This is a genomic window from Pseudomonas sp. Van50 (genome assembly GCF_055390755.1).
In genome coordinates, this window is record NZ_AP024343.1 from 5,666,998 (window position 1) to 5,782,340 (window position 115,343).

Annotated in this window: 91 protein-coding genes and 7 pseudogenes (1 of these 98 running past the window's edge); 48 read left to right on the plus strand and 50 right to left on the minus strand. The window is 61.6% G+C overall.

What is annotated here, in order from left to right; genetic code table 11:
* Positions 1 to 122: 122 nt before the first annotated feature.
* Together ACZ5M5_RS24380 and ACZ5M5_RS24385 are read left to right on the plus strand one after the other, a co-directional pair.
* On the plus strand, positions 123 to 650 hold the full coding sequence (locus ACZ5M5_RS24380) for a heme utilization protein (protein WP_464738097.1): 528 nt from the start codon (positions 123 to 125) through the stop codon (positions 648 to 650).
* A 236-nt stretch (positions 651 to 886) separates the two neighbouring features.
* Positions 887 to 1,507 carry a flavin reductase family protein gene (locus ACZ5M5_RS24385; RefSeq protein WP_103308439.1) on the plus strand — a complete coding sequence of 207 codons (621 nt, stop codon included), beginning with the start codon at positions 887 to 889 and terminating at the stop codon, positions 1,505 to 1,507.
* 233 nt (positions 1,508 to 1,740) lie between these two features.
* Here the strand turns inward: ACZ5M5_RS24385 and ACZ5M5_RS24390 are convergent, their stop codons facing one another.
* Positions 1,741 to 1,974, minus strand: coding sequence for a hypothetical protein (locus tag ACZ5M5_RS24390; protein ID WP_464739446.1), 234 nt, complete (start codon positions 1,972 to 1,974; stop codon positions 1,741 to 1,743).
* Between the two features lie 43 nt (positions 1,975 to 2,017).
* Positions 2,018 to 2,371, minus strand: coding sequence for a putative quinol monooxygenase (locus tag ACZ5M5_RS24395; RefSeq protein WP_060740859.1), 354 nt, complete (start codon positions 2,369 to 2,371; stop codon positions 2,018 to 2,020).
* 327 nt (positions 2,372 to 2,698) lie between these two features.
* On the opposite strand from ACZ5M5_RS24395, the gene ACZ5M5_RS24400 reads away from it, so the two are divergent.
* On the plus strand, positions 2,699 to 3,628 hold the full coding sequence (locus tag ACZ5M5_RS24400) for an AraC family transcriptional regulator (protein ID WP_060740858.1): 930 nt from the start codon (positions 2,699 to 2,701) through the stop codon (positions 3,626 to 3,628).
* A 141-nt stretch (positions 3,629 to 3,769) separates the two neighbouring features.
* Here the strand turns inward: ACZ5M5_RS24400 and ACZ5M5_RS24405 are convergent, their stop codons facing one another.
* Positions 3,770 to 5,401: a 5-guanidino-2-oxopentanoate decarboxylase gene (locus ACZ5M5_RS24405; RefSeq protein ID WP_464739448.1), complete on the minus strand. Its 1,632-nt coding sequence runs from the start codon at positions 5,399 to 5,401 to the stop codon at positions 3,770 to 3,772.
* Between the two features lie 129 nt (positions 5,402 to 5,530).
* Between ACZ5M5_RS24405 and ACZ5M5_RS24410 the strand changes: the two genes are divergently transcribed.
* Positions 5,531 to 6,439, plus strand: a complete 909-nt coding sequence (locus ACZ5M5_RS24410; RefSeq protein WP_464738098.1) for a LysR substrate-binding domain-containing protein — start codon at positions 5,531 to 5,533, stop codon at positions 6,437 to 6,439.
* 142 nt (positions 6,440 to 6,581) lie between these two features.
* On the opposite strand, the gene ACZ5M5_RS24415 is transcribed toward ACZ5M5_RS24410, so the two are convergent.
* Together ACZ5M5_RS24415 and metE are read right to left on the minus strand one after the other, a co-directional pair.
* A complete protein-coding gene (locus tag ACZ5M5_RS24415; protein WP_060740856.1) occupies positions 6,582 to 7,601 on the minus strand; it encodes an alpha/beta fold hydrolase in 1,020 nt (339 codons plus the stop codon).
* 306 nt (positions 7,602 to 7,907) lie between these two features.
* Positions 7,908 to 10,219: pseudogene (gene metE / locus ACZ5M5_RS24420) on the minus strand (5-methyltetrahydropteroyltriglutamate--homocysteine S-methyltransferase).
* 109 nt (positions 10,220 to 10,328) lie between these two features.
* Here metE and metR point away from each other — a divergent pair.
* Positions 10,329 to 11,246 carry a transcriptional regulator MetR gene (metR, locus tag ACZ5M5_RS24425; protein WP_060740854.1) on the plus strand — a complete coding sequence of 306 codons (918 nt, stop codon included), beginning with the start codon at positions 10,329 to 10,331 and terminating at the stop codon, positions 11,244 to 11,246.
* A gap of 107 nt (positions 11,247 to 11,353) precedes the next feature.
* Here the strand turns inward: metR and ACZ5M5_RS24430 are convergent, their stop codons facing one another.
* From ACZ5M5_RS24430 to nosR, 4 genes and pseudogenes are all read right to left on the minus strand, one after another.
* Positions 11,354 to 11,851: an N-acetyltransferase family protein gene (locus tag ACZ5M5_RS24430; protein WP_464738099.1), complete on the minus strand. Its 498-nt coding sequence runs from the start codon at positions 11,849 to 11,851 to the stop codon at positions 11,354 to 11,356.
* Entirely contained in the window at positions 11,848 to 12,486 is a 639-nt protein-coding gene (locus ACZ5M5_RS24435) for a LysE family translocator (protein WP_053124734.1), read from the minus strand. Before ACZ5M5_RS24435 ends, ACZ5M5_RS24430 begins: the two co-directional genes overlap by 4 nt.
* A 24-nt stretch (positions 12,487 to 12,510) precedes the next feature.
* Positions 12,511 to 12,926: pseudogene (locus ACZ5M5_RS24440) on the minus strand (NUDIX hydrolase).
* Between the two features lie 207 nt (positions 12,927 to 13,133).
* The gene (gene nosR, locus ACZ5M5_RS24445; protein ID WP_060740851.1) at positions 13,134 to 14,501 is read right to left on the minus strand and encodes a response regulator c-di-GMP phosphodiesterase, NosR family; all 1,368 of its coding nucleotides are present in this window, start codon (positions 14,499 to 14,501) and stop codon (positions 13,134 to 13,136) included.
* Positions 14,502 to 14,727: 226 nt separating this feature from the next.
* Between nosR and ACZ5M5_RS24450 the strand changes: the two genes are divergently transcribed.
* From ACZ5M5_RS24450 to ACZ5M5_RS24475, 6 genes and pseudogenes are all read left to right on the plus strand, one after another.
* Positions 14,728 to 17,019 (plus strand): GGDEF/EAL domain-containing response regulator, encoded by a 2,292-nt coding sequence (locus ACZ5M5_RS24450; RefSeq protein WP_103308444.1) that lies wholly within the window; start codon positions 14,728 to 14,730, stop codon positions 17,017 to 17,019.
* Entirely contained in the window at positions 17,016 to 18,890 is a 1,875-nt protein-coding gene (locus ACZ5M5_RS24455; protein WP_060740849.1) for a putative bifunctional diguanylate cyclase/phosphodiesterase, read from the plus strand. The genes ACZ5M5_RS24450 and ACZ5M5_RS24455 overlap by 4 nt, the downstream gene beginning before the upstream one ends.
* 42 nt (positions 18,891 to 18,932) lie before the next feature.
* Positions 18,933 to 19,892 carry a cytochrome-c peroxidase gene (locus ACZ5M5_RS24460; protein WP_207268199.1) on the plus strand — a complete coding sequence of 320 codons (960 nt, stop codon included), beginning with the start codon at positions 18,933 to 18,935 and terminating at the stop codon, positions 19,890 to 19,892.
* A pseudogene (locus ACZ5M5_RS24465) lies at positions 19,889 to 21,690 on the plus strand (DAHL domain-containing protein). Before ACZ5M5_RS24460 ends, ACZ5M5_RS24465 begins: the two are co-directional and overlap by 4 nt.
* Positions 21,687 to 23,093, plus strand: coding sequence for an ATP-binding protein (locus ACZ5M5_RS24470; RefSeq protein WP_464738100.1), 1,407 nt, complete (start codon positions 21,687 to 21,689; stop codon positions 23,091 to 23,093). The pseudogene ACZ5M5_RS24465 and the gene ACZ5M5_RS24470 overlap by 4 nt, the downstream one beginning before the upstream one ends.
* Before the next feature lie 386 nt (positions 23,094 to 23,479).
* Complete coding sequence (locus tag ACZ5M5_RS24475) at positions 23,480 to 25,099, plus strand: FMN-binding glutamate synthase family protein (RefSeq protein WP_464738101.1); 1,620 nt, start codon at positions 23,480 to 23,482, stop codon at positions 25,097 to 25,099.
* Here ACZ5M5_RS24475 and ACZ5M5_RS24480 read toward each other — a convergent pair.
* The 3 genes from ACZ5M5_RS24480 to ACZ5M5_RS24490 all read right to left on the minus strand — a co-directional run bounded on the left by ACZ5M5_RS24480 (position 25,008) and on the right by ACZ5M5_RS24490 (position 29,108).
* On the minus strand, positions 25,008 to 26,636 hold the full coding sequence (locus tag ACZ5M5_RS24480) for a glycosyltransferase family 39 protein (RefSeq protein WP_464738102.1): 1,629 nt from the start codon (positions 26,634 to 26,636) through the stop codon (positions 25,008 to 25,010). The two genes, ACZ5M5_RS24475 and ACZ5M5_RS24480, sit on opposite strands and share 92 nt — an antisense overlap.
* 238 nt (positions 26,637 to 26,874) lie before the next feature.
* Positions 26,875 to 28,296 carry an amino acid permease gene (locus tag ACZ5M5_RS24485; RefSeq protein ID WP_103308449.1) on the minus strand — a complete coding sequence of 474 codons (1,422 nt, stop codon included), beginning with the start codon at positions 28,294 to 28,296 and terminating at the stop codon, positions 26,875 to 26,877.
* A gap of 332 nt (positions 28,297 to 28,628) precedes the next feature.
* Positions 28,629 to 29,108 (minus strand): REP-associated tyrosine transposase, encoded by a 480-nt coding sequence (locus ACZ5M5_RS24490; RefSeq protein ID WP_103308450.1) that lies wholly within the window; start codon positions 29,106 to 29,108, stop codon positions 28,629 to 28,631.
* Positions 29,109 to 29,468: 360 nt separating this feature from the next.
* Between ACZ5M5_RS24490 and ACZ5M5_RS24495 the strand changes: the two genes are divergently transcribed.
* A complete protein-coding gene (locus ACZ5M5_RS24495) occupies positions 29,469 to 32,576 on the plus strand; it encodes a transglycosylase domain-containing protein (protein ID WP_464738103.1) in 3,108 nt (1,035 codons plus the stop codon).
* 66 nt (positions 32,577 to 32,642) lie between these two features.
* Here the strand turns inward: ACZ5M5_RS24495 and ACZ5M5_RS24500 are convergent, their stop codons facing one another.
* From ACZ5M5_RS24500 to ACZ5M5_RS24520, 5 genes and pseudogenes are all read right to left on the minus strand, one after another.
* Positions 32,643 to 33,152 (minus strand): CS1 type fimbrial major subunit, encoded by a 510-nt coding sequence (locus ACZ5M5_RS24500; protein WP_060740839.1) that lies wholly within the window; start codon positions 33,150 to 33,152, stop codon positions 32,643 to 32,645.
* A 126-nt stretch (positions 33,153 to 33,278) separates the two neighbouring features.
* Entirely contained in the window at positions 33,279 to 33,761 is a 483-nt protein-coding gene (locus tag ACZ5M5_RS24505; RefSeq protein ID WP_092205154.1) for a CS1 type fimbrial major subunit, read from the minus strand.
* Positions 33,762 to 33,806: 45 nt separating this feature from the next.
* The gene (locus tag ACZ5M5_RS24510) at positions 33,807 to 34,550 is read right to left on the minus strand and encodes a molecular chaperone (protein WP_464738104.1); all 744 of its coding nucleotides are present in this window, start codon (positions 34,548 to 34,550) and stop codon (positions 33,807 to 33,809) included.
* A gap of 59 nt (positions 34,551 to 34,609) precedes the next feature.
* Positions 34,610 to 35,857, minus strand: a complete 1,248-nt coding sequence (locus tag ACZ5M5_RS24515) for a hypothetical protein (RefSeq protein WP_060740836.1) — start codon at positions 35,855 to 35,857, stop codon at positions 34,610 to 34,612.
* Between the two features lie 46 nt (positions 35,858 to 35,903).
* Positions 35,904 to 37,150 (minus strand): annotated as a pseudogene (locus ACZ5M5_RS24520) (hypothetical protein).
* Between ACZ5M5_RS24520 and ACZ5M5_RS24525 the strand changes: the two are divergent.
* Positions 37,062 to 37,256 carry a hypothetical protein gene (locus ACZ5M5_RS24525; protein ID WP_177431694.1) on the plus strand — a complete coding sequence of 65 codons (195 nt, stop codon included), beginning with the start codon at positions 37,062 to 37,064 and terminating at the stop codon, positions 37,254 to 37,256. The pseudogene ACZ5M5_RS24520 and the gene ACZ5M5_RS24525 overlap by 89 nt on opposite strands.
* 43 nt (positions 37,257 to 37,299) lie before the next feature.
* On the opposite strand, the gene ACZ5M5_RS24530 is transcribed toward ACZ5M5_RS24525, so the two are convergent.
* On the minus strand, positions 37,300 to 39,834 hold the full coding sequence (locus ACZ5M5_RS24530) for a CS1-pili formation C-terminal domain-containing protein (protein ID WP_060740834.1): 2,535 nt from the start codon (positions 39,832 to 39,834) through the stop codon (positions 37,300 to 37,302).
* A gap of 125 nt (positions 39,835 to 39,959) precedes the next feature.
* Positions 39,960 to 40,445 carry a CS1 type fimbrial major subunit gene (locus tag ACZ5M5_RS24535; protein WP_060740833.1) on the minus strand — a complete coding sequence of 162 codons (486 nt, stop codon included), beginning with the start codon at positions 40,443 to 40,445 and terminating at the stop codon, positions 39,960 to 39,962.
* A 422-nt stretch (positions 40,446 to 40,867) separates the two neighbouring features.
* Between ACZ5M5_RS24535 and ACZ5M5_RS24540 the strand changes: the two genes are divergently transcribed.
* From ACZ5M5_RS24540 to purT, 4 genes are all read left to right on the plus strand, one after another.
* Complete coding sequence (locus ACZ5M5_RS24540; protein WP_060740832.1) at positions 40,868 to 41,449, plus strand: PadR family transcriptional regulator; 582 nt, start codon at positions 40,868 to 40,870, stop codon at positions 41,447 to 41,449.
* Positions 41,442 to 42,227, plus strand: a complete 786-nt coding sequence (locus tag ACZ5M5_RS24545) for a siderophore-interacting protein (protein WP_060740831.1) — start codon at positions 41,442 to 41,444, stop codon at positions 42,225 to 42,227. Before ACZ5M5_RS24540 ends, ACZ5M5_RS24545 begins: the two co-directional genes overlap by 8 nt.
* A 229-nt stretch (positions 42,228 to 42,456) precedes the next feature.
* Positions 42,457 to 42,924, plus strand: coding sequence for a preQ0 transporter (locus ACZ5M5_RS24550; RefSeq protein WP_060740830.1), 468 nt, complete (start codon positions 42,457 to 42,459; stop codon positions 42,922 to 42,924).
* 102 nt (positions 42,925 to 43,026) lie between these two features.
* A complete protein-coding gene (gene purT, locus ACZ5M5_RS24555; RefSeq protein ID WP_103308456.1) occupies positions 43,027 to 44,208 on the plus strand; it encodes a formate-dependent phosphoribosylglycinamide formyltransferase in 1,182 nt (393 codons plus the stop codon).
* A 263-nt stretch (positions 44,209 to 44,471) separates the two neighbouring features.
* Here the strand turns inward: purT and ACZ5M5_RS24560 are convergent, their stop codons facing one another.
* Complete coding sequence (locus ACZ5M5_RS24560) at positions 44,472 to 46,886, minus strand: glucose/quinate/shikimate family membrane-bound PQQ-dependent dehydrogenase (protein ID WP_464738105.1); 2,415 nt, start codon at positions 46,884 to 46,886, stop codon at positions 44,472 to 44,474.
* A 497-nt stretch (positions 46,887 to 47,383) separates the two neighbouring features.
* Between ACZ5M5_RS24560 and ACZ5M5_RS24565 the strand changes: the two genes are divergently transcribed.
* Positions 47,384 to 47,614: a VF530 family protein gene (locus ACZ5M5_RS24565; RefSeq protein WP_003205228.1), complete on the plus strand. Its 231-nt coding sequence runs from the start codon at positions 47,384 to 47,386 to the stop codon at positions 47,612 to 47,614.
* 6 nt (positions 47,615 to 47,620) lie between these two features.
* Positions 47,621 to 48,283 (plus strand): Pr6Pr family membrane protein, encoded by a 663-nt coding sequence (locus ACZ5M5_RS24570; protein WP_464738106.1) that lies wholly within the window; start codon positions 47,621 to 47,623, stop codon positions 48,281 to 48,283.
* Positions 48,284 to 48,400: 117 nt separating this feature from the next.
* Here the strand turns inward: ACZ5M5_RS24570 and ACZ5M5_RS24575 are convergent, their stop codons facing one another.
* The 3 genes from ACZ5M5_RS24575 to ACZ5M5_RS24585 are packed head-to-tail and all read right to left on the minus strand — an operon-like array spanning position 48,401 to position 49,747.
* Positions 48,401 to 48,610, minus strand: a complete 210-nt coding sequence (locus tag ACZ5M5_RS24575) for a DUF1289 domain-containing protein (RefSeq protein WP_024619283.1) — start codon at positions 48,608 to 48,610, stop codon at positions 48,401 to 48,403.
* Positions 48,607 to 49,131, minus strand: a complete 525-nt coding sequence (locus tag ACZ5M5_RS24580; protein WP_060740825.1) for a gamma carbonic anhydrase family protein — start codon at positions 49,129 to 49,131, stop codon at positions 48,607 to 48,609. Before ACZ5M5_RS24580 ends, ACZ5M5_RS24575 begins: the two co-directional genes overlap by 4 nt.
* A gap of 16 nt (positions 49,132 to 49,147) precedes the next feature.
* Positions 49,148 to 49,747 carry a CoA pyrophosphatase gene (locus ACZ5M5_RS24585; protein ID WP_092166302.1) on the minus strand — a complete coding sequence of 200 codons (600 nt, stop codon included), beginning with the start codon at positions 49,745 to 49,747 and terminating at the stop codon, positions 49,148 to 49,150.
* A 146-nt stretch (positions 49,748 to 49,893) separates the two neighbouring features.
* Here ACZ5M5_RS24585 and ACZ5M5_RS24590 point away from each other — a divergent pair, with 146 nt between their 5' ends.
* The 8 genes from ACZ5M5_RS24590 to ACZ5M5_RS24625 all read left to right on the plus strand — a co-directional run bounded on the left by ACZ5M5_RS24590 (position 49,894) and on the right by ACZ5M5_RS24625 (position 60,537).
* Positions 49,894 to 50,445, plus strand: a complete 552-nt coding sequence (locus tag ACZ5M5_RS24590; protein ID WP_060740823.1) for an NUDIX hydrolase — start codon at positions 49,894 to 49,896, stop codon at positions 50,443 to 50,445.
* Between the two features lie 40 nt (positions 50,446 to 50,485).
* Positions 50,486 to 50,992 (plus strand): L,D-transpeptidase family protein, encoded by a 507-nt coding sequence (locus ACZ5M5_RS24595; RefSeq protein ID WP_464738107.1) that lies wholly within the window; start codon positions 50,486 to 50,488, stop codon positions 50,990 to 50,992.
* A 783-nt stretch (positions 50,993 to 51,775) separates the two neighbouring features.
* Positions 51,776 to 52,507 carry a GntR family transcriptional regulator gene (locus ACZ5M5_RS24600; RefSeq protein ID WP_060740822.1) on the plus strand — a complete coding sequence of 244 codons (732 nt, stop codon included), beginning with the start codon at positions 51,776 to 51,778 and terminating at the stop codon, positions 52,505 to 52,507.
* 18 nt (positions 52,508 to 52,525) lie between these two features.
* Complete coding sequence (gene nagA / locus ACZ5M5_RS24605) at positions 52,526 to 53,632, plus strand: N-acetylglucosamine-6-phosphate deacetylase (RefSeq protein ID WP_060740821.1); 1,107 nt, start codon at positions 52,526 to 52,528, stop codon at positions 53,630 to 53,632.
* Positions 53,613 to 54,635, plus strand: a complete 1,023-nt coding sequence (locus ACZ5M5_RS24610; RefSeq protein ID WP_464738108.1) for an SIS domain-containing protein — start codon at positions 53,613 to 53,615, stop codon at positions 54,633 to 54,635. Before nagA ends, ACZ5M5_RS24610 begins: the two co-directional genes overlap by 20 nt.
* Before the next feature lie 41 nt (positions 54,636 to 54,676).
* Entirely contained in the window at positions 54,677 to 57,190 is a 2,514-nt protein-coding gene (ptsP, locus tag ACZ5M5_RS24615; RefSeq protein WP_464738109.1) for a phosphoenolpyruvate--protein phosphotransferase, read from the plus strand.
* Positions 57,191 to 57,223: 33 nt separating this feature from the next.
* Positions 57,224 to 58,939, plus strand: coding sequence for an N-acetylglucosamine-specific PTS transporter subunit IIBC (gene nagE, locus ACZ5M5_RS24620; RefSeq protein ID WP_464738110.1), 1,716 nt, complete (start codon positions 57,224 to 57,226; stop codon positions 58,937 to 58,939).
* Between the two features lie 515 nt (positions 58,940 to 59,454).
* Positions 59,455 to 60,537: a scabin-related ADP-ribosyltransferase gene (locus tag ACZ5M5_RS24625; protein ID WP_464738111.1), complete on the plus strand. Its 1,083-nt coding sequence runs from the start codon at positions 59,455 to 59,457 to the stop codon at positions 60,535 to 60,537.
* 377 nt (positions 60,538 to 60,914) lie between these two features.
* Here the strand turns inward: ACZ5M5_RS24625 and ACZ5M5_RS24630 are convergent, their stop codons facing one another.
* Both ACZ5M5_RS24630 and purL read right to left on the minus strand, forming a co-directional pair.
* Positions 60,915 to 61,226 carry a YqfO family protein gene (locus ACZ5M5_RS24630; RefSeq protein WP_060740816.1) on the minus strand — a complete coding sequence of 104 codons (312 nt, stop codon included), beginning with the start codon at positions 61,224 to 61,226 and terminating at the stop codon, positions 60,915 to 60,917.
* A 4-nt stretch (positions 61,227 to 61,230) separates the two neighbouring features.
* The gene (purL, locus tag ACZ5M5_RS24635; RefSeq protein ID WP_103310706.1) at positions 61,231 to 65,127 is read right to left on the minus strand and encodes a phosphoribosylformylglycinamidine synthase; all 3,897 of its coding nucleotides are present in this window, start codon (positions 65,125 to 65,127) and stop codon (positions 61,231 to 61,233) included.
* 288 nt (positions 65,128 to 65,415) lie between these two features.
* On the opposite strand from purL, the gene mltF reads away from it, so the two are divergent.
* The gene (gene mltF / locus ACZ5M5_RS24640) at positions 65,416 to 66,876 is read left to right on the plus strand and encodes a membrane-bound lytic murein transglycosylase MltF (RefSeq protein ID WP_081015374.1); all 1,461 of its coding nucleotides are present in this window, start codon (positions 65,416 to 65,418) and stop codon (positions 66,874 to 66,876) included.
* A 104-nt stretch (positions 66,877 to 66,980) separates the two neighbouring features.
* Here mltF and pdxJ read toward each other — a convergent pair whose 3' ends face one another.
* From pdxJ to lptF, 8 genes are all read right to left on the minus strand, one after another.
* The gene (gene pdxJ, locus ACZ5M5_RS24645; protein WP_464738112.1) at positions 66,981 to 67,724 is read right to left on the minus strand and encodes a pyridoxine 5'-phosphate synthase; all 744 of its coding nucleotides are present in this window, start codon (positions 67,722 to 67,724) and stop codon (positions 66,981 to 66,983) included.
* A gap of 49 nt (positions 67,725 to 67,773) precedes the next feature.
* Positions 67,774 to 68,463: a DNA repair protein RecO gene (gene recO / locus ACZ5M5_RS24650; RefSeq protein WP_060740812.1), complete on the minus strand. Its 690-nt coding sequence runs from the start codon at positions 68,461 to 68,463 to the stop codon at positions 67,774 to 67,776.
* Between the two features lie 203 nt (positions 68,464 to 68,666).
* Positions 68,667 to 69,569: a GTPase Era gene (gene era / locus ACZ5M5_RS24655; RefSeq protein ID WP_003205264.1), complete on the minus strand. Its 903-nt coding sequence runs from the start codon at positions 69,567 to 69,569 to the stop codon at positions 68,667 to 68,669.
* A complete protein-coding gene (gene rnc / locus ACZ5M5_RS24660) occupies positions 69,562 to 70,251 on the minus strand; it encodes a ribonuclease III (protein WP_060740811.1) in 690 nt (229 codons plus the stop codon). Before rnc ends, era begins: the two co-directional genes overlap by 8 nt.
* Before the next feature lie 184 nt (positions 70,252 to 70,435).
* Entirely contained in the window at positions 70,436 to 71,290 is an 855-nt protein-coding gene (gene lepB, locus ACZ5M5_RS24665) for a signal peptidase I (RefSeq protein WP_060740810.1), read from the minus strand.
* A gap of 5 nt (positions 71,291 to 71,295) precedes the next feature.
* Positions 71,296 to 73,095, minus strand: a complete 1,800-nt coding sequence (gene lepA, locus ACZ5M5_RS24670; RefSeq protein ID WP_060740809.1) for a translation elongation factor 4 — start codon at positions 73,093 to 73,095, stop codon at positions 71,296 to 71,298.
* Between the two features lie 140 nt (positions 73,096 to 73,235).
* Positions 73,236 to 74,297: an LPS export ABC transporter permease LptG gene (gene lptG / locus ACZ5M5_RS24675; RefSeq protein WP_060740808.1), complete on the minus strand. Its 1,062-nt coding sequence runs from the start codon at positions 74,295 to 74,297 to the stop codon at positions 73,236 to 73,238.
* A complete protein-coding gene (gene lptF, locus ACZ5M5_RS24680; protein ID WP_464738113.1) occupies positions 74,290 to 75,411 on the minus strand; it encodes an LPS export ABC transporter permease LptF in 1,122 nt (373 codons plus the stop codon). The genes lptG and lptF overlap by 8 nt, the downstream gene beginning before the upstream one ends.
* A gap of 313 nt (positions 75,412 to 75,724) precedes the next feature.
* Between lptF and ACZ5M5_RS24685 the strand changes: the two genes are divergently transcribed.
* From ACZ5M5_RS24685 to rlmF, 5 genes are all read left to right on the plus strand, one after another.
* Positions 75,725 to 77,215: a leucyl aminopeptidase gene (locus ACZ5M5_RS24685; RefSeq protein ID WP_464738114.1), complete on the plus strand. Its 1,491-nt coding sequence runs from the start codon at positions 75,725 to 75,727 to the stop codon at positions 77,213 to 77,215.
* Positions 77,216 to 77,275: 60 nt separating this feature from the next.
* A complete protein-coding gene (locus ACZ5M5_RS24690) occupies positions 77,276 to 77,704 on the plus strand; it encodes a DNA polymerase III subunit chi (protein WP_060740805.1) in 429 nt (142 codons plus the stop codon).
* A gap of 8 nt (positions 77,705 to 77,712) precedes the next feature.
* Complete coding sequence (locus ACZ5M5_RS24695; RefSeq protein WP_060740804.1) at positions 77,713 to 78,078, plus strand: hypothetical protein; 366 nt, start codon at positions 77,713 to 77,715, stop codon at positions 78,076 to 78,078.
* Between the two features lie 235 nt (positions 78,079 to 78,313).
* Entirely contained in the window at positions 78,314 to 81,160 is a 2,847-nt protein-coding gene (locus ACZ5M5_RS24700; protein WP_060740803.1) for a valine--tRNA ligase, read from the plus strand.
* Between the two features lie 253 nt (positions 81,161 to 81,413).
* Complete coding sequence (rlmF, locus tag ACZ5M5_RS24705; RefSeq protein WP_103310278.1) at positions 81,414 to 82,439, plus strand: 23S rRNA (adenine(1618)-N(6))-methyltransferase RlmF; 1,026 nt, start codon at positions 81,414 to 81,416, stop codon at positions 82,437 to 82,439.
* Positions 82,440 to 82,630: 191 nt separating this feature from the next.
* On the opposite strand, the gene ACZ5M5_RS24710 is transcribed toward rlmF, so the two are convergent.
* Positions 82,631 to 82,912, minus strand: coding sequence for an HU family DNA-binding protein (locus ACZ5M5_RS24710; protein ID WP_007905514.1), 282 nt, complete (start codon positions 82,910 to 82,912; stop codon positions 82,631 to 82,633).
* A 395-nt stretch (positions 82,913 to 83,307) separates the two neighbouring features.
* On the opposite strand from ACZ5M5_RS24710, the gene yejK reads away from it, so the two are divergent.
* Positions 83,308 to 84,312 carry a nucleoid-associated protein YejK gene (gene yejK, locus ACZ5M5_RS24715; protein WP_014340016.1) on the plus strand — a complete coding sequence of 335 codons (1,005 nt, stop codon included), beginning with the start codon at positions 83,308 to 83,310 and terminating at the stop codon, positions 84,310 to 84,312.
* Positions 84,312 to 84,668 carry a glutaredoxin family protein gene (locus tag ACZ5M5_RS24720; RefSeq protein ID WP_060740801.1) on the plus strand — a complete coding sequence of 119 codons (357 nt, stop codon included), beginning with the start codon at positions 84,312 to 84,314 and terminating at the stop codon, positions 84,666 to 84,668. The genes yejK and ACZ5M5_RS24720 overlap by 1 nt, the downstream gene beginning before the upstream one ends.
* A 121-nt stretch (positions 84,669 to 84,789) precedes the next feature.
* Here ACZ5M5_RS24720 and ACZ5M5_RS24725 read toward each other — a convergent pair whose 3' ends face one another.
* The 5 genes and pseudogenes from ACZ5M5_RS24725 to ACZ5M5_RS24745 form a co-directional block, all read right to left on the minus strand.
* Positions 84,790 to 85,725 (minus strand): glutathione S-transferase family protein, encoded by a 936-nt coding sequence (locus ACZ5M5_RS24725; RefSeq protein ID WP_103310277.1) that lies wholly within the window; start codon positions 85,723 to 85,725, stop codon positions 84,790 to 84,792.
* 79 nt (positions 85,726 to 85,804) lie between these two features.
* A complete protein-coding gene (locus tag ACZ5M5_RS24730; protein ID WP_060740799.1) occupies positions 85,805 to 86,128 on the minus strand; it encodes a GIY-YIG nuclease family protein in 324 nt (107 codons plus the stop codon).
* A gap of 40 nt (positions 86,129 to 86,168) precedes the next feature.
* Positions 86,169 to 86,639 (minus strand): nuclear transport factor 2 family protein, encoded by a 471-nt coding sequence (locus tag ACZ5M5_RS24735; protein WP_060740798.1) that lies wholly within the window; start codon positions 86,637 to 86,639, stop codon positions 86,169 to 86,171.
* A gap of 87 nt (positions 86,640 to 86,726) precedes the next feature.
* A pseudogene (locus ACZ5M5_RS24740) lies at positions 86,727 to 88,054 on the minus strand (CynX/NimT family MFS transporter).
* Positions 88,044 to 88,703, minus strand: a complete 660-nt coding sequence (locus ACZ5M5_RS24745) for a FadR/GntR family transcriptional regulator (protein WP_192262201.1) — start codon at positions 88,701 to 88,703, stop codon at positions 88,044 to 88,046. Before ACZ5M5_RS24745 ends, ACZ5M5_RS24740 begins: the two are co-directional and overlap by 11 nt.
* 239 nt (positions 88,704 to 88,942) lie before the next feature.
* On the opposite strand from ACZ5M5_RS24745, the gene ACZ5M5_RS24750 reads away from it, so the two are divergent.
* Entirely contained in the window at positions 88,943 to 89,425 is a 483-nt protein-coding gene (locus ACZ5M5_RS24750; protein ID WP_060740795.1) for a type II toxin-antitoxin system MqsA family antitoxin, read from the plus strand.
* A 62-nt stretch (positions 89,426 to 89,487) separates the two neighbouring features.
* Here ACZ5M5_RS24750 and ACZ5M5_RS24755 read toward each other — a convergent pair whose 3' ends face one another.
* The 4 genes from ACZ5M5_RS24755 to ACZ5M5_RS24770 form a co-directional block, all read right to left on the minus strand.
* Positions 89,488 to 90,252, minus strand: a complete 765-nt coding sequence (locus ACZ5M5_RS24755) for an amino acid ABC transporter ATP-binding protein (RefSeq protein WP_003205299.1) — start codon at positions 90,250 to 90,252, stop codon at positions 89,488 to 89,490.
* Between the two features lie 11 nt (positions 90,253 to 90,263).
* Entirely contained in the window at positions 90,264 to 91,361 is a 1,098-nt protein-coding gene (locus ACZ5M5_RS24760; RefSeq protein ID WP_060740794.1) for an amino acid ABC transporter permease, read from the minus strand.
* Between the two features lie 10 nt (positions 91,362 to 91,371).
* Complete coding sequence (locus ACZ5M5_RS24765) at positions 91,372 to 92,553, minus strand: amino acid ABC transporter permease (RefSeq protein ID WP_060740793.1); 1,182 nt, start codon at positions 92,551 to 92,553, stop codon at positions 91,372 to 91,374.
* 65 nt (positions 92,554 to 92,618) lie between these two features.
* On the minus strand, positions 92,619 to 93,650 hold the full coding sequence (locus ACZ5M5_RS24770) for an amino acid ABC transporter substrate-binding protein (RefSeq protein ID WP_060740792.1): 1,032 nt from the start codon (positions 93,648 to 93,650) through the stop codon (positions 92,619 to 92,621).
* 472 nt (positions 93,651 to 94,122) lie between these two features.
* Between ACZ5M5_RS24770 and ACZ5M5_RS24775 the strand changes: the two are divergent.
* The 5 genes and pseudogenes from ACZ5M5_RS24775 to ACZ5M5_RS24795 all read left to right on the plus strand — a co-directional run bounded on the left by ACZ5M5_RS24775 (position 94,123) and on the right by ACZ5M5_RS24795 (position 99,403).
* Positions 94,123 to 94,778, plus strand: a pseudogene (locus ACZ5M5_RS24775) (alpha/beta hydrolase).
* 98 nt (positions 94,779 to 94,876) lie between these two features.
* Positions 94,877 to 96,339, plus strand: a pseudogene (gene rhlB, locus ACZ5M5_RS24780) (ATP-dependent RNA helicase RhlB).
* A gap of 123 nt (positions 96,340 to 96,462) precedes the next feature.
* On the plus strand, positions 96,463 to 97,410 hold the full coding sequence (locus tag ACZ5M5_RS24785; protein WP_464738115.1) for an ornithine cyclodeaminase family protein: 948 nt from the start codon (positions 96,463 to 96,465) through the stop codon (positions 97,408 to 97,410).
* 150 nt (positions 97,411 to 97,560) lie between these two features.
* Entirely contained in the window at positions 97,561 to 98,688 is a 1,128-nt protein-coding gene (locus tag ACZ5M5_RS24790; protein WP_060740788.1) for an NAD(P)/FAD-dependent oxidoreductase, read from the plus strand.
* Positions 98,689 to 98,776: 88 nt separating this feature from the next.
* Positions 98,777 to 99,403 (plus strand): helix-turn-helix transcriptional regulator, encoded by a 627-nt coding sequence (locus ACZ5M5_RS24795; protein ID WP_060740787.1) that lies wholly within the window; start codon positions 98,777 to 98,779, stop codon positions 99,401 to 99,403.
* Between the two features lie 126 nt (positions 99,404 to 99,529).
* Here the strand turns inward: ACZ5M5_RS24795 and ACZ5M5_RS24800 are convergent, their stop codons facing one another.
* The 6 genes from ACZ5M5_RS24800 to ACZ5M5_RS24825 all read right to left on the minus strand — a co-directional run bounded on the left by ACZ5M5_RS24800 (position 99,530) and on the right by ACZ5M5_RS24825 (position 104,841).
* Positions 99,530 to 100,306: an ABC transporter substrate-binding protein gene (locus ACZ5M5_RS24800; RefSeq protein ID WP_060740786.1), complete on the minus strand. Its 777-nt coding sequence runs from the start codon at positions 100,304 to 100,306 to the stop codon at positions 99,530 to 99,532.
* 254 nt (positions 100,307 to 100,560) lie between these two features.
* Positions 100,561 to 101,013: a molybdopterin synthase catalytic subunit MoaE gene (gene moaE / locus ACZ5M5_RS24805; protein ID WP_060740785.1), complete on the minus strand. Its 453-nt coding sequence runs from the start codon at positions 101,011 to 101,013 to the stop codon at positions 100,561 to 100,563.
* Between the two features lie 3 nt (positions 101,014 to 101,016).
* Positions 101,017 to 101,259, minus strand: coding sequence for a molybdopterin converting factor subunit 1 (moaD, locus tag ACZ5M5_RS24810; protein WP_060740784.1), 243 nt, complete (start codon positions 101,257 to 101,259; stop codon positions 101,017 to 101,019).
* Positions 101,256 to 101,729, minus strand: a complete 474-nt coding sequence (gene moaC / locus ACZ5M5_RS24815; protein ID WP_058542774.1) for a cyclic pyranopterin monophosphate synthase MoaC — start codon at positions 101,727 to 101,729, stop codon at positions 101,256 to 101,258. Before moaC ends, moaD begins: the two co-directional genes overlap by 4 nt.
* A gap of 256 nt (positions 101,730 to 101,985) precedes the next feature.
* Positions 101,986 to 103,380 (minus strand): PhoH family protein, encoded by a 1,395-nt coding sequence (locus tag ACZ5M5_RS24820; RefSeq protein ID WP_060740782.1) that lies wholly within the window; start codon positions 103,378 to 103,380, stop codon positions 101,986 to 101,988.
* Between the two features lie 336 nt (positions 103,381 to 103,716).
* Complete coding sequence (locus ACZ5M5_RS24825) at positions 103,717 to 104,841, minus strand: polysaccharide deacetylase family protein (protein WP_464738116.1); 1,125 nt, start codon at positions 104,839 to 104,841, stop codon at positions 103,717 to 103,719.
* A gap of 292 nt (positions 104,842 to 105,133) precedes the next feature.
* On the opposite strand from ACZ5M5_RS24825, the gene yaaA reads away from it, so the two are divergent.
* Positions 105,134 to 105,913, plus strand: a complete 780-nt coding sequence (gene yaaA, locus ACZ5M5_RS24830) for a peroxide stress protein YaaA (RefSeq protein WP_464738117.1) — start codon at positions 105,134 to 105,136, stop codon at positions 105,911 to 105,913.
* On the opposite strand, the gene ACZ5M5_RS24835 is transcribed toward yaaA, so the two are convergent.
* Positions 105,898 to 106,251, minus strand: coding sequence for a hypothetical protein (locus ACZ5M5_RS24835; RefSeq protein ID WP_146042675.1), 354 nt, complete (start codon positions 106,249 to 106,251; stop codon positions 105,898 to 105,900). The genes yaaA and ACZ5M5_RS24835 overlap by 16 nt on opposite strands.
* A gap of 472 nt (positions 106,252 to 106,723) precedes the next feature.
* On the opposite strand from ACZ5M5_RS24835, the gene ACZ5M5_RS24840 reads away from it, so the two are divergent.
* From ACZ5M5_RS24840 to algG, 6 genes are all read left to right on the plus strand, one after another.
* On the plus strand, positions 106,724 to 108,040 hold the full coding sequence (locus tag ACZ5M5_RS24840; RefSeq protein WP_053124910.1) for a nucleotide sugar dehydrogenase: 1,317 nt from the start codon (positions 106,724 to 106,726) through the stop codon (positions 108,038 to 108,040).
* Positions 108,041 to 108,140: 100 nt separating this feature from the next.
* Positions 108,141 to 109,622 (plus strand): mannuronan synthase, encoded by a 1,482-nt coding sequence (gene alg8, locus ACZ5M5_RS24845; RefSeq protein ID WP_371919231.1) that lies wholly within the window; start codon positions 108,141 to 108,143, stop codon positions 109,620 to 109,622.
* Between the two features lie 35 nt (positions 109,623 to 109,657).
* Positions 109,658 to 110,827 carry an alginate biosynthesis protein Alg44 gene (locus ACZ5M5_RS24850; protein WP_060740778.1) on the plus strand — a complete coding sequence of 390 codons (1,170 nt, stop codon included), beginning with the start codon at positions 109,658 to 109,660 and terminating at the stop codon, positions 110,825 to 110,827.
* Between the two features lie 9 nt (positions 110,828 to 110,836).
* Positions 110,837 to 112,348, plus strand: coding sequence for an alginate biosynthesis TPR repeat lipoprotein AlgK (gene algK / locus ACZ5M5_RS24855; protein ID WP_103310896.1), 1,512 nt, complete (start codon positions 110,837 to 110,839; stop codon positions 112,346 to 112,348).
* A 5-nt stretch (positions 112,349 to 112,353) separates the two neighbouring features.
* Positions 112,354 to 113,844 carry an alginate export family protein gene (locus tag ACZ5M5_RS24860; RefSeq protein WP_060743137.1) on the plus strand — a complete coding sequence of 497 codons (1,491 nt, stop codon included), beginning with the start codon at positions 112,354 to 112,356 and terminating at the stop codon, positions 113,842 to 113,844.
* A 26-nt stretch (positions 113,845 to 113,870) separates the two neighbouring features.
* Positions 113,871 to 115,343 carry the 5' portion of a mannuronan 5-epimerase AlgG gene (gene algG, locus ACZ5M5_RS24865; protein ID WP_060740777.1) on the plus strand. Its footprint extends 117 nt past the window's final position, so only the first 1,473 of its 1,590 coding nucleotides appear in the window; its start codon is at positions 113,871 to 113,873; the stop codon falls past the right edge of the window.

Consider the following 115,343-nt stretch of genomic DNA (forward strand, 5'->3'; position numbering starts at 1 on the left):
CCCCAACCAATCGATTTAATCGATTGTTTTTAGCATTTATTTGCGCTTTTTAATCTAATTAGCGAGCGTAATATGAACTCCACACCCAAGGCGCCTAACGCCAAATATTCTGGAGCACAACCATGAAAACCAAACTGATCATCGCCCTGACCCTTTCCGTACTGGCCGCCAATACTTTTGCTGCCGATGGTTTCGACCGCACCAGCTCGGCCATCGCCGCTGATGGCTACGACCGCACTGGCGCTGCCACCCTTGCTGCTGACGGCTTCGACCGCACTAACGGCGCTACCGTTGCTGAAGATGGTTTCGACCGCACTAACGGCGCCACCGTCGCTGAAGACGGCTTCGACCGCACTAACGGCGCTACCGTTGCTGAAGATGGCTTCGACCGCACTAACGGCGCCACCGTTGCTGAAGATGGCTTCGACCGCACTAACGGCGCCACCGTTGCTGAAGATGGCTTCGACCGCACTAACGGCGCTACCGTTGCTGAAGATGGCTTCGACCGCACTAACGGCGCCACCGTTGCTGAAGATGGCTTCGACCGCACTAACGGCGCCACCGTCGCAGAAGATGGTTTCGATCGCACTAACGGCGCCACCGTCGCAGAAGATGGTTTCGATCGCACTAACGCTGCCGCCATCAGCTAATTGCCACGGAGCCCCTCCCACAGCCCGGCTTCGGCCGGGCTTAGTTGTTTTTGGGATTTGCAGAAGAACAGCGGACGCAGGTTTTGCGAAAGCGATGGCCCAGCTTGCAGCAATATTGAATGTTCCGGCGCCTTCGCGAGCAAGCCCACTCCCACAAGGTTCTCGGTGCTGACAAAAACAGCTGCCCCCTGCACTATCGTCGAACTCTTCAAAATCCACCCCAGGATCTGCACCCAATGCCCGATGACACCCATTTCTACGAACCCGCCAACGGTCACGGCCTGCCACACGATCCATTCAACGCCATCGTCGGCCCGCGCCCCATCGGCTGGATTTCGTCCCAGGATGGCGAAGGCCGCCTGAACCTGGCGCCCTACAGTTTCTTCAACGCCTTCAATTACATTCCACCGATCATTGGGTTCTCCAGCGTCGGGCGCAAAGACAGCCTGAACAACATCGAACAGACCGGTGAATTCGCCTGGAACCTGGCCACCCGCCCGCTCGCCGAGCAGATGAACCAGAGCTGCGCGATGGTCGGCCCAGAGGTCAATGAGTTCGAACTGGCGGGCCTCACGGCCGCCCCGTCACGGGTGATCCAGGTGCCGCGCGTCGCCGAAAGCCCGGTGTCCTTCGAATGTAAGGTCACGCAGATCATTCAATTGCAGCGGGCGGACAAAGGGCTGGTGCCAAGCTGGTTGATCCTCGGCGAAGTGGTCGCCGTGCATATCGCCCAGTGGCTGTTGAAAGACGGGGTGTACGACACCGCCGCCGCCGAGCCGATCTTGCGCGGGGGTGGGCCGGCGGATTATTTCCAGCTGGGGCCTGAGGCGTTGTTCAAGATGCATCGCCCGAAGTAAGCGATAAAGTCCTGTAAACAACACTGCTCACTTGAAAATGAAGGTATGTGTGGCGAGGGAGCTTGCTCCCGCTTGGGTGCACGGTAGGAGCTGTCGAGCGGAGCGAGGCTGCGATCTCTCCCCAGACACTTGAGTCTCAAGCGAAAGATCAAAAGATCGCAGGCTTCGCCAGCTCCTACAGAGCCCAGCGGGAGCAAGCTCCCTCGCCACAAAAGCAATCATCAAAATGCTGATTACCAGACCAGCCCGCCCTCGTCGTCGACACCCTGGAGACGGGTGAGCAGCACGGCAGCGGCATCATCGGCTTCGGTCGCGGTCTTGAAGCTCTGGTCTTCAAGCACCTTGTTGAAACGTGGCGCACCTGAGCCGCCGATGACCTTGGTGGCAATGGCGGCGAGGTAACCGCCGCCCTCCTTGGGAACAACGGCGGAAACAGCTTCAAAGGTTTCAAAGGCTTTACGTGCCATCTCTTGTGCATCCTGGCGGTGGAAAATGACGGTCATTAAACCTTCAACCGGCCAGTTTGTGTACCTGCGCCCGGCACCCTTCGGTCGCCTGGGCGGCGGAGACTTCCCTGAAGGTGTGGAAATCCAGGCTGCTCACCACCAGGTCTTGCACCAGCTCGGCGAAAATCGCCATGGCCGGTGAATTGAAATAGGCGTCCATCGACGGCTGATTGACCCAGAGTCCGGACACCAGCCACAAATCAGCGTCGCATTGCGATTGCTGCAAGGCAAAGTGCAGGCAACCGGGCGCCTGGCGCGAGGGCGCGATCAGCGTACTCAGGCGTGCACCCAGTTGCTTGGAGCAACCACTGCGGGCCCGGACAAAAGCCATGTGGCTGACGGGGATCTGTGTAGTCATGCTCAACCCTCCCAGGTAATCCGTTGTGCAGCCGGGGACAGGCTGCGACAGGATCAAAGGTTAAGCGTCACGACGCCAGCTTCGTTAGTCGATTCCTGCCGACCCATTGCACAATCCTGCGCATCGGCCGCACAAAATTCGTCGTCGATCCAGTTGCCACCCAAGAAGTTGAAACAAAAGGTTTCAAGCAAGTTTCGCGAGCGTTGCCCCGTCACGGACCATTGCGCCGTGCAGGATCAGGCAAGCTTTCAACAGGATGTTGCTACCGCTGCGCCTTGCACAAACATAAGCTTTGTTCATCGCTCCCTATCGCCTGAGGATCCCGGCATGTCGCCACTCGATCACGCCCACGTCCCGCTGGACACGTACCTGGAACAACAGCGCGCCGAACTGGCATCGATCATCGACCGCAACACCGGCGAAGACGGCAGCTACGCCACCGCCATCGGCTCGCTGAACCTGTCGCGGCACAGCCAGCCGCACAAATTCGCCCCGGTGCTGGCGCAACCGGCGCTGTGCATCATGGCCCAGGGCAGCAAACAGGTGCGCCTGGCGGATGAGTTCTTCAACTACGATCCGCTCCATTACCTGGTGGTCTCGGTCTCGATGCCGCTCAGCGGTTGCGTCGCTGACGTATCGCCCGAACAGCCGATCCTGGCCCTGCGCCTGGACATCGACCCGGCGGAAATCACTGCGTTGATCGCCGATGCCGGCCCCTTGGGCGTGCCGACCCGCCCCGCCGGGCGCGGGCTGTATGTCGAACGCCTGGACACGCCGATGCTCGACGCTGTGCTGCGCTTGGCACGGCTGCTGGACACACCGAAAGACATCGCCATGCTCGCGCCCCTGGTGCGCCGGGAAATCCTCTATCGCCTGCTGCGCAGTCCACAGGGCTATCGGCTGTACGAAATCGCCATCGCCAACAGTCAGAGCCATCGCATCAGCCAGGCGATCAAATGGCTCAACGGCCATTTCGAACAGCCGCTGCGCATCGATGACCTGGCCCGGGAAGTGAACCTCAGCGTCTCGACCCTGCATCACCGCTTCAAGGCCATGACGGCCATGAGCCCACTGCAATACCAGAAGCAACTGCGCTTGCAGGAAGCCCGCCGGCTGATGCTGGCCGAAGGGCTGGAAGCTTCGGCGGCGGGGTATCGGGTGGGTTATGAAAGCCCTTCGCAGTTCAGCCGCGAGTACAGCCGATTGTTCGGCGCGCCGCCGTTGCGGGATCTGGCGCGGTTGCGGATGACTGTCTGACCCGGGTTTTGTGTTGGCTGGGCCGACCTCATCGCGAGCAAGCTCGCTCCCACATAGGGCCTGTTGTGAACAGAGAATCTGTGTTCAATGAAAATCCCCTGTGGGAGCGAGCTTGCTCGCGATGAGGCCAGTCAAAACACCTCAACACTTCGATGTCCAGACACCCTGGTCAATCTCAATCAACGTCGGCCCCTGCCGCTCACGGGCCGCCAGCAACGCCACACGCAGCGACGGCACATCGTCGATGGCTTGGGCAAAGCAGCCCAAGGCCTTGGCGACCCCGATGAAATCTGGGGTGTAGATGTCCACCCCCACCGGTTCGATGGCGCGATTGAGCATGTATTTCTTGATCTCTTCGTAGCCCTGGTTATTCCACAGCAGCACGATCACCGGTGTGCTCGCCTCCACGGCGCTGGCCAGCTCCGGCAGGGTGAACTGCAACCCGCCATCACCGATCAGGCACACCACCGCAGGGCGGCCGTGGCCCAGGTCCTTGCCGCCGAGCCAGGCGCCGATGGCCGCCGGCAACGCGTAGCCAAGGGTGCCGTAGCCGGTGGAGGAGTTGAACCAGCGGCGCGGCTGCTCCGGGTTGAAGGTCAGGTTGCCGGTGTACACCGGTTGCGTGGAGTCACCGACGAACACCGCCTCCGGTAGCGTCTGCAAGACCGTGTCGAGAAACACGGTCTGGGCGCGGGTCGCGGCGTCCCAACTGCCTTGAAGCTCCGCACGCAACCGGGCGGCACGGGCCGGTCCCCAATCGGCTTGGCGTTCGGCCAAGGGTCGCTGGTCCAATTCGTCGAGCAAGGCCCGGGCGGCGACACCGGCGTCGGCCACCAGCGCCAGGTGCGGCGGGTAGTTGCGCACGGTCTGGTCCGGGTCGATGTCGATGCGCAGCAGCGCGCCGGGAATCTCGAAGCCGCCGGCAAAGGTAATGTCGTAATCGGTCTCGGCCAGTTCGGTGCCGATGGCCAGCACCACGTCCGCCTCGGCCACCAACGCACGGGTGGCCACCAGGCTCTGGGTGGAGCCGATCAGCAACGGATGGCGCGCAGGCAGCAGGCCTTTGGCATTGATGGTCAACGCCACTGGCGCGCCGAGACGTTCGGCCAGTTCGGTCAATTCGGCCCTCGCGTCGATGGCCCCGCCACCGACCAGGATCAGAGGCCGCCGAGCCGTCGCCAGCAGGTCGGCCATTTGTTTTACCGCACCCGGTGCGGCACCGGCGCGGCTGATGTTCACCGGCACGCTGGCGAGCAAGGCGTCGGCGTCTTCGACCAAAACGTCCAGCGGGATTTCAATGTGCACCGGTCGCGGGCGCCCGGCCTGGAACACCGCGAACGCCCGGGCCAGCACGCCGGGTAATTCGGCGGCGGACATCAGCGTGTGGGAAAACGCCGCGACACCGCCCACCAATGCAGACTGGTTCGGCAGTTCATGCAGCTTGCCGCGTCCACCGCCCAACTGACTGCGCGACTGCACGCTGGAGATCACCAGCATCGGGATCGAATCGGCGTAGGCCTGGCCCATGGCGGTGGTGATGTTGGTCATGCCGGGACCGGTGATGATGAAACATACGCCGGGCTTGCCGCTGACCCGGGCGTAACCGTCGGCCATGAAACCTGCGCCCTGTTCATGACGCGGCGTCACATGGCGGATACTGGAACGGGCCAGCCCGCGGTACAGCTCGACGGTGTGCACGCCGGGAATGCCGAACACCTGCTCCACGCCATAACCTTCGAGTAACTTGACCAATACTTCGCCGCACGTCGCCATTGCCATTGCCTTTTTCTGGTCGGGTAAAGGGCCACGCAGCGCATGCGACGGGCCCCTTTTGTCTTGGGAATGGCGTTATTGGAACGGGCGGGGCATGGCGACAACAATGGATAAAAAGTCATACTAGCCATGTCCTCACGTCATGGCTTGGATCGAAATGAAACGACTCCCCCGTTGCCGGCGCTGCACACATTTCTGATCACGGCCCAATGCTGCAACTTCACCCGGGCCGCCGAACAACTGCACATCACCCAGGGCGCGGTGAGCCGGCAGATCGCCGGGCTGGAAGATCATTTGGGTTATGCGTTGTTCCAGCGCCAGGCCCGCGGCCTGAGCCTGACCGCCGAGGGCCAGGCGTGGCTGCCACGGGTGCAGCAGGTGTTCAGCCTGATCGGCGATGCGGTCCAGCAGATCGGCGAAAAACGCCAGACCCTACAGCTCAAGGCCCCGACCTGTGTGATGCGCTGGTTGCTGCCGCGCCTGTTGCAGTGGCAGAAGGAACGACCGGACGTGCCGGTGGAACTGACCACGACGGTCAGGCACGGCGTGGATTTCCAGCGCGAAGCCTTCGACGCCGCGGTGGTCTATGGCCCACCACCGGATGCCTCGCTGGCGTGCCTGCACCTGTTCGATGAACAGCTGACGCCTGTCTGCTCCCGCCCGACCCTGGAAGGACCGGTGCCGCTGCATGAACCCGCCGACCTGCAGCACCACTTGCTGTTGCACCCGGCCCTTGACGAGCGCGACTGGAACGCCTGGCTGGCGGCGGCCGATGTGCATTTGAACCACGTCAGCAAGGGCCAGCATTTCGAAACCCTGGACCTGGCGATGTCCATGGCCTCCCAGGGCACCGGCGTGGCGATTGGCGACTGGTCGCTGATCGGCGACGACCTGAGCGCCGGCCGGCTGGTGATGCCGTTCGAGCTGAAGGTCAAGACCGGGCTGGGCTATCACCTGGTACACCCGCGCAAACCCCAGGCTTCGGGGCCGTTGCTGGAGTTGATGGACTGGTTGGTGGCGCAGGCGCAGGTGCGGTAGCACCGTCACAGCGAGCCCCCTGTGGGAGCAAGGCTTGCCCGCGATGAAGGCGACGCGGTCCCTCAGAGATTGAGGTGGCTGTTTCGCGAGCAAGCTTTGCTCCCACACATCCCATTGCCACAAAAGCCAGCCATCAGGGTTATCAGAGCAGATTCGGCGCCTGCACCGGTTCGATCTGTGCCCAATGGGACGTGTCTTCGCGGTGCTGCTGCAGGTACGGCAACACCGCCCCCAGCAACGGCGCCTTGAACGCGTCCTGGAAGCGATGGGCCAGGCCCGGGATCAGTTTCAGTTGGCTGCCTTGGATGTGCGCCGCCAGGTGCACGCCGTGCATCACCGGCAGCAACGGGTCGGCGGTGCCGTGGACGACCAGGGTCGGTACCCGCAGTTGATTGAGCAGGGCTACCCGGCTCGGCTCGGCCATGATCGCCATGATCTGGCGCTTCACGCCTTCGGGGTTGAAGGCCCGGTCATAGGCCAGTGCAGCCTGATGCAACAAGGCCTGACGATCATCCACCACCATCGGGCTGCCCAACGCGGCCAGCAGGTCGGCCTGCTGTTCAAGGGCCATTTCGCGATTCGGAGCACCGCGCCGGGACAACAGTTGCACCAGTCTTTCGCTGGGCGCGGGCAAGCCTGCGGCACTGGAACTGGTCATGATCAGGGTCAGGCTTTCAACCCGCTCAGGCGCCATGGCCGCCATGTGCTGGGCGATCATCCCGCCCATGCTCGCGCCCAGTACGTGGAAGCTTTGTACATGCAACGCGTCCATCAGCCCGAGCCCGTCGTCGGCCATATCGGTGAGGGTATACGGCGCGGCCACGGGCAAGCCGAGTTTGTAGCGCAGGGCTTCAAAGGTCAGGTTGGCGCTGCCGGGCGCCTGGCGCCAAGTGCTCAGGCCGACATCGCGGTTATCGTAGCGAATCACCCGGAAACCCTGCTCGCACAGGGCGACCACCACTTCGTCCGGCCAGTGGATCAACTGCCCACCCAGGCCCATCACCAACAGCAATGCAGGATCCGAGGCACGGCCAATGCTCTGGTAGGCCAGGCTGACCTGATCCAGATCGACCCGTTGGGTCGCAACATTGACATCACAACGAGATGCCGCCATCGACGGCAGGCCGAAAAACAACGCGGCCAGGAAAATAAGTACACGCATGAAGAAACACCGAAACGCAGAACCCCAGTAGAGCGCGAGTCTGATGAAGTTTGTTCAAGCGCGCTGCCACAGTTGCGTGACAGTTTGATGAAGATTGTCGAGTGGTGACCTGAAGTCATGTGGGCACCCTGTGGCGAGGGAGCTTGCTCCCGCTGGACCGCGAAGCGGTCCCAAAAGGCTTCGACCTCAAAATATGATCAAGGCATGACATTTGGGGCTGCTGCGCAGCCCAGCGGGAGCAAGCTCCCTCGCCACAAAAAAGCTCCCCTTGCCAGAGCCAGGGGGCTCGCCCACAACATCCGGGCCTCAGGCCAACTCGCTACGCAACTGCCGCGCCGCCGCCACCATGTTCACCAGTGCCGCTTCCGTTTCTGGCCAGCCCCGGGTCTTCAGCCCGCAGTCGGGGTTGATCCACAGCCGCTCGGCGGCGATGCGTTTCACCGCCTTGCTCATCAGCGCAACCATCTCTGCAGTGTCCGGCACCCGTGGCGAGTGGATGTCGTAGACGCCCGGGCCGATGTCGTTCGGGTAGTCGAACGCCTCGAACGCTTCCAGCAACTCCATGTCCGAACGGGAGGTCTCGATGGTGATGACATCGGCGTCCATGTCGGCGATGGCCTTGATCACGTCATTGAACTCGCTGTAGCACATGTGGGTATGGATCTGGGTGTCATCACCCACGCCCGATGCGCACAAGCGGAACGCCTCCACGGCCCAGTCCAGGTAGTGCTGCCATTGCCCGCGACGCAGTGGCAGCCCTTCGCGGAACGCCGCCTCGTCGATCTGCACGATTCTGATCCCGGCCTTTTCCAGGTCCAGCACCTCGTCGCGCAGGGCCAGGGCCAGTTGTCGGGCCTGGACCTGGCGCGACACGTCTTCGCGGGGGAACGACCACATCAGCATGGTCACGGGGCCGGTGAGCATGCCTTTCATGACCTTGTCGGTCAGGCTTTGCGCGTAACGGATCCAGTCGACGGTCATGGCTTTCGGGCGGCTGATGTCGCCGTAGATGATCGCCGGCTTCACGCAACGCGAGCCGTAACTCTGTACCCAGCCGAAACGGGTGAAGGCGTAGCCGTCCAGTTGCTCGGCAAAGTACTCCACCATGTCGTTGCGCTCGGCTTCACCGTGCACCAACACGTCCAGGCCCAGGCGTTCCTGGATCTGTACGGCATGGCGGATCTCGGTGTGCATGGCGTCCTGATAGTCGTTGGCCGACAACTTACCCTGCTTGTAGGCCTGACGGGCCAGGCGTATGGCCGGGGTCTGCGGGAAGGAGCCGATGGTGGTGGTAGGAAAGGCCGGCAACGCCAAACGTGCGCGCTGGCGTTCGATGCGCAGGGCAAACGGCGAATGCCGCTGGCTGTCCTGCGGCCCGATCGCCGCCAGGCGCGCCTGGACCTCGGCTTTGTGAATGCGCGCCGAGCCGGCGCGACGGGCCTGCACCTCGCGGCTGTCGCTCAACGCCTGCAGCACGGCGGGGGCCTGTGGATCGTTCAGCGCATCGCGCAGCACCGCGACTTCACCGCACTTCTGCACGGCGAAGGCGAGCCAGCTCTTGAGTTCGGGGTCGAGCCGGTCTTCACGTTCCAGGTCCACCGGGCTGTGCAACAACGAGCATGAGGTGCTGACCCAAAGGTTGTCGCCAAAGCGCTCCTGGGCCGCTTGCAATTGCGCCAGCGCCTGCTCCAGTTCACAGCGCCAGACGTTGCGACCGTTGACCAGGCCCACCGAGAGAATCTTGTAGGTCGGCAGGCGGTCCAGCACCTGGCCCAGTTGTTCCGGGTCACGTACCGCGTCGATGTGCAAGCCGTCCACCGGCAGGCTCACCGCCAGGCCGAGGTTGTCTTGCAGGCCACTGAAATAGGTGGCCACGAGTTTTTTCAACGGCGAGTACTGGAGGATGTGATAAGCCCGCTCAAAGGCGCTCCTCCAGGCCAGGGGCAGGTCCAGGGTGAGGATCGGCTCGTCGATCTGCACCCATTCCACGCCCTGGGCCTTGAGGCGGTTGAGGATTTCACCGTAGACCGGCAGCAGGCGCTCCAGCAGGCCGAGCTTGTCGAACGCCTCGCCCTTGGCCTTGCCCAGCCACAAGTAGGTCAACGGGCCGATGATCACCGGTTTGACCTGGTGGCCCAAGGCATGGGCCTCGTCCACTTCGTCGAACAACTGTTCCCAGCTCAGGGCGAAGGTCTGGTCGGCGGAAAACTCCGGGACCAGGTAGTGGTAGTTGGTGTCGAACCACTTGGTCAGTTCCTGGGCGTATTGCGCCTGGCCGTGCTCGGCACCGCAGCAACTGGCCGTGGCGCCACGGGCCATGGCGAACAGGGTGTCGAGGGTCGGCCGGCCCTGGGCATTCAAGGTGCCGTGGAAACGTTGCGGGACGGCGCCCAGGGTCAAGGTGTGGCTGAGCACCTGGTCGTACCAGGCAAAGTCGCCGACGGGCAGCAGGTCGATGCCGGCGTCTTTCTGCAGTTGCCAGTGCCGGGCCCGCAGTTCACGACCCACGGCTTGCAATGCAGCCGGGCCAGGTCGCCCTTCCAGTAGGCTTCGAGGGCTTTCTTCAGTTCGCGGTCGGCGCCGATGCGGGGAAAACCGAGGGTGTGGGCCAGTGCCATGGTGTGCGTCCTCCTGTAAAAGATGGCGCCATTGTCGACAGCTCGACCCACATGAGACAAACTCAACCTTTTCGTGTTGATCACAAGTTTTACTCATGGAGCCACTCCGGTGCTTGAACTCCGTCACCTCAAGACCCTGCACGCCCTGCGTGAAGCCGACAGCCTGGTCGAAGCCGCCGAACGCCTGCACCTGACCCAGTCCGCCCTCTCTCACCAGTTCAAGGAACTGGAAGAGCGCCTGGGCATGCAGTTGTTCGTGCGCAAGACCAAGCCCGTACGCTTCACCAGCGCCGGCCTGCGCCTGTTGCAACTGGCCGATGCCGCCCTGCCGCTACTGCGCAGTGCTGAACGGGACATCGCCCGCTTGGCGGGCGGCACCGCCGGGCGCCTGCACATGGCCATCGAGTGCCATAGCTGCTTCCAGTGGCTGATGCCGACCATCGACCAGTTCCGCGATGCCTGGCCGGAAGTCGAGCTGGACCTGGCCTCGGGTTTCGCCTTCGCCCCCTTGCCGGCCCTGGCCCGGGGCGACCTCGATTTGGTGGTGACCTCCGACCCGCTGGAACTGGCCGGCATCACGTACGTGCCGCTGTTCACCTACGAAGCGATGCTCGCCGTGGCCAACCAGCATCGGTTGGCGGGCAAGCCCTACATCGTGCCCGAGGACCTGATCAGCGAAACCCTGATCACCTACCCGGTGGAGCGAGACCGGCTGGACATCTTCACCCGCTTCCTGGAACCGGCCGACATCGAACCGGCCCAGGTGCGCACATCCGAGCTGACGGTGATGATGATGCAACTGGTGGCCAGCGGTCGTGGCGTCTGCGGCATGCCACACTGGGCGCTGCATGAATACAGCTCGCGGGGCTACGTGAAGGCCAAGCGGCTGGGGGAGAAAGGTCTGTTCGCCACGCTGTACGCGGCGGTGCGCACCGACATGCTCGACGCGCCGTACATGCGCGATTTTTTGCTGACGGCCAAGGACACGTCGTTTTCCACACTCGACGGTGTCAGTGCCGTTCGCTGATAGCTTCTGTGGGAGCAAGGCTTGCCCGCGATGGCGATTGCGAAAACGCCATCGCGGGCAAGCCTTGCTCCCACAAAAAACACACACAGCAGGGAATGGTGGTGGTTTTAGAGCTCGAGCCACATGTGGATTTTGTCGAGGAACTCATCCTCCACGCGGATCGCCATCGGTTCGAGGCCGTACAGGACGAAGCCGCAGCGCTGGTAGAGCTTGAGCGCCGGGGCGTTGCCCGCAGTGACGGTCAGTTGCACCAGGTGCAGGAAGGTGTGGCGCCGGGCTTCGTCGAGGGCCGCCTGCACCAGTTGGTAGCCGAAGCCCCGATGGCGATGTGCATCGGCGACGTACATGCCGAACAGCAGCGCCTTGTGCCGGGCTTTTTCCCGGGGCTCCATGGCCAGGCCGACGATGCCGACCAGTTCTTGCTCGACAAACGCCCCCAACAGTACATCGAGCCGGCTGCCCAGGCGTGACTCCCACCAGTTGATGGGCAACTTCGCCCGTTCGCCGACGCTGGAGGTGAAGGCCTGGGGGTGCAAGGCGTACGCCTGGAGCATCAGCTCGCGATACACCAGGGCATCGCCGGCCCGCAGGCGTCGGATGTTCACGCCGAACGCCGTTGCTCAAGCATCAGGCGCAACGCCAGGGCACCGAGGACAAACCCCATGAAGTAGCGCTGCACTGCCAGCCAGCTCGGGTTATGGACAAACCACGAGGCAATGCCGGCGGCGAACAGGGCGATCAGCAGGTTGACGCTGAAACTGACGCTGATCTGGGTCAGCCCGAGGATGATGCTCTGGGTGAACAGCGAGCCGTGTTCCGGGCTGATGAACTGCGGGAACACCGACAGATAGAACACCGCGATCTTGGGGTTCAGCGCACTGGTGAGAAAGCCCATGGTGATCAGCTTGCGTGTCGAGTCCGCCGGCAACTGCTGGGCCTCGAAGGGCGAACGCGCGCCCGGTTTCACTGCCTGCCAGGCCAGCCACAACAGGTACAGCGCGCCGGCCCACTTCAACACTTCATAGGCCATGGGCACCGCCAGGAACACCGCCGTCAGCCCCGCGGCGGCTGCGAACATGTGCACGAAGAACCCCGCCACCACGCCCAACAGCGACGTGACGCCGGCCTTGCGGCCCTGGCAGATCGAACGGGAGATCAGGTAGATCATGTTCGGGCCGGGCGTCAGTACCATCAGCAACGCGGCGGCGGCGAAAATCAACAGGTCCGGCAATGGAATCATGGGCGTCAGTCCTTGAGGCGTGAATCAGCAAGTGGCGAGGTGTGTCGCTCGATAAAACGGCAGGATCACCTCGCCTGTCAACGGTGCGAGCACAAGATCGCTGTCGCCGGCCGGGTCGATCCAGCACACCTCTTCGATTTCAGCGGCTGGCGAAACCGGGGCGTCGATGTTCAGCAAAAACACCTCGGCCTGCACGATAAACCCCGGTTCGTTGGCCGCCGGTGCGCTGAACACACCCAGGTGGCGGGCCTGGGCCGGGTCGATCCGCAACCCAAGCTCTTCTTCCAGTTCCCGGACCAGCGCCTGCACCGGTTGTTCATGGGCCTCGATCTTGCCCCCGGCTGCATGAAGGCCCGGGTGCCACGCTTGCGCACCAACAGGGTTCGCCCATCCGGCCCGAGCAGCAGGGCGGCGGCGATGCGGATGAGGGAGGTGGTCATGATGAGTCAAAGCCTTGGGCAGAAAAATGCCAGGGAGATTACAGACCACAGTGGCAGGGAGCAAAGCCTGGCACTGGACTGAAAATCAACACACTCCCCCTGTGGGAGCGAGCTTGCTCGCGATAGCATCCGGTCAGTCGACACCGCAGTCACTGACACTCCGCTATCGCGAGCAAGCTCGCTCCCACAGGCATCTTCAGATCCGCATCACCCCAAAATCGGCTTCGGCGCCGAAGGGTCGGCCAGTTCTTCGGGGATCTTGACGAACACGCTGTACCGGGCCCCTTCCATCGACTCGAAGGCGATGAGCTTTTCCACCAGCGGGCCGCTCATGACCTTGCCGGCGTTGAGCAGCAGCATGCCGTTGTCGGCGTTGAGGTTGCGCGCCAGGATCATGCCGGCCACCAGTTCGCGGGTGTTCATGACCTTGACCGTCGGGTCGGACAGGGTCACGTCGTCCAGGTACTCGCCGCAGGCCTTGATGAAGTCCTCGATCATGTCCGGGTCGTACAGCTTGCCGGCGTACTTGCGGATGTAGACCAGCGCTTCGTCGCTGTTCATCTGTCGTTCGAGGATCAACCCGCGCTGCAGCTCGATGAAATCCACCGCCAGTTTCAACAGCCGCGAGCCGAACGGAATGGCCTCGCCCTTGAGGTGCTCTGGGAAACCGCTGCCGTCCCAGCGCTCCTGGTGATGGCGGATGATCCGGGCCGCGTCCTTCATCGGGTCCAGGGTCATCAGCAGCGACTCGCTCTGCTTCGGATAGGACCGATAGAGATCGAGTTCATTGTGGTGCAGCAGGTCGGCGGGCGTGACCATCATATTGTCGGTCCAGCTCAGCTTGCCGATGTTGTAGAGCGCCGCGGCCATGGTCAGGTCACGGTCGGTGGACTCATCGAGAAAATGCAGTCGGCTGTAGACCCTGATCAACTCGATGATCTGCCGGTTGGTCTGCTTGGGCTTGGGCAGGCGCAGGTTGGCGATCAGCGAAAACACCTCGGTGCTGGTCACATAACTGCGCTTGAGCTCGTCATAGGCCAGGTCGAGCATGTCAGCGGTCTGCTGCAGTTCGGAGGTACGCGACGCCACGCGTTTTTCCAGGGTGGCGTTCAGGGTCTTGAGTTGCTGGTTCTGCTCGCGGTTCAGCGCTTCGAGACGCTGGCGCTCGCTTTCGGAATGCTGGTGGGCCAGGGCCTGGCGCAAGGCCTGCACCAGCTCCTCATCGTTCCAGGGTTTGCTGAGGTAACGATAGAGCTGCCCCTCGTTGATGGCCTTGGTCATCATGTCCACATCGGCATAACCGGTGAGCAGGATGCGCAACGTCGAGGGATACAGCTTGCGGATCTCGGCCAACAGCGTGGCACCGTCCATGTTCGGCATGCGCGCGTCGGTCATCACCAGGTCGACCGGCCGCTCCTTGAGAATCTCCAGGGCCTTGGCGCCACTGTCGGCCAGCAGGATCTCGTACGGCTGGCTGCGCAATAGCCGGCGCAGGCTATTGAGAATCGACTCTTCGTCATCGACCAGCAGCACCACCGGCTTCTTTACCGGAACGTCCGGCGATTGATCTTCCATTTGAAACCCCCTCCTGTTCACGACAACCGTTCTACCTGGCCCCGAATTACAGCCTAGTAGATTGCGAAAATTTAGACACATTTGCCATCAGTGGCCGAGCGCATCGCGATGAGGCGACTATGCTCTACCCCATGAAGGGCCATGTACAGGCCGAATACTCATGCCAGTGAAAGGGATATCAGATGTTTCCAGGGTTCTATAGTCAGCATCAAAGTGGTGCACGGCCATGAGCCTGCCTTTGGATAAAACCAATCGGCGGATCCTGATCGTCGACGACACCCCGACCATCCATGAGGATTTTCGCAAGATCCTCAGCCCCCAGATGAACGCCGAAGACAACCTGAGCAGTGCCGAAGAGGCTCTGTTTGGCGCGCCGGTAGCGGTCGCCGCCATGAGTTTCGTGCTCGATTCGGCGTTCCAGGGCATGGAAGCCTTGAACAAGGTCGAGAAGGCGCTGGCCCAAGGGCAGCCCTTCGCCATGGCGTTCATCGACATGCGCATGCCGCCGGGCTGGGACGGCCTGGAAACCATCGAACGGCTGTGGCGCGCCGACCCCAAGCTGCAAGTGGCCCTGTGCACCGCTTACTCGGATTATTCCTGGGAAGATATTTCCGAGCGCCTCGAACTGGGCGACCGCCTGCTCATCCTGAAAAAACCCTTCGACGCCATCGAGATCCGCCAGATGGCCAGCGCCTTGACCGTCAAATGGCAGATGACCGAGGACGCGGCGCTGAAAATGGACATGCTCGAACGGGCGGTCGAGGAACGCACCCGCGAGTTGGCCGACGCCAACATCATCGTGCAGAACAGCCCGACCATTCTCTATCGCCTGCGGGGCGAGCCGCCGTTCGCGTTGATGTACATCTCCCATAACATCACCAAGTTCGGTCATTCCGCGGCGCAACTGATCAACGCGCCGGACTGGGCGCAAACCCTGATCCACCCCGACGACCAGGACAAAGTCCAGGAGGCCATGGTCCGTGTCCTCGACCGGGACACTGCCGGGGCCTCCATCGAGTTTCGCATGCGCACCGGCGACGACACGTTCCGCTGGGTGGAGAACCGTTACATCCCGGTGCGCAACGACCAGGGCCTGTTGCTGGAAGTGGAAGGCATCATCCTCGACATCACCGAACGCAAGCTGGCCGAAGAGAAGATTGCCCTGCTCGCCCGCACCGACGGCCTGACCGGGCTGGCCAACCGCGCCACCATGATCGAGCGCCTGCACCAGGCCTTCGCCGCCGCTCGTCGGGGAGCGGCACCGTTCGCCATGTTCTACCTGGACCTGGACCACTTCAAACGCATCAACGACACCTTGGGCCATCCCATCGGTGACCTGCTGTTGCAGGAAGTCGCCGCCCGCATCAAGTCCTGTACCCGGGAAAACGATGTGGTGGCGCGCCTGGGCGGCGACGAATTCGCCCTGCTGCAACTGGACGTCCATGAAGCGACCCACTGCGCCGCGCTGGCGGGCAAGATCCGTGATGCGCTGGTGGCACCGTATTCCCTGGACGGCAACGACGTGCGGATCTCGGTGAGCATCGGCATCGCCCTGTACACCCCGCAAAGCCTGAGTGCCGACAGCCTGATGGCGCAATCCGACATGGCCCTGTACCGCTCCAAGGAAAAGGGTCGCAACCAGTATCACTTCCACAATGAGGAAATTAACCAGGAAGTCACCGACCGGGTCGCCCTGGCCAACGATCTGCGCCAAGCCATCGAAAACCAGGAACTGCACCTGCACTACCTGCCGGAAGTCGACCTCGGCTCCGGCAAGATCCTCGGCATGGGCGTGCAGGTGCGCTGGAACCACCCCCAACGGGGCTGGCTGGAACCGGCGGCCTTCATGCCAGCGGCCGAAAAGACCGGGATCATCATTGGCCTGGGACATTGGGTACTGGACCAGGCCTGTCAACAGATGCGCCAATGGCGCGACCAGGGCATGGCGCCGCCGGTGATCGCCATCGACCTGTCCCTGACCCAGCTCAAGACCGGACCGGAACTGATCTACGACGTGCTGCGCACCACCGCGCGCTGGGAACTGGCACCCTGGGACCTGCGTTTCGACGTCACCGAAGCCACCCTGGCCCAGACCAAGTGGACCCACAACGACGTGCTGCCGCGCCTCTGCGAATTGGGCGTGCAGATCGCCATCGATGACTTCGGCACCGAATATTCCTCGTTCGATTACCTCAAGACCTACCGGGTCAATCACCTCAAGCTCGCCCAGCGCTTTCTCGACAGCGCCAACGCCGACCCCGAGAACGCCACGACGTTGCGGGCGATCATCAACTTCGCCCGGGACGTGGGCATCGGGATCATTGCCGAGGGCGTCGAGACCCAGGAACAACGCACCACACTGATGTCCAGCGGCGGCGCGATGCAGGCCCAGGGGCATTACTTCAGCACCGTGGTCGACAGCGGCCAAGCCGCCGAACTGCTCAAGGCCGGCACCATCATTCCCGCGACAGACCACTGGACCCGACCAGCGAGCCAGCTATCGGAGAGCAATCCATGAACCCCATGTCGGTGCCTGCCAACCGGCGGATCCTGGTGGTGGACGACACGCCGGCGATCCACCAGGACTTTCGCAAGATCCTCAGCCCCAGCGCCGGCAGCGATGACTCGCTGGACGACACCGAAAGCCTGCTGTTCGGCACCCCGCAGGTCAGCCGGCTGCAATTCCAGATCGACTCGGCCTACCAGGGCGAGGAGGCGCTGGAACTGGTCAAGCGCGCCCAGGCCGAAGGCCAGCCCTATGCGCTGGTGTTCGCCGACATGCGCATGCCACCGGGCTGGGATGGCCTGCAGACCATCGAACGGTTGTGGGAGGCCGACCCGCGGCTGCAAATCGCCCTGTGCACGGCCTTCTCGGACTACTCCTGGGAAACCATGTCCGAACGGATCGAGTTCGACGATCAGTTGCTGATCCTCAAGAAGCCCTTCGATACCCTGGAAATTCGCCAGATGGCCAGCGCCATGACCTGGAAATGGCAGCTGGCCCAGGATGCGGCGCGGAAAATGCGCAGCCTGGAACGCACGATCGAAGAGCGCGTCCAGGAACTGCTCAAGGTGTCTCACCTGCTGCAATACGACGTACTCACCGAGCTGCCCAACAGCATGTTGCTGGGCGATCGCCTGACCCAGGCCATGGCCCAGTGCCGTCGGCACGACCGGCAACTGGCGGTGATGTTCATCGGCCTGGACCGCTTCAAGCGCATCAACAACGCGCTGGGCCATCCGGTGGGCGACGAGATGCTCAAGCGGGTGGCCCGGACGCTGGCCACCGTGGTGCGTGAGTCCGACTCGGTGTTTCGCTACGGTTCCGATGAATTCGTGGTGGTGCTGGGGGACATCGTCGACCCGCAGCAGACCAAGGGCGTGGCCGAGAAATTGCTGGCGGCCATCAGCTCCCCGCAACCCATCGACGGCCATGACCTGAGCGTCACCGCGAGTTTGGGCATCAGCGTGTACCCGACCGACGGTTTCGACGCTGTGGCGCTGATCAAGAAAGCCGAGACGGCGATGCGCAACGTCAAGGAGACCGGCCCCAACGACTACCGTTTCTTCACCGAAGACATGAACCGTCGGGCACGGCAGCAGCAGACCATCGAATCGGGCCTGCGCCTGGCCCTGCAACGCAAGGAATTCGTACTGCATTACCAACCCAAGCTCGACCTCGGGAGCGGCAAGGTGGTCGGGGTCGAGGCGTTGGTACGCTGGAACAGGCCGGAACATGGCCTGGTCTACCCGGGGGATTTCATTCCGGTGGCCGAGGACAGCGGCTTGATCGTTCCGCTGAGCCAATGGGTGCTTCAGGAAGCCTGCCAGCAGGCCTGCCGCTGGCAAGCCCAGGGCATGCGGCCGCTGTGCCTGTCGGTGAACATCTCGGCCATCGATTTTCGCCAGCGCGGCTTCGTCGAAGGCATCACCCGCACCCTCAAGGAAACCGGCCTGGACCCGACACAATTAGAACTGGAGATCACCGAAAGCGTACTGATGCAGAACATCGATACCACGGTCGCCATCCTAAAGGCCATCAAGCAACAGGGGATACGCCTGGCCATCGACGATTTCGGCACCGGCTATTCGAGCCTGAGCTACTTGCAGAAATTTCCGGTGGATGTGCTGAAGATCGACCAGTCGTTCGTCGGTGACCTGAGCATCGACAGCAATGACGCCAAGCTGGTGAGCACCATCATCAGCCTGGGCAAGAGCCTGAACTTGCACATCATCGCCGAAGGGGTGGAAACCCTTGAGCAGCTTGAATTTCTCAAGAAGCACCACTGTGAGGAAGTCCAGGGTTATTACTTCAGCAAGGCCGTCGAACCGCAGGCCTTTGCCGATTGGATGACCGAGTGGGAAAAACGCCAGAACCCGTTTTCGTGAACACCTGAGTGTCCTCAACCAAAGTTTCAAGGAAAAGATCCCATGGCGTTACATGGACTGATTCTGGCGCTCGGCCTGCTGGTGGGAGCAAGCGTAACCGCTCACGCCGCGCCTTTGGACGAACCCCTCAAGCCCCTGCCACCGGTGCCGGCCCTGGACCCCAAGCGCGTCCAGCTGGGGCTGCGGCTGTTCAATGACCCACGGCTGTCGGTCAACAACACCCTGTCCTGCGCCAGTTGCCATCGCCTGGACAAGGGCGGCGCCGACGACAAGCCGTTTTCCCTGGGCTTCGATGGCAAGCCGGTGGAGGTCAATACGCCTACGGTGTTCAACGCCGGCCTGAACTTCCACCAGTTCTGGGATGGCCGCGTCGATACGCTGGAAGAACAGGTCCACCAGGTCGTGACCAGCCCGGTGGAAATGGGCAGCACCTGGGAGTCGGTGGTCAAGCGTATCGCCGATGACCCCGGCTACGCCAAGGACTTCAAGGACGCCTACTCCGACGGCGTGACCAAGCCCAATATCCAGGGCGCCCTGGCCGACTACGAACGCACTTTGCAAACACCCAATTCGCGTTTCGACCAGTACCTGCTGGGCAATACCGACGCCCTCACGCCCCGGGAAAAGTTCGGTTACCAGCGGTTCAAGGAGTACGGCTGCATCGCTTGCCACCAGGGCGTGAACATCGGCGGCAACATGTTCCAGAAATTCGGCGTCATGGGTGACTACGTCGGCGACCGGGGCAACCCGACCCGGGCCGACGAAGGACGTTTCAACATCACCGGCGATGAAGCGGACCGCCAGGTCTTCAAGGTACCCAGCCTGCGCAATGTGGCCGTCACCGCGCCGTATTTCCATGACGGGTCGGCGACGACTCTGGAGCACGCGGTGGAGGTGATGTTCAAGTACCAACTGGGTCGTGAGCCCCTCAAGAACGATACGACACTGATCGTCGAGTTCCTCAAGACCCTGACGGGTGAATCGGAGGGCAAGCCCCTATGACCGCTCTGCGCCGCCTCGGTCTTGCCTTCATCGGCCTGCTGCTGGCTTCGATCCTGCTGTTCATGTACGTCAATTCGGGGGCCCAGCAGGCCGCCTCGTACATTGAATCCCGTGACCTGATTCGCCTGCTCAAGCAACAGGACGCCATCTGGGACAACGAAGTCCTCAAGTCGCGGATCGCCCTGACCCACAACTACGATCCGCTGGTCTCCCCCCTGCACGAAATGGCACGCCTGTGGCAGCGTCTGGACGCCATCGAATCGGAACCGGAGCGCCACGGGCCGTCGCTCTGGGAGGCCCAGCGCGACGAATACCTCAAGCTGGTCAAGGAAAAGACCCGCCTGATAGAACAGTTCAAGTCCCATAACGCGGTGTTGCGCAACTCCCTGGCCTTCCTGCCCACCGGCGAGGACGACATCCAGGGCCAGTTCGCCCGGCTGCCCGACACCTACAAACTGGAGTTGCAGAACGTTGCCATCGACACTTACGACCTGTTGCTCAGCAGCATGGAGTTCGCCCAGCTCAGTTCCCCGGAGATCGCAGCCGAGGTCCTGCTGGGCTTGAACCAGTTGGATGTCAACAAGGAGCGCCTGCCTGAAGGGTTGCTCAACTCCATCGAAGTCCTGCGCAGGCACATCGGGGTGATCCTGCGCGAACAACCCAAGGTGAATGAGTTACTGCTGGGAATCGGAGCGATCCCCTTGGCCGATCGCCTGGACACCATCAGCCACCTGCTCGAGAAGGACCAGGAAAAAGCCGCCGCCCAGTACGAGCGCAACCACATTTACCTGTTGGTGTTCGCCACGCTCCTGGTCTTGATACTGATCTGGCTGGCGATCCGGTTGATACGCAGCTTCGCCGAAATCAATCGGGTCAACAACGCCCTGCAAACCGCCAACGACGAGCTGGAACAGCGGGTCGAAGAGCGTACCCGCCAGCTCAAGGACACCCAGAGCGAGTTGATGGACACCGCCCGCCAGGCCGGCATGGCGGAAATCGCCACCAACGTGTTGCACAACGTTGGCAACGTTCTCAACAGTGTGAACATCTCCGCTGACCTGGTCAGCCGCAAACTGCGCAGCAGCAAGGCCCTGGGGCTGGGCAAGGCGATGCAGCTGATCAACGAACACGCCGATGACCTCGGGCACTTCCTCACCGAGGACGCCAAGGGCAAGCTGCTGCCCGGCTACCTCAACCAACTGGTCGAGGCCATCGCGTCGGAACAGCAGAGCCTGACCGATGAACTGGCCCAGTTGAGCAAGAGCGTGGACCACATCAAGGACATCGTCTCCACGCAGCAATCCTATGCCGGGCCAACAGCCTGCTGGAGCCTTTGGTGGTCAGCGAACTGCTCGAAGACGCCTTGCGCATGAACTCCGGCGCCCTGACCCGCCATCATGTTACGGTGATCAAGGAATACGGTGACGTGCCGCGGATCATGGGCGACAAGCACCGCTTGCTGCTGATCCTGATCAACCTGATCAGCAATGCCAAATACGCCATGGCCGGGGTGTCCAACCATGCGCGGAACATGACCCTCAAGGCCGCCGTCGTCGATGGCCAGACCTTGCAAATCAGCGTCAAGGACGAAGGCGAAGGTATCCCGGAGGAAAACATGACGCGCATCTTCGCCCATGGTTTTACCACGCGTAAGGAAGGCCACGGCTTTGGCCTGCACAGCTGCGCATTGGCGGCCATCGAAATGAACGGCCACCTCACCGCCCACAGTGAGGGGCCAGGCAAAGGAGCGACATTCCAATTGCAGGTGCCCCTGAAACTTGCAGAAGGTGAACCATGAACAGCCTGAGTAACCGCCGCATCCTGTTGATCGACGATACACCCGCCATTCATGAAGATTTCCGCAAGATTCTCACCCCGGAGGATGACAGCAACACGGATTTGCAGGACATGGAGAGCGCACTGTTTGGCGAAGCGCCGAAAGCTGCCGCCACCGTGTTCGAACTCGACTCGGCCTACGGTGGGCAGGAAGGCCTGAACAAATTGCTGGGGGCAATGGCCAAGGAGCGTCCCTATGCCCTGGCCTTTGTCGACATGCGCATGCCCGAAGGCTGGGACGGCGCCAAGACCATCGAAGAACTCTGGAAGCGCGACCCGCAGTTGCAAGTGGTGGTTTGCACCGCCTATTCGGATTATTCCTGGGATGAATTGCTCGACCGTCTGAACGGCCACGACCGCTTGCTGATCCTGAAGAAGCCGTTCGACAACATCGAAGTCCAGCAGATGGCCAACACCCTGACCACCAAATGGGAAATGACCTCTCGCGCGCAACTGAAAATGAACAAGCTCGAAGACCTGGTAGAACAACGCACCCAGGCCTTCCGACAGGCCAGCGAGCTGCTGCAAATGGAGATCGACGAACGCAAGATGCTGGAAACCCAATTGGTGCAATCGGAAAAGCTCGCCTCGCTGGGCCAGTTGGCGGCCGGGGTGGCCCACGAGATCAACAACCCGATCGGTTTCATTTCTTCCAACCTGGGGGCGCTGGACGGCTACTTCGGCAAACTCCAGGAAATGCTCACCGCCTACGGCAGCGCCGAGGAGGCCATCACTTCGCCGGAGCTGGTGGTGAACTTGAGAAAGCTGCGTGAACAGGTGGAGCTGGATTTCCTGGTCGAGGACATCCCCCTGCTGATCAAGGAATCCAAGGATGGCATTGGCCGGGTCGGACAGATCGTCAAGGACCTGAAGGACTTCTCCCGCGTTGATTCCAGCCAGGAATGGCAGATGGCCAATTTGCAGCAGGGCATGGATTCGACGTTGAACATCGTCGCCAATGAAATCAAGTACAAGGCCGACGTGGTCAAGGAATACACACCCTTGCCGGAGGTGGAATGCCTGCCGTCGCAGATCAACCAGGTGATCATGAACCTGATCGTCAACGCCGCCCAGGCCATCGGCCCCGAACGCGGCACCATCACCCTGCGCAATGGGGTCGGTGAAGAAACCGTCTGGATCGAAGTGGCGGATAACGGCTCGGGCATTCCCTCCGAGACCCTGCAGAAAATCTTCGATCCGTTCTTCACCACCAAACCCATCGGCCAGGGCACAGGACTCGGGCTGTCGTTGTCCTACGGCATCGTGAAAAAACACAACGGCGAGATCACCGTACGCAGTGAAGTCGGCGTCGGCACCACCTTCCGCGTGGAATTACCGTTGCGGCAGATGAAACAGGCGAGCTGAGCCATCCCGGCAGTTCAATCGGTGGGAGCGAGCTCCCTCACCACAACTGCCAATCCAATTGTGGGAGCGAGCTTGCTCGCGATAACGGTGGGTCAGTCAATGCAGGTGTTGAACGTACAACCGCCATCGCGAGCAAGCTCGCTCCCACAGGTTTTCTGGTTCTCATAAACTGTTGTTCCAGCCAACACACAGCCCCTGTGGCAAGCTTCCGCACCACAACTGCCGAGCATCGTCGCCAATCCAATTGTGGGAGCGAGCTTGCTCGCGATAACGGTGGGTCAGTCAATGCAGGTGTTGAATGTGCGACCACCATCGCGAGCAAGCTCCCTCGCCACAAGCTCAATTCCAAGCTAATGTCTCGCCAATCGCTCCCCCAAGGAAACCGTATGAGCCTGTCTCTGCTGAGTCGTTACGCCTTCTTTGCTGGCTGTGTCATCTTCACCCTCGCCAGCCTGCCATTCCTGCAACACGACTGGCTCTGGCCCATTGCGCTGGTGACCGGGCTGTTGAGCCTGTTGGGGGTGTTCGACCTGCTGCAAAGCCGTCATGCCGTACGGCGCAACTACCCGATCCTGGGCAATATCCGCTACCTGGTCGAAGGCATCCGCCCGGAGATCCGCCAGTACCTGCTCGAATCCGACAGCGATGCCCTGCCCTTCTCCCGGGCCCAACGTTCGCTGGTGTACTCCCGGGCCAAGAACGAAAGCGCCGACAAACCGTTCGGCACCTTGATCGACGTGTACCAGACCGGCTTCGAATTCATCGGCCATTCCATGCGCCCGGCCCCGCTGAGCGACCCCAGCGGTTTTCGCGTGACCGTCGGCGGCCCGCAGTGCACGCAGCCGTACTCAGCGTCGGTGTTCAACATTTCGGCCATGAGCTTTGGCTCCCTGAGCGCCAACGCCATCCGGGCGCTGAACCAAGGCGCGAAGCTGGGCAACTTCGCCCATGACACCGGTGAAGGCAGTATCAGCCCCTACCACCGCGAACACGGTGGCGACCTGACCTGGGAACTGGGCAGTGGCTATTTTGGCTGTCGCACCAGCGACGGGCGCTTCGACCCCGAGCGTTTCGCCGTCCAGGCACAGAACCCGCAGGTGCGGATGATCGAAATCAAGATGAGCCAGGGCGCCAAACCCGGCCATGGCGGGATCCTGCCCAAGCACAAGGTCACCCGGGAAATCGCCGAGACCCGCGGCATCCTCATGGGCGAGGATTGTATTTCGCCGTCATGCCACAGCGCGTTTTCCACGCCGATCGAACTGATGCAGTTCGTCCAGCAGTTGCGTGAGCTGTCCGGCGGCAAACCGGTGGGCTTCAAATTCTGCCTGGGTCATCCGTGGGAATTCATGGGCATCGCCAAGGCGATGCTGGAAACCGGGATCCTGCCCGACTTCATCGTGGTGGACGGCAAGGAAGGCGGTACGGGCGCGGCGCCAGTGGAGTTCACCGATCACATCGGCGTGCCGCTGCGCGAGGGCCTGCTGTTCGTGCACAACACCCTGGTGGGCCTGAACCTACGGGACAAGATCAAGCTCGGCGCCAGTGGCAAGATCGTCAGCGCCTTCGACATCGCCAGCGTCCTGGCCATCGGCGCCGACTGGGCCAACGCCGCGCGCGGCTTCATGTTCGCCATCGGTTGCATCCAGTCCCAAAGCTGCCACACCAACAAATGCCCCACCGGCGTCGCCACCCAGGACACCCTGCGCCAGCGCGCCCTGGTCGTCCCGGACAAGGCCCAGCGGGTCTACAACTTCCACCGCAACACCCTCAAGGCCCTGGCCGAAATGCTCGCCGCCGCCGGGCTCGAGCACCCGTCGCAATTGCAGCCCAAGCATCTGGTGCGGCGGATGTCGGCTACCGAGGTCAAGTTGTTTTCCCAGCTGCATGTGTTTCTGAAGCCGGGGGAATTGCTCACGGGTGAGGTCGATGGGGCGTTTTATTCGCGGATGTGGCAGATGGCGCGGGCGGACAGTTTTGAGCCGATGGAGGTGGTGGCGGCTTAGCGGTCACTGGGTTGCCAGCCTCATCTGGGGCTGGTGTCGTTTTAGCTATAAACAGGGAAGCGACCATTTCCCCCGTCCTAAGAGTCAGGGGGTTTTCCCAATCCTTTTCCAAAAGCGGCCTGATCTCGCCTAAAGATTTCGCTGCTACCCACCAGACCCTATTTCCATCGCATTTAAGTACCTGCGGATTATTGAAATAGACCCAGTTCGCTCCTTCAGAAATCAAGGCATAACCGTTACGATCGAAAATCTCTAGAACAGTGCTGGAAGGTAAGCGAATGTAAAACTTCGGTTGTATACTTGTCTGATTGTAGTAACTGAATGGCAAGTACCAGACCAAAGACTCAAGTACAATTTCATCGCCTCGCTGGACCGCTCCCTGGAGTTCAGCAGCGAGCAAATCAAGTCTGAAGTCTCTACGCAAATCGGCTCCATTCAAACCGTCCTGTTGTCGATATACCGACTGCAGCCCCTGTGCCTCTGCCACCAGCACAACTGCCACAGCCAAGACCAGAGTGTTTGTTCGACGCCCCAACATGTCCAGCGATCCAGCGACAACGAAAGGCAGTCCGACTGCTGCAAATACCAGATAGCGAGGAACAAATACTGGAACGACTAACGCCACTAGAGCAAGAACAAAAGTTGGAATAAAAAAATAACCGGCCAATAAACTATTAAAGCGGTATTGATTGTGATTTTTCAAAATTAGTAGGGTTGCGCAAACGATAGTCCCCACGAGGAGGATTGCCTGCATGATCCACGATTGCGTTCCCCATGCATTCATGACAATAAACTGCCACACCAGACTCAGCATTGCATGCCCTGTGATAGACGGTATCCATTCAAGTCCCTTCCCGGCTGAAAGATGATCTATAAAATGAGGCAACCAAGGCACGAACAGCGTAGTAATCGCGCTATTGGCCAGAATCCAAGAACGTATAGGCAACACGATCTGAGAAACACCTGGACGTCCCCACCACCAATAAAACCAATGAACGAGCACACACAGAGCTGCGAAGTAGTGGGTATAAAAAGCGGCTGTCATCAGTAGCACATAAATGACCGGAAAGCGTTTTTTGCCAGGGTCTTTGACCCAGCACACCAACGCAACGGTTGCCCCCATCAGCCAAAAACCGAGCAAGGTATACATCCGCGCTTCCTGGCTGTATCGAACCGAAATTGGTAGCAACGCCAATAGCAATGCAGCGATCCAGGTGGCTCTGCGCGTGGCAACCAGGCTCATCAATTTAATGCTCAGCAAGACCGTGCCCACGTCTGCCACCAAACTGAGCGACCTCACTGCCAAGGCCCCGTCGCCGAACAAGACCATCCAGTAGTGCAGCATGAGGTAATAAAGAGGTGGATGAACGTCTCGTACCGTCAGCGACCAGATCTGCCAAGGCTCGTGCCTGGCAAGCAGCACACTGAAAGCCTCGTCATACCAAATAGCGGGCACAGTGATTCCGTGTAATCGCACGGCAACTGAAAGGGCTGTCACCACCGCCAAAGCTGAGCGGTCCAACCATATCGTTTTCACGGACACTCCTGACCCAGCGCCTCCATGGCGGGCGGCTCAATCTAAGTTCTGCGTCGGCACAAAATCTACTGTAAGAACTTACAGATATGCTGTGGGTTCGATAACGAGGGGGAGGCATGGATTTCCGTTTGACTGCGCCGCAGGCACGAAAGCTCATGAAAGATCAGAAAGAGTTCGAAGCCCCCATAAGAAAGCCCCGGTCATCCGACCGGGGCTTCTGTATTGCGTGGTTGGCAACTTACGAAGCGGCATCCATCGAGCCGTGGGGTTGCCCGGTTGGCTGCAACTTGAAAACATAGAACAACACCGTCAGCAACACCAGAAACGCCGGCCCCACATAAAGCGCCACGCGGGTATCCGGGAAGTACGCCATCAGGCCCACCACCAGCACCAGGAACGCCAGCGCCAGGTACGAGCTGACCGGGTACAGCCACATGCGGTACTTCAAGGCCGCACGCTCGGAAGCGCTCAGGCTTTTGCGGAATTTGAGCTGGGCCAGCAGGATCATCACCCAGGTCCAGATCGCGCCGAAGGTGGCGATGGAGGTCACCCAGACGAAGACCTTCTCCGGCACCAGGTAATTGAGCAACACGCCCAGCAGCAGCGCGGCGATGGACAGTAGCAATGCGCGACGCGGCACGCCGTTGGTCGAGGTCTTGGCGAAACCAGCCGGGGCCTGGCCGTTCTGCGCCAGGCTGTAGAGCATCCGCCCGGTGCTGAAGATGCCGCCGTTGCAGGACGAGAGTGCGGCGGTGATCACCACGAAGTTGATGATGCCGGCGGCGGTCTTGATGCCCAGGCGCTCGAAGGTCATCACGAACGGGCTGCCCTGGGTGCCGATCTCGTTCCACGGGTAGATCGACAGGATCACGAACAGCGCGCCGACGTAGAACAGCAGGATCCGCCAGAACACCGAACCGATGGCGTTGGGGATGGTTTTCTGTGGGTTCTTCGCCTCACCGGCGGTCAGGCCGATCATCTCCACACCCAGGTAGGCGAACATGACCATTTGCAGGGACATCAACACGCCGGACACGCCGTTGGGCATGAAGCCGCCGTGGGCCCAGAGGTTGGAAATGCCCAGGGCCACACCGTCGTTGCCGAAGCCAAAGGCGATGATGCCGACGCCGCCGATGACCATGGCGATGATGGTGACGATCTTGATCAGGGCGAACCAGAACTCGAATTCACCGAAGGCCTTGACCGCGATCAGGTTGATCGAGCCCATGCTGACCAGTGCCGCCAAGGCCCAGATCCAGCGGGGCACGTCGGGGAACCAGATGCCCATGTACACCGCCACGGCGGTGATCTCCGCTACACAGGTCACCAGCCACAGGAACCAGTAGTTCCAACCGGTCAGGAAACCTGCCAGTGGGCCGAGGTAATCCTGGGCATAGCGGCTGAACGAACCGGCCACCGGGTTGTGCACGGCCATCTCACCGAGGGCGCGCATGATCACCAGGATCGCCAGGCCGCCAATGATGTAGGACAGCATGATCGCCGGGCCGGCCATTTCGATGGCCTTGGCCGAGCCGAGGAACAGCCCGACACCGATGCAGGCGCCAAGCGCCATCAGGCGGATATGCCGCTCGCCGAGTTCACGTTTGAGCGGACCGCCCTGGGCGGTCTCGCCATGGGGCAGATGATTGCCGACAGGCATAGGGGTAACCTCGTCTTGTTATTGGATTAGCCACCGAGTGTCCAAAGCCACAGGCCGGTAAGCCTGCCGCCTTGCCGAAACCGGGTCTGTCTTTTGGGCAGACCGTCCTGTGGAACGACAACCTCAGGATCAGCGGGTCGTGCAGTATAAAAAGCCAGGGATAGAGAGATTCACTGTAAAACCTGGAAATTTCAGGGATAAGCCTGCGCCAGAAGCAGCTTTTAGAGAGGTGTTGTCTGGGATTCAGGTCATTCGGAAACGCCGCCGAGTATTGCACAGTGATGGTGCAGCGTCATGTTTTGGCATGGGGCGATGGCTCTAGCGCAAGGTTTTCAGACATCATGCCCCTCGCCGAGCCACACTGTGTCCCACAGTGGATAATTGCCAATGCGATCCACCAAACCTGCACGAAGCGGATTGGCAATGATGTAGCGTGCGCAAGGTCGTAGGTCCTCGTTGTCCCGGATCGCGCGGTCATGGAAGCCGCTTTGCCAGAACGCGCCCTTTCTGTTCATTGCTCGGTTGATTGTGAGCGTGCTGCGGGATTTGACCATCTGCATCACATGGGGGAGCTGAACCTGCTCTAGCTGCACTAGCCAATGCAGGTGATCCGGCATCACAACCCAGGCCAACGAATTGACCTGACCTCGCTCATGAGCCAGGCGCATTTCTGCTACCAATAAGCGGCCCAGCTGCCAGTTCTTGAAGATCGGTATGCGTTGGTGAACGACCGTAGTGACGAGGTAACCTCGCCCCGGTTCCGAAGAGCGTCCGCGACGCAAGCGATGGGAGTTTGGGCGTGGAGGATGCATTCCTTGGCTTCCTGTGGTTGGGGTACCTACTTACGGTAGCTTCTCCCACGACGATCCGACGCGATGATGGTTGAGCGACTTTTCCGAAAACGACGTAGTACCCGTGGCGAGGGAGCTTGCTCCCGCTGGGGGGCGAAGCCGCCCTCGCTTTTCAACCGCTGAAAACGCTTCAGCCATGCCACCGTTGCGTCTGCTGCGCAGCCGAGCGGGAGCAAGCTCCCTCGCCACAAAAGCGCCTCAGCCAATGACATCTCACAAGTGCTCGTGTATGGGCTTGCCCACAATTTCCCCTCCCCCCACGCCAACCACCGTCTAAGCTTCAAGCAAGTCCGATCAATCTGCTTAATGGATCAGTCGACTATGGGCGCTTTGTGGCAAACCGATTCGAATGAACCTGTGGTCCCGACTGAACGTATGGAAGAAGCGCCTTTACCTCAAAAAAAACGCCGCGCACGGCATGGCTGGCGGGCATTCTGGTTGTTGTTGCTGATTATCGTGGTGGTGGTCGGCCTGGCGGTGGCCAAGGAAATGCGCACGTCGCGGTTTCAGGCCCGGGAGCTCAGCAAGTATGCCGAGTCCCTGAGCTACTCGGTGCAGCCGGGGCCCAGCGATGCCATCGTCTACCCTGGCGCAGGCCCGTTCGACCGGCGCCTGGGCTACAGCGCGCTGGGGGAATTCCTGCCGCGCCTGCTCAAGCGTGACTATGTGATCCAGGCCCAGGCGCGGTTTTCGCCGGCGTTGATGGGCTACGTCGAAAAAGGCCTGTTCGTGCCCTACACGGAAAAGATCCAGGCTGGATTGACCATCACCGACTGCCGCGCCGCGCCGGTCTATCAGTTCAAGTACCCGCAGCAGCTGTATGCGAACTTCGAAGCGATCCCGCCCGTGGTGGTGCAGAGCCTGTTGTTCATCGAGAACCGTTTTCTGCTCGACCCCAAGCAACCCTTGGCCAACCCGGCCGTGGACTGGCCGCGCTTCGGCATGGCGGCCTGGTCGCAAGTCGCCAAGCTGTTGAGCCTGCCGGGGCAATCCGCCGGGGGCAGCACCCTGGCCACACAACTGGAGAAATACCGTCACTCGCCTGAGGGCCTGACCGTGTCCGGCGCGGAGAAAATCCGCCAGATGATTTCCGCCAGCGTGCGCGCTTACCAGGGCGGCCCGCAAACCCTCGAGGCGCGGCAGCGGATCATCCGCGACTACCTCAACAGCGTGCCGCTTTCCGCCGTGCCGGGGCATGGTGAAGTTCACGGCATGGCCGAAGGCTTGCGGGTCTGGTACGGCGCCGACTTCAATCGGGCCAATGAACGCTTGGCCAGCACCGCGACCGATCCCCAGAGCCTGGCGGAAAAAGGCCTGGCCCTGCGGGAAATGCTGTCGTTGATGATCGCCCAGCGCCGGCCGTCCCATTACCTGTCCAAGGGTCATGATGAACTGGCGCGCCTGACCGACAGCCACATCCGCCTGTTGGCACAGAACGGCGTGATCGACGCGGCCCTGGCCGACGCAGCCCTGGCGAGCAAGGTCAGCTATCGCGACTGGGTCCAGGACCCGACCGTGCAGCCCAACGAAACCAACAAAGGCATCAGCGCCGCCCGCAGTCGCCTCGCCGCCCTGCTCAACCGCCCGCTGTACGACCTCGATCGCCTCGACCTGTCCGCCACCAGCACCTTGCAAAGCGATTTGCAAGCCCAGGCCACCGACTACCTCAAGCGCTTGGCCGACCCGGCCTTCGCGACCGAGATCGGCCTGATGGGAGAACGCCTGCTGACCCCCACCAGCACCACCCAGGTGCGCTACAGCTTCACCCTGCTGGAACTGACCCCCGATGGCTCGCGTGTGCGGGTGCAGACCGACAGCACCGACCAGCCTTTCGACATCAACGAAGGCAGCAAGCTGGAACTGGGCTCCACCGCCAAGTTGCGGGTGCTCACCACCTACCTGCAGATCATCGCCGAACTGCACGAGCGTTATGCCCAGCAGACCCCGGCGGCGTTGAAGAAAACCGAAATCGCCGAGCAGGACCGCCTCTCCCGCTGGGCCGTCGACTACCTGATCCAGAACACCGACCGCAGCCTGCCGAAGATGCTCGAGGCCGCGCTGGACCGGACCTACTCGGCCAGCCCTGGCGAAGCCTTTTTTACCGGCGGCGGGCTGCACACCTTCCACAACTTCCGCAGGGAAGACGACGGTCGCAACCCGACGTTACGCGACGCCCTGCGGGAGTCGATCAACCTGCCGTTCATCCGCCTGATGCGCGACCTGGTGCGCTACGCCACCTATGCCGGCCCCAACAACAGTTCCGAACTGCTCAAGGACGACAAGGACCCGCGCCGCCAGGAATACCTGGCCCAGTTCGCCGACCGCGAAGGCACCTCGTTCCTGCTCAGGTTCTGGAAGAAGTACCAGAAAAAGGACACCGGCCAGCGCCTGGAAACGTTCCTCGACGGCATGCGCCCTACCGCTATCCGCCTGGCCGCCGTGCACCGCTATTTCTTTCCCAACGACAGCCAGGAGAGCTTCAACCGCTTCGTGCGCGCTCATTTGAAGTCGGCCAAGAGCGCCGAAAAACTCACCGACGAACGCCTCGAACGGCTCTACCAAAGCTATGGCCCCGGCGCCTATGACCTGCCGGACCAGGGCTTCATCGCCAAGGTCCACCCATTGGACCTGTGGTTGATGGGTTACCTGCTGAACAACCCCGACGCCAAGTTCAGCCAGATCGTCAAGGCCAGCCAGTTCGAGCGCCAGGAAGTCTACAGCTGGCTGTTCAAGAGCCGGCACAAGAGTGCCCGCGACAGTCGCATCCGTACCATGCTGGAGATCGAGGCCTTTTTGGATATCCACCAGCGCTGGCAGAAAGTCGGTTACCCGTTCGATCACCTGGTACCGTCGCTGGCCACCGCCATCGGCAGCTCCGGGGACCGCCCGGCTGCGCTTGCCGAACTGGTGGGCACCATCCTCAACGATGGCATCCGCCAACCGGCGCTGCGGGTGGACAGCCTCGACTTTGCCGTCGGCACGCCTTACGAGACACGGCTGCTGAACAATCCGGACAACGGCAAGCGCGTGATGCCAGTGGAAGTGGCCCAGGCCTTGCGCGGTGCGCTGTCCCAGGTGGTGGATGCCGGCACCGCGAAACGCGTGGCCGGCAGTTTCAAGCTGGCCGACGGCACGCCGCTGGCCATGGGCGGCAAGACCGGCACCGGCGACAACCGCATCGAAGCGGTCGGCTCCGGCGGACGAGTGATCAGTTCCAAATCGATCAACCGCACCGCCACCTTCGTGTTCTACATCGGCGACAGTCATTTCGGCACCCTCACCGCCTATGTACCGGGCGCGTCGGCGCAGAACTTCAAGTTCACCTCGGCCTTGCCGGTACAAGTACTCAAGGGCATGGCGCCGTTTCTCTCGCCTTACTTGCAGCCGGGCAGTCATACCCAGTGCAAGCCGTTGGTGGCGAGGCAATGAGTCACGGGAATGTGGTGCAAGTACCCTGTGGCGAGGGGTTGCCCTCAGATCAGGGGTTGCCCCAGATCAGGGATTGACCCGAGGCACCGCGTCGAAGATCACGGTGAAGTCGGCGTTATACATGCCGGGAGAGAGAGGGCGAGTCGGCGAGTTCGCAACCACGATGTACATGTCCGCCTGGGTACCGGGTGTGGACGTGGCATCGTCGACGACTTCCTGAGGTCGGTCGTCCAGAGGTACACCGTTGAATAAAGCCCTCAGGGAGACAACATCGACACCGTTGGTCAAGTGGATGGCCCCTGTACTCGCCCCGTTCTCGATGTAGGCGTGGACCGAACCATCGGTGTTCTTTACGTCAAAGGTGTGGCGCAAAGGGGTGAATTTGTAGGTCAGGGGGTTGTAGTACATGTATTCGTCCTTACCAAAATCCGGATTCCGGGGCTGCACGTGGAACTGCTTGGTCGGAATGTTCGCCTCGATATGGATGGATGAACGTGCATCATCGGCGCCCAGCACCAGCGGCGAACTTAGCGCGGCAGTCCCCAAAGCAATAACGGATAAAACTTTCTTGAACATGCTTGATACCTTTTTTTTAGTAATAAAAAGCGCAGGAGCAAAACTTGCTCCCACCGTCACTGACCCAGCGCTCCCTCGCCACAGGAGTGCTGGTTCAAATGATCTTTGCCGCAGGGTTCGCGGTTGCTACGGCGCGGTGGCGTCGAACACCATGTGCACCGTGCCGTAGTAGTCCCCCGGCTTGTAATCGTCATCGGGCCTGATGGCGGCAATTTCCAGCGGCACCTGGCGTCCGGGCCGGGCTTCGGTGGCCGTGACCACCTGGGCCGAATCCAGGGTCAGTGCGACGCCATTGAAGGTCACCCGCAGATCGATGCGCTCACGTCCATTGGACAGATACGCCTCTTCCCCCAGGCGGGCACCGATGGCACCGTTGCTGTTCTTCACCTCGTAGGTGGCCCGCAACGGACTGAGCTCGCCGGTGATGGTGCTGAAGGGCAAGCGCTGTTCGCGCTGGACCAGTTGCGGGTCGAGGGGCACCACATGAAAGTCGGCGGTGGGGATGGTCACGTAGACCTCGAAGGTTTCCCGTTCGACCGCGCCCCAGGCCTGGACCCAGGGCAACATAAGGGCGCTCAGTGCGAGGGGGCGTACCAGTGTCTTGAACATATTTGATTACCTGTGGCGTCAACGACGGTTCGGCGACGGCGACCGTCAACCTTTGATCTCGACGTTTTTCTGCTCGCTGCCTTCGATCAGCGTGAAGCGATATTCGCGCCCCGCCTCCTTGTCGAACGAGAACGTCCGGCCGGCCATGATGTGGTGCTTGGTGGTGGGCCGGCACTCGTTCTCTTTCTTCGCTTCGCAGTCCTTGAACTCATCGATCACCAGCACACTGTTGCCGTTATTGCGTATCTGGTAGCGATTGGCGCCATCATCGATCACGGTCTCGAAGCGGGTGTCCTTGGGCCGTACGAAAAACACCGTGCCGTAGCCCGCCAGTACCTTGACCCCCGCCCCGACGCGCTCCTTCTTGTATTCCTCGCGCTCCTCCTTGCTGATGGCGAACTCGTCTTCGGCCTCCGGCACCACCGGCACGAAGCGCACGCGGAAGTACCGTTCCTTGTCGCGATTGCCCATGAACAGCAAGCGCGTGCCCTGCACCCCGTTGGCCGGCACGATCAGCCGCGCCGGGCTGGCCATCAACCCGTCCTTGGCCTGGGCACTGGCCTGGTTCTGCAGCGGCACTTCCTGGTAGCTGCCGTCCTCGTTATAGATAATCTCCAGGATGTTGACCTTGACGAACGCCGTGGACGTGCCGCCATTGAATATCCGCTTCATGTAGGTGGTCTTGTTGCCGTCCAGGTAGTCGTAGACCACCCCGACGCCGATCTGCGGACCGGCCTGGGCCACGCCGCAAAACAGATAGAGTCCAACCCATGCCAATAGATGTTTCATCGCTTTTCCAACCTCATGCATTTCACGCAACTCACTAAAAATCCTGGCCGACCGGCCGTTTAAATTTCAGAATCCCAGACCACCGTGACGTTGCCGGAGTAGGCCTTGGCGCCGCTGTCCAACATCTCCTCGACATTGCCGCGCACCACCTCGAAGTGCAGCGTTCCTGGCCGTCGATCGACATAAAACCCCGGCTGGATCAACTCGGTGCCCGTGCCGTCACGAAACAACGGGCGGTGGCTGATCGGTTGCCCGGCGGCATCCGTCAGGCCCTCGGGCAGGGTCACGCTGACCTCCACCGGCACGGCGTGCCCTGTGGCGGTTTCGGAGATGGCGCAGGTATTGGCGCTGACGTGCTGGCATTCGAGGGCCATCTTGAAGCGTGACGAGGCCGAGATATGAAAACGCTGGTCGCGGAACAATCGCGTGGGTTTGCGCCCGCTGTTCAGCCAGGCTTGCCAGCCTTCCTGGGGGACCAGTTCGACGCGGTTGCCGCCGGGGGGTACTTCTACTTTGAGGGTGTGTTCGACCGTCAGTTTGAGATTGAGGGTGATCACCGAATCCGTGGGGATCATCACATCCCCCATGTCAAAGTCCTGCCCTGGTCCGACGCCGTAGGTCAGAGAACCGGTATATAGGCCAGACGACATTTTCAAAGGGTTGGGTGTGCGCAGTTCGTAGGCGAAATCCAGATTGCGGTAGGACATGCTGGGGATCAGGTAATTGGCTCTTTTGGCGCACACACCTTCGGTAGGTGTCTTCCAGAAAAAGTTGTAGATATTGTGGTTGTAGGTCGAATAGCCGCTACCTCGACAAGGCGAAGGCGCATAAAGCCAACTGGAGCCGCTCCATAACCTCTGATGGGCCTGTAGAGCGTTTACGCCGCCGCCGACCAAATCAACCACGCTGCCAGGAAACTGATACCGCGAGCCCACGCCGGATATCCGCACTTGAACGATCTCTGTTTCGCCTGTACCGGTATGGGTCACCTGCGCCAAACGCCAGCTGGCCGGCACATCGAACATCGCCCCTTGCCGGGGATCCCCATGATTTGCCTGAATCGGACGAGCCGATTCGAAAGTAATGGGCACCTGAATACTGAACATTTTTTCCCGCTCACATACCGCCGGATACAGTCCGCAGTAACCCGATACCGGGGTGGTATTGAGAAAGGAGTTTTCATTGGGCTTCGAGGGATCCGGCCTGAAGATGGCGGTGACATCCTTGCTCACGGCATCAGCCGTCGATGCACAGGTCAACAACAACACCGAAACCATGCCTTGCACTGCCACTGGTAACTGCTTCATCTACACCCCACCCTCATATCGGCTCGGACTGGCCAAGCCACGCCTTTTAAACTTCCGAATCCCAGATCACCGTGACATCGCCGCTATAGCGCGTGGCGCCGCCGTCCAGCATCTCTTCGACGCTGCTACGGCCGATCTCGAAGTGCAGCATTCCCGGCCTGCGGTCGACATATAAGCCCGGCTGGAACAACTCGGTGCCACTGCCATCGCGCAACAGCCGGCGACGGTTGACCGGTTGCCCGCTGGCGTCCGTCAAGCCATCCGGCAGGGTCACGCTGACGTCCACCGGTACGGCATGGCCGGTGTCGGTCTCGGTAATCGCGCAGGTATTGCCGCTGAGGTGCTGGCATTCCAGCCCCATCTTGAAACGGGAAGAGGCGGAGATATGGAAACGCTGGTCGCGGAACAGTCGCGTCGGCTTGCGCCCGCTGTTGAGCCAGGCTTGCCAGCCGTCCTGGGGGACCAGCTCCACACGGTTGCCGCCGGGGGGGACTTCGACCTTGAGGGTGTGTTCGACGGTCAGGTTGAAGTTCAAGGTGAGTATCGGATCGGAAGGGATCATGACATCGCCCATGTCGAGGTCCTGGCCCGGCCCAACGCGGTAGGTCAACGATCCCGTGTAGAGACCGCTCGACATTTTCAGAGGGTTTGGGGTGCGCAGTTCGTAGGCGAAGTCCAGGTAGGTGTAACTCATACTAGGAATCAAGTAATTGGCTTTTTTGGCACAAGCGCTCTCTACCGGCGTCTTCCAGAAAAACATGTACCAGTTACTGCCATAAGCCCCCACACCGCTGTATTGACATGGCGAGGGCGCATTCACCCAACTGGAACCGCTCCATAACGCCTTATGAGCAGTGATGACATCTACGCCCCCCCGACCAAGTCGACGACGCTTCCAGGGAATTGGTACCGAGAACCGATACCGGACCAGCGTACTTCAACGGTTTCAGTCTCACCTGTAACTGAATGAGTCACCTGTGCGGTACGCCAATTGGCAGGGACTTTGAACATCGCACCTTGCCGGGCGTCTCCATGACCCGCCTGAATAGGGCTGGTCGAATTGGCGGTAAAAGGTAACCGAATGCTGAACATTCTTGCCGTCCCGCATTGAGCGGGATATTGCGCGCAGTAACCACTGACCGGCGTGGTATTAAGAAAAGTGTTCTCTTGAGGCTTCGAAGAGTCAGGCCTGAACACCGCACTGATGTCCCGGCTCACGGCATTGGCAGCAGGCACGCAAGCAAACAACAACACTGAAACCACGCTGCGCACGGCTACCGAAAAAGGTTTCATCTATACAACCTCATACATCAATGCGAATCCTTGCAGGTTTTTGGGGGAAAACTTCACCGTGGGAGCAAGGCTTGCCCGCGATGCAGGCACCCCGCTCTGCTGGTGAGTTGGCGTTATCGTTCATCGCGGGCAAGCCTTGCTCCCACAGCTCATGAACGCTGCTTCGCCGGGTCAGCCGCGGCCAACGTGCTATCGGCCAGGCTGTCCGGGGTGCAGCGCAGGTCGCCGATCATCAACACGTCGCCTTCCTCGCTGGCGGTTTCCGGGTCGAGGCGGAAGCGGCAGAACAACTCGTTGCCGTAGCGCACTTCCAGGGTCGGGGACGCGGCATTCATCTCCATGGAGAAGAACCCGTCCACCTCGCTGACGCCGCGGCTGGCGTGGTTGATCACGTGATGGCCCTTGAGCGGCTGGCCCTGTTCGTCCAGCAGGCGGCCGAGCACGGTCACGGTTTTCATCACGCTGACCTTGCGGTAGTCCACACCGCCCTTGTTCAGGTGATAGCGGGTGCGTGTGGGCTCGATGCTCGCCGCTGGCGGATGGACGCCCTCGAAGTCGAAGGTGACCATGCTGTTTTTATAAGCGGTGATCGGCACGAAGTTACGTCCCGGGTGCAACGTGGTGCTGCCGCCAGTCAGGTCGTCGGCGCGCAGGACGATGTTGTCCAGGTCGGTCTCAACGTCGACGATCATCCCTGCGCCGCGACCTTGCGGCACCCCGGTGAAGGTGGCTTTCTGGCCGCCCACGGCGACCGTGCTGCTGAGGTTCAGGCCGCCAGTAAGGTTGTCGTTGTAGGACGAGCGCTGGATGAAACCATCGCCGTAGAGCGAGTCGGTACTGAAGCTGGCGAGGCCGGACAGGCCCACGCCATAGGTATCGGCCAGCGCCGTGGCGGAAACGCTTTGCAACACGTGGTCCTGGAGGTCGCGACGATAGGTCAGCGAGGCATTGTTGTCCCGGTCGCCCTCGCGGGAGGTGCGGGTGCCAATGCTGCCCGACCAGTATTCGCCCGGGCCGCCCAAGGCCACGCTGAGGCTCAGGTCCACGCCGCGATTACGCCGGTCGTTGGTGCTCGAAGAGCCAGGACGGTCGAACACCGACAACCGCCAGTTGGCATCGCTGCCACGCAGCTTGCCGCGCTGGGTCCAGCCCAGGTCCAGGCCCGTGCCCTGGACATTGCCTTCGCTGTAGGCCAGCCGCCCGTTGATGGAGGTCTTGTTGCTCAAGCGATGATTGACCGACAGCGACGAGTTGCTGGTGTGGCCGACGTACACGTCGCGCTGGCGGATACGGGTGCCATCCGGCAGGGTCTCGTAGGTGTTGCGGGTATCCAGCCAGCTGCGGTTGTGGCTGGCCACGACGCTGCCACTGCCGTAGCTGTACATGCCCTGCAAGTCCATGCCATTGCCGTACTGTTCGGTCTGGTAGACATTGGCGTACAGGCTGGTACTGCTGGCCAGCGTCCAGTCCACCGAAGTGCCCACTTGCAGTTTGTCCTGCACCTGGCGCATGGAGCCCCCCAGGATCACCCGTGGGTGCAGCAGGTAATTGACGCCGAGGCCCGCCGTGGTGAAACCCGAGGGCTGGTCGTCCCAGTTGCTCCACAACCGGGTTTCGCGCCCGGCGAACAGGTTGTAGCGCCAGCGATCTTCCGTGCTGCTCCAATTGCTGGGTTTGTAGACCAGTTCCTGGCTGGTGGCGGTGGTTTGCCCGTCCTCGATCAGTCGAACTTCCACCTCGTAGATACCGCCAGGCAATGGCCGGGTGTCCAGGCTCTGCAAGCCGGCGCTGACGGCCTGGGTGTTGATCAACAGGCCGCTGCGATAAATCTCCACCGACGCCTGGCGGCTGGCGGTGACATAAATGGGGTAGACACTGGGCTTGGGATTGTCGACGACCAGGCTGTCGGAACTGCCGAACATAACCCCCAGCGCAGTGTCCGGGTTGGCGCCGAACGAACGGATCTGACGGTTCAGGCCATCGGAGCTGGGCGTGAAATAACCCAGGCGGAAAAATTGTCCTTCCAACTCTCGTTGGGTATAGAGCTCGTGGACGGCGTGGTAAATCTTGTCGTCCGGCCCGCCAAGACGCGAGAGCTGAAGGTCCAGGGACTGGCTCCAGTTGCCCACGCTGGAACTGGCGTTGAGGCCATAGCGCCCCCCCGTGTCCTGTTCCTGGCCACCATTGAGATTGAGTTGGTTATTGAAGATAAGACCGAAGCTGCCCTCTTTGGGCTGGTCGTAAAAACGCCGGGGCTCGGTCGAGCGCTCGACATCTTGGGTCAGGATCGACACCAATGAATTCTCGAGACTGTAATGCACGGCCAGCAACCCCGCCGAACAATTGGTTTCACAGGCGCCGAGCGTGATGCCCTGCTTGAGGCGTTGTTCCCATTGCTCGCGTTCGACAGCCTTGATCGAACTCTCCTGGGTTTCGGTGAACTCGAGCAGGGTAATACGATCATCTCGCGTCAAGACCACCATGGCCTCACCGAGATACTGTTGATTGAGTTCAATACGAACCGCGAGCGGCACATCGAAGAAGTGGGCTTCAAACTCCGCCGGTAACCCCTTGGCCTGGGACAGCAGGCTCGTGGGTGTCGTACCGGGTGCAGTTGGCGCGGCCAATGCATTGGCGCACAACAATAGCGCGAGCGCACCTGCGATGGGTGTCATCGAAAACATCAACGGGACTCTCATTATCAGCGAGCTATCAAGGCATTCCAGGTACAGGCCTGCCGGCTGGGGAGCGCCGGCAGGCCTGTCGCGCGGCCCGGGAAGAGGTGGAACTCACCGGGCGGCAGAGGGCATTACGGGCGCGGCACGGCGTCGAAGATGACGGTCATGTCAGCGGTGTATACGCCGTTCTGAGTAGCCAGAGGCTTGGCCGGGCTAATGGTCATCTCAGCCTGGGTGCCCGGTGTGGAGGTCGCGTCGTCCACCACTTCCTGGGGGATGGCGGTCAGGGTGACACCGTTGAAAGCGGTGGTCAGGGCGATGGCATCGCTGCCGTTGAACAGCGAAGCCGGGCCGTTTTCGATGTAGGCGTTGACCGAACCTTCGGTGTTCTTCACGTCGTAGGTCTGGCGCAGCGACGTCAGGGTGCCGCTGACGGTGTTGTAGTTCATGGTTTCATTCTTACCCCAGTTCGGGTCACGTGGCTGCACGTGGAACTGCTGGGTCGGAATGTTCGCCGTGATGTGGATGGAGGAACGCGCATCATCCAGAGCGAACGCCAGCGAAGAACTCAGGGCCGCGGCGGTCAGGGAAGCTGCGGTTACGATTTTCATGAGCATTGTTAACACCTGTTCATAGCAATAAAGAGGGAAGGGTTGAAGTTGCAGGCCAAATACAGCTTGGCGTGCCCCTTTCAACGCCGGTGCATGATCGTCGCTCTTTAATTAAAAATAAGCAGGAAAGTTCGCATAGGCTTGTAGTAAAGCGAACATACAACACAGAGAAAAATACGCAATTTTCGATAAAACGTAACTTTTAATGTAAGAGCATTCCCACATTCCCACTAGTTACGGTTAATACTTCCTGATACCCATCCAGTTTCGTCCCGCAAACTTAAGGGATTCAGGTAAGGTCATACTTCACCTCTTGTAGGACACAACTAAGATATATCTTCATTTCAAGATGTATCTATATAAGCGAAGATATATCTGAAGTCAAAGATATATCTCGGTTCTATTTATGCGCAACAGAGAGCAAACACATGACAGTCCTTTATTCCCCTTCCTCTCATGAACAGGGTCGTCAGGATGGCTTCGAACGACGCCCGTCCGGTCGCGATCGCGGCAGTCGCGGCCCACGGGTTTTCGCCGCTGGCGACTTGAAATTGCTGTTGCTGGCCCTGATTGCCGAGAAACCTTGCCACGGCTACGAGCTGATCCGGCAGATCGAGTCCATGTTCGACGGTGCCTACAGCCCCAGCCCCGGCGTGATCTACCCGACCCTGACCCACCTTGAAATGGGTAAGATGATCAGCGGCGACGCCGAGGGTGGAAAAAAATGTTACAGCGCGACCGATGCCGGACGTCTATTCCTTCAAGACCAGGCCGAAGCGCTGGACGGCGTGCGGATGCGCATCGAAACCAGCAAGCGCACCCTGCGTGACCAGGATCGGCCTGCCGAGATCCACGAAGCGGTGGGTCACCTGCGTGATGCGCTACAGATGCATCAAGGCCGCTGGAGCCCGGAAGAAATCCTGCGGGTAAGCGGCCTGCTCAACGACACCGTCAAAGCCATCGTCGACGGCCCTGCCCGTCCCTCAGTTTCGGAGTCAAGCAATGACTGAACACGATCCAAACACCATTCACCGCGTCAGCCACGAGATCAAGCGTCGCCGCCTGCAAGTGTTGCAAGTGGTGGACCTGACCCCACGCATGCGCCGTATCACCCTCGGCGGGCCGGAACTGGCCGGGTTCGCCAGCCTGGGCACGGATGACCATGTGAAATTGCTGTTCCCACAGAACGCCGAGGAACAGGCCGCCCTGGATAACTTCAACCCCAGCGCGGGCAAGGCCCAGGGCCCGATGCCCGAGATGCGCGACTACACGCCACGGCGCTATGACCTGGACACCTTGGAGCTGGACATCGATTTCGTGCTCCACGGCGACGGCCCTGCCTCGACCTGGGCGGCCCAGGCCGCCCCCGGGCAATACCTGAACATCGCCGGGCCCCGGGGCTCGATGATCGTGCCGGACATCTTTGACAGCTACCTGCTGGTCGGCGACGAAACCGCCCTGCCCGCCATCGCCCGCCGCCTCGAAGGCCTGGCGCCGAACCGACGGGCCCTGGTGGTGGTTGAAGTGGAAAACGGCGCCGAACAGCAGATCCTCCAGAGCCCGGCGCAGGTCCAGGTGATCTGGGTATTGCGCGAAGGCCGCCAGGACAACCTGCTGCGAACCGTGCAACAGCTGGAAATGCCCGGCGGCAAGCTGTACGCCTGGGTCGCGACCGAGAGCAAGGTGTCGCGGCAGATTCGCAAGGTGTTGCTGGAGGAGAAAGGGTTGGACCAGGACTTTGTGAAGGCCGTGGGGTATTGGAAGGCGGAGGGTAGTGAGGAAGATTGAGAGACTGGCGGCGGCTGAACTACCCTGTCCACTGGACACACAGCCCCCTGTGGCGAGGGAGCTTGCTCCCGCTGGGGCGCGAAGCGGCCCCAAAACCTGACAACCCGGTGTATCAGGAAAATTGAGTTGGCTGCATTGGGGCTGCTGCGCAGCCCAGCGGGAGCAAGCTCCCTCGCCACGGGGACATCGCTGTTCTTAATGATTCACAAGACATTTCACCAGGTATCCCATGCTCTTCCTCCTCGCCTATATCGCCAGCGTCGTGCTGATCAACTTCGCGTTTTCCGCCGCGCCGCACCTGGACATCATCTGGTCGGCCTGGGGCGGGCTGGTGTTCATCCTGCGAGACATGGTGCAGACGCGTTTCGGCCATGGCGCCATCGTGGCGATGCTGGTGGCGCTGGTGTTGTCCTACGTCACTTCGGACCCGACCATCGCCCTGGCCAGCGCCACGGCATTCGCCGTGTCCGAGTGCATCGACTGGCTGGTGTTCACGATCACCAAGCGCCCGCTCCATGATCGGCTGTGGATCAGTTCGGCCCTGAGCATTCCCCTCGACACCTTCATTTTCTTCGGCCTGATCGATGCCCTGACGCCAGGCGTGGTGATCACCGCCCTGGCCTCGAAATTCGCCGGGGTCACGGTCGTCTGGCTGATCATGGCCTGGCGTTTGCGCAAGCAAACCGTCGCCACCTGAAGCCAAACCCCGCTGTTCATGTAAAATGCCGCGCTTTCTCCCCATGGGAAGCTCGCCCGGCGCGCGCCCCCCGATGATCCGCTCCTGTTTGAGGACCTTCAGATGACCCGTATCGGAACCCCATTGTCGCCCACCGCGACCCGCGTTTTGTTGTGTGGCAGCGGTGAGCTGGGCAAGGAAGTGGTAATCGAGCTGCAGCGCCTGGGCGTCGAGGTGATTGCCGTGGATCGCTACGCCAACGCGCCGGCCATGCAAGTGGCCCACCGCAGCCATGTGATCAACATGCTCGACGGCGCCGCCCTGCGTGCGGTGATCGAGGCCGAGAAACCGCACTTCATCGTGCCGGAAATCGAAGCCATCGCCACCGCCACCCTGGTGGAACTGGAAGCCGAAGGCTTCACCGTGATCCCCACCGCCCGCGCCGCGCAGTTGACCATGAACCGTGAAGGCATCCGGCGCCTGGCCGCCGAAGAGCTGGGCCTGCCGACGTCGCCGTATTTCTTCGCCGACACCGTCGAAGACTACCGCAAGGCTGTGGAAACCCTGGGCTTCCCCTGCGTGGTCAAGCCGGTGATGAGTTCCTCGGGCAAGGGCCAGAGCCTGTTGCGCAGCACCGATGACGTGCAGAAAGCCTGGGACTACGCCCAGGAAGGCGGCCGTGCCGGCAAGGGCCGGGTGATCATCGAAGGCTTTATCGATTTCGACTATGAAATCACCCTGCTCACTGTGCGTCATGTCGGCGGTACCACCTTCTGCGCGCCCGTCGGCCACCGTCAGGAAAAAGGCGACTATCAGGAATCCTGGCAGCCCCAGGCCATGAGCCCGGTGGCCCTGGCCGAATCCGAGCGCGTGGCCAAGGCCGTGACCGAGGCCCTGGGTGGTCGTGGCCTGTTTGGCGTCGAGCTGTTCATCAAGGGCGACCAGGTGTGGTTCAGCGAAGTCTCGCCACGCCCGCATGACACGGGTCTGGTGACGCTGATTTCCCAGGACCTGTCGCAGTTCGCCTTGCACGCCCGCGCCATTCTCGGCCTGCCAATCCCGCTGATCCGCCAGTTCGGCCCCTCGGCGTCGTCGGTGATCCTGGTGGAAGGCCAATCGACCCAGACCGCGTTCGCCAACCTGGGCGTGGCCCTGAGCGAACCGGACACCGCCCTGCGCCTGTTCGGCAAACCGGAAGTCAACGGCCAGCGCCGCCTGGGCGTGGCCCTGGCCCGCGACGAATCCATCGAAGCGGCCCGTGCCAAGGCGACCCGTGCCTCGCAAGCGGTGAAGATCGAACTGTAAGGCTTGCAGGAACAAGGCCTATGGGTGCAAGCCTGTGGGAGCAAAGCTTGCTCGCGATACAGGCGACTCGGTTTCAAAGACCGTGTTGTGTTCATCGCGGGCAAGCCTTGCTCCCACAGACCTTGCTCCCCACAGCAAGCTTTGCTCCCTACAGGCTGAACTACTCCCACAAGCTTTGCCACACCAAGCCTTTCTACATTGCTGGATAAATAAAAAGGCGACACCCGCAAGGGTGTCGCCTTTTTCATGGGCGCCGGTTTTGCTTAATCCGGCAGCTTGTAGGCAATCACATAATCACCCTGCTTGGTCCCCAGGGAGCCATGACCACCCGCAACGACCAGCACGTATTGCTTGCCGTCCTTGCCGGTGTAGGTCATCGGCGTGGTCTGGGCGCCGGCGGGCAGGCGGCCTTCCCACAGCTGCTTGCCGTTTTTCACGTCATAGGCTCGCAGGTACTGGTCCAGCGTACCGCTGAGGAATGCCAGGCCGCTGCCAGTGGTAAACGTACCCCCCAGGCTCGGAACCCCCATGCTCAACGGGATCGGGACCGGCGAGCTGTCGCGCACGGTGCCGTTCTTGTGTTTCCACAGGGTCTTGTTGTTGGTCAGGTCCACCGCCGCGACATAACCCCACGCCGGCGCCTGGCAAGGCAGGCCCATCGGCGAGAGCAGCGCTTCGAGGATCACGCCATACGGCGCGCCTTTGTTCGGCTGCACGCCTTCGGTTTCGCTCTTGCGACCCGGACCACCGGCCACTTCCGCCGCTGGCACCAACTTCGACTTGAACGCCATGTAGCTCGGGTTGACGAAGGCGATCTGGCGCACCGGGTCCACCGAAATGCCGCCCCAGTCGAATACGCCGAAGTTGCCCGGGTAGACGATCGAGCCTTGCAGCGACGGCGGCGTGAACATGCCGTCATAGCGCAGCGACTTGAAGTCGATCCGGCACAACATCTGGTCGAACGGGGTCACGCCCCACATGTCGCGTTCCTTGAGGACCGGCGGCACGAAGTTCAGGTCGGACATCGGTTGGGTCGGCGAGGTGTGGTCGCCCTCCACCGCGCCTTGCGGCACCGGGATTTCCTTGATCGGCACGATCGGCTGGCCATTGCTGCGGTCCAGCACGTAGATGCTGCCCTGCTTGGTCGACGCCAGGACGGCGGGTTTCACGCCATCGGCGGTCTTCATGTCCATCAGCGTCGGTTGACCGCCGACGTCCATGTCCCACAGGTCGTGGTGGGTGAACTGGAAGTACCAGCGCACCTTGCCGGTGGCAATGTCCAGGGCGGTCAGGCCGGCGGCGTATTTTTCCGATTCCGGGGTACGCAGGCCACCGAACTGGTCGGGGGTCTGGTTACCCATCGGCAGGTAGAGCATGCCGAGTTTTTCATCGACGCTGAACATGGACCACATGTTCGGCGAGTTGCGGGTGTAGGTCTGGCCTTCGGCAATCGGCGTGGTGTCGTCCGGGTTGCCGCTGTCCCAGTTCCATACCAGCTTGCCGGTGTGTACGTCGTAGGCGCGGATCACACCGCTCGGCTCGTCGGTGGAGACGTTGTCGGTGACGTGGCCGCCGATCACTACCAGGTTCTGGGTGACCGCCGGTGGCGAGGTGGAGTAGTAACCGCCGGCCGTGAAGCCGCCGATGTTGGCGGTGAGGTCGACCTGGCCTTTGTCGCCGAAGTCTTCACACATCTTGCCGGTGTCGGCGTTGAGGGCGATCAGGCGGGTGTCGGCGGTCGGCAGGAAGATCCGCCGCGGGCAGACGGTGCTGGCCGGTGCGGTGCTGGCGGTGCCGGTGGGGCTCTGTTCGGCGGAGGCGTACACCGCGTCATCGTGATAGGTCACGCCACGGCAGGTCATGTGGGCCCAACCTTTGAAGTTTTCCGCTTTTTGCGTGGAAAGCTTCGGATCGAAACGCCAGATTTCCTTGCCGGTTTCAGGCTCCAGGGCAATCACCTGGCTGTGAGGCGTGCACACGTAGAGCATGCCGTTGACCTTCAGCGGAGTGTTTTCGGCGGTGGTTTCACCCGGATCGTTCGGCCCTGGCAGGTCGCCAGTGCGGTAGGTCCAAGCTTCTTTCAGCTTGCTGACGTTCTCGGGGGTGATCTGCGCCAGCGGCGAATAGCGGTCGCCGTGGGCGCTGCGGCCATAGGAGTTCCAGTCGCCGTCCGGCATGGCCGGAGCGGTGTTGGTCATGCCCGGCACGGCGTCACGGTCCAATTGACCTTTGATTTCACCCGGGTTGGTGAACTGGCTGGCGAGCGCCGCGACACCGGCGATGACCACGGCGGCGCCCAGTGCGCGGGTACCCGTGGCCGAGGCGTCGGCGGTCAACAGCGGACGGCGGAACCACGGCAGCAACATGACGATGCCCAGGGCAAACAGCATTGCCAGGCGCGGCACCAGTTGCCACCAGTCCAGGCCCACTTCCCACAGCGCCCACACGGTGCTGGCGAACAGCACCAACGCGTACAGGCCGAGGGCCGCGCGACGGGCCATGATCAGCAGCACGCCGGTCAGCGCCAGGCCGATCCCGGCCAGCAGGTAATACCACGAGCCGCCCAGCGTGCTCAGCTTGACTCCCCCGGCCAGCAGGGCCAGGCCCATCAATAGAAGCAGAATGCCGAGCAGGCTCGGTAGCAGACGGCTTCGACTCAAAGCACCCTCAGTGCTCATAGTGTGATTCTCCGTGATGTTTTAAGGAGGCCCGCGCAAGTAGTCACTGTAGATGACGATCTTGAGGGGGCATGGTTCAGTTGAAAAAGGCAAATTGGCTGCCGCGATCCCTGTGGGAGCGAGCTTGCTCGCGATGGCGGCGTGTCAGTCAGCTTCAATGTCGAATGTGCAATCGTTATCGCAAGCAAGCTCGCTCCCACAGGAATTCACCAAGACAGCGCTGTCTTTCAGGGTCAGGACATCGGGCATTCATCAGATCTTTCAGCAGGAATGAGCTGGACGCAGAGGCTTCGGCACAACAGAAGAAGCGTTTCAGCAGGCGGCGCAAGGATAATGTCCTGCTCTCGATAGAGAAAGGGCTTTTGTTGACATGGATCATCTCGGATTTGGTAACAGTGCGCCTGGCCCGGGAGCCCCACGATGAAGGCTATGCTTCCACCACAAGGGCACCTCGGCTAAGGTGCGCGGCTTTACCCTTTTTTGCGCGAAGGCCTCCCATGACCGAACCCAACAACAACCCGCTGCACGGCGTGACGCTGGAGCAGATCCTCAACGCCCTCGTGCAGCACTACGAATGGTCGGGCCTGGCTGAACGCATCGATATCCGCTGCTTCAAAAGTGACCCCAGCATCAAGTCGAGCCTGACCTTCTTGCGCAAGACCCCGTGGGCGCGGGAGAAAGTCGAGCGCTTGTACATCAAGTTGATGCGCACCAAACGGCCGGTCTGAGCCGCCGTGGAGATTGATAGAGGTCCTCGCCTCACCCTGCGCCAGCGCTTCGTGTCGGTCACCGCGCTGCTGGCCTGGGCGGGGTTGAGCATCCAGTTGTATCTGATCCTGCTGGGTCGCTGGGAACTGGGGGCGAGCCTGCTGGGCGGGTTGGTGAGTTTCTTCAGTTTCTTCACGGTGCTGACCAACCTGTGGGTGGCGGTGGTCCTGACCTGGGAGCTGACCCCTCGCCCAGCCCCGGCCCGCCGCTGGTTCCTGCAGCCCAGCGTACGCAGTGGCGTTGCCGTGAGCATCGCCCTGGTCAGCCTGGCCTACAACCTGCTGCTGCGCCACCTCTGGCAACCCGAAGGCTGGCAGTTCGTGGCCGACGAACTACTGCATGACGTGGTGCCCTTGCTCTACATCGTCTATTGGTGGCGCTGGGTGCCCAAAGGCAGCTTGCGCCTGGGCCACATCGGGTTGTGGATGATCTATCCCCTGGTCTATTTCGCCTATGTCCTGCTGCGGGGGGATTTACTGGCGGCCTACCCCTACCCTTTCATCGACGTGGCGAGCCTGGGTTATCCACAGGTGTTCATCAATGCCGGGGGGATACTGGCGGGATTTGTCGGGATTGCACTGACGGTGCTGGGGTTGGATCGGTGGACGGGATTCAAGCAAACACCATGATCCCCTGTGGGAGCGAGCTTGCTCGCGATAGCGGTGGTCAGCGCGAGACACTGTTGAATGTGCCTCCGTCATCGCGAGCAAGCTCGCTCCCACAGGGGTTGTGTTCCATCTCCGACATCACCGCCTCGCCGGCAACATCCACACCAACCCACTGGCCTTGGCCCGTTCATGACACAACGCCAGGACCCCGCGGCGTTCGTCGTTGTCCATCCGGCTCCACCGGGTGATTTCCGCCACGGTGCGCTGGCAGCCGGTGCAGATGTCGTCATCGTCCAGCGCGCAGATGTTCACGCAGGGCGAAGGCACCGGGCGTTCAGGGGCGCTCATGGTTCCTGCTCGGCCAGGTCGCGGGCGTAGCGCTGGGAGTTGTGCACATAGTGCGCCGCGCTGGCCACGAGCATGTTCTTCTGGGCTTCGGTCAATTCACGCACCACCTTGCCGGGCGAGCCCATCACCAGTGAGCCGTCGGGAATTTCCTTGTTTTCGCCGATCAGCGCATTGGCGCCGATGATGCAGTGCTTGCCGATCTTCGCGCCGTTGAGGATCACTGCGTTGATGCCGATGAGGCTGTAGTCGCCCACCGTACAGCCATGGAGCATGGCGTTGTGGCCGATGGTCACGCCGGTGCCGATGGTCAGTGGATAACCCATGTCGGTGTGCATCACCGTGCCGTCCTGCACGTTGCTGTCCTTGCCGATCAGGATCAGCTCGTTGTCGCCGCGCAGCACGGCGTTGAACCAGACATTGGCGCCCTCTTCGAGGCGGACCTTGCCCACCAGCGTGGCGTTGGGTGCGACCCAGCTCTGTGGGTGGGTTTCGACACGGGCATCGCCCAGGCGGTATTTCATGGGAATCCTCGGGGCATCAGGTATTGATGAAACTCTTTGGCGGGGTGTGCAGGTCGATCCCGGCGTCGTACAGCAGGTTGACCAGCTCGACGATCATGATCGCCGTCAGCCCCCAGATCTTGTACTCGCCAAACCGATAGCTGGGCACGTACCAACTGCGCCCCTGGTAATCGATCCGGTGCGTGTGTTCGCGCGGATCCTTGCGGAAAAACTCCAGCGGCACGCTGAATACCGCCGCGATCTCGGCATCGTTGGCCTGGTATTCGACGTAGTCTGGAATCACCCCGACATAGGGCGTGACCTTGATGCCATGCAGCGAGATCAACGGGCTGAGGGGGCCGATCACTTCCACCAGGCCGGGCGGCAGGCCGATTTCTTCTTCGGCTTCGCGCAGGGCGGTGAAGATCAGGTCCGGGTCTTCCGGGTCGCGACGCCCACCGGGGAACGCCACTTCACCGCCATGGGTCGAGAGCCCACTGGCGCGCAGGGTCAGTACCAGCTCCGGTTCATCACTGCGGGTGATCGGCACCAGCACCGCGGCTTCAGGAAAACGTCGGTCGGCCTGCAGATCGTGCGGGGTATGGTTGCTTACTCGATGCAGTAGCTCGTCCAGCATGAGACTTCTCGATTTATTCGCTACCTTGCATCATGCACCAATCATTCAAGCGGCCCAACCCCCGCACCGCGTCGTGTCGCGAAACGACAACTTGCCGACACCGGCCCGCGCACGCCAAGATAGGCGCAGCATTCAGGAACCCAAGCATGAAATTCTGCAGCCAGTGCGGTAACCCGGTGACCCAGCGCATACCCGAAGGCGACTCGCGCCTGCGCTTCGTTTGCGACACCTGCCACACCATCCACTACCAGAACCCCAACATCGTGGCCGGTTGCGTACCGACCTGGGGTAGCAAAGTCCTGTTGTGCCGGCGTGCCATCGAGCCGCGGCGCGGTTACTGGACCCTGCCGGCAGGTTTCATGGAGAACGGCGAGACCATCGAACAGGCCGCCGTGCGCGAAACTGCCGAAGAGGCTTGCGCCCGGGTGCGAAACTTGAGCATCTATACGCTGATTGACGTACCGCATATCAGCCAGGTACATGTATTCTTCCGCGCCGAACTGGTGGACGAGGACTTCGCCGCCGGGCCCGAGAGCCTGGAAGTGAAGTTGTTCGAAGAAGCGGAGATTCCCTGGGACGAGCTGGCTTTCCGTACGGTGGGCCGCACCCTGGAATATTTCTATGCCGACCGCCGGGCCGAGGATTACCCGGTGCGATCCGAATCGATCCCGCCGCTGGCTCAGCCGGCCAACACCTGAAAACCCATACAGTCGAAACACCTCTAGGGATATCGTTTCAATGCGCTGGTTGCTTGTCCTGTTCTGCTTGTCGTTCACCACTGTGTCCCAGGCCGCCGCGGTGGGAACCTACAACGGCAAGGTCATCGAAAAAGTGCTGGTGCTCAAGTCCGCTCATCAATTGCAATTGATCAACGACGGCAAGCCGCTCAAGACCTATCGCATCTCCCTGGGCAAGGGCGCCAAGAAAGGCCCCAAGCTGATCGAGGGCGACAAGCGCACCCCCGAAGGTTTTTATTGGCTGGACTGGCGCAAGACCAGTGACCGGTTCTACCTGTCGATGCACATTTCCTACCCCAACATCAGCGACGCCGCCCGCGCCCGCCGTGAAGGCGTGGAGCCGGGGGGCATGATCATGATCCACGGCACGCCTGATTCGGAGGAAAACCCTGAACAGCTGTTCCATACGCTGGACTGGACCGATGGCTGCATCGCCATGCGTAACGTGGACATGCGCGAAGTCTGGAACCTGGTGCCGGATGGCACGATGATCGAAATTCGTCCGTAACCCCCTGTGGCGAGGGAGCTTGCTCCCGCTGGGCTGCGCAGCAGACCCAAAGCAGGCAACTCCACTTGCCTGACACACCGGGTTGTCAGGTTTTGAGGCCGCTTCGCGCCCTAGCGGGAGCAAGCTCCCTCGCCACAAAAGCCCTCTGGTCCGGCATCAAATCTTCGTTGCCTGATCTGGCCTCATCGCGAGCAAGCTCGCTCCCACAGTAGTTTTGTGTTGTGCATAACCCCCTGTGGGAGCGAGCTTGCTCGCGATGAGGCCGGCACTTATTGCATCAAGTCCGAAGCGCTACCCGGTCCAAGGCCTTGTTCGCCCCCCCCAACTCAATCACCTGCGTATCCCCTTGTGGCGAGGGAGCTTGCTCCCGCTGGGCTGCGCAGCAGACCCAAAGCAGGCAACTCCATTTGCCTGACACACCGGGTTGTCAGGTTTGAGGCCGCTTCGCGCCCTAGCGGGAGCAAGCTCCCTCGCCACGACAGCTCGTTAGCCTTGATAGGCTCGGACGACCGCCCGTCAGCATCGAAAAATAAAATCAAAAAAAAACCATCTTCAGAAATTACCTACAGATGAATACCAGTTCACCCCGTAGGCGTTGTCGCGGCTGCAGATCTTTGCGTTCGAACTCCCTTCCACTAATACCACTTCAATCCCACCCCGAAAAAACCCTTTAACAACGCCTCTATAACCCAGGAAAGCGGCGTTGACATGGTATTCAAGTGGTATTAGCTTCCACCCCACTTACCGAGCGACAACAACTCAATAACCGCATCGGACACCGATATGAACGACATCCTGGCCCTGCGCCCTGACGACACCCAACCCACGCCGCTGTACCTGCAATTGGCGCGAAACCTGGAGACGGCGATTCATGCCGGCCAGTGGAAAGCCGAGCAGGCGATGCCGTCCGAGCGCAGCTTGAGCGAGCAACTGGGCATTTCCCGAGTCACCGCGCGCAAGGCCTTGGAAGTGCTGTTCGAACAAGGCTTGATTCGCCGCAACCAGGGTTCGGGCACCTTTATCACCCCGCGCCTGGAACAGCCGCTGTCACGCCTCAGCGGCTTCAGCGAGATGCTGCGGCTCAAGGGCTTTGTGCCCGGGTCCCAATGGCTGGAACGGGAAATCACCCCGCCCACCCACGAAGAACTGATCCGCCTGGGCCTGTCGCCCACCGACAAAGTCGCGCGGCTCAAGCGCCTGCGCAAGGCCGACGACACGGTCATGGCCATCGAGATGAGCACCCTGCCCGCCTCGATCATCCCCAAGCCGCAAGCGGTGGGCGATTCCCTCTACGCCTTTCTCGACGGCATCGGCAAGCCGGTGGTGCGCGCCCTGCAACACATCCAGGCCATCAACGCCTCGGACGAATTCGCCGCCCTGGTGGGCATCGCCCCCGGCACCGCGATGTTGCTGATGACCCGGGTCGGCTACCTGGAAGACAACACCCCCATCGAAGTCACCGACACCTATTGCCGCAACGACTACTACGACTTTGTCGCAGAGCTGCGGCGCTAGACGAGCAGAGAATTTCCCATGTCCGAAGACAACATCCTCACCTGTGACGGCTGGGTTCGCGGCCGCCTGCTCCATGAGCACGGTAGAGTCGTGGCCATCGAAGGCCAGCCCTGCGATCCGGCGAGCAACGACCTGCCCTACCTGCTGCCCGGCTTTATCGACTTGCATGTCCACGGCGGCGGCGGCAAGGACATCATGCAAGGGGCTTCGGCGTTCGAGACCATCGCCCGCACCCACCTGCGTTTTGGCACCACCGCACTCTTGGCCACCACCATGACCGCGCCCAGCGAAGAGATCGCCAGCGTGCTGCAGGCCCTCGGCGAGTTCTGTGAGCAGCGTCCGAACGGCAGCGCCCGGGTCCTGGGCGTGCACTTGGAAGGCCCTTACATCAACCCCGGAAAACTCGGCGCGCAACCGAATTTCGCCCACACCGCGCTGCTGGCCGAGGTGGAGAGCTACCTGGCCCTGGCGCCGATCCGGGTGATTACCATCGCCCCGGAAATCGCCGGCCATGATGCCTTGATCCGTGCCCTCAGCGCCCGAGGCGTGCGCATGCAGATCGGCCATACCCTGGGCAGCTACGAAGAAGGCGTCGCGGCGTTGGCGGCCGGGGCCAGCAGTTTCACTCACCTGTACAACGCCATGAGTCCGTTGCATCACCGCGAGCCAGGTATCGTCGGTGCGGCCCTCGCCCATGCGCAATATGCCGAGTTGATCCCGGACTTGCTCCACGTGCACCCCGGTGCGATGCGCGTGGCCTTGCGTTCGATCCCGTGCCTGTATTGCGTCACCGACTCCACCGCCGCCGCCGGCATGCCCGACGGCGAATACAAGCTGGGCAGCCACACCGTGACCAAGTGCCTGGGCGGGGTGCGCCTGGCCGATGGCACCCTGGCCGGCAGCACCCTGACCATGGACCAGGCCCTGCGCAACCTGGTGAAAATCGGCCTGCCCATCGCCGAAGCCTCCCAGCGTCTGTCCCAGTTTCCCGCCGACTACCTCGGCCTGCCCGAGCGCGGTCGCCTGCAGCCCGGTGCCTGGGCCGACTGCGTACGCCTTGACCGTTCCCTGACCCTGACCGACGTGATGGTCGAAGGAGAAGCCATTGACTTCCAAAATGCTTGAAGAGGCCCTGGCCTCCCATGAAGCGGTCGAGCGCCAGTTGCAGCGACTGGACCCGGCCCTCGAGGAAATCGCCGGACGCCTGCGCCGCCAGCCACCGCAAGTGGCGATGACTGTCGCCCGGGGCAGCTCCGATCACGCCGCCAGCTATTTCGCTTACCTGACCATGCAGCAACTGGGCATCCCGGTGGCCTCGCTGCCGATGTCGGTGGTGACCATGCAACAGGCGCCGCTGAAGGTCAGCGGCCAAGTGGCGTTCGGTTTTTCCCAGTCGGGACAGAGCCCGGACCTGGTGAACAGCCTGCGCCTGTTGCGCAAGCGTGGCGCCTTGAGCGTGGCCCTGGTCAACGCCACCGACTCGCCTCTGGAAGCCGCCTGTGAATTCAGCGTGCCGTTGTGTGCCGGCGTCGAGAGCAGCGTCGCCGCGACCAAGAGCTTCATTGCCACCCTCAGCGCCAGTGCGCGACTGGTGGCCCACTGGAAAGCTGACGCCGAGTTGCTCGAAGCCGGCGGTGCCCTGCCCGAGGGCCTGCGCGAGGCCGCCCGCCAGGACTGGCACAGCGCTGTCGACGCCCTGCGCGACTGTCAGCGGTTGATGGTGATCGGCCGGGGCGCCGGGTTCGCCATCGCCCAGGAAGCAGCACTCAAGTTCAAGGAAACCTCGGCGATCCAGGCTGAGGCTTTCAGCAGTGCCGAAGTTCGCCACGGGCCCATGGCGCTGATCGACCATGACTACCCCCTGCTGGTGTTCGCCCCGCGCGGTGCCGAACAGGCCGGCGTGTTGAGCCTGGCCGCGGACATGCGCCAGCGCGGTGCCCGGGTCCTGCTGGCGGCACCTGATGACATTGTCGAACGCGACCTGACCTTGAGCCGCGCCGAACACCCGGCCCTGGACCCGATCCTGGCGATCCAGAGCTTCTACGCGATGGCCGCGAGCCTGGCCGTGGCCCGAGGCCTGGACCCGGACCAGCCACGGCACCTGAGCAAGGTCACCCGTACCCACTGATCCGACTGCTTTTCAAACAAGAGCCTGAAGAGAGCGAGCCCATGCCCAACAACAATAAAGAGCTGATCCTCAGCGCCCCCCTCAGCGGCCCGGTGCTCACCCTCGCCAATGTCCCGGACGCGGTGTTCGCCAGCGGCGCCATGGGCGATGGGATCGCCATCGACCCGCTGAACGACACCCTCTACGCACCGTGCGACGCTGAAGTGATCCACGTCGCCCGCACCGGCCACGCCGTGACCCTGCGGGCCGACAATGGCGCCGAACTGCTGCTGCACCTGGGCCTGGATACGGTCGAGCTGCAGGGCGACGGGTTTTCCATGCTGGTCAAGGAAGGTGCACGGGTCAGCCATGGCCAGCCGCTGCTGCGTTATGACATGGATAAAGTGGCGCTGCGCAGCAAGAGCCTGGTCAGCCTGCTGGTCATCACCAACGGCGAACACTTCCAGGCGCGGCCCATCACCCTCAAAGGGGTGAAGGTCGGCGAGCCGCTGCTGCACATTCTCGCCAAGGCCGTCGGCCAGGCGGAACATCACGACCAAGACGGTGGCATCGAAGTGTTCGGCCAGGTCCGCATCGCCCATCGCGGCGGTCTTCACGCCCGCCCGGCGGCGCTGGTGCGCCAGACCGCGCAAGGCTTCAAGAGCCGCTCGCAGCTGCACTTCAGCGGCAAGTCAGCCTCGTGCGACAGCGTAATGGGGATGATGGGGCTGGCCATCACCGAACAGGCGCAAGTGCACGTCAGTTGCCGGGGCAGCGATGCCGAGGCGGCGCTGCAAGCCTTGCTGACGACCTTATCCACAGCCCTGGTGGAAGAAGCCCATGCCAGCGCGCCGCCGCCCGAACCACCACGGGCGAATGCAGAAGAAGGTGTGTTGCATGGCGTATGTGCCGCGCCCGGGCTGGTGACTGGGCCGCTGGTTCGGTTGAGCGGCATTCAATTGCCGGAAGACATCGGCGGCCATGCCGTCGAAGAGCAGCGCCAACGTCTGAGTGACGCTCTGGCCCAGGTCCGTGGCGACATCCACCTCACGCTGGAGCACGCCCGGGCCAAGAAGCATCACGATGAAGAGGCGATCTTCAGTGCCCACCTGGCGCTGCTGGAGGACCCGGTGCTGTTGGATGCCGCCGACCTCTTCATCGAACAAGGCAGTGCCGCGCCCCACGCCTGGAGCCGCTCCATCGACACGCAATGCCAGGTCCTGCAACAACTGGGCAGCACGCTGCTGGCCGAGCGCGCCAACGACTTGCGTGATTTGCGCCAACGGGTCCTGCGGGCGTTGCTGGGTGGAGCCTGGCAATTCGACGTCGCGGCGGGCGCCATCGTCGCCGCCCAGGAACTGACCCCGTCGGACCTGCTGCAACTCAGCGCCCAAGGCGTGGCCGGCGTGTGCATGGTCGAGGGCGGCGCGACGTCCCATGTGGCGATCCTGGCCCGGGGCAAAGGCCTGCCGTGCCTGGTGGCGCTGGGCGAGGCACTGCTTGCACAGGCGCCAGGGCAATCGGTGGTGCTAGACGCTGACGGTGGCCGCCTCGAACTGACGCCAACCGTCGAGCGCCTGGCGCAGGTGCGGCAAGCACAGACCCGACGCACGGCCCTGCGCGCCCAACAACAGAGCCTCGCCCACACGCCGGCGCGGACCGTCGATGGCGTGGAGGTGGAAGTCGCCGCTAACGTGGCCTCCAGCGCCGAAGCAGGCGAAAGCTTGGCCAACGGTGCCGATGGCGTTGGCTTGTTACGCACCGAATTTCTCTTCGTCGACCGCCACACCGCCCCCGACGAAGAAGAGCAGCGCCAGGCTTATCAAGCCGTGCTCGAGGCCATGGGCGACAAACCGGTGATCATTCGCACCATCGACGTCGGCGGTGACAAGCAACTGGACTACCTGCCCCTGCCGAGCGAAGCCAACCCGGTACTGGGCCTGCGCGGCATTCGCCTGGCCCAGGTGCGACCGGATCTGCTTGACCAGCAACTGCGCGCCTTGCTGCAAACCCGTCCGCTGGACCGCTGCCGGATCCTGTTGCCCATGGTCACCGAAGTCGACGAGCTGCTGCACGTCCGCCAACGCCTCGATGCCCTTGGCTCTGAACTGGGCCTGGGCGAACGCCCGCAACTGGGGGTGATGATCGAAGTGCCGGCCGCCGCGTTGCTGGCCGAACAATTGGCCGAACATGCGGATTTCCTCTCCATCGGCACCAACGACCTGTCGCAATACACCCTGGCCATGGACCGCGACCACGCCGGCCTCGCCGCCCGGGTCGATGCCTTGCACCCCGCGTTGCTGCGGCTGATCGCCCAGACCTGCGCCGGTGCCGCCAAGCATGGGCGTTGGGTCGGCGTGTGCGGGGCCCTGGCCTCGGACCCGTTGGCCACGCCTGTACTGATCGGCCTGGGTGTACGGGAACTGTCGGTCAGCCCGCCGCAGATCGGCGAAATCAAGGACCGCGTGCGCCACCTCGACGCCGCGCAATGCGCTCGCTTGAGCAACGAACTGCTGAACCTGGGCAGCGCACTCGCGGTACGCCGTGCCTGCCATCGACACTGGCCCCTGGGCTGAGCCACTTCGAAGAACAATAAAGGGAGAGACGCCATGTACCAGCATTTCATCGAAGGGCTGCAACGCCTCGGCCGGGCACTGATGCTGCCCATCGCGATCCTGCCCATCGCCGGCCTGTTGCTGCGCCTGGGCGACACCGATCTCTTGGACATCGCCATCATCCACGATGCCGGCCAGGCGATTTTCGCCAACCTGGCGATGATCTTCGCCATCGGCATCGCCGTGGGCTTCGCCCGGGACAACAACGGTACGGCGGGGTTGGCCGGAGCCATCGGCTACCTGGTGATGATCGCGACCCTGAAGGTGCTCGATGCCAGCATCAACATGGGCATGCTCGCCGGGATCATCAGCGGCCTGCTGGCGGGGGCGCTGTACAACCGCTTCAAGGACATCAAGCTGCCGGAGTACCTGGCGTTCTTTGGTGGCCGGCGCTTCGTGCCGATTGCCACCGGCTTCAGCGCCGTCGGGCTGGGCGTGGTGTTCGGCCTTATCTGGCCACCGATCCAGCAGGGTATCAACGGTTTCGGCGCCTTGCTGATGGAAAGCGGCAGTTTCGGCGCCTTCGTGTTCGGGGTGTTCAACCGATTGCTGATCGTTACCGGCCTGCACCACATCCTCAATAACATGGCCTGGTTCATCTTCGGCAGTTTCACCGACCCCGCCACCGGTGCGGTGGTCACCGGTGACCTGAGCCGTTATTTCGCCGGCGACCCCAAGGGTGGCCAGTTCATGACCGGCATGTTCCCGGTGATGCTCTTCGGCCTGCCCGCCGCGTGCCTGGCGATGTACCGCAATGCCTTGCCCCAGCGGCGCAAGGTCATGGGTGGGATCCTGCTGTCCATGGCGCTGACCTCGTTTCTGACCGGTGTCACCGAGCCGATCGAATTCGCCTTCATGTTCCTCGCGCCCTTGTTGTTCCTGGTCCACGCGCTGCTCACCGGTGTGTCGATGGCCGTGACCAATCTGCTGGGCATTCACCTGGGCTTTACCTTCTCCGGCGGCTTCATCGACATGGTCCTGGGCTGGGGCAAATCCACCAACGGCTGGTTGGTCGTCCCGGTGGGCCTGGCCTATGCGGCAATCTATTACCTGGTGTTCGACTTCTGCATCCGCCGCTTCGACCTGAAGACCCCGGGGCGTGAAGAGGTACCGGCAGGCGACAAACCGGCCATCGCCGAAAACCAGCGGGCCGCGGCCTACATCCAGGCCTTGGGCGGCGCTGACAACCTGATCACCATCGGTGCCTGCACCACGCGTTTGCGGCTGGACATGGTGGATCGCAACAAGGCCTCCGACGCCCAGCTCAAGGCCCTCGGCGCCATGGCCGTGGTGCGCCCAGGTAACGGCGGGAGCCTGCAGGTGGTGGTGGGGCCGATGGCCGACAGCATTGCCGATGAAATCCGCCTGGCGGTGCCCTCCTCCCTTCGCCCGGTCACCGCACCGGTGCCGAATGCCCCTGCACCGACAACGCCTGCCGCCCTTTCCAGCACTGAAGCGCAACAATGGCTGGACGCCCTCGGAGGCCAGGACAATGTCCTGCAACTCGAGTGCGTGGCGACGAGCCGGCTACGGGTGCGGCTGGCCGATGACAAGGGCTTGTCGGAAAGCCGGCTCAAAGGGTTGGGGTGTCAGGGTATGAGCTCGTTGGAGGATGGCGTCTGGCACTTGCTGCTGGGGGAGAAGGCGCCGCGGTTATGGCAGGCATTGGACGGCCTGGCGCATGGCCGCAAGGTCGATGCAGGGGCCTAGTGTTCTACCGGGATTTTTGTATTCGTCTTTCGATTTATCGCGAGCAAGCTCGCTCCCACAGTGGCTGGGTGTTGTTCACAAAACCTGTGATCGGCACCTGCTCCTGTGGGAGCGAGTTTGCTCGCGATGAGGCCGGTACTTACTGCATCAAGTCCGAGCCTGTACCCAACCGAAAAGTTATCTAGCGCGAACCCTCGACAAAACCCTCGATTAAAGGTCATCGACCAAGAGCCAGCAACTGTCAGAAATAACAGGTAACGGATAATTCCGACCAGTAACAGCCAACAAACACATGCTGATATTCGCGGTCGCTTCCAACTGAGATGCTTGTTACAAAATAAGATCTTACAGCCCAGCACAGTCATCTATTCTCACTCTCACGCAGTGAACCGAGGCACACCCCAGCGTTGCCTTGGCACTGAGCAATCGATAATTAAACTGTCAATTCGAAGAATAGGTCGTAATGAAGTATGTGATTCGATTGGCATCCTCGTTTCAGGAGAGGTGTCCACATCATGAGTAGAAGCAGCGGTTTTATACGGGCGGCGACTGTCGCCATGGTATTGGCAGGCACCTGGCAAGCGAACCCCAATGCGTGGGCAACGACCCAGGACTCGGCGCGGAAGGATGAACCTTGGTACCAGGCCTGGCTCCAGGTCACGGCGGATCCCAGCGTGGATATCCGCAAGACCCAACCCTTATTGCGCTGGCGGACCGACCTGGACACGCTCTATCGGGGAGACACCACCAATCAAGGCCTCGAGGCCTTCCAGGACGGCTTGCTGCCCAAATCCGTGACCTTCCCCGAGGACACATGGATGTACAACTGGTTCAAGCACGGGGCCGGGGCCCAGCGCTCGGTCTACAGCAGTACCACGCGCAGCCAGCGTATCGCCCAGAGCTTCGCCAACGAATGGGTATTCGAATTCAAGGCCCCCCATGGCATCGACCAACAGGAATCGGGGGGACCTATTATCGGCGAGGAAGAGATCAGCTACCCCGGCGGGGTCAAAGGGCACTTTATCAAGCAGGCCTGCAAGAAAACCGACCTGGCCGATTGCATCGCCAACCCGGACTATCGCGAACCCTCCGGTCACGAGACGATGCTGGAAGTCGCAGCGACGCCCATCGATTGGAGCAAGATCACCCCGCCAGAAGGCCTGGCCTGGGTGACGAACAAGGAATCACTCTGGGCGGTGGGTTCCTCGAGGATCAACCCAGTGCAAGGAGCGGACGCACTTGCCCGTGGGTTACGGGCAAAAAACTCGCAACCACCGGTCTTGCGCTGGGCGAGCAGCCCGGAGTCTCCTTCCATTCAATCGGTCGTCGTGGCGTTTCGTGACTATAGCGACGCCAAGATCTGGGCGGTCACGGAAGCGGCAGACGGCGGCTGGGTGTATGAGGTCAGGCCCAACAGTGTGGCGGTGGATCTGTCAGGGGAGAATACCGGCAACCGTCCAGGCGCCTTCGCATTCATTGGCGGCATCAAGGGCGGGCTATTGATGAATGCTCGCCGGTTCGAGAAAGGCGTGGGTGAACCGGTCGAGTGCATCGGCATTGAAAAAGAAGCTTGCCGCCTCGAGAACCGGCATCAGTAGACAGACCAGGACGATCCCGTGTGGGAGCGGGCTTGCTCGCGAAGAGGCCAGTACATCCAACATCAATGCAAGCTGACCCGACGCCTTCGCGGGCAAGCCCGCTCCCACAGTTGATTGGCGTCGAGCACATATTTCGGGCCCACTGGAGGTCCCATGTGGGAGTGAGCTTGCTCGCGATGACGGCGGCACATCCACCGTTTATGTAAGCTGACCTACCGCTATCGCGAGCAAGCTCGCTCCCACAGGGTGGATTGTGCCAAGCGCAGGTTCTGGGATCACTGGACCTGCTTGCGCTGGCGGGCATGGTTTTGCCATTCACCCGGGCAATAAAAAACCGCTGGTTCAATCAGCGGTTTTTCATTTCAGCGAACCGAGGATCAGAAATCCTCCAACCGCCACACTTCATACGCTGGCGTCTCGTAGGGATGGCTTTGTTTCAGCGCCTTCACCACCCCACGAATCAGCTCATCGGCAACGACAAGCTCTACCTTCCACTCCTCGACCTGCTCGACCTGCCCCGCCTCGCCAATGAACGGCTGGCTGCCGTCCAACGGGCGAAACTGGCCCAGGCCCAACACTTGCCAGGCACAGTGGTCATAGCCGCCGATTCGCCCGCCACCGGCAGCGAATACGGCGCTTTTGACCTCGTCCACGTGACTGGCCGGGACGAAGAAGCAGAGCTTGTACACCGTCTCAGTTCACCCAGACGCGGGCGTTACGGAACATGCGCATCCAGGGCGCGTCTTCGTTCCAGTCGTCCGAACGCCACGAGTTCTGCACCGCGCGGAACACCCGCTCCGGGTGCGGCATCATGATCGTGACACGGCCGTCGCGGCTGGTCAGGCCGGTGATCCCGCGCGGCGAGCCGTTCGGGTTGGCCGGGTAGGTTTCGGTGACCTTGCCGTGGTTGTCGACAAAACGCAGCGACACGCAACCGGACAGGTCGGCTTCGAGCAGGGCTTCTTCGCTTTCGAACTCCGCATGGCCTTCGCCGTGGGCGATGGCGATCGGCATGCGCGAACCGGCCATGCCCTGCAGGAAGATCGAGTTCGACTCCTGGACCTGGACCATCGCCACGCGCGCTTCGAACTGCTCGGAACGGTTACGCACGAAGTGCGGCCAGAATTCGCTGCCCGGGATCAGCTCGTGCAGGTTGGACATCATCTGGCAACCGTTGCACACGCCGAGGGTGAAGCTGTCGTTACGCTCGAAGAAACCTTGGAACGCGTCGCGGGCGCGGCTGTTGAACAGCGCCGACTTGGCCCAGCCTTCACCGGCACCGAGCACGTCGCCGTAGGAGAAACCGCCGCAGGCGACCATGCCCTTGAAGTCGTTCAGGTCGACACGACCGGCCAGGATGTCGCTCATGTGCACGTCGATCGCGTTGAAACCGGCGCGGTCGAACGCTGCCGCCATCTCCACCTGGCCATTGACGCCCTGCTCGCGCAGGACCGCCACTTGTGGGCGAATGCCTTTCTTGATGTAGGGCGCGGCCACGTCGAGGTTGACGTCGTAGCTGAGCTTGGCGCTCAGGCCCGGGTTGTCTTCTTCCAGCAGCGCGTCGAACTCCTGCTCGGCACACTCGGCGTTGTCGCGCAGGCGCTGGATCTGGTAGCTGGTTTCAGCCCACTGACGCTGCAACAGACTGCGCTGGCCTTCGAAGACGGTGTCGCCATTGAAAGTGATGTTGATGTGGGCGTTGTTGATCGGCTGGCCGATCACCGAGACGCAATCGGCCAGGCCGGCGGCGCTGAACTGGGCGAGGATGTCCGGGGTGGCGTCCTGGCGAACCTGGATCACCGCACCCAGTTCTTCGTTGAACAGGATGGCCGGGATTTCAGCCGTGGACTCGGCCACGCTGTCGAGGGTCAGGCTCAGGCCACAGTGACCGGCGAAGGCCATTTCCACCACGGTGGTCAGCAAACCACCGTCGGAACGGTCGTGGTAGGCCAGCAGGTGACCGTCGGCGTTGAGGCCCTGGATGACGGCGAAGAACGCCTTCAGGTCTTCGGCATCGTCGACGTCCGGCGCTTGCGAACCGAGCTTGCCATGCACCTGGGCCAGGATCGAGGCGCCCATGCGGTTCTGGCCACGGCCCAGGTCGATCAGGATCAGGTCGGTGGTGCCCTTGTCCATGCGCAGTTGCGGGGTCAGGGTCTGGCGGATGTCGGTGACCGGGGCGAAACCGGTCACGATCAGCGACAGCGGCGAGGTCACGCTCTTGTCCACGCCTTCGTCGTTCCAGCGCGTGGCCATGGACATGGAGTCCTTGCCCACCGGAATGGTGATGCCCAGCTCCGGGCACAGCTCCATGCCGACAGCCTTGACGGTGTCGTACAGGCGGGCATCTTCACCCGGGTGACCGGCGGCGGACATCCAGTTGGCCGACAGCTTGATGTCGGAAATCTTGCCGATACGCGAAGCCGCGATGTTGGTCAGGGTCTCGCCGATCGCCATGCGGCCCGAGGCCGGGGCATCCAGCAGCGCCAGCGGCGTGCGCTCGCCCATCGCCATGGCTTCGCCGGTGTAGACGTCGAAGCTGGTGGCGGTCACGGCCACGTCGGCCACCGGCACCTGCCATGGGCCGACCATCTGGTCACGGGCCACGAGGCCGGTGATGGTGCGGTCGCCGATGGTGATCAGGAAGCTCTTGCTCGCCACGGCCGGGTGATGCAGCACGCGCTCGATGGACTCGGCGAGGTCGAGGGTCGACGGATCGAAATCATCGCCCAGCTCCGCTTCGCGAACCGCCGAACGGTGCATGCGCGGGGCCTTGCCCAGCAGCACTTCCAGCGGCATGTCCACCGGGCTGTTGCCGAAGTGGCTGTCGGTCACGGTCAGTTGCGGCTCGGCGGTGGCTTCACCCACTACCGCGAACGGGCAGCGCTCGCGCTCGCAGATGGCCTGGAAGCGTTCGAAGTCGGCCGGGCCGACCGCCAGGACGTAACGTTCCTGGGATTCGTTGCTCCAGATTTCGTGCGGGGCCATGCCCGGCTCGTCGTTCGGAATGTTGCGCAGTTCGAAACGGCCACCGCGGCCGCCGTCGTTGACCAGTTCCGGGAAGGCGTTGGACAGGCCGCCCGCGCCGACGTCGTGGATGAAGCTGATGGGGTTGTGTTCACCCAACTGCCAGCAACGGTCGATGACTTCCTGGCAACGGCGTTCCATTTCCGGGTTTTCCCGCTGGACCGAGGCGAAGTCCAGGTCGGCCGAGCTGGTGCCGGTGGCCATGGAGGAAGCCGCGCCGCCACCCAGGCCGATCAGCATGGCCGGGCCGCCGAGGACGATCAGCTTGGAGCCGACCAGGATCTCGCCTTTTTGTACGTGTTCGGCGCGGATGTTGCCCATGCCGCCCGCGAGCATGATCGGCTTGTGGTAACCACGGACTTCCTCACCACGGGGGGTGGTGATGGACTGTTCGAAGGTACGGAAGTAGCCGGTCAGGGCCGGACGGCCGAATTCGTTGTTGAACGCCGCGCCCCCCAGGGGACCTTCGATCATGATGTCGAGGGCGTTGACGATACGCTCAGGCTTGCCGTAGGGCTTTTCCCACGGCTGTTCGAAGCCCGGGATCTGCAGGTTCGACACGGTGAAGCCGGTCAGGCCGGCCTTGGGCTTGGCACCGCGCCCGGTGGCGCCTTCGTCGCGGATCTCGCCACCGGAACCGGTGGACGCGCCCGGGAACGGCGCAATGGCGGTCGGGTGGTTGTGGGTCTCGACCTTCATCAGGATGTGCACCGGCTCCTGGACCGCACCGTACTGGCGGGTCTCGGGGTTCGGGTAGAAGCGACCGGCAACGTTGCCGACGATCACCGCCGCGTTGTCCTTGTAGGCCGACAGCACACCTTCGTTATGCATCTGATAGGTGTTCTTGATCATGCCGAACAGGCTTTTTTCCTGGCTCTGGCCGTCAATGTCCCAACTGGCGTTGAAGATCTTGTGGCGGCAGTGCTCGGAGTTGGCCTGGGCGAACATCATCAGTTCGATGTCGTGCGGGTTGCGCTTCAAGCCCTGGAAGGCGTTGACCAGGTAATCGATCTCGTCTTCGGCCAGGGCCAGGCCCAGTTCGGCGTTGGCGTTTTCCAGTGCGGCACGGCCGCCGCCCAGTACGTCGATGGCCGTCAGCGGCTTGGGCTCGGCGTGGCTGAACAGACCGGCGGCCTGCTCCAGGTTGCCCAGCACGACCTGGGTCATGCGGTCATGCAGGCCTTCGGCGATCAACCGGGCCTCGGCCTCGCTGAACTCACCGGCGACATAAAAGGCAATGCCGCGCTCCAGGCGCTGGACCTTCGTCAGGCCGCAATTGCGGGCGATGTCGCTGGCCTTGCTCGACCATGGCGAAATGGTGCCGAAACGCGGCAGCACCAGGAACAGGCGACCGGCCGGCTCCTGGACAGGAACACTGGGGCCGTACTTCAGAAGGCGCGCGAGCACCTGCTGTTCGTCGCCGGTCAAACCGCCGGTGACTTCGGCGAAGTGAGCGAATTCAGCATACAAGCCACTGACAGCCGGAACCTTTTGGCTCAGTTGCTCAAGGAGTTTGCTGTGGCGAAAGGCAGAAAGGGCAGGAGCGCCGCGCAGGATCAACATCTTCGGGACAGCCTCGGGAAGGGGGTGTGCTTTGAGGCCGTGCATTCTAGCCTAAACCGCCGGCAACGGCACCCGAAACGGCACGCACGGTGCTGGCCGAATGTCGGTCTTTACGCGTACGGAGGTATTGAGCCCTCGTGCCAAGGTTCGCGCAGAGATATTTTTCAGCGGTGCAAAGCCCGCCACACCCCGGCGGGCCGGTGTTGCGGACATGTTTTGCAACCGCTAGCAGACTGGCCTTTTGCTGTCGAGATATGGCGGTAGGGGCCGTTTGCGTATACTGCGCAGATGTTTTCCCCAACGGCTTTGCGTCCGCGATATGCCAGATGGCTGATCGCAACCGGACTCTTCCTGGTGCTCAGTGGTTGTGTTGAGAAACCCAACACACTGGAGCGCGTAAAGGAGGATGGCGTGCTGCGGGTGGTTACCCGAAACAGCCCCGCCACCTACTTTGAGGATCGTAACGGTGAAACCGGCTTCGAATACGAGCTGGTGAAGCGCTTCGCCGACGATTTGGGGGTGGAACTGAAGATCGAGACCGCCGACAACCTTGACGACCTGTTCAACCAGATCGGCAAACCCAACGGTCCGGTATTGGCGGCCGCAGGCCTGGTCAGCAGCGAACAGCGCAAGAAGCAGGTGCGGTTTTCCCACGCCTACCTGGAAGTCACCCCGCAGGTCATCTACCGCAATGGCCAGTCACGCCCCACCGACGCGGCCGCCCTGGCGGGCAAGAAGATCATGGTGCTCAAGGGCAGCAGCCACGCCGAACAGCTGGCGCAGCTGAAACAGCAATACCCCGGCATCGAATACGAAGAGTCCGACGCGGTTGAAGTGGTCGACCTGCTGCGCATGGTCGACGAGGGCCAGATCGACCTCACCCTGGTGGACTCCAACGAAGTGGCGATGAATCAGGTCTACTTCCCCAACGTGCGCGTGGCCTTCGACCTCGGCGATGCCCGCAACCAGAGCTGGGCGGTGGCCCCTGGTGAAGACAACAGCCTGCTCAACGAGATCAACAGCTACCTCGACAAGGTGCAGAAGAACGGCACGCTGCAACGCCTCAAGGACCGCTACTACGGCCACGTCGATGTCCTCGGCTACATGGGCGCCACCACGTTCGCCCAGCATCTGCAACAACGCCTGCCCAAATACGAGCAGCACTTCAAGGCCTACGCCAAGCAGGAAAAAGTCGATTGGCGCCTGCTGGCCGCGATCGGCTACCAGGAATCACTGTGGCAACCGGCGGTCACGTCCAAGACCGGCGTGCGCGGCCTGATGATGCTGACCCAGAACACCGCCCAGGCCATGGGCGTGTCCAACCGCCTGGACCCAAAGCAAAGCATCATGGGCGGCGCCAAGTACCTGGCCTACATGAAGGACCAACTGGACGAAAGCATCCAGGAGCCCGACCGCACCTGGTTCGCCCTGGCTGCCTATAACGTCGGCAGCGGCCACCTGGACGACGCCCGCAAACTGGCGGCCAAGGAAGGTCTGAACCCGGACAAGTGGCTGGATGTGAAGAAGATCCTGCCGCGCCTGTCCCAGAAGCAGTGGTACAGCAAGACCCGCTACGGCTACGCCCGGGGCGGCGAGCCCGTGCATTTCGTGGCGAACATCCGTCGCTACTACGACATCCTGACCTGGGTGACGCAGCCGCAGCTCGAAGGCGACCAGGTGGCCGAGGGCAACCTGCACGTGCCGGGTGTGGACAAGAGCAAGCCGAACCAGGAATCCCCGCAGCTCTGACAGCTGTACACAACCCTTAATGTGGGAGCGGGCCTGCGGGAGCTAGCCTGTGGAAGCAGATCTGTGGGAGCAAAGCTTGCTCCCACAGGGGATGGTGGCTGCGGTCAGGACTTGGCGGCAGCCAGGATCAGCGCTTTCATTTCCGCCACCGCCGACTTGAACCCGACGAACAACGCATGGGCCACCAGCGCGTGGCCGATGTTCAGCTCGTTGATGCCCTTGATGGCCGCGATGGCTTCAACGTTGTGGTAGTGCAGGCCATGGCCGGCGTTGACGATCAAGCCCTGGGCCAGGCCAAAGGCGACGCCATCGGCGACCCGCTGCAGCTCGTCGGCCACCTCGGTGGGGGTTTCGGCATCGGCGTAACGACCGGTGTGCAGTTCGATGGCCGGGGCGCCGACCCGCTTGGACGCTTCGATCTGCCGTTCGTCGGCATCGATGAACAGCGACACCTCGGCGCCGATCTTCGACAAGCGCTCCACCGCCAGGCTGATCCGCGATTCCTGCCCCGCTACGTCGAGGCCGCCTTCGGTGGTCAGTTCCTGGCGCGTCTCCGGCACCAGGCAGATGTGCGCCGGGCGGATGAGCTCAGCGAACGCCATCATTTCCTCGGTCACGCCCATTTCGAAGTTCATGCGGGTTTGCAGCACGTCCTTGAGCAGCAGCACGTCGCGCTCCTGGATGTGGCGACGGTCTTCACGCAGGTGCACGGTGATGCCGTCGGCACCCGCCTCTTCCGCGTCCAGCGCGGCCTTGACCGGATCCGGGTAGCGCGTACCGCGGGCCTGGCGCAGGGTGGCGACATGGTCGATGTTCACGCCGAGAAGAATGCGATTGCTGGTGCTCACAAAAAGGCTCCTGAAGGGACAGATAGTCGGCCCACAGCATACGGGTTGATCAGGGCTTGCGAAACAGCTCGCGACTGACCAGGGGCCGACCGCCCAAATGCACGGCCAAGGCTTGGCGCATCAGGCGCTTGGCCGCCGACAAGGCGCCCGGCGCGCTCCAGTCGGCCTCGGCCATGGCCAGCAGCTCGGCGCCGTTGAACAGCCCCGGTTGCAGCAGGTAGACCCGCTCCAGGCCAGCATCCACTTGCAAACGGTAGAGGCCGTCGGCGGCGATGGGCTCACCGTGCAGGTCGGTGCTCAAGGCGAAGCCATAGCCCAGGTCATCCAGCAGGCGCCATTCGAACGACCGCAGCAGCGGTTCCAGCGGACGGCCTTCGGCCAGGGCCAGCAGCGTGGCGGCGTAGTGGTCGAAGACGGCCGGGTGAGGATCTTCGGCGGGCAGCAGGCGGATCAGCAGTTCATTGAGGTACAAGCCGCTGAACAACGCCTCGCCGTTGAGCCAGGCGGCGACGCCGTTGCTTTCCATGCGCCCGACGTTCTTCAACTCGCCCCGCCCGCGAAATTCGACTTCCAGCGGCACGAACGGCCGCGCCAGCGTCCCCGCCTTGCCCCGCGCCCCCCGCAACACCGCCCGCAGCCGCCCCTGGGGCGTGAGGAAGTCCACCAGGGCGCTGCTTTCGCGGTAGGCGCGGCTGTGGAGGACGTAGGCGGATTGGCCGGTGGGTTGGGTTGGGGGCATCAGGGGCCTGAATATCAGAAGATATCGACTATGGAAGAAAGCTTCGTGGCGAGGGAGCTTGCTCCCGCTGGGCTGCGAAGCAGCCCCAGGTTCAACGACTTCGTTCAGTCAGACACACCGCATTGCCTGATTTTACGACTGCTTCGCAGCCGAGCGGGAGCAAGCTCCCTCGCCACAAAAGCCCGCCCACCATGATCCTGGGGTTACAGGTCGCCGTAACCCAACGAACGCAGCGCACGCTCGTCATCGGACCAGCCGCCCTTCACCTTGACCCACAGGTTGAGCATGATCTTGGAGTCGAACAGCAGCTCCATGTCCTTGCGCGCCTCGGTGCCGATGCGCTTGATGCGCTCGCCCTTGTCGCCAATGATGATTTTCTTCTGGCCGTCACGTTCGACGAGGATCAACGCATGGATGTGCAGGGTCTTGCCCTGTTGCTTGAACTCCTCGATCTCGACCGTGATCTGGTACGGCAGCTCGGCGCCCATCTGGCGCATGATTTTCTCGCGCACCAGCTCGGCGGCGAGGAAACGGCTGCTACGGTCGGTGATCTGGTCTTCAGGGAAGAAATGATCGTTTTCCGGCAGGTGTTCGGCAATCACCCGCTCCAGCGCGTCGAGGTTATGGCCGTGCTGGGCAGAGATCGGGATGATCTGGGCATTGGGCAACTGTTCCTGCAGCCAGGTCAGGTGCGGCATCAGTTCAGCCTTGTCTTCGATGCGATCGGTCTTGTTCAGCGCCACGATCAACGGCCCTGTCACGTACTGGACGCGTTCGAGGACCATCTGGTCTTCTTCGGTCCATTTGGTGCGGTCGACCACGAAGATCACCACGTCGACGTCTTTCAACGCCGCCGAGGCAGTCTTGTTCATGTAGCGGTTCAAGGCCTTTTCGCCACCCTTGTGCATGCCCGGGGTGTCGACGTAGATCGCCTGCACGGCGCCTTCGGTCTTGATGCCCAGCATGTTGTGGCGGGTGGTCTGGGGCTTGCGCGAGGTGATCGCCAGTTTCTGGCCCAGGATGTGGTTCAGCAACGTGGACTTGCCCACGTTCGGCCGACCGACAATGGCGACATAGCCGCAGCGGGTGACGGTTGTATCAGTCATTGCCATTCTCCACGCCCAGGGCAATCAGTGCTGCGGCGGCCGCTACCTGTTCGGCAATACGACGACTCACACCCTGACCCCGGCTTTTCTCATTCAGTAGGACAACTTCGCATTCGACGAAGAAGGTTCGGCAATGCGGCTCACCCTGGATATCCACCACTTCGTAGCGCGGCAGTTCGCAACTGCGCGATTGCAGGAATTCCTGCAAACGGGTCTTCGGATCCTTGTTGGTGTCCACCAGCGTCAGGCTGTCGATCTCGGAAGTCAGCCAGGCCAGCACGCGTTCGCGCGCCATGTCCATGCCGGAGTCCAGGTAGATCGCGCCAATCAACGCTTCCAGGGCATCGGCCAGGATCGACTCGCGACGGAAACCGCCGCTTTTCAATTCACCGGAGCCCAGGCGCAGGTATTCGCCCAGGTCGAAACCACGGGCCAGTACGGCCAGGGTCTCACCTTTTACCAACCGCGCGCGCAAACGCGACAACTGGCCTTCGCGGGCCAGCGGGAAGCGCTCGAACAGCGCCTCGCCGGCCACGAAGTTGAGGATGGCATCACCGAGGAATTCCAGGCGCTCGTTGTTGCGCCCGGCAAAACTGCGGTGAGTGAGGGCCAGGAGCATCAGGTCCGGGTCCTTGAAGGTGTAGCCGAGCTGACGCTCGAGACGGCTTAGAGAAACGCTCACGGTTTACCCACGCTGAGTTCGTGGCTGGATTCCACCGCCACGGTGGCAAGGCACCGTTGGCTTGGGACAATTAACGCTGTGTTCAAAAATGACGTCCTGACTATCGTTGGCTTCATGCCTCCGGGCAACCTTGTGCAGGCTCCAGAAAAGCATTCGGCGCTGTGTTCAACAGCGCCGTGTGTGATTACTTGATCAGGCCAACCCGCGAGAAATTCGGCAGGTGGCTGAGTTTGGGTTCCGGCCAGCTCATCCAGACCGCAAAGGCCTTGCCGACGATGTTTCGGTCCGGGACCATGCCCAGCAGGTCCTTGGGAATGTTCGGATCATCCCAGTAACGGCTGTCGTTGGAGTTGTCGCGGTTGTCGCCCATCATGAAATAGTGCCCCGCCGGCACGGTCCACGAACGGTCCGGCGTTGCGCGGTAGCGGCTCATTTCCTTGCGGATCAGGTGTTCGGCCTCGCCGAGTTTTTCCCGGTAGAGTTCGGCACTGCCCAGCGTACCCGGCTCGGAGCCGAGCAATTGTTCGGCCACTGATTCGCCATTGACGAACAGACGCTTGTCGGCGGTGTAGCGGATCGTGTCGCCCGGCAAGCCGACCACGCGCTTGATGTAGTTGACGTTCGGGTCGCTCGGGAAGCGGAACACCATGACATCACCGCGCTGCGGGTCACCCACCTCGATGACTTTCTTGTCGATCACCGGCAGGCGGATCCCGTAGGAGAACTTGTTCACCAGAATGAAATCGCCCACGTCCAGGGTCGGCTTCATCGAGCCGGACGGGATCTGGAACGGTTCCACCAGGAACGAGCGCAGCACCAGCACGATGAACAGCACCGGAAAGAACGACTTGCCGTATTCGACCAGCAGCGGTTCCTTGTTGAGCTTTTCGACCACCACGCCATCAGGCTGGCTGACGCTGCCCTGATAAGAGGCGATGGCCGCCCGGCGCCGAGGCGCCAGGAACAACAGATCAAGCAACGCCAACAGGCCGCAGACAAACACGGCGATAACCAGCAACAGCGGGAAATTTAGCGACATAGGACCTAACTATCCAACCTGAGCACCGCAAGGAAGGCTTCCTGTGGAATTTCCACGTTACCGACCTGCTTCATGCGTTTTTTACCGGCCTTCTGCTTTTCCAACAGCTTGCGCTTACGGCTGACGTCGCCGCCGTAGCATTTGGCCAATACGTTCTTTCTGAGCGCCTTGACGGTTGTACGCGCCACAATCTGCCCGCCAATGGCGGCCTGGATTGCCACATCGAACATCTGCCGCGGAATCAGTTCCTTCATCTTCTCGGTCAATGCACGACCTTTGTAGTGCGCGTTGTCACGGTGCACGATCAATGCCAGGGCATCGACTTTCTCACCGTTGATCAGCACATCCAGTTTCACCAGATTAGCCGATTGGTAACGATCGAAATGATAGTCCAGCGAAGCATAGCCGCGACTGGTGGATTTGAGGCGGTCGAAGAAGTCCAGCACCACTTCGTTCATCGGCAGGTCGTAGGTCACCTGGACCTGCGTGCCGAGGAACAGCATGTCGTGTTGCACACCGCGTTTCTCGATGCACAGGGTAATGACGTTACCCAGGTGCTCCTGAGGCACAAGGATGTTGGCCCGCACGATCGGCTCGCGCATGTCTTCGATGGCCGACAGGTCCGGCAGCTTGGACGGGTTGTCGACGTAGAGGGTTTCGCCGTTCTTGAGCAGCAGCTCGAAGATTACCGTCGGTGCCGTGGTGATCAGGTCCAGGTCGTACTCGCGCTCCAGGCGCTCCTGGATGATTTCCATGTGCAGCATGCCCAGGAACCCGCAGCGGAAGCCGAAGCCCAGGGCGTCGGAGCTTTCCGGAGTGTATTGCAGGGACGAGTCGTTCAGGGTCAGCTTTTGCAGGGCTTCGCGGAAATCCTCGAAGTCGTCGGAACTGACCGGGAACAGGCCGGCATAGACCTGCGGCTGGATGCGCTTGAAACCGGGCAGCACATCGACGTCGGGGGTGGAGCTCAAGGTCAGGGTGTCGCCGACCGGCGCCCCGTGGATGTCCTTGATGCCCGCGATGATGAAGCCCACTTCACCGGCCTTCAGGTCGACGGTGGCGGTATGTTTCGGGTTGAAGACCCCGACGCTGTCCACCAGGTGGATCTTGCCGGTGGACTTGACCAGGATCTTGTCGCCCTTCTTCACGCGGCCATGGCGCACGCGAACCAGGGAGACTACGCCCAGGTAGTTGTCGAACCAGGAGTCGATGATCAACGCCTGCAGCGGATCCTCGATGTTGCCGGTTGGCGCGGGAATGGTGGTGACCAGGCGTTCGAGCACTTCATCCACGCCCAGGCCGGTCTTGGCGCTGCAGGTGACCGCGTCGGTGGCGTCGATGCCGATGATTTTCTCGATTTCTTCCTTCACGCGGTCCGGATCGGCCTGGGGCAGGTCGATCTTGTTCAGCACCGGCATGACTTCCAGGCCCTGCTCGATGGCCGTGTAGCAGTTGGCGACCGACTGGGCCTCGACGCCCTGGCCGGCATCGACCACCAGCAATGCACCCTCACAGGCCGCCAGCGACCGGCTGACTTCATAGGTGAAGTCGACGTGGCCCGGGGTATCGATGAAGTTCAGCTGATAGGTGACGCCGTCGCGGGCCTTGTAATAGAGGGTAACGCTGTGGGCCTTGATGGTGATCCCGCGCTCGCGCTCGAGGTCCATGGAGTCCAGGACCTGGGCTTCCATTTCACGCTCGGCCAGGCCGCCGCACATCTGGATGAAGCGATCAGCCAGCGTCGACTTGCCATGGTCAATGTGGGCGATGATGGAGAAATTGCGGATATGACTCAAATCACTCACGGATCAACACTCAAAAAGGCTGCAGGCATGGCCCGCCGAAAAATAGCCGGGAATTGTACCTGATACACCGCGCAAGCGTCACGTTCGCCTGTCGATGAGCTCTTGTGGCGAGGGAGCCCGCTCGCCACGTTGGATGTAGCTCAACCCGCCCGACGCAGCAACCAGAGCCCGGCCAACGCGCAGACACCGGCGGGGACCAGCACCGCGAACAGCGGCGAGAAACCGAACACCAGGCTCGACGGCCCCAGCAGATCCTGGGCGATACGGAAGGTGAAACCTACCAGTACGCCAGTAAACACCCGTTGACCGAGGGTCACCGAACGCAGCGGGCCGAAAATGAAGGAAATCGCCATCAACACCAGGGCGGCGGTGACCAGCGGTTGCAACACCTTGACCCAAAAAGCCAGCCAGTAGCGGCCATTGTTCAGGCCCTGGTCCGCCAGATAGTGGATATAGCCCCACAAACCGGTAATCGACAGCGATTCCGGCGCCATCACCACGGTGCTGAGCAACTGCGGGCTGATCGACACGTCCCAACGCTCTTGCGGGGCGGCGACCACTTCGGTGCGCTTGTCATGGAACAGGGTGGTGGTGACATCACTCAATTGCCAGTGGTCCTCGGCGAAGTTCGCGCGCTTGGCGAAGCTCGATGACAGCATGTGCCGCTGGTCGTCGAAACGATAGCGGGTCACGCCATAGAGGATGCCATTGGGCTGGACCGAGTTGATGTGGATGAACTCGTCACCCTGGCGGTGCCACAGGCCGTGCTTGGCGCTTTGCGCATCACCGCCGCCCTGGGCCAGGGAACGGTTGGCCTGGGCGGTGTTCTCGGTGGCCGGGGCGATGTATTCGCCGATCAACACACCCACCAGCATCAGCACCAGCATCGGCTTCATCACCGCCCAGACGATCCGACCAATGGACACGCCTGCGGCGCGCATGATGGTCAGCTCGCTGTTGCTGGCCAGGCTGCCCAGGCCGATCAGGCAGCCGATCAGCGCCGCCATCGGCAGCATGTCGTACAGGCGCCGAGGCGCGGTCAGCAGCACGTAGCTCGCCACGTCCGTGAGGGTATAGGTGTCGCTGACGTCGCTCATTTCATCGATGAAGGCAAACAGGGTCGCCAGGCCAAGGATGATCCCCAGCACCGCGAGAATCGCCATGAACACACTGCTGCCGATGTAGCGGTCGAGTTTAACCACGGGCCACCTCCTGCGCGCTGCGACGACTGGCCAGTTTCAGGCGCAGGGGTTCCCAATAGAGCAGCCCCAGGCCGATGGCCAGGAAGATGCCATGCACCCACCACAAGCCCAGCGCTGGCGGGATCTTGCCCTTCTCCAGGGCGCCGCGGGCGGAAATCAGGATGGTCAGGTAAGCCATATACAGGAGAATCGCCGGCAGCAACTTGAGGAAACGACCCTGGCGCGGGTTGACCCGTGACAGCGGGACCGCCATGAGGGTCACGATGAACACCAGCAGCGGCAACGACAGGCGCCATTGCAGCTCGGTGCGGGCACGAATGTCCTTGTTGCCCAGCAGGCTGGCGGTGGGCATCGCGTCGCGGTCGGTGACTTCGTCGCTGACCTCGGGCTTGGGCAACAGCACGCCATAGGTGTCGTACTTGATGGCCCGGTAGTCGGCCTGCCCCGGCTTGCCATCGTAGCGATAGCCATTGTGCAGGATCAGGTAGCGGTTGCCGTCGGGGTTGATTTCCTGCCGGCCCTTCTCGGCCACCAGCACGGAAATGCCACGGTCCTTCTTGGAGTCCGAAGACAGGTTCTTTTGTGTAATGAAGACGCCGCCCAGGTCGATCCGGTCATCCGAGAGCTGTTCGGTGTAGGTCACCCGCGTGCCGTCGCGCAGGGCCTGGAAACGCCCTGGCACCAGGGTGTCGAATTCGGTCATGGCGTCCTGCTGGTTGATCAGCAGCTGGAATTGGTTGGCGCCCTGGGGCGACAGGCTCAGGCTCAGCCAGGCCACCACCAGCGCCACCAATGTGGCCGGGAACAGGGTCATGCGAAACAGCCGTTGCTGGCTCATGCCGGTGGCCGACAACACGGTCATTTCGCTGTCCAGGTACAAGCGCCCATAGGCCAGCAAAATGCCGAGGAACAACCCCAGCGGCAGGATCAATTGCAGGAAGCCCGGCAGGCGGAACCCCATGATCAGGAACAGGGAGCCCGGATCCAGGGCGCCGGAGGCCGCCTGGGCAAGGTACTTGATGAAGCGTCCGCTCATGATGATGACCAGCAGCACGGCGCTCACGGCGCTCAGGGTCAGCAGGACTTCGCGGGATAGATAACGAAAGACGATCAAACCAGACACTCCAAGGTTGTCAGGCTAAGGCGGCCAAACAAGCAAACGTATCGAGCCGGTCCGCCAACGCGAACCGCCGAAAAAAGAGCCGCATTATCCTGTGATTGGAGGCGCCTGTCACTTCGCACGCTTTAAACCGCTGCTTAAAGCCAAAAGTTAGCGCCGCCGAGGGTTGTCAGGCTCGGGCGCCGGGGTTCAAACTGCGGCCTTTGTCGCCGGCAAGCACCGGCGCTTCTTTTATATAGAAGAAGCTCGCTCAGCGCGCCATTGTGTCGGCGCCTGGCCTCTTGACCATTCACTCAGGGATCCGGACATGGAACTGGTTGTAAAAAGCGTCAGCCCAGAAACGTTGAAAACCGCCACGCTGGTGGTTGCCGTCGGTGAAAACCGCAAGCTCGGCGTCGTCGCCACCCAGCTCGACAGCCTGAGCGGCGGTGCCATCAGCGCCGTGCTCAAGCGCGGCGACCTGGCCGGCAAGGTCGGCCAGAGCCTGTTGCTGCACAGCTTGCCCAACCTCAAAGCCGATCGGGTGCTGCTGGTGGGCGTGGGTAAGGACGCCGAACTGGGCGACCGTCCGTTCCGTAAAATCATCGCCGGCGTGTTGGGCACCCTCAAGGGCCTGGGCGGCGCTGATGCCGTCCTGGCGTTGGACGAGTTGGTGGTCAAGGGTCGCGACAGCTATGGCAAGAACCGCCTGCTGGCGGAAACCCTGGTGGACGGCGAATACCAGTTCGACCAGTTCAAGAGCCAGAAAGCCGAACCCCGCGCCCTGAAGAAAATCACCCTGCTGACCATCAAGGCCGCCCAGACTGAAGTCCAGCGTGCCGTGACCCACGCCACCGCGATTGCCAACGGCATGGCCTTCACCCGCGACCTGGGCAACCTGCCGCCGAACATCTGCCACCCGACGTTCCTCGGCGAACGGGCCAAGGCACTGGGCAAGGAGTTCAAGGGCCTGAAAGTCGAAGTCTTCGACGAGAAGAAGATCAAGGACCTGGGCATGGGTTCGTTCTATTCCGTCGGCCAGGGCAGCGCCCAGCCGCCACGCCTGATCGTCATGCAATACAACGGCGGCAAGAAGTCCGAGAAGCCTTACGCGCTGGTCGGCAAGGGCATCACCTTCGACACCGGCGGCATCAGCCTCAAGCCAGGCGCCGGCATGGATGAAATGAAGTACGACATGGGCGGCGCCGCGAGCGTGTTCGGCACCCTGCGCGCCGTGCTCGAACTGCAACTGCCGATCAACCTGGTGTGCATCCTGGCCTGCGCCGAGAACATGCCCAGCGGTACGGCCTCGCGTCCGGGCGACATCGTCACCACCATGAGCGGCCAGACCGTGGAAATCCTCAACACCGACGCCGAAGGCCGCCTGGTGCTGTGTGACGCCCTCACCTACTCCGAGCGCTTCAAGCCGCAAGCGGTGATCGACATCGCCACCCTGACCGGTGCCTGCGTCGTCGCCCTCGGCGCCCACACCTCGGGCCTGCTGGGCAACAACGACGAACTGATCGGCCAATTGCTCAGCGCCGGCCAGCAAGCCGACGACCGCGCCTGGCAGTTGCCCTTGTTCGACGAGTACCAGGAACAACTGGACAGCCCGTTCGCCGACATCGCCAACATCGGCGGCCCGAAAGCCGGGACCATCACCGCAGCCTGCTTCCTGTCGCGTTTCACCAAGAACCTGAACTGGGCGCACCTGGACATCGCCGGCACGGCCTGGACCAGCGGCGGCAAGGACAAGGGCGCCACCGGTCGTCCAGTGCCCCTGCTGACCCAGTACCTGCTGGACCGCGCCAAGGCCTGACACCAATGACCGTCGTTGGCGTCGCCCTCGGGTGGTGCCAGCGACGGCTCAGGAACCGCAATGACCAAAGTCGATTTCTATATCCTGCCCAGCGCCGATCCGTCGGCGCGGCTGGATTTCGCCTGCAAGCTCGTCGAAAAGGCCTGGCGCATGGGACACCGCATCTACCTGCATTGCAGCGATGCCACCCAGCGTGATGACCTGGACGCACGCCTATGGGCTTTCAAGGGCGAGAGTTTCGTGCCCCACGGCCCGGCCGAAAGCGAACCCGAGGGATTGATCGTGCTGGGGCTGGGAGATGACTGCGGCCAGCACCAGGACCTGTTGGTCAACCTCGACCTGAAAGTACCGGCCTTTGCCCAGCGCTTCGCCCGTGTGGCGGAAGTGGTGGTGGAAGACCCGGCCATCCGACAAGCCGCGCGGGAGAGTTTCCGTTTCTACCGCGAACAGGGCTATCCTCTGCAAGACCACCGTTTACAGCGACTCTGAGCCCTACGATGGACACTCCAAAATCGCCACAAAAGCCCGCGCACTTGCTGGATGACCTCGAGTCGATCCGCCAGTTGCTCGGCGACGACAACCTGCAACCGCCACTGCTGACCGACACGGTCGTGCACGAGCCGGTGCATGACGAGCAGATTCCCCTGCTGTTCGATCCGATCAACGGCCAGCCCGAACCCGAGCCTGCCGCCAAGGCCGAAGCCAAGGGCCCCGACGCCCTGCTGCACCTGGACCGCGAATTGCGCGCTGCGGCGCAGTTGATCATGCAAGACGTCATCGACGACTTCGCCCCGCACATCGAAACCGAGATCAAGCGCCGGCTGGATGCGCGGATGGAGCGGTTGCTCAGCCACTACGAGTAGGTTTTCCTGCCTCACAGTGGACACCTTGTGGGAGCCGAGCTTGCTCGCGATGGCGGCGGCACATCCGGCATTGATGCAGCGGATCCGCCGCCATCGCGAGCAAGCTCGGCTCCCACAGGGTTCGACAGTGCCCACAAACTCTGCGCCCGGCGCCTCCAGCCTGTGGCTTGCACCAGCCCCGCCCGCTATACTTCCCGGCTTTTCCTGAATAAATGCCAATAGGGTCCCGCCGCGCATGGATAAGACCTACCAGCCGCACGCCATTGAAACTTCCTGGTACAACACCTGGGAGTCCGAGAATTATTTCGCTCCGCAAGGCGCGGGCGATTCCTACACCATCATGATCCCGCCGCCGAACGTCACCGGCAGCCTGCACATGGGCCACGGCTTCAACAACGCGATCATGGACGCCCTGATCCGTTTCCGTCGCATGCAAGGTCGCAACACCTTGTGGCAGCCGGGCACCGACCATGCCGGTATCGCCACGCAGATGCTGGTGGAACGTCGCCTCGAAGCCCAAGGCCAGAATCGCCACGACCTGGGCCGCGAGAAATTCCTCGAGAAAGTCTGGGAATGGAAAGACGAGTCCGGTGGCAACATCAGCCGCCAGATCCGTCGCCTCGGCTCGTCCGTGGACTGGAGCCGCGAGCGCTTCACCATGGACGACGGTCTTTCGGAAGCGGTGAAGGAAGCCTTCGTGCGCCTGCATGAAGACGGGCTGATCTATCGCGGCAAGCGCCTGGTCAACTGGGACACCAAGTTGCACACGGCCATTTCCGACCTCGAAGTGGAGAACCACGACGAGAAAGGTTTCCTGTGGAACCTCAAGTACCCGCTGGCCGACGGCGCCAAGACCGCCGAAGGCAAGGATTACCTGATCGTCGCCACCACGCGTCCGGAAACCATGCTGGGTGACGCCGCCGTGGCGGTAAACCCGAACGATGAGCGCTACCAGGCACTGATCGGCAAGTTCGTCGAGCTGCCCCTGGTTGGCCGTCGCATCCCGATCATCGGCGACGATTACTGCGACCCTGAATTCGGCACCGGCTGTGTGAAAATCACCCCGGCCCATGATTTCAACGACTACGAAGTCGGCAAACGCCACAACCTGCCACTGCTGAACATCTTCGACAAGAACGCCAACGTGTTGCCGGCGGCCCAGGTGTTCAACCTCGACGGCACGCTGAACGAAAACGTCGACGGCACGCTGCCGGCCGAATACGCCGGCCTGGACCGCTTCGAGGCGCGCAAGCAGATCGTCGCGGCATTCGAGGCTGCCGGCCTGCTGGTCAGCGTCGACGATCACGCCCTGAAAGTCCCGAAAGGCGACCGCTCCGGCACCATCATCGAGCCGTGGCTGACCGACCAGTGGTACGTGTCCACCAAACCGCTGGCCGAGCCGGCGATTGCCGCCGTGGAAGACGGCCGCATCCAGTTCGTGCCCAAGCAATACGAAAACATGTACTTCTCGTGGATGCGCGACATCCAGGATTGGTGCATCAGCCGTCAGCTGTGGTGGGGCCATCGCATCCCGGCCTGGTACGACGAATCGGGCAAGGTCTATGTCGGCCGCGATGAAGCCGAAGTCCGCGCCAAGCACAACCTCGGGCCGGACGTCGCCCTGACGCAGGACAACGACGTCCTCGACACCTGGTTCAGCTCGGGCCTGTGGACCTTCTCCACCCTGGGCTGGCCGCAACAGACCGAGTTCCTGAAGAAATTCCACTCCACCGACGTGCTGGTCACCGGTTTCGACATCATTTTCTTCTGGGTCGCCCGGATGATCATGATGACCATGCACCTGATGAAGAACGAAGACGGTACCCCGCAAGTACCGTTCAAGACGGTCTACGTTCATGGCCTGGTGCGCGACGGCCAGGGCCAGAAGATGTCCAAGTCCAAGGGCAATGTCCTGGACCCGCTGGACATCATCGACGGCATCGACCTGGAAACCCTGGTGCAGAAACGCACCTCCGGCCTGATGCAGCCGAAACTGGCGAAGAAGATCGAGAAAGCCACCCGCGAAGAATTCGCCGAGGGCATCGCCAGCTACGGCACCGATGCCCTGCGTTTCACTTTCTGCTCGCTGGCGTCCACCGGTCGCGACATCAAGTTCGACATGGGTCGCGTCGAAGGCTATCGCAACTTCTGCAACAAGATCTGGAACGCCGCGCGCTACGTGCTGGATAAAGGCGAAGACTGCGGCCAGAACGGCGAAGCCTACGAGCTGACCCTGGCCGATCGCTGGATCATTTCCCAGTTGCAACGCACCGAAGCCGAAGTGACCCGCCAACTGGACCAGTTCCGTTTCGACCTGGCTGCACAAGCCTTGTACGAGTTCATCTGGAACCAGTACTGCGACTGGTACCTGGAGCTGTCCAAGCCGGTGCTGTGGGACGAAAACGCACCGGTCGAGCGCCAGCGCGGCACCCGTCGCACCCTGGTTCGCGTACTGGAAGTGGCCCTGCGCCTGGCGCATCCGTTCATGCCGTTCATCACCGAGGAAATCTGGCAGCGCATCGCACCGCTGGCGGGCATCCAGGGCAAGACGATCATGCTGCAACCGTGGCCGGTGGCCAACGAGACCCGCATCGATCCGGCAGCCGAAGACGACATCGAATGGCTCAAGACCTTCATGCTGGGCCTGCGTAACATCCGCGCCGAAATGAACATCGGCCCGGGCAAGCCGCTGGCTCTGTTCCTGAAGAATGCCAGCGCCGAAGACCTGCGCCGCCTCAACGAAAACGAAGCGCTGCTCAAGAAGCTGGCGAAGCTCGAGTCGGTGACGGTACTGGCCACCGGCGAAGAAGCACCACTGTCCGCCACCGCCCTGGTCGGCGAGATGGAAGTGCTGGTGCCGATGGCTGGCCTGATCGACAAGGCCGCCGAACTGGCGCGCCTGGACAAGGAAATCCTGCGCCTGAAGGGTGAAGTGCAGCGGGTCGGCGGCAAACTGTCCAACGCCGGTTTCGTCGACAAGGCTCCGGCCGAAGTCATCGAGAAGGAACGGGCCAAACTGGCCGAGGCCGAACAGGCCCTGGGCAAGCTGGCCGAACAGCATGGGCGGATCTCCAGCCTGTAACGGCGGTTCGTCACTGAAGAAGGAGGCCCTGGTGGCCTCCTTTTTTCTGCCTGGCACTTTCTTACTCATGCTGAGCCCCTCTGTGAGAGCGAGCTTGCTCGCGATAGCGGAGGGTCCGCTTGCATCAATGCCGGATGTGTCGCCGCCATCGCGAGCAAGCTCGCTCCCACATTTGAACTGTGCAGTCATCAAGACCAGGCTGGATGTGGGACAATACCCGCCACTTTTTGAGCCACCCCGAATCGACCCGCCCATGACTGCCCCTCGCGCCCCAAAACCTGTCCGCCAGAAGCCCAAGCCCGCCATCGAGGCCAAACCTGTGGTGCCGCGGGAGAAGGCCAGCCTCCACCCGCGCAACCGCCATCAGGGTCGCTACGACTTCCCCGCGCTGATCAAGTCCACGCCAGAGTTGGCCAAGTTCGTGATCATCAACCCCTACGGCAAGGAAAGCATCGACTTCGCCAGCCCCGAAGCTGTGCGGGTGTTCAATCGGGCGCTGCTCAAATCCTTTTACGGCATCGCCCACTGGGATATCCCGGCCGACTATCTGTGCCCGCCGGTGCCTGGTCGCGCGGACTATGTGCACTTCCTCGCCGATCTGCTCGCCAGTCATAACGACGGCGAAATTCCTCGGGGAGCGGCGGTGAAGGTGCTGGACATCGGCACCGGCGCCAACTGCGTCTATCCGTTGATCGGCTACAGCGACTACCGCTGGCACTTCCTGGGCTCGGAGATCGACCCGACCGCCATTGCCTCGGCCAAGGCCATCGTCCAATCCAACGGCTTGAGCAAGGCCATCCAGTTGCGCCAGCAAGCCAACCGCAAGCAGATCCTCCTGGGTCTGCTGGAGGATGGCGAACGGTTCGACCTGACGATGTGCAACCCACCGTTCCATGCGTCCCTGGAAGAAGCCACCAAGGGTAGCCAGCGCAAGTGGCGTGCGTTGGGCAAGGCCGATCCGAAACGCAAGCTGCCGGTGCTGAATTTTGGCGGCCAGGCTGCGGAGTTGTGGTGCGAGGGTGGGGAAGCCCGGTTCGTGACGCAATTGATCAGCGAAAGCGCACAACTGGCCAACCAAGTGCTGTGGTTCAGCACCCTGGTGTCGAAGGCGTCGAACCTGCCGGCGATTCAGGCCGCGCTGAAAAAGGCCGGGGCGCTGCACAGCCACGTGGTGGAGATGTCCCAGGGCCAGAAGCAGAGTCGTTTCGTGGCCTGGACCTTCCAGACCGAGGTGCAGCAACAGGCCTGGCGCCAGGCGCGCTGGGTTCGCAAAGATTAGAAGGACATTGCGCTAGCGTAGGAGCTGCCGAGCGAAGCGAGGCTGCGATCTTTTGATCTTTCGCTTGAAATTTAACAGCCAGGGGAAAGATCGCAGCCTCGCTCCGCTCGACAGCTCCTACGGGCGGTTTTCCAAGGCAATAAAAAACCGTGCCCGGATCGCTCCGAGGCACGGTTTTTTTTACAGCGATCTTACTTGTTGACCGCGTCGGTCAGGCCTTTGGCCACAACCAGCTTGATCACTTTCTTGGCAGCGATTTCGATGGCAGCGCCAGTCGAAGGGTTACGGCCGGTACGGGCAGGACGCTCGGTGACTTTCAGCTTGCCGATACCTGGCAGAGTGATTTCGCCGCCGTTTTCCAGCTGATCGGCAACGATTTGGCCCAGTTGGTCCAAAGCGTTACGCGCGGTGGTTTTTGGCGCGTCGATAGCTTCAGCGATGTCAGCGATCAGTTGGTCTTTAGTAAGAGCCATGTAGTGTTCCTTCCCTATCAAATTCATATGGATTGCAGAGTGCAGTGTCAGCCATCGAGCCCGATCTCTCTGGATCAGGCACCCTCGGCAATCACCACGACGGATCGGGGTAATAGATGCCGAAAACCGGGTTTGGTTCGACCTGACAGATGCTGAATGCACGCTTAACGCAGTGACTTCGCGTAAGACCGGGCAAAACTAGCACAACGCCTCTGAAATATCCGCCTCTAGCTACCCATTTGGTCAGCTTTCTTGCGCTAAAACGTTAAAAAAATGCATATAGGCAGTCGGACGGGCCTGAAAGGGCCTTTGCCGGGTTCCAAAACCAGTGATTGCGGTACACTGGGCCTTTTTCGGGGAGCACGCCCTCCTCTCTTTCATCAGCCGAGAAATCCATGCCGATCCGTCATTGCATCGTCCACCTGATCGACAAAAAACCCGACGGCACCCCTGCGGTGCTCCATGCCCGCGACTCCGAACTGGCAGAGTCCACGGCCATCGAGAACATGCTCGCCGACCTCAACGAAAGCTATAACGCCAAGCAAGGCAAGGCCTGGGGGTTTTTCCATGCCGAGTCCGGGGCACATCCGTTCAGCGGCTGGCTGAAGGAGTACCTGGATGGCGGGAAGGATTTCACCGCGTTCAGTCGAGTGGCGGTGGAACACCTGCAAAAACTGATGGAAGAGTCCAACCTGTCGGTGGGCGGCCACGTGTTGTTCGCGCATTACCAGCAGGGCATGACCGACTACCTGGCCATCGCCCTGCTGCACCACAGCGAAGGCGTGGCGGTGACCGATGAACTGGACGTGACCCCATCCCGCCACCTGGACCTGGGCCAGTTGCACCTGGCGGCGCGGATCAACGTGTCGGAATGGCAGAACAACAAACAATCGAAACAGTACATTTCGTTTATCAAGGGCAAGAACGGCAAGAAGGTCTCGGAGTACTTCCGCGACTTCATCGGCTGCCAGGAAGGCGTCGACGGCCCCGGCGAGACCCGGACCCTGCTCAAGGCCTTCAGCGACTTCGTCGAAAGCGAAGACTTGCCGGAAGACGATGCCCGGGAAAAAACCAAGACCCTGGTGGACTACGCCAGCAGTCAGGCCAAGCTCGGCGAGCCCATGGGCCTGGAAGAACTGTCCGAGTTGATCGACGAAGATCGCCCGAAAGCCTTCTACGACCACATCCGCAACAAGGACTACGGGTTGTCGCCGGAAATCCCGGCGGATAAACGAACCCTCAACCAGTTCCGCCGCTTCACCGGTCGCGCCGAAGGCTTGTCCATCAGCTTCGAAGCGCACTTGCTGGGCTCCAAGATCGAGTATGACGAGGAAGCCGGTACGTTGATCATCAAGGGATTGCCGACCTCGCTGACCGACCAGCTCAAGCGGCGTAATTGATGCTCGGTAGGGTGCTGAAGAAGTTTCTGCTGATTCTGCTGGTAGTGGTGGCGTACCAGAACTGGGGCAAGATCGAGCGGGTGTTCAACCCATCACAGATGGTTTCCGAGCAGGTCCGAACCCATGCTCGGGTCGTGCTGTATGCCACTGACTGGTGCGGCTACTGCAAGGCCACACGACGGTTCCTGGATGAAAAAGGCGTGCCGTTTCGCGAGTTCGATATCGAGAAGGACACCGAGGCGCGCAAGGCCTACGAGGCGTTGGGTGGCCGGGGGATTCCGATCCTTGATGTGAATGGCACGTTGATTCGTGGGTACGAGCCGGAGAATATTCTCAAGGCGTTGTCTGCCATCTAGTCATCGTGGCAAATCCCCTGTGGGAGCGAGCTTGCTCGCGATAGCGATGGGTCAGCTTGCATCAATGTCGGATGTGTCGCCGCCATCGCGAGCAAGCTCGCTCCCACAGGTCGTTCGTCGCTCAGCGAGCCTCGATCCGAAACCCGAACCGCGGAAAGTGCACATGCACCACCCCGCCACGCTCATCTTCGCGACGCAGAATCAATTCTTCGCTGCCCGCAAACAATAACTCCCCGACTACCGGATCAACGCCATAGTCCGTCGCGGCGATGGTCACCTGCTGCCCTGCCGTGAAGCCGTTCGGCTCTTCGAACGACTCATCCGGCAGCGCTGCCGGTGTCGCGTTGCGGGCAACGTCCAAGGCTTCTTCGGCACTTATCTGGCTCGACGCGCCATGGCCGAAACCCAGCACCCGTGCCAACCATGCCGAAACAGCCGGATACGCGTCCACCAGCGGCGAGGTCACCGGGGTGGCCTTGAGGAACCACAGCGGATGGGCCATGGCGAAGTCGGCAATCGACGGTTCACCCAACAGGAAATCGCCCTCCTCGCGCTGCAACTGCTGCTCCAGGCGCGCCATGATCGTCGGCCACTGGTGCTTGGCCTGGTCGGCAGGCAAGCGCGTGGTCGTGCCGCCACTGAACAGCCCGGCGCGGTCGCTGATGAACGCCTTGATGGCTTCAGGCGATAGCTTGGCGAAACGCACCGCCACCGATTCAGGCTGGAACACCAGGCTCACCGCGTGCTGAAACACCACCGAATCGGCCCAGGCGGCAAAGGACGCAGCCAGCATTTCCCGGCCTTCGGGGAACAGGGCCGGCGAGGCTTTTTCCTGCTCCAGCCGACGGGCGATCAGGGACGTATCGCAATAGATGTCCGCGCCGATCTGCAATACCGGCGTCTTGCGATAGCCGCCCGTCAGCGCCGTCAGGTCAGGCTTGGGCATCATTGGCGGAATGCTCGCCGAACGCCAGGACAGGCCCTTGAAGCCCAGCAACAGCCGGGCCTTTTCCGCGAAAGGAGACGTTGGGTAATGATGAAGAATCAGCTCTGACATGAGACTCGCCACTGCAGGAATGAAGTCTTGCAGCTTAGCGCGACTGACCGGGCCAGCCTACCGGCCTGATAAAGGCCTATCAGCCAGGCTGATGAAGCGACAGCGCACTGGCCACCAGGCATTCCTTGGCGCTTTTCTTGAGCTTTTTGATCAGTCGCTCCTGGCGCAGGGCCTCGCCCTTGTCACGACAGGCCTCGGTATACACCAGGGCCACTGCCGGGCTGGACAGGAAGAAGCGCGCGCCCTTGCCGCTTTGATGCTTGGCGAAACGCCGCACCGGATCATCACTGATGCCGCAGTACAGCGAACCATTGGCGGCCCGTACCAAGTAGACGAACCAGGGTTTGTCCGCTTCGGCGGGGCCTTGCGCAGGCAGATCGGGAGAGAGGTCGGCGGTCGTCACAAGATGGTCAACAGGTGGGCAAAGACAAGCCGCAATCTTATCAGCGACTGCCCTGGAACGCCCGCAACCCCTTCAGCGCCTGGGCCCTGACGGCGTTGCGCACCAACGGCGTCCACCCCAGCAGCAGGCCCTTGGTGCCCAACGCCTGGCGGGACCAGCGCCACAGATCGAAGCTGTCATGGTGCTCGCAGATCTTGCCATCGCGAAACACGAAGCGCGCCTGGATGTCGTTGATCACGATGTTGCCGGTCTGGCTGAACAGGTACGTCGCCACCCAGTGAGCACCGCCGGTACGCTCGTCGCTGCGCACGTTATCGAAGGTCAGGGAAAAGTCCTTGGCCCGGGTCGTCAACATGCGCCACATGTCGCCGGCATCGCGCCCACGCAGCTCGCCAAACGCCGGATCGCTGAACAGCACGTCGTCGGTGTAGCAGGCGCTCATGGCGTCGGCGTCCAGGCGCTGGAAGGCCTGATAAAAACGGGTGATCAAGGCGTTGTGGGCATCACTCATGGACCGGCTCCGAAAAACGTTTCAGTAGGCCTGCACGATAATCTGCCAACGCGGGGAAAACTATCGTCATTCGCCATGAAAATGATATCAACGAAGGTCGGTGACTCTTTCGCTCTCGACCCCGACGTACAACGCCCGGCCTGCGCCGATGCCCGCGATGATCGCCCCCAGGCCAACCAGGCCGAAGATCCAGCCGAGGGCATTCCAGCCACCGGTCAAGTCGTGGACCACCCCCACCGCGAAGGGCCCCAGCGACGCCAGCGTATAGCCGAAGCCCTGGGCCATGCTGGACAGGTTGGCGGCCACATGGGCATCCCGCGAACGCAACACGATCAGCGTGAGCGCCAGGCTGAACGTCGCGCCCTGCCCCAAGCCCAGCAATATCGCCCAGCCCCACAAGCCATCGAGGGGGCGTAGAGGCAACCGAACAGCCCGCCCAGGGTCATGAGCATGACGATCACGATGGCCAGGCGCTGGTCCTTGCCGCGCGTTGCCAGCCAGGGCGCCGCGAGGGAGCTGATCAATTGCACGATGACCGAGCCGGACAGCACGAGCCCGGCCTGGGTCGGGGTCAGGCCACGTCCAATCAGGATCGAGGGCAGCCAGCCAAAGACGATATAGGCCAGGGACGATTGCAGCCCCATGTACAAGGTCACTTGCCAGGCCAGGGGATCACGCAGCAAGCCGCGGACCCGGTACGCCACCTGATGGGCGCCGTGTTTCTCGCCCACTTGCGGCAACCAGAACACCGCGGCCAACAGCGCCGGGACCACCCAGAATCCCAGGCCCAAGGCCCAGCTGTGGCCCAGGTGCTCGCTCAACGGCACTGTCGCCCCGGCCGCCATCGCCGCGCCCAGGCACAGCGCCATGGTGTAGACACCGGTCATGGCACCGGCCTGTTTGGCGAAGTCGCGCTTGACGATGCCCGGCAGCAGCACGCCGATCACGCCGATGCTCGCACCGGCCAGGATACTGCCGGCGAACAGCCCAACCTGACCGAACGCACTGCGCAGAACAATCCCCCCCGCCAGTGTCAGCAAGATCCCCAGCACCACGCGCTCGGCCCCGAAGCGCCGCGCCAGCACCGGCGCCAGCGGCGCGAACAGGCCCAGGCAAAGCACTGGCAACGTGGTCAGCAAACCGGCCTGGGCAGCCGACAGGCCAAGGCTTCTTGATACTTCGCTGAGCAGCGGCGCCATGCTCGACAACGCCGGACGCAGGTTCAGCGCCACCAGGATCAGCCCGAGCAGCAACAGCCAGGGCCGGCGCACCAGAGGATGGCGTTGCTGGGCCTGTTCATCGTCGGCCTCGGCATCGATCAACAGTTCTTCGAGTTCGGCGGCACGTTTGGACGCCGTCGAGGTGGCAGGGTCAAGCAGATCGCGGGACATGGAAAGCTCGGGTTCAAGGTTCATTGATCAACTGCCGGCACAGGGCCTTGGCCTGCTCCGGGTCTTGGCGTTCGACCGCTTCGAGAATGTCGACGTGCAGGTCGAACACATGCTGATGGCGAGGGACGATATTGAGGCTCTGGCGCAACTGCGCGCCGATCACACTGGAAAAGTAACGATAAAGCTCGCTGAGCGTTGGATTGTGCGCGGCATCCACCAGCAGGCGGTGGAACACCAGGTCGCAGGCGATGTAGTGCTCCAGGTCGCCGTGGTAATGCTCGCCACTGGCCTGGAGCGCCTTGCGCAAGGCCAGCAAGTCTTCTTCGGTGCGCCGCAGCGCGGCCAGGCCAATGGCCTCGACTTCGAGGATATGCCGGGTTTCCCGGGCCTGGTCCAGCGAACAGCGCGACAGCACCTTGAGGGTATCGAGCGGGTCCACCGTCGCCCGTACATAACTGCCGTCGCCCTGGCGGATCTCGATCAGCCCGGAAAACGCCAGCACGCGCATGGCTTCGCGCACGGTATTGCGGCTGATACCCAGCTCGGCCACCAACTCGGGCTCGGTGGGCAAACGCTGGCCCACGACCCACACGCCATCACTGATGCGCTGGCGCAGTTGGTCCAGGGCTTGATCGACCAAGGACCGCTTAATTAATGGAGAAATGTCTGACATGGAACCCACCCTTTCATCCAATCATAGGATGAATTTTCTGACATGTTAGTCAGCTTCGCGTAGGACGGCAACCGCCTAGGGTCAACGGGAGGTAAAGAAACGAGATTTTCGATTAGTCAAAATTACCCTTTAAGGGTAATTTTAAGGACAAGGCACGCCGTTCTATGGAAAAGAACACACCCCACTACGCCTTGGCGGCGATACAGGCAGATGTCAGGTGGCTTAAAGGGAAAGCTTTCATGAAACACCAGCAATGCTTCAGCTGTGGTGCCCCGGAAGGCATGTTGCATTTCGAAGGTCGCGGCGAAACCATGAGCGTCAAGGGACTGGAACGCCGGGTCGATGACTTGTCTGGCTGGGAATGTCAGATGTGCGGCGAAGTCGAGCTCGATTCAAGCTGCTCGGATCGCTACGACCACGCAGGTGATGAGCTGGTCAACGCGGCCAGGCGAATGATCGGCGAAGAGATCAAACGTGTCCGGCGCAAACTGCATCTATCGCAAAAGGAAGCGGTACTGCTGCTATCGGGCGGTGGACACAATGCGTTTTCCCGCTACGAGCGCGGCGAGGTAGTGCCACCCAAGGCGTTGATCTTGCTGATGCGCCTGCTTGATCGCTATCCGCATTTGCTTGCCGATGTCCATGCCTTCGCTGAAGACGCAGACTTGCGGCAATTCAAAACGACGGTGCACAAGGAACACGAGACCCTCACGGTTTCCTGAGCACCGATGCACAAAAATAAACCCGGAACACGTCCGGGTTTATTTCACTGCCTAAGACTGGATCAATGCAGAATCTGGCTCAGGAACAGCTTGGTGCGGTCGTTCTGCGGGTTGTCGAAGAAGTCGTTCGGCGCGGCCTGTTCGACGATTTCACCCTTGTCCATGAAGATCACGCGGTTGGCCACGGTGCGGGCGAAGCCCATTTCGTGGGTCACGCAGAGCATGGTCATGCCGTCTTCGGCCAGGCCGATCATGGTGTCCAGCACCTCTTTCACCATTTCCGGGTCGAGGGCCGAGGTCGGCTCGTCGAACAGCATGATTTTCGGTTTCATGCACAGGGCACGGGCGATAGCCACACGCTGTTGCTGACCGCCGGAGAGCTGGCCCGGATACTTGTTCGCCTGCTCTGGAATGCGCACGCGCTCCAGGTAATGCATGGCGATTTCCTCGGCCTTGCGCTTGGGCATCTTGCGTACCCACATCGGCGCCAGGGTGCAGTTCTGCAGGATGGTCAGGTGCGGGAACAGGTTGAAGTGCTGGAACACCATGCCGACTTCACGGCGGATCGCTTCGATCTGCTTGAGGTCGTTGGTCAGTTCCACGCCGTCGACCACAATGCGACCCTGCTGGTGCTCTTCCAGGCGGTTGAGGCAGCGGATGGTGGTGGACTTACCGGAGCCCGACGGGCCGCACAGCACGATACGCTCGCCCTGCTTGACGTTCAGGTTGATGTCTTTCAACACGTGGAACTGGCCGTACCACTTGTTGACGCCCTGCATCTGAATAATGCCTTCAGGGCTCACAGGCTGTTTGATCGCTTCACTCATAAACTACGCTCCTAACGCTTGTGGCCAGTGTCCAGCTTGCGTTCCAAATGCATGGAATAGCGGGACATACCAAAACAGAAAATCCAGAACACCAGGGCGGCGAACACATAGCCTTCAGTGGCCATGCCCAGCCATTTCGGGTCGGCGGCAGCTTGTTTCACGCTGTTGAGCAGGTCGAACAGGCCGATGATGATCACCAGGCTCGTGTCCTTGAACAACGCAATGAAGGTGTTGACGATACCCGGGATCACCAGCTTCAGGGCTTGCGGCAGAATCACCAGGCCCATGCTGCGCCAGTACCCCAGGCCCATCGCCGCGGCCGCTTCGTACTGGCCCTTGGGAATGGCTTGCAGGCCGCCGCGCACCACTTCGGCCACGTAGGCCGACTGGAACAGGATCACCCCGATCAGTGCTCGCAGCAGCTTGTCGAAGTTCATGCCTTCGGGCAGGAACAGCGGCAGCATCACCGACGACATGAACAGCACCGTGATCAACGGCACACCGCGCCAGAACTCGATGAAGGTCACGCAGACCACACGAATCGCCGGCATGTTCGAACGCCGGCCCAGGGCCAGGACGATGCCCAGCGGCAGTGCGCCGACGATACCGACGGTGGCGATCACCAACGTCAGCATCAGGCCGCCCCACTGGCTGGTCGCCACGGCATCCAGACCGAAAACGCCACCGTGCAGCAGGCACCAGGCAATGATCGGGTACAGTACCAGGAAGCTCAGGCCGTAGATCGCCTTGCGCGGGAAGCGCGAGATGAACAGCGGCGCCACGCCGAGCACTGCCGCCCACACGGTCAGGTCTACGCGCCAGCGCAGGTCCGCCGGGTAGTAGCCGTACATGAACTGGCCGAAGCGCTGCTGGATGAACACCCAGCAGGCGCCCTCCTTCGTGCAGTCGGCGCGAGTGGTACCGACCCAGTTGGCATCGAGGATCGCCCATTGCAGCAGCGGCGGTACGATCAGGTAGATCAGGTAGAACGCGAACAACGTCAGCAGCGTGTTGAGCCAGCTGGAGAACATGTTGGCGCGCATCCACGCCACCACGCCGATGCTACTGCTCGGCGGGGGCATGTCAGGTTTGAAAGTATGAGTCGTCATGCGCGTTTCCTCACCGCTCGATCAGCGCAATGCGCTTGTTGTACCAGTTCATCAGCAAGGAAATGCTGATACTGATCGCCAGGTACACACTCATGGTGATCGCGATCACCTCGATGGCCTGGCCGGTCTGGTTCAACACCGTGCCGGCAAACAACGACACCATTTCCGGGTAGCCGATACCGGCGGCCAGGGAGGAGTTTTTCGCCAGGTTCAGGTATTGGCTGGTCAACGGTGGAATGATCACGCGCAGGGCTTGCGGGATGATCACCTTGCGCAGGGTCGGACCGTTGCGCAGCCCCAGGGAGCGGGCCGCTTCGGTCTGGCCATGGCTCACCGACTTGATGCCCGAACGCACGATCTCGGCGATGAACGCCGCGGTATATACGGTCAAGGCGAGGGTCAAGGCCAGCAGCTCAGGAATCAGAACCCAACCACCGACGAAGTTGAAACCCTTGAGCTCCGGCATTTCCCAGTGCACCGGCGCACCAAAAAGCAGCGCGCTCAAGGCCGGGATCACCAGGAACAGCGCCAGGCCGACCCAGAATTTATGGAACGGTTCACCGGTCGCTTCGAAACGCTTGTTGGCCCAACGGGCCATCAGCACGATGGCGACAATCGCCAGCACGATGCTGATCACGAACGGCCAGAACCCTTCGGCCACCAGCGCGGCAGGCATGTTCAGGCCGCGGCTGCTGACAAAGAAGGTGTCGCCGAAGTTATGGGCGGCTCGCGGTCCCGGCATGCTCAGGAACACGGCAAAGTACCAGAACAGGATTTGCAGCAGTGGCGGGATGTTGCGGAAAACCTCCACATAGACGGTTGCCAGCTTGGCGATGATCCAGTTCTGCGACAACCGCGCCACGCCGACGATGAAGCCGAGGATGGTCGCCAGGATCACGCCGATGAACGTCACCAGCAGCGTGTTGAGCAACCCGATGACAAAGACGCGGGCATAGCTGTCCGCTTCGGTGTAGTCGATCAGGTGTTGGGCAATGCCGAAGCCGGCACTGCGTTCCAGGAAGCCGAAACCGGAAGTGATGCCCCGGTGCGCGAGGTTGGTCTGCGTGTTATCGAACAGAAACCAGCCCAGCGAAATAACCGCCACGATGGTGACGATCTGAAATACCCACGCACGCACTCGTGGATCGCTGAGGCTAAGCCTCTGCTTAGGTGCGCCGATTGAATTTTGCATGAAGTGCCCCGCAAAGAATGGAACAGAACATCACCCGGTGGTTGGCCCACCGGGTGATAGAACCATCAGCGCACTGGTGGTGCGTATTGAATGCCGCCAGCGTTCCACAGAGCGTTCAGGCCGCGGTCGATTTCCAGCGGAGTGCTCTTGCCGAGGTTGCGCTCGAACATTTCACCGTAGTTGCCGACTTGCTTGACGATCTGCACGACCCAGTCTTTCGGCAGTTTCAGATCCTTGCCGTATTCACCGTCAGCGCCGAGCATACGAGCCACGTCCGGGTTCTTGGTGGATTTGGCTTCGGCCTCGACGTTCTTCGAGGTCACGCCAGCTTCTTCAGCGTTGAGCAGTGCGTAGCCAGTCCAGCGCACGATGGCCAGCCACTCGTCGTCACCGTTACGCACGACCGGACCCAGGGGCTCCTTGGAAATGGTTTCCGGCAGAACCACGTAGTCCTTCGGCGAAGCCAGCTTGCTGCGCTGGGCGAACAGTTGGGACTTGTCGGAGGTCAGCACGTCGCAACGACCGGATTCCAGCGACTTGGCGCTTTCATCGGAGGTGTCGAAGGTGATCGGGGTGTACTTCAGGCCGTTGGCGCGGAAGTAGTCGGAAACGTTCAGCTCGGTGGTGGTACCGGCCTGGATGCAGATGGTTGCACCGTCCAGTTCCTTGGCGCTCTTGACGCCCAGCTTGTTGTTGGCCAGGAAGCCGATGCCATCGTAGTAGGTGATGAAGCCTGGGAATTTCAGGCCCATGCCCGCGTCACGGGAACTGGTCATGGTGGAGTTGCGCGAGAGCATGTCGATTTCGCCGGACTGCAGCGCGGTGAAGCGCTCCTTGGCGTTCAACTGGCTGAACTTGACCTTGGTCGCATCGCCGAATACCGCAGCGGCAACGGCACGGCAGAAGTCAGCGTCGATACCGACGATCTTGCCGGTCGAATCAGGCACCGAGAAACCCGGCAAGCCATCACTCACACCACATTGCACAAAACCTTTCTTCTGCACGGCATCCAGGGTTGCACCCGCCTGAGCGAACCCGCTGACACCGAGTACTGCTGCTGCAGTCACGACTGCCAGGGTGGATTTCAGTAACTTCATTCAAACCTCCAGTTTTGCTCTTGTTGTGTCGGAGCTCGAGTCCTGTCGCACCCTTTTGAGGCATTGCCGACCCTTGTTGGCTTTTTTTAGGGTCAACCGACGTCTGGACCTTCGCTATGAGTCTAATAATGAGGATGTCCGTAAACAGTGGTCATGCCCATCTCTCACCAATCGGCCGAACGGGCTGTAGCCCTTCACGTTCGCGAAGCCCGTAGCGGCTGCTGGCGAACATTCATCACCGGATTTCTGATATCCCATGCGGCGCGTCTAACTGATAGTGTTACCGCGCAGCGTAAGAATCATCACTCAGCAACCCCATAGCAAAGCCCGTACCAGACCGCTGCGCTTGGGCCATGTAAAACACGTCAAGACAAAAACTTTCAACTTTGCGACATCTAATTAACTGAGGCACCGGGAGCGCACTGTAATCACGCACTGATTGGGCGCACCCGCACAGATTTGGAGCACAACCATGACCGACCCCTTGATTCTCGAGCCCAGCGGCACTGTTGACGCGTGCGTTATCTGGCTCCACGGCCTGGGCGCCGATCGTTATGATTTCCTGCCAGTGGCCGAAATGCTGCAGCAAAAACTGCTCACCACACGTTTCGTTCTACCCCAGGCGCCAACCCAGCCAGTAACGATCAACGGCGGCTATGAGATGCCCAGTTGGTACGACATCCGCGCCTTGAGCCCGGCGCGGGCCATTGATGAACAGCAACTCGAAGCCTCGGCGCAACGGGTCATCGACCTGATCGAAACCCAGCGAGCCAGCGGAATAGACGCCTCGCGGATTTTCCTCGCCGGTTTTTCCCAAGGGGCGCGGTGGTCTATCACACCGCCTTCGTGAAATGGCAGGGGCCACTGGGCGGCGTGATCGCACTGTCTACTTATGCACCGACGTTCAGCGATGAACTGCAATTGTCGGCCAGCCAGCAACGCATTCCGGTCCTGGCCCTGCACGGTCAATACGACGAAGTGGTACTCAACCCCATGGGCCGGACCGCAAAAGAGTATTTGAAGCAGCATGGTGTCACCGTGACATGGCAGGAATACCCAATGGGCCACGAAGTGTTACCCGAGGAGATTCATGACATCGGCACCTGGCTGGCCGAACGGTTGCGCTAAGAGGCCAATCGCCACGCCGGTCCTTTGACGATCCCACTACGCCGCGCCCGTTTCTTGCATTACACTGGCCGGCGTACATTCCTTAACCAATCGATGAGATGACCGTGCTCAAAGCACTCAAGAAGATGTTCGGTAAAAGCGAGGCCGAGCAACTCGCGCCTGGCTCCACTGCGCCGACCCACGGCCCGAGCCGTACCGATGCGCAACAACCGCGCCGGACGGCCCCCGTTGCACAGGCGAAAAAAGAACCCGTCGCCCAGCCAGTCAAGTCCCCCGAGCCCGAGACACCCCGCAACGAAGCCCCCGGCCGCGTCGCGAACGCGCACCCAAACCGCCGGTCGTCGCCTGGAAACTCGAGGACTTCGCCGTAGAACCCCAGGAAGGCAAGACGCGCTTCCACGACTTCAAGCTCGCCCCGGAACTGATGCACGCCATCCAGGACCTGGGTTTCCCATACTGCACGCCGATCCAGGCGCAAGTGCTGGGTTACACCCTCGCCGGCAAGGACGCCATCGGTCGCGCCCAGACCGGCACCGGCAAGACCGCCGCGTTCCTGATTTCCATCATCACCCAGCTGCTCCAGACCCCGCCGCCCAAAGAACGCTACATGGGCGAACCACGGGCGCTGATCATCGCCCCGACCCGTGAGTTGGTGGTGCAGATCGCCAAGGACGCCGCCGACCTGACCAAATACACCGGCCTGAACGTCATGACGTTCGTGGGCGGCATGGATTTCGACAAGCAGCTCAAGCACCTCGAAGCCCGCCATTGCGACATCCTGGTCGCCACGCCGGGCCGTCTGCTGGACTTTAACCAGCGCGGCGACGTGCACCTGGACATGGTCGAAGTGATGGTGCTGGACGAAGCCGACCGCATGCTCGACATGGGCTTCATCCCGCAAGTGCGCCAGATCATTCGCCAGACCCCACCCAAAAGCGAACGCCAGACCCTGCTGTTCTCCGCCACCTTCACCGAGGACGTGATGAACCTGGCGAAGCAGTGGACCACCGACCCGGCCATCGTCGAGATCGAAGCCGAGAACGTCGCCAGCGAAAACGTCGAACAACATATCTACGCAGTCGCCGGTGCCGACAAGTACAAGCTGCTCTACAACCTGGTCAACGACAACGGTTGGGAGCGCGTGATGGTGTTCGCCAACCGCAAGGACGAAGTGCGGCGCATTGAAGAACGCCTGGTGCGCGATGGCGTCAACGCGGCCCAGCTCTCGGGCGACGTACCCCAGCACAAGCGCATCAAGACCCTCGAAGGTTTCCGCGAAGGCAAGATCCGCGTGCTGGTTGCCACCGACGTGGCCGGCCGCGGCATCCACATCGACGGCATCAGCCACGTGATCAACTTCACCCTGCCGGAAGTACCGGACGACTACGTGCACCGTATCGGCCGTACCGGGCGTGCCGGGGCCGCCGGGGTTTCGATCAGCTTCGCCGGTGAAGACGACTCCTACCAGTTGCCGTCGATCGAGGCGTTGCTGGGGCGCAAGATCAGTTGTGAAATGCCACCGACCCACCTGTTGCGACCGGTCGAGCGCAAGCGCCCTTAACCGTCTCCACAGAGCAAAAAGCGCAGCCAGAACGAGCTGCGCTTTTTTTTGCCCCGGGATATTGCTCGATTAAACTAAAAGTCCATAATGGACAAATTAGTTTACACGGTACCCGGAGCCTCCATGCCCAGCACGCCCTCTGTGATGACCCAAGCCCAAGTCCGTGAACTGCTCGGGCAAATCGACGTGCCGCACATCCTGCGCCAGCTGTTTCGTGATCTGGCGGCCGGGCAAGCGGTGCAGCCGCCTCAGCAACTGGTGGTGTTTCCCCACGGCGCCGGGGATTTCATCAACTACCTGGGCGTGCTGGCTGAAGACCAGGTCTATGGGGTCAAGACCTCGCCCTACATCGTGCGCGAGCAAGGCCCATTGGTCACCGCCTGGACCTTGCTGATGTCAATGCAGACCGGCCAGCCGCTGCTGCTGTGCGACGCCGCCGAACTGACCACCGCCCGTACCGCCGCCACCACCGCCGTCGCCGTCGATGCCCTTGCCCCGCACAACGCCAGGCGCCTGACGGTCATCGGCAGCGGCGCGGTGGCCCAGGCGCACGTGCACTACGTCAAGAACCTGCGGGACTGGCAAGGCATCCGCCTCTACTCGCCAGGCCTGAAGAGCAAGTCGGCACAGGAACGTGCCTCGCTCACCGGCCTGGACCCGCGCCTGCAAATCGTCGACACCCTCGAAGCCGCGCTGCACGACGCCGATGTGGTGATGCTCTGCACTTCGTCCGCCAAAGCTGTGCTCGACCCGCAGACCTTGGACAAACCGGCGCTGATCACTTCCATCAGCACCAACGCCCCACGCGCCCACGAAATACCGCCCCAACGCCTCAACGACATGGACGTGTTCTGCGACTATCGTCAGACCACCCCGGGCTCGGCCGGTGAAATGCTGATCGCCGGCGAACAACACGGCTGGGAGGCGTCGCGCATCGTCGGCGACTTGCCTGAATTGCTCAGCGAACACGTGGCGCGTCCCGACTACCAACGCCACGTGTTCTTCCGCTCCATCGGCCTGGGGCTGGAGGATGTTGCGCTGGCGAATGCGTTGTACCGACTTCGCAACTGACACACCCCAGTTTCCCTTGTGGGAGCGAGCTTGCTCGCGATAGCGGTGGGTCAGTCACCACCCATGTCGACTGTCAGGCCGCCATCGCGAGCAAGCTCGCTCCCACCGTTTTTTCCAGAGTCCCGGCACTGTGTTCCACAGGAGCATTTCATGACCTCAGCAGACTTCATCATCATCGGCGGCGGCATTGCCGGTGCTTCCACCGGTTACTGGCTGGCACCCCACGGCCGGGTGATTGTGCTTGAACGCGAATCCCATCCGGCCTATCACTCCACCGGACGTTCGGCGGCGCTGTACACCGCCGCCTACGGCACCCCGCAGGTGCGGGCGCTGACCCAGGCCAGCCGGGATTTTTTCGACGCCCCGCCGGCCGGTTTCTGCGAGCACCCGTTGCTGAGTCCACGGGGCGAAATGACCGTGGATTTCACCGGCGATCCGGCCGAGCTGAACAACCAGTACCTGAGCGCCAAGGCCACGGTGCCGCAGATGCAACTGCTCAGCGCCGAAGAAGCCTGTGTGCGGCTGCCGATCCTGCGACGGGACAAGGTCCACGGGGCGATCTATGACCCGACGGCCTGCGACATCGACACCGACGCCCTGCACCAGGGCTACTTGCGCGGTATTCGCCGCAATGGCGGTGAAGTGCACACCGACAGTGAAGTGCTGGGCCTGAGCCGCGACGACCAGGGACTTTGGCAGGTGAAGACCGCCAGCCAACGCTTCACCGCCCCCATCGTGATCAATGCCGCCGGCGCCTGGGCCGATCAGGTGGCCGTCCTGGCTGGCGCCCGGAAGCTGGGGTTGCAACCCAAGCGGCGTGCGGCATTCATCTTCGCCGGCCCCGAAGGCGTGGATATCCATGATTGGCCGATGCTGGTGAGCCTGGACGAATCCTTCTACATGAAGCCCGACGCCGGCATGTTCCTCGGCTCGCCGGCCAACGCCGACCCGGTGGAGCCTCACGACGTTCAGCCGGAAGAGCTGGACATCGCCATGGGCATCTACCAGATCGAAGAAGCCACCACCCTGACCATCCGCCGCCCGACCCGCACCTGGGCCGGATTGCGCAGTTTCGTCCACGACGGTGATCTGCTGTCCGGTTTCGATCCACAGGTGCCCGGACTGTTCTGGGTCGCGGCCCAGGGCGGCTACGGCATCCAGACGTCACCGGCCATGGGCCAGGCCAGCGCCGCGCTGGTACGTGGCGAACCGCTGCCCGAAGCCCTGGCCCGTTTCGGCCTGAGCAGCGCCATGCTCTCCCCCAAGCGCTTGGGGTGAGCCAACCGGGGTGACGCATCGCCACGATTGCGGCACACTCCCCCGCGCCCCTGTTCCACGGGGCGCTGACGCTGCCTGGAGCCCTGTCATGACCGCTTCGCCATCCGATCCGGCGCTGGAAAACTTCCGCACCATCGCCGACGCCATCGCCACGCTGTTCTACCCCCACGCCGAAGTGGTGCTGCACGACCTGCGCAGCCAGAAAGTCGATTACATCGCCAATAATCTGTCCAAGCGCGAGATTGGCGATGACTCGTCCCTGGAAGACATGCTCAGTGAAGACGTCAGCGAACGTAACATCGGGCCGTACGAGAAACTGAACTGGGACGGACAGAAGATTCGCAGCCTCAGCAGCGTCCTGCGCGACGCCCACGGTCATCCGCTGGCGGTGCTGTGCATCAACCTGAATATTTCGCTGTTCGAGAATGCCAAGGCCGCGTTGGATTTGTTCCTCTCGCCGGGCAAGTTGATTCCCCAGCCGGACTCACTGTTTCGCGATGACTGGCAGGAGCGGATCAACACCTTCCTCCACGCCTGGATGCGCGAGCGTCAGCTGAGCCTGAACCTGTTGACCCGCGATCACAAACGCGAGCTGGTGCTGGCGCTGCATGCCGAAGGCGCGTTCAAGGGCAAGAGCGCGTCCAACTATGTGGCCAATGTGCTGAACATGGGCCGGGCGACGGTGTACAAGCATTTGAAGGAGTTGAAGGGCTGAAATCTGCTTTGCCAGGTCTGACGCCTTCGCGAGCAAGCCCGCTCCCACATTCGATCTCATTGCACACAGATATCGTGTACGACACCAATCCCCTGTGGGAGCGAGCTTGCTCGCGATAGCGATTAATCAGTCACCATAGATATCCGACTTGAAATACTTGGCCTGGATCTCCTGGTACTTCCCATTGGCCCGAATCCCATCGATGGCCTTGTTCAAGTCCGCCACCAGTTGGGTATTGCCTTTGCGCACCGCGATACCGGCGCCCTCACCGACGTATTTCGGGTCCTTGAGTTCGGGACCGACAAACGCGTAGCCCTTGCCCCGGGGCATCGACAGGAAGTCTTCCAGCGGGATGGTGTCGGCGAAAATCGCGTCCAGGCGACCGGACGCCAGGTCCATGTAGATTTCTTCGTTGTTGCTGTAGCGCTTGACCGTCACACCCTTGGGTTCGAGCACTTCAGTGGCGTAGCGGTCAGTGGTGGTGGCCCGTTGCACGCCCACGGTCTTGCCCTTGAGGCTGGCATACTGGTCATCGACCACTGCCCCTTCCTTCATGACCAGGCGCGATGAGGTGAAGTAGTACTTGTGGGTGAAATCCACCGACTTCTTGCGCTCTTCGGTGATGGTCATGGACGACAACGCCAGGTCGATCTTCTTCACCTTGAGCGATGGAATCAGCCCGTCGAACTCACCCTCGATCCATTGGCACTTGACCTGCATCTGCGCGCACAGGGCATTGCCGATGTCGTAGTCGAACCCCTCGATTTTCCCTTCCGAGGTCTTGGAAGCAAACGGCGGATAAGCTGCCTCGATGCCGATGCGCAAGGTTTTCTCAGCGGCGAACAGGCTACTGGAGGCCAACAGGCTCAAGGCCAGGCCGGTGATGAGGGGGAGTTTGCTCATGATCAATCTCTCGCAGGTTGTTGTTGGTTTGGCAGAGAAAGGTGAACGCAGTTTTTTTGTACTTATAAATCCATACTGGACTTTAATGTACATATCGTCAATCGGTAGGCAGGGGGATGTGATGGGTGGCTGATGGCCTCATCGCGAGCAAGCTCGCTCCCACAGGGGATCCTTGATGCATAAAGATCCAGTGTGGGAGCGAGCTTGCTCGCGATGACGGACTCATGGCTTGCGAAAAAACTACAGGGGGGCTTTTACTGCTTCCAGCGATCCGCCGCCGCATGATCACTGTCCCGCCCTTCAACCCAGCGTGGGCCGTCGACGGTGTTTTCCTTTTTCCAGAACGGCGCACGGGTCTTGAGGTAGTCCATGACAAAGGCGCAGGCGTCGAACGCCGCCTGGCGATGAGCACTGGCGGCCGCGACGAAGACTATCGGCTCGCCCGGTTCCAGGGCACCGATGCGGTGCAGCACTTCCAGCTTGAGCAACGGCCAGCGTTGCTCGGCCTCGCTGGCGATCTTGCCGAGAGCCTTTTCAGTCATGCCCGGATAGTGCTCCAGGAACATCCCGGACACGTCGAGGCCGTCATTGAAATCACGCACGTAGCCGACGAAGCTCACCACCGCCCCCACGCCGACATTGGCCGCGTGCATCGCGTTGACTTCGACGCCCGGGTCGAACGGTTCGACCTGCACACGAATCGCCATGCTTCAGCCTCCCGTCACAGTGGGGAAGAACGCGACTTCGTCACCCTCCTCCAACGGTTCATCGAGCTGGCACAGCTCTTCGTTGCGCGCACACATCAGGTTCTGCTCCTTCAGCACGTCGGCACCGTCACGCTGGGCAAGCAGCACGCGCACATCGTCGACCGTGGCGAAATCGCCGTCCACCTTTACCGCATCCACACCCAGTGCTTCACGGTAACGGGCAAAGAACTTCACGGTAATCTTCATGACGCATCCGCCTGGAAATGGCCGCTCTTGCCGCCGAGTTTCTCCAGCACTCGCACGCCTTCGATGGTCATGCCACGGTCGACGGCCTTGCACATGTCGTAGATGGTCAGCGCGGCGACGCTGGCGGCCGTGAGGGCCTCCATTTCCACGCCGGTCTGCCCCGACAGTTTGCAGCGGGCGACAATGCGCACCCGGTCCTCGCCCTCGGCGTTGAGCTCGACCTTGACGCCGGTGAGCAGCAACGGGTGGCAGAGCGGAATCAGGTCACTGGTTTTCTTGGCCGCCTGGATGCCGGCAATGCGCGCGACGGCGAACACATCACCCTTGGGGTGACCGCCGCTGACGATCATCTGCAGCGTGTCGGGCAGCATGCGCACAAAGGCCTCGGCCGTGGCTTCACGGAACGTCACGGCCTTGTCGGTCACATCGACCATATTGGCGCGACCTTGGGAATCGAGATGAGTCAGCACAGGGTTACTCCTGATCGGGAATGTCGATTGTAAACCTGTGGGTCAGATTCCGGCAGGGTTGATTGTCGCACCCCACTTGCGTATCGGACTCGAAAGTCAGCGCAAAACCTTGTGGGAGCGAGCGTGCTCGCGATGGCGGTGGGTCAGACACTTATTTTTTATCTGATACGCCGTCATCGCGAGCAAGCTCGCTCCCACAGTTTTTGTACAGCCATGAAAAACCGGGCGGCTTGAAGGCCGCCCGGTTGGGTTGGGGTTACAGGTGGGATTCGGCGTATTCGGCCAGGATCGAGCGCGGTACGCCCTGCAGGGTGATGTGGACCCCGTTGGGGAAGTCCTTGAAGCGTTCAGTCAGGTAGGTCAGCCCGGAGCTGGTCGCGGACAGGTAAGGGGTGTCGATCTGCGCCAGGTTACCCAGGCACACCACTTTGGAACCGGCGCCGGCACGGGTGATGATGGTTTTCATCTGGTGCGGGGTCAGGTTCTGGCATTCGTCGATCAGGATCAGGCTCTGCTGGAAGCTGCGCCCGCGAATGTAGTTGAGGGATTTGAACTGCAACGGCACTTTGCTGAGGATGTAGTCGACGCTGCCATGGGTGCTTTCGTCATCCATGTGCAAGGCTTCGAGGTTGTCGGTGATCGCCCCCAGCCACGGCTCCATTTTCTCCGCCTCGGTGCCGGGCAGGAAACCGATTTCCTGGTCCAGGCCCTGCACGCTGCGGGTGGCGATGATGCGCCGGTAGCGCTTGCTGACCATGGTCTGCTCGATGGCGGCGGCCAGGGCCAGGATGGTCTTGCCGGAACCGGCGGCGCCGGACAGGTTGACCAGGTGGATATCCGGGTCGAGCAAGGCGAACAGGGCCAGGCTCTGGTAGATGTCACGAGGCTTGAGGCCCCAGGCTTCCTGGTGCAGCAGCGGTTCCTGGTGCAAGTCGAGGATCAGCAGTTTGTCGACCTGGATTTCCTTGATCCAGCCGACGAAGCCTTGTTCGTCGATGATGAACTCGTTGATGTGCACGGCCGGCAGGTTGTCGATCAGTTGCACCTGGTGCCAGGTGCGGCCATGGTCCTGGCGAGTCTCGACCTTGCTCACACGGTCCCAGAAGGAGCCGGTCATGGTGTGGTAGCCGTTGGGTAACAGCGAAACGTCGTCAACCAGTTGGTCGGTGCTGTAGTCCTCCGCCGCGATCCCGCAGGCGCGGGCCTTGAGGCGCATGTTGATGTCTTTGGTCACCAGCACCACGGACTGGTCCTTGTTGCGCGCGTGCAGGTCGATCAACTGGTTGATGATGATGTTGTCGTTCAGGTGTTCAGGCAGCACCAGGTTGGGTTCGGTGCGCTTGCTCATCAGGATCGAAAGCAAGCCCTTGGGACCACTTTTGCCGCGCTGGATCGGCACGCCGAGCTCAACGTCTTCCGGGGAGGCATCCCCCAAGGTCTTGTCGATCAGGCGGATCGCCTGCCGGCATTCGGCCGCAACGCTGTGGTGCCCGCTCTTGAGCTTGTCCAGCTCTTCAAGCACGGTCATCGGGATGGCGACGTGGTGTTCTTCGAAGTTCAGGAGCGCGTTTGGATCGTGGATCAATACGTTGGTATCGAGTACATAGAGGATTGGCTGGTTGGAGGAAGGGCTACGTCCGTGGTCATCCATACTCGGTCACCTATGTGGGGGCCATTCGACGCAATACCGTGACAGTGCTGCGCCTCGAGGTAGCCACCGAATTCACCCGCGAGGATTCAGGTGAACTGCACACAATCTGGGTCTTGGAAGACGCCACCTGTGTTGCAGGTTTCGGCGGTCTGACTTCTTGATACTCCAAAAACCATGACAGGAAAAAGCACTTTGACGCTTTTTTGAAGTTTATTTTTCAGAGTGACGAATAACCCTTGGCGTACCGCCGTCGCGCCGTTAAAGTCGGAAGTCCGGTTGTCATGAATGTGTCCCGGATTTTCCTCCTTCCCCAATGTTTCCGGGGTTTTCCCGGTTTCAGCGAAACGCCTCCTGACAGTCCGCCCACCCGATCCCGCTCTGCGCCGTCTGCGCCATGAGCCAGGGCATCGCCGTTTTCACCCCATCCTGCTTGGCGTTGAAATTGATCACCCCGTGGCGCCACAGCAGCATCAGGGTCAGCACTCGCTGGGCGCTTTGCTCAGGCTTGAGCCGATTGCCGCTGTCCTGGGGATCGATGTCCCACAGCGCCACCTGCAGGCCCTGCTGTCGGAAAAATCCTTCGGCATCGCCACGACGCTGGCCTTGGGGCGGGCGGAACAGCGGCACGTAATTCTCGGGCAGTTTGCCCTTGACCAGCTCGACACTGCGCCGGACCGAGTCTTGCCAGTCCTGCCAATGGCTGTGGGAACGGAACTCCCAGCCCTGCACACCCACGCACTGTCCCGCATACAACATCTGGAGACTGTTGACCGAGCGCTCTTCCAACCGCGCCTGGATGTCCTTGCCCAGCACGAAGAAGGTGCCGTTCATGTTCGCCTTGCGCAGGTATTCGGTCAGCCACGGGGTGTTGTCCGGCACGACGTTGGCGGCACTGTCGAAGGTCAACAGGAACAGCCGGTCGTTCATCTCCTCGCCGTTGCGCTCGTATTCGCCAAAACGGGCGATTTCACTGCTGGTTTGCGGAAAAAGCGCGGCTTTGCGTAGCAGTTCATCACGATATTGCGTATGAAAGATCTGGCTCGGCGCCGCCCATTTGATGTAGTAGGAGTCGTCATCGAGATGGAACCTGCGAGCCTCTTCACGCAGGGTCGCCATGTCCTCGACCAGGTAACAGAAGGACGCATCCTGGTCGCAACTGCGCTGGGCAAAGTTGTAGTTGCTCAGCAACCGTTGCCACAGCCGGGCGCGCAGGGTGTCGATCGCGGCCATATTGACCGTGCGCAGCCCCAGGTACTGCTTGAGCGCGATTTCATCCATGGCATCGACGTCCAGCAAGCCCCGGGCGAACATCAGGATCTCGGCCCGCGAAGCCACGTCGAACAGCGTCGGGCTGGTGAGTTGTTCCGGCCAGGTCGTGCGGTCCAGGGTGGCGACGTCGTTGGGCGCCGCGAGGGCGCCGAAGCTCAACAGCCAGGCCGATAACACAAGGGCGATGCGCAAAAGGGATGTCTCCATAACGAAACCCGCGCGGCATCATAGCCGATCCTGGCGTAATACCCTTGCGGTCAGTGGACTTGGGAGCAGACCTGTGGGAGCAAAGCTTGCTCGCGATGCAGGTGACACGGTCCATCTGCAAGACTGCGTCATCGTTCATCGCGAGCAAGCTTTGCTCCCACAGCTCCCTCGCCACAAAAACCCATCAATGCTCGCCCATCCATCACCTATTGCCTCGATAGCTGGAGTCCACCCGGACAACCCCCTAGAATCGCCGAACCTTCAAGGAGACGATTGCATGCTGATGGTGATTTCCCCCGCCAAGACCCTCGATTACGAAACACCGCCGGCCACCGCGCGCTTTACCCAGCCGCAGTACCTGGATCACTCCCAGGAGCTGATCGAACAGCTGCGCGACCTCTCGCCGGCACAGATCAGCGAGCTGATGCATGTCTCCGATAAGATCGGCGGCCTCAATGCCGCGCGATTCGGCAGCTGGACGCCGGCGTTCACCCCGGCCAACGCCAAGCAGGCGCTGCTGGCCTTCAAGGGTGACGTGTACACCGGCCTCGATGCGCAAAGCTTTGGCGAAGCCGACTTCGACTATGCCCAGCAACATCTGCGCATGCTCTCCGGCCTCTATGGCCTGCTGCGCCCACTGGACCTGATGCAACCCTATCGCCTGGAAATGGGCACGAAGCTGGCCAATGCCCGCGGCAAGGACCTGTACGCCTTCTGGGGCACGCGCATCAGCGAATGGCTGAACGAAGCCCTCGCCGACCAGGGCGACGACGTACTGCTGAACCTGGCGTCCAATGAATACTTCTCGGCGGTCAAGCGCAGCGCACTGAAAGCGCGCGTCATCGATACCGAATTCCGCGACTTGAAAAATGGCCAGTACAAGATCATCAGCTTCTACGCCAAAAAGGCCCGGGGCCTGATGAGTCGTTTCGTCATTGAAGAACGCATCAACGACCCTGCGGCACTCAGCCAATTCGATGTTCAGGGCTATCGCTTCAACGCACAACAATCGAGCCAGGACAAACTCGTGTTCTTGCGCGATCACGCTCCCGAATAAGGCATAACCTTATATCGTCCCTGATCGGGGACTTCGATCAAGCCCCGATCGGTCATCTTAGTTCCCCGCCTGTTTCGCCAGTTTCGTGACGTCAATAAATCGCCCCACTCCCCCGCTAACTTTTCTTTCACTCGACACTCGTCAGTTTTTTGCGTAGTGGCACCAAAATTTTTTATCCGTAGTGGCACAAAACTATCTACCCCACCTAACTCCCCATTAACAAAGGATGAAACGGCAAGTGCCATCATATTGAGGGCAGTGCCATCTTCGATAATATTTCGAAAAATTACGAAAATCGCGATGAGCGGATCGGAACTATGTGAAATTGCACGGCTCATACCACCCGTAACGATTCTCACGGAGCGTGTAAGAGATGACTTACATAGGCCGTCGATCCAAGTAACCAAGTTGTCATGGCAATTTAGCGAAACGGTCGCCTATTTGGATCCATCTTATAAAGGACAGGAGATAACGCACCATTACTATCCCCTACAAGGCCAAGGCTGCGCCCCTATAACGTGCTCACCCGAGCACACAAGCTTCTGATTTTGTGGGCTTTTGCCAGGGATCAGAGGTGAGAGACTTTTTGCACGAGCGTTCTTGATTAACAGGGACTGGCTGCATAACAGGGCAGGTCATAACAACTAGGCCGCTTTGCGCACAACTTGAGTGCACTTATTTAGACACTCGGAACTTTGTATGCCTGCACACGGCACTGTGGCGCCTGCATTCCACACTTCCGAGTGCTCGATGACCGCTGAACACTATTAACTCCGGCCATTTAATGGCGTGAAAACAGAGGTAAATGCGATGCGCATTAGCATATTTGGTTTGGGTTACGTCGGTGCAGTATGTGCCGGTTGCCTGTCTGCACGGGGCCATGATGTAGTTGGCGTGGATGTCGCCAAAGACAAAATCGACATGATCAACGCCGGCAAATCGCCAATCGTTGAACCGGGTCTTGGCGAGCTGTTGGCGCAAGGCATTCAAACTGGCCGACTGCGCGGCACGACCAACTTCGCCGAAGCCATTCGCGATACTGACTTGTCGATGATTTGCGTCGGTACACCGAGCAAAAAGAACGGCGACCTGGAACTGAACTACATCGAAGCGGTGTGCCGCGAGATCGGTTTTGTCCTGCGTGACAAGACCACCCGCCACACTATCGTAGTGCGCAGCACCGTATTGCCAGGCACCGTGGCAAACGTTGTCATCCCGATCCTGGAAGACTGCTCCGGCAAGAAAGCCGGCGTCGATTTCGGTGTCGCGGTCAACCCTGAGTTCCTGCGTGAAAGCACCGCGATCAAAGACTACGACCAGCCGCCAATGACCGTTATCGGTGAGTTCGACACCGCCTCCGGTGACGTCCTGCAGTCGCTGTACGAAGAGCTCGATGCGCCGATCATCCGCAAGGACATCGCCGTCGCCGAGATGATCAAGTACACCTGCAACGTGTGGCACGCCACCAAGGTGACCTTCGCCAACGAGATCGGCAACATCGCCAAGGCCGTCGGCGTCGATGGTCGTGAAGTGATGGACGTGGTCTGCCAGGACAAGACCCTGAACCTGTCCCAGTACTACATGCGCCCAGGCTTCGCCTTCGGCGGCTCCTGCCTGCCCAAGGACGTTCGCGCCCTGACCTACCGCGCCGGCGCCCTGGACGTGGAAGCGCCGCTGCTCAACTCGCTTATGCGCAGCAACGAGTCCCAGGTGCAGAACGCCTTCGACATCGTTTCCAGCCACGACAAGCGCAAAGTCGCCCTGTTGGGCCTGAGCTTCAAGGCCGGCACCGACGACCTGCGTGAAAGCCCGCTGGTGGAATTGGCGGAAATGCTGATCGGCAAGGGTTTCGACCTGAAGATCTACGACAGCAACGTCGAATACGCCCGCGTCCACGGTGCGAACAAGGATTACATCGAGTCGAAGATTCCTCACGTCTCGTCCTTGCTCAACGCCGACTTCGACTCGGTGATCGACAGCTCCGACATCATCATCCTGGGTAACCGCGACGAGAAGTTCCGCGCGCTGACCGAAAACGTACCGGAAGGCAAGCAGGTCATCGACCTGGTCGGCTTCATGTCCAAGGCCACCAACCCGAGTGGCCGGACCGAAGGCATCTGCTGGTAAGTCTGTTTGCCGGCCGGGGCATGCCTCGGCCGGCCTTTCGCCTGCCTTAACCCATCGGGCCGCCCACAAGGCCCGCCCGAGATAGAGACGGATGCAGATTATGCACAGGCTAAAGCACGGCCTGCTTCAGGCCGCCGGTTGGCTGTTTTACTTGAGTTTATTGATGGGCATCGCCATGGCGCTGCCCACGTCCACGTTCGACTCCGAATCCAAGGATTTCATCTTCCTGATCGGCGCCGTGGGCATCTGGCGTTACTCCATGGGAGCGACGCATTTCGTGCGCGGCATGATCTTCCTGTACATCGTCTACCCACACCTGCGCCGCAAGGTCCGCAAGCTGGGCAAGGCGGCGGATCCGTCCCACGTGTACCTGATGGTCACCAGCTTCCGGATCGACGCGCTGACCACTGCCCAGGTGTATGGCTCGGTGATCCGCGAGGCCATCGACTGCGGGCTGCCCACCACTGTGGTCTGCTCCATCGTGGAAATGTCCGACGAATTGCTGGTCAAGAGCCTCTGGGCCCGCATGAACCCGCCTGCGCGGGTCAAGCTGGACTTCGTGCGTATCCCTGGCACCGGCAAGCGTGACGGCCTGGCCTACGGCTTCCGCGCCATCTCCCGCCACCTGCCGGACGACCGCGCCGTGGTCGCCGTGATCGATGGCGACACCGTGCTCGCCGAAGGCGTCGTGCGCAAGACCGTGCCGTGGTTCCAGTTGTTCGGCAACGTCGGCGGCCTGACCACCAACGAGTTCTGCGAAGTGCGCGGCGGCTACATCATGAGCGAGTGGCACAAACTGCGCTTCGCCCAACGCCACATCAACATGTGCTCCATGGCCTTGTCCAAGCGCGTGCTGACCATGACCGGGCGCATGTCGGTGTTCCGCGCCACCGTGGTCACCAACCCGGACTTCATCGCCGACGTGGAAAGCGACTCGCTGCAACACTGGCGCCTGGGCCGCTTCAAGTTCCTGACCGGCGACGACAAGTCGAGCTGGTTCAGCCTGATGCGCCTGGGCTACGACACGTTCTACGTGCCCGATGCGGCGATCAACACCGTCGAGCATCCGCCGGAGAAGAGCTTCATCAAGGCCAGCCGCAAGCTGATGTTCCGCTGGTACGGCAACAACCTGCGGCAGAACTCCCGGGCACTGGGCCTGGGCATGCGCCGTCTGGGCCTGTTCACCTCGGTGGTGCTGTTCGACCAGCGCGTGTCGATGTGGACCTCGCTGCTGGGCCTGACCGTGGCACTGATCGCCAGCTTCAAGTACGGCACCGCGTTCATCCTGGTGTACCTGCTGTGGATCGGCATCACCCGGTTGCTGTTGACCCTGTTGCTGTCGTGCTCCGGACACAAGATCGGCCCTGCCTACCCGGCGATTCTCTATTACAACCAGATCGTCGGGGCCCTGGTGAAGATCTACGTGTTCTTCCGCCTTGACCAGCAGTCCTGGACCCGCCAGCCCACCTCACTGACCCGTGATCTCGCCAGCTTTCAACGTTGGTTCAACACTTGGTCGTCTCGGACCATGACCTTCTCCGCCGGCAGCATTTTTGTCGCCGTGCTGCTGACGATGGTCTGACCGGACTTGAATGAATTAACTAGGAAATCGCCCCTATGAACACCGCCGTGAATGTCAACGTAGTGCATGAATCCGAAGCCCAGCGCCAACATGCCCGGGTCAAAATCCCGGCCAAGCTGCGCTTCTTCGGCCCCGACCGCACGCCCATGGAAGTCAAGGTCCTGGACCTGTCCGCCGGTGGGCTGTGCTTCAACGCCGGCCAACTGCCGCTCAAGGTTGGCGAGACCTACAAGGCTCGCCTGCAGTTCGTGATCGACAACCTTGGCCTGGCCATGGACGTGGAGTTGCAGATCCGTTCCTACGACCGCCAGACCGGCCGCACCGGTTGCCAGTTCCAGAACCTGGAGCCGCGGGACATCTCGACACTGCGTCACATCATCACCTCGCACCTGGCCGGCGACATCGTCGGTGTCGGTGACGTGCTGGCGACCCTGCAGCGCGACAACTTCACCAAGGCCCGCAAGCAGAAAGACGAAAACGGTGGCATGAGTGCCATGGGTCGCCTGCGCGCCGTGACCTTCAGCCTGGGGGTCTTCGTCGTTGGCCTCGCGGCGTTCGGTTTCATCTTCAAGTCGGTGTACGGCATGTACTTCGTCAGCCACGCCCAGGCCGGCCTGGTGAACGTACCGGGCATGGCCATCACCATGCCGCGCGACGGCACCGTGCAGAGCCTGGTCAAGGCTGACGGTGTGGCCGCCAAGGGCGCCCCGCTGGCGACCTTCAGCACCAGCATGCTCGACGTGCTCAAGGGTCACCTGGACGACAACCAGTTGCAGCCGGCCAAGGTCGAGGAGCTGTTTGGCAAGCAAATGACCGGCACCCTGACCTCCCCGTGCGACTGCATCGTGGCCCAGCAACTGGTCGCAAACGGCCAGTACGCCAGCAAGGGCGACGTGATCTTCCAACTGGTCCCACGAGGCACCGAAGCCAACGTCGAAGCGCGCTTCTCCTATCGCCAGTTCAGCGACGTGCGCCCAGGCACCCCGGTCAGCTTCCAGGTCGCCGGCGAAGACACCACCCGTACCGGCAAGATCGTCAGCAGCACCAGCCTGAAAAGCGCCGACCTGTCTTCCGATATCCGTGTGCTGATCCAACCTGACGAACCCCTGGACAGCTCGCTGGCCGGCCGTCCGGTCGAAGTCACCAGCGACCGTGGCCCGAACCTGAACTGGCTGATCGACAAAGCCATGGCCGTCGGTATTTAAGTCGAGGATATGCCCGTGACCACTCCACAAAACAACAATGCACCGCATTCCCTGTGGGAGCGAGCTTGCTCGCGATGGGATCGACGCGGTCTGTCTGGTACACCGAGCGGCCTGCATCGCGAGCAGGCTCGCTCCCACACAGGATATGCGTTGTGTGCTCTGGCGCTGGCAGTCAGTCTCAGCGGCTGTGCCGGCCTGCCCGACCAGCGCCTGGCCAACGAAGCGCTCAAGCGCGGCGACACGGCGCTGGCGCAGCAGAACTATCAGCAACTGGCCGACCTGGGCTACAGCGAGGCCCAGGTGGGCCTGGCCGACATCCAGGTGGACAGCCGCGACCCCGAGCAGATGAAAAAAGCCGAGGCGACTTACCGCGCCGCGGCCGATATCTCGCCACGGGCCCAGGCTCGCCTGGGTCGCCTGCTGGTGGCCAAGCCCGGCTCCACCGAAGCGGAAAAACACGAAGCCGAAGGCCTGTTGAAGAAAGCCTTCGCCAACGGCGAAGGTAACACCCTGATCCCGCTGGCGATGCTGTACCTGCAATATCCCCACAGCTTCCCGAACGTCAACGCCCAGCAGCAGATCAGCCAATGGCGCAGCGCCGGCTACCCGGAAGCGGGCCTGGCGCAGATTCTGCTCTACCGCACCCAGGGCACCTACGACCAGCACCTGGATGAAGTCGAGAAGGTCTGCAAGGCCGCGCTGGCGACCACGGACATCTGCTACGTCGAACTGGCCACGGTCTATCAGAAACGCGGCCAGCCGGAACAGCAGGCCGCATTGCTCAAGCAGATGCAGGACGGTCACGCCCGTGGCGTCGTATCCGCCCAGCGCGTGGACAGCGTTGCCCGTGTCCTGGCCGATGCCAGCCTGGGCAAGACTGACGAAAAGACCGCCCAGTCGTTGCTCGAAGGCATCGCCCCTGGCTATCCCGCAGCCTGGGTCAGCCTGGCGCAACTGCTCTACGACTTCCCGGAACTGGGAGACGTCGACAAGATGATGCAATACCTGGAAAACGGCCGCGCCGCCGACCAGCCTCGCGCCGAGCTGTTGCTGGGCAAGCTGTACTACGAAGGCAAGTGGGTCCCGGCCGATGCCAAGGCCGCCGAGGCGCATTTCCAGAAAGCCGTTGGCCGCGAAGTGGCCGCCGATTACTACCTCGGCCAGATCTATCGCCGCGGTTACCTGGGCCAGGTGTACTCGCAAAAAGCCCTGGACCACCTGCTCAAGGCCGCCCGCAACGGCCAGAACAGTGCCGACTTCGCCATTGCCCAGCTGTTCTCCCAGGGCAAGGGCACCAAGCCCAACCCGGTCAACGCTTATGTGTTCAGCCAGTTGGCCAAGGTGCAGAACACCCCGCAAGCCACCGAGCTTGCCCAAACCCTCGAAGCACAATTACCGCCGGAACAACTTGCACAAGCCCAGCGCCTGCTAAAACAAGAGCAGGCCATTCGCGGCGCCATGAGCCCCGATACGCTGGAACTGCAAGCCCTAAAAGAAGATGACGGCGAGGAACCTCTATGAAGCCTTTGAAGCTCAATCCTTTCGTGCAGGCCGGAATTGGCCTGACGTGTGCCCTGCTGTGGTCCTGCCCGACCCTGGCGGCCCTGACCGACACCAAGAATTTCGGCCTGGAAGTGAAGATCACCGGCCAGTCCGAAGACGACCGTGACCTCGGCACCCAGAGCGGTGGCGACGTCAACGGTGTCGGCCTGGACCTGCGTCCCTGGGTCTACGGTGAAAGCGAAAGCGGTGCCTGGAGCGCCTACGCCATGGCCCAGGCCGTGACGTCCTCCGACATCATCGAGACCGACACCCTGCAGCAGTCCGATGGCAGCACCCAGCAAACCGACAGCGGCGATCGCGAAGCCAAGAAAAGCTACCTGGCCATGCGCGAGTTCTGGATCGGCTACCGCGGCCTGACCCCCTACCCGGGCGAGCAGTTGAAGTTCGGTCGCCAACGCCTGCGCAATGACGACGGCCAATGGCGCGACACCAACATCGAAGCCCTGAACTGGACCTTCGACACCACCTTGCTGCGGGCCAACCTCGGCGTGGCCGAACGCTTCAGCGAGTACCGCACCGACCTCAAGGAACTGTCCCCCAAGGACAAGGACCGCCTGCACGTCTATGGCGACGTGGGCTACCAGTGGATGCCAGGCCAGTGGGCCGGTATCCGCGCCCACCACTCTCATGACAATGGCAGCCTCGACTACCCGACCCCGGGCGAAGCCACCGACACCCTGGACAAGACCCAGAACGGCGACTTGACCTGGCTCGGCCTGGAAGCCAACAGCGACGCCTACAACTGGCGCAACACCAACACCGTCAACTACTGGGCCAGCATCACCGGCATGACCGGCGACCGCGACACCGTCAACCCGCTCAACGCCGACGGCACGCGCCCGACAGAAGCCAAGCACAGCGATGATGTAGACGGCTGGGCCACTGACCTGGGTATCCGCTTGCGTCTCGACCCGCAATGGCAAGTCGGTGCGGCCTATGCCCGCGCCAGCGAGGACTACGAACAGAACGGCCTGCAAAGCAACCGCTCGAACTTCACCGGCACCCGCTCGCGGGTCCACCGTTTCGGCGAAGCGTTCCGGGGCGAAATGGCCAACACCCAGAGCGCCAGCCTGTTCGGTTCCTGGCAGTTGCGTGACGAATACGACGCCAGCCTGGTGTACCACAAGTTCTGGCGCGTGGACGGTAACAAGCCGGTGGGCAGCAACGGCATCAACGCCGTGGAAAACAACACCGATGACGTGACCGGCGCGATCCTGTCCACCTCGACCCTGCCGCTGCGTGATGGCGACAAGGACCTGGGCCAGGAAGTCGACCTGGTCGTTACCAAGTACTTCAAGCAAGGCCTGCTGCCGGCCGCGCTGAGTCAGTCCATTGATGAGCCGTCGGCGCTGGTGCGCTTTCGTGGCGGCGTGTTCAAGCCAGGCGACGCCTACGGCAAAGAGGTCGATTCGTACATGCATCGCGCCTTTGTCGACGTGATCTGGCGCTTCTGATGCGAATGGCCATGGGAGTGCCCGATATGAACCGCTACCTCAGGAACAGCCAGGCGATGAAAGGTTCGATCAGCCTGTTGGTCGCAGCGATGCTGCTGGCCGGCTCGCCGGCGTTCGCCAACGTTGAACCGGTGGTCAAACCGGGCAACGTGGTCAAGGAACTGCAACGGGCCAAGACCTACACCGTCAACAGTGCACCGACCGCACCACTGGAACTGGCCAAGCCAACCCTGCCCGACCTCTCCGGCTATACCGCCGAAGCGGTCGCGGCAAAAATCGTCCGCACCAAGCCCGGCAAGGTCAGCGTGCGCCGGATGATGCAGGAAAACGCCTTGAAGGACTTCATCGGCGGCGACAACAAGATGGCCGAGTGGGTGGTGCGTCAGCACGGTATCCCACAGGCCATCTTCCTCGACGACGGCTACATGAACCTCAAGGACCTGGCCAAGAAGGCGCCCAAGTACATCATCGAAACTTCGCCAGGTGTCTACCTGGCGAAGATTCCGATCGTGGTCGGCCAGAAAGGCATCCTGGAAATCGACAAACAGACCCAGGAACTGCGCCTGTCCCAAGAGGGCGGCTCGTTCCTGGTCAACGATGGCCATATGTTCATCCGCGACACCAAGGTCACCGGCTGGCGTGAAAAGGACAACGGCCCCGCCACGTTCCGCTCGCCCAAGGAATTCCGTCCGTTCCTGCTGGCCTGGGGTGGCACCGAGACCTACATCGTCAACACCAAGATGGCGAGTTTCGGCTACGCCAACAGTAAGTCGTACGGGGTGAGTATTTCCCAGTACACGCCGAACATGGCCAAGGTCCTCAAGCGTCCGGAACCCACCGGCTGGATCATCGGTTCCGAGTTCTCGGACATGTGGTACGGCTTCTACTGCTACGAAACCCGCGACTTCGTGGTCAAGGGCAACACTTACAAAGACAACATCGTCTACGGCATCGACCCCCATGACCGTTCCCATCGGCTGATCATCGCCGACAACACCGTCTACGGGACCAAGAAAAAGCACGGGATCATTGTTTCCCGTGAGGTCAACGACAGCTTCATTTTCAACAACCGCAGCTACGACAACAAACTCTCGGGCCTGGTGATCGACCGTAACAGCGTGAACAACCTGATCGCCTACAACGAGATCTACAAGAACCACACCGACGGCATCACGCTCTATGAGAGTGCTGACAACCTGTTGTGGGGCAACAAGGTGATCAGCAATCGCCGCCACGGCATCCGGATTCGTAACAGCGTGAACATCCGCCTCTACGAAAACGTGTCCATGGCCAACGGCCTGACCGGTATCTACGGTCACATCAAGGACCTGTCCGACACCGACCGTGACATCAAGCTCGACCCGTTCGACGCCGAAGTCTCGCTGATCGTGGTCGGCGGCGAACTGGCTGCCAACGGCAGTGGCCCGCTGTCCATCGACTCGCCGTTGAGCGTCGAGCTGTACCGCGTGTCCATGCTCGCGCCGACCAAATCCAGCGGC

Coding starts and splice junctions, on each gene's coding strand:
- ACZ5M5_RS24380 (WP_464738097.1), top strand. CDS start 123: ATGAAAACCAAACTGATCATCGCCCTGACCCTTTCCGTACTGGCCGCC.
- ACZ5M5_RS24385 (WP_103308439.1), top strand. CDS start 887: ATGCCCGATGACACCCATTTCTACGAACCCGCCAACGGTCACGGCCTG.
- ACZ5M5_RS24390 (WP_464739446.1), bottom strand. CDS start 1,974: ATGGCACGTAAAGCCTTTGAAACCTTTGAAGCTGTTTCCGCCGTTGTT.
- ACZ5M5_RS24395 (WP_060740859.1), bottom strand. CDS start 2,371: ATGACTACACAGATCCCCGTCAGCCACATGGCTTTTGTCCGGGCCCGC.
- ACZ5M5_RS24400 (WP_060740858.1), top strand. CDS start 2,699: ATGTCGCCACTCGATCACGCCCACGTCCCGCTGGACACGTACCTGGAA.
- ACZ5M5_RS24405 (WP_464739448.1), bottom strand. CDS start 5,401: ATGGCGACGTGCGGCGAAGTATTGGTCAAGTTACTCGAAGGTTATGGC.
- ACZ5M5_RS24410 (WP_464738098.1), top strand. CDS start 5,531: ATGTCCTCACGTCATGGCTTGGATCGAAATGAAACGACTCCCCCGTTG.
- ACZ5M5_RS24415 (WP_060740856.1), bottom strand. CDS start 7,601: ATGCGTGTACTTATTTTCCTGGCCGCGTTGTTTTTCGGCCTGCCGTCG.
- ACZ5M5_RS24435 (WP_053124734.1), bottom strand. CDS start 12,486: ATGATTCCATTGCCGGACCTGTTGATTTTCGCCGCCGCCGCGTTGCTG.
- nosR (WP_060740851.1), bottom strand. CDS start 14,501: ATGGAAGATCAATCGCCGGACGTTCCGGTAAAGAAGCCGGTGGTGCTG.
- ACZ5M5_RS24450 (WP_103308444.1), top strand. CDS start 14,728: ATGAGCCTGCCTTTGGATAAAACCAATCGGCGGATCCTGATCGTCGAC.
- ACZ5M5_RS24455 (WP_060740849.1), top strand. CDS start 17,016: ATGAACCCCATGTCGGTGCCTGCCAACCGGCGGATCCTGGTGGTGGAC.
- ACZ5M5_RS24460 (WP_207268199.1), top strand. CDS start 18,933: ATGGCGTTACATGGACTGATTCTGGCGCTCGGCCTGCTGGTGGGAGCA.
- ACZ5M5_RS24470 (WP_464738100.1), top strand. CDS start 21,687: ATGAACAGCCTGAGTAACCGCCGCATCCTGTTGATCGACGATACACCC.
- ACZ5M5_RS24475 (WP_464738101.1), top strand. CDS start 23,480: ATGAGCCTGTCTCTGCTGAGTCGTTACGCCTTCTTTGCTGGCTGTGTC.
- ACZ5M5_RS24485 (WP_103308449.1), bottom strand. CDS start 28,296: ATGCCTGTCGGCAATCATCTGCCCCATGGCGAGACCGCCCAGGGCGGT.
- ACZ5M5_RS24490 (WP_103308450.1), bottom strand. CDS start 29,108: ATGCATCCTCCACGCCCAAACTCCCATCGCTTGCGTCGCGGACGCTCT.
- ACZ5M5_RS24495 (WP_464738103.1), top strand. CDS start 29,469: ATGGGCGCTTTGTGGCAAACCGATTCGAATGAACCTGTGGTCCCGACT.
- ACZ5M5_RS24500 (WP_060740839.1), bottom strand. CDS start 33,152: ATGTTCAAGAAAGTTTTATCCGTTATTGCTTTGGGGACTGCCGCGCTA.
- ACZ5M5_RS24505 (WP_092205154.1), bottom strand. CDS start 33,761: ATGTTCAAGACACTGGTACGCCCCCTCGCACTGAGCGCCCTTATGTTG.
- ACZ5M5_RS24510 (WP_464738104.1), bottom strand. CDS start 34,550: ATGAAACATCTATTGGCATGGGTTGGACTCTATCTGTTTTGCGGCGTG.
- ACZ5M5_RS24515 (WP_060740836.1), bottom strand. CDS start 35,857: ATGAAGCAGTTACCAGTGGCAGTGCAAGGCATGGTTTCGGTGTTGTTG.
- ACZ5M5_RS24525 (WP_177431694.1), top strand. CDS start 37,062: ATGTCCCGGCTCACGGCATTGGCAGCAGGCACGCAAGCAAACAACAAC.
- ACZ5M5_RS24530 (WP_060740834.1), bottom strand. CDS start 39,834: ATGTTTTCGATGACACCCATCGCAGGTGCGCTCGCGCTATTGTTGTGC.
- ACZ5M5_RS24535 (WP_060740833.1), bottom strand. CDS start 40,445: ATGCTCATGAAAATCGTAACCGCAGCTTCCCTGACCGCCGCGGCCCTG.
- ACZ5M5_RS24540 (WP_060740832.1), top strand. CDS start 40,868: ATGACAGTCCTTTATTCCCCTTCCTCTCATGAACAGGGTCGTCAGGAT.
- ACZ5M5_RS24545 (WP_060740831.1), top strand. CDS start 41,442: ATGACTGAACACGATCCAAACACCATTCACCGCGTCAGCCACGAGATC.
- ACZ5M5_RS24550 (WP_060740830.1), top strand. CDS start 42,457: ATGCTCTTCCTCCTCGCCTATATCGCCAGCGTCGTGCTGATCAACTTC.
- purT (WP_103308456.1), top strand. CDS start 43,027: ATGACCCGTATCGGAACCCCATTGTCGCCCACCGCGACCCGCGTTTTG.
- ACZ5M5_RS24560 (WP_464738105.1), bottom strand. CDS start 46,886: ATGAGCACTGAGGGTGCTTTGAGTCGAAGCCGTCTGCTACCGAGCCTG.
- ACZ5M5_RS24565 (WP_003205228.1), top strand. CDS start 47,384: ATGACCGAACCCAACAACAACCCGCTGCACGGCGTGACGCTGGAGCAG.
- ACZ5M5_RS24575 (WP_024619283.1), bottom strand. CDS start 48,610: ATGAGCGCCCCTGAACGCCCGGTGCCTTCGCCCTGCGTGAACATCTGC.
- ACZ5M5_RS24580 (WP_060740825.1), bottom strand. CDS start 49,131: ATGAAATACCGCCTGGGCGATGCCCGTGTCGAAACCCACCCACAGAGC.
- ACZ5M5_RS24585 (WP_092166302.1), bottom strand. CDS start 49,747: ATGCTGGACGAGCTACTGCATCGAGTAAGCAACCATACCCCGCACGAT.
- ACZ5M5_RS24590 (WP_060740823.1), top strand. CDS start 49,894: ATGAAATTCTGCAGCCAGTGCGGTAACCCGGTGACCCAGCGCATACCC.
- ACZ5M5_RS24595 (WP_464738107.1), top strand. CDS start 50,486: ATGCGCTGGTTGCTTGTCCTGTTCTGCTTGTCGTTCACCACTGTGTCC.
- ACZ5M5_RS24600 (WP_060740822.1), top strand. CDS start 51,776: ATGAACGACATCCTGGCCCTGCGCCCTGACGACACCCAACCCACGCCG.
- nagA (WP_060740821.1), top strand. CDS start 52,526: ATGTCCGAAGACAACATCCTCACCTGTGACGGCTGGGTTCGCGGCCGC.
- ptsP (WP_464738109.1), top strand. CDS start 54,677: ATGCCCAACAACAATAAAGAGCTGATCCTCAGCGCCCCCCTCAGCGGC.
- nagE (WP_464738110.1), top strand. CDS start 57,224: ATGTACCAGCATTTCATCGAAGGGCTGCAACGCCTCGGCCGGGCACTG.
- ACZ5M5_RS24625 (WP_464738111.1), top strand. CDS start 59,455: ATGAGTAGAAGCAGCGGTTTTATACGGGCGGCGACTGTCGCCATGGTA.
- purL (WP_103310706.1), bottom strand. CDS start 65,127: ATGTTGATCCTGCGCGGCGCTCCTGCCCTTTCTGCCTTTCGCCACAGC.
- mltF (WP_081015374.1), top strand. CDS start 65,416: ATGTTTTCCCCAACGGCTTTGCGTCCGCGATATGCCAGATGGCTGATC.
- recO (WP_060740812.1), bottom strand. CDS start 68,463: ATGCCCCCAACCCAACCCACCGGCCAATCCGCCTACGTCCTCCACAGC.
- era (WP_003205264.1), bottom strand. CDS start 69,569: ATGACTGATACAACCGTCACCCGCTGCGGCTATGTCGCCATTGTCGGT.
- lepB (WP_060740810.1), bottom strand. CDS start 71,290: ATGTCGCTAAATTTCCCGCTGTTGCTGGTTATCGCCGTGTTTGTCTGC.
- ACZ5M5_RS24685 (WP_464738114.1), top strand. CDS start 75,725: ATGGAACTGGTTGTAAAAAGCGTCAGCCCAGAAACGTTGAAAACCGCC.
- ACZ5M5_RS24690 (WP_060740805.1), top strand. CDS start 77,276: ATGACCAAAGTCGATTTCTATATCCTGCCCAGCGCCGATCCGTCGGCG.
- ACZ5M5_RS24695 (WP_060740804.1), top strand. CDS start 77,713: ATGGACACTCCAAAATCGCCACAAAAGCCCGCGCACTTGCTGGATGAC.
- ACZ5M5_RS24700 (WP_060740803.1), top strand. CDS start 78,314: ATGGATAAGACCTACCAGCCGCACGCCATTGAAACTTCCTGGTACAAC.
- rlmF (WP_103310278.1), top strand. CDS start 81,414: ATGACTGCCCCTCGCGCCCCAAAACCTGTCCGCCAGAAGCCCAAGCCC.
- ACZ5M5_RS24710 (WP_007905514.1), bottom strand. CDS start 82,912: ATGGCTCTTACTAAAGACCAACTGATCGCTGACATCGCTGAAGCTATC.
- yejK (WP_014340016.1), top strand. CDS start 83,308: ATGCCGATCCGTCATTGCATCGTCCACCTGATCGACAAAAAACCCGAC.
- ACZ5M5_RS24720 (WP_060740801.1), top strand. CDS start 84,312: ATGCTCGGTAGGGTGCTGAAGAAGTTTCTGCTGATTCTGCTGGTAGTG.
- ACZ5M5_RS24725 (WP_103310277.1), bottom strand. CDS start 85,725: ATGTCAGAGCTGATTCTTCATCATTACCCAACGTCTCCTTTCGCGGAA.
- ACZ5M5_RS24735 (WP_060740798.1), bottom strand. CDS start 86,639: ATGAGTGATGCCCACAACGCCTTGATCACCCGTTTTTATCAGGCCTTC.
- ACZ5M5_RS24745 (WP_192262201.1), bottom strand. CDS start 88,703: ATGTCAGACATTTCTCCATTAATTAAGCGGTCCTTGGTCGATCAAGCC.
- ACZ5M5_RS24750 (WP_060740795.1), top strand. CDS start 88,943: ATGAAACACCAGCAATGCTTCAGCTGTGGTGCCCCGGAAGGCATGTTG.
- ACZ5M5_RS24755 (WP_003205299.1), bottom strand. CDS start 90,252: ATGAGTGAAGCGATCAAACAGCCTGTGAGCCCTGAAGGCATTATTCAG.
- ACZ5M5_RS24760 (WP_060740794.1), bottom strand. CDS start 91,361: ATGACGACTCATACTTTCAAACCTGACATGCCCCCGCCGAGCAGTAGC.
- ACZ5M5_RS24765 (WP_060740793.1), bottom strand. CDS start 92,553: ATGCAAAATTCAATCGGCGCACCTAAGCAGAGGCTTAGCCTCAGCGAT.
- ACZ5M5_RS24770 (WP_060740792.1), bottom strand. CDS start 93,650: ATGAAGTTACTGAAATCCACCCTGGCAGTCGTGACTGCAGCAGCAGTA.
- ACZ5M5_RS24785 (WP_464738115.1), top strand. CDS start 96,463: ATGCCCAGCACGCCCTCTGTGATGACCCAAGCCCAAGTCCGTGAACTG.
- ACZ5M5_RS24790 (WP_060740788.1), top strand. CDS start 97,561: ATGACCTCAGCAGACTTCATCATCATCGGCGGCGGCATTGCCGGTGCT.
- ACZ5M5_RS24795 (WP_060740787.1), top strand. CDS start 98,777: ATGACCGCTTCGCCATCCGATCCGGCGCTGGAAAACTTCCGCACCATC.
- ACZ5M5_RS24800 (WP_060740786.1), bottom strand. CDS start 100,306: ATGAGCAAACTCCCCCTCATCACCGGCCTGGCCTTGAGCCTGTTGGCC.
- moaE (WP_060740785.1), bottom strand. CDS start 101,013: ATGGCGATTCGTGTGCAGGTCGAACCGTTCGACCCGGGCGTCGAAGTC.
- moaD (WP_060740784.1), bottom strand. CDS start 101,259: ATGAAGATTACCGTGAAGTTCTTTGCCCGTTACCGTGAAGCACTGGGT.
- ACZ5M5_RS24820 (WP_060740782.1), bottom strand. CDS start 103,380: ATGGATGACCACGGACGTAGCCCTTCCTCCAACCAGCCAATCCTCTAT.
- yaaA (WP_464738117.1), top strand. CDS start 105,134: ATGCTGATGGTGATTTCCCCCGCCAAGACCCTCGATTACGAAACACCG.
- ACZ5M5_RS24835 (WP_146042675.1), bottom strand. CDS start 106,251: ATGAGCCGTGCAATTTCACATAGTTCCGATCCGCTCATCGCGATTTTC.
- ACZ5M5_RS24840 (WP_053124910.1), top strand. CDS start 106,724: ATGCGCATTAGCATATTTGGTTTGGGTTACGTCGGTGCAGTATGTGCC.
- alg8 (WP_371919231.1), top strand. CDS start 108,141: ATGCACAGGCTAAAGCACGGCCTGCTTCAGGCCGCCGGTTGGCTGTTT.
- ACZ5M5_RS24850 (WP_060740778.1), top strand. CDS start 109,658: ATGAACACCGCCGTGAATGTCAACGTAGTGCATGAATCCGAAGCCCAG.
- algK (WP_103310896.1), top strand. CDS start 110,837: ATGCCCGTGACCACTCCACAAAACAACAATGCACCGCATTCCCTGTGG.